This window comes from Pseudonocardia sp. DSM 110487 (genome assembly GCF_019468565.1).
GTDB lineage: Bacteria > Actinomycetota > Actinomycetes > Mycobacteriales > Pseudonocardiaceae > Pseudonocardia.
Genome location: NZ_CP080521.1, coordinates 2,099,532 through 2,214,874 on the forward strand (window position 1 = coordinate 2,099,532; position 115,343 = coordinate 2,214,874).

Consider the following 115,343-nt stretch of genomic DNA (forward strand, 5'->3'; position numbering starts at 1 on the left):
GACGATCGCGGCGGCGACCAGGTACACGAGCACCGGCAGCCCGGCGATCCGGGGTTCCCGAGTGGTCGGTGGGGCGGTGTCGGGGATCGTGGACATCGTTGTCTCCCGCGGGTTGTGGACTAGCCGATCGGTTGGCCGTTGCGCAGTGCGTCCTCGACGACGACGACGGCCTCGGCGAGCAGGCCCGCGTCGATGCCGGTGTCGACACCCCGCTCGTGCAGGTGGGCGACGAGGGCCTCGGTGGCGAGGTTGCCGTGGGCGCCGGGCGCGAACGGGCATCCGCCGTAGCCGCCCGCGGCGGCGTCGAACCGCGTGACGCCCAGCTCGAGGGCGATGTCGACGGTCCGCAGCGCCTGGCCGAGCGCGTCGTGCAGGTGGAGGCCGAGCTCGGCGTCCGGGACCGCGGAGCGCACGGCGTCCAGGGAGCGGGCGACCTGCTCGGGCGCGGCCGTGCCCAGGGTGTCGGCGAGGCCGAGCCGGGTGATGCCGATGCCGGCGAACGCGCCGGCGACCCCGGCCAGCCGCTCGGGCGGGATCTCCCCGTCGAAGGGGCAGACGAACGCGGTGGCCACGCCTCCGGCGAACCGGACGTGCGGATGGTCGTCGGCCACGCCGGCGAGATCGTCGAGGGCGTCCTGCGCGGAGCGGCCCGCGTTGGCCCGGCTGTGGCCATCGCTCGCGGAGACGACCACGGTGACGTCGGTCGCCCCGGCCGCGACGGCCCGCTCGACACCTCGCCGGTTGAGCGCGAGCACGGTCCAGCCGACGCCGGGCGGGTGGGGCAGCGCGGCGAGGAGTTCCTCGGCACCGGCCATCTGCGGAACGCGCGCCGGGTTGACGAACGAGGCGGCCTCGATCCGGCGCAGCCCGGCGGCGACGAGCGCCTCCGCGACGCGGACGCGGTCGGCCATCGACACCACGACCGGCTCGTCCTGGAACCCGTCGCGCAGGACGACGTCGGTGATCTCGACCCGGGTCACGGTCACACCACCCCGCGCTCGCGGAGGGCGGCGATGTGCTCCCGGCCGAGGCCGAGCACGCTGCCGAGGACGTGGTCGGTGTGCTCACCGAGCTCGGGGCCGGCCCATCGGACGTCGCCGGGTGCGCCCGGCACCCGCGGGACGACGCCGGGGAAGCGGATCTCCTCCGGCTCGTCCTCGACCCGCACCTTCAGCGGGCGCAGCATGTCCCTTGCCGTGAAGTGCGGGTCCTCCGCGATCGCGGCCGCGTCGTAGACAGGGCCGACCGGCACGCCTGCGGCGCCGAGGACCTCGACCGCCTCCGGCGCCGTGTGCCGGCTCGTCCAGGCGCTGATGGCGTCGTCCAGCTCGGTTTCGCGGGCGGAGCGCGCGTCGCCGTCGGCGAGTGTGGGGTCGGCGGCCAGGTCGGCCCGCCCGACCGCGGTCATCAGCCTGCCGAACGCGCCGCTGGAGTTGCCCGCGATCATCACCGACTGCCCGTCAGAGGTGGGGTACACGCCGCTCGGCACGACGCCGGGCAGGTTGCCCGCCGTGCGTTCGCGCACCACGCCATAGGCATCGAGGTCCGGCACCAGCGACTCCATCGCCATGAAGACCGACTCGTACAGCGCCACGTCGACGAGCCGCGGCCCCTCGTGCGGGCGCCCAGTGGCCCGGCCCAGCAACAGCATCAGGGCACCGATCGCCCCGTAGAGCCCGGCGAAGGCGTCGCCGAGCGGAGCGGCGGGACGGACCGGGGGCCGGTCGGGATACCCGGTGACCTGGCGCAGTCCGCCGAAGGCCTCGGCGACCCCGCCGAACCCGGCTCGGTCGCGGTACGGGCCGGTCTGGCCGTATCCGGAGATCCGCACCAGCACGACGTCGGGGTTCGCCGCCGCCAGCTCGCCGGGGCCGAGGCCCCAGCGCTCCAGGGTGCCGGGCCGGAAGTTCTCGACGACGACGTCGGTGTGCCGGACCAGGTCGAGTGCGACGCCCCGGCCCTCGGCGCTGCGCAGGTCGAGCGTGACCGACTTCTTGTTCCGGGCGATGGTGCGGAACAGCATCGACGTGTCGCCACGGTTGCGCCGCCAGCCGCGCAGCTCGTCCCCGACCCCGGGCCGCTCGATCTTGACGACCTCGGCCCCGAAGTCGGCGAAGATCCGGCTCGCGAACGGGGCGGCGATGAAGTTTCCGAGCTCCAGCACCCGGTAGCCGGTGAGCGGAGGGGCAGGCATCGCGGCTCCTTCTCATACTTTGAGCATCAATGCTCAACTTACGAGAGAACCTAGGCGGCGGTGCGCGGTGTGGCAAGAGGTCGATATGATGAACATCAGTTCATTCAAACCGGAGGCGCCGTGCCCAGAAGCAGTGCCCAGTACGAGGCCATGCGTGCCGCGACCCTGGAGAAGGTGCAGGCCGCGGCGATCACGCTCTTCGCACGCCACGGCTTCGCGGCCACGAACATGCGGGACATCGCGCGCGAGGCGGGGATGAGCACCGGGCTGATCTACCGGCACTACGCCACGAAGGACGACCTGTTCGCGGCGCTGGCCGCTCAGGCCACGGACGGCCTGCGCCGGGTCGCCGAGCTGTTCAGCGGCGAGGGGTCGCCGAGCGCGATCCTCGAGGAGTTCGCCCGGGAGCTCGTCGACGACATCGCGCGCGTGCAGGGATCCGCCGAGTTCATGCTGATCATGAACCAGGCGTTCGTGTCGCGGCGGGAGTCCGCTCAGATCGACGCGCTGCTCGACCAGCACCTCGCGCTGGTCGACGCCACCGTGGCGCTCGTCCACCGGGGACAGCGGCTCGGCGAGTTCCGGCCGGGCGCCGCCACCGAGCTGGCGACGTGCTGGTTCGCGGCCGTGACCGGGCTGGCGACGCTGAAGGCCGCCCTCGGCGACCGGTTCGTCGCGCCCCACCCGTCGACGCTCACCGGATTCCTGACGAGGGAGCACACATGATCGAGATCGTTGCAGCCCGCGCGCTGGGCGAGGCCTACCGGCGGCCGATCACGGAGGTGTTCGTCGACGCCTTCGGCCAGGACTTCGCCTACTTCTCCAAGGATCCCGGCAGGCTGGCCGACGCGTTCGAGCACATGCTGGTGCTCGACGTGTTCCACGTCGCCCTGCTCGACGGCGAACCCGCCGGGATCGCCGCCTGCACGGACGGGCGGCAGCAGAGCGCGGTGCCGCAGGGCGGACACCTCCGCCGCCACCTCGGGCTCATCAAGGGGACGGTCGGCGCCATCGCGTTGAAGCGGGAGTTCTCGGGAGGTGTGCTCGGCCTCGCCCACGGCGCCGCGTCGATCGAGTTCGTCGGCACCGCCTCGCGGTTCCAGGGCAAGGGCGTGGCCACGGCGCTCATCACGCACCTGCTCGCCCTGACGCAGTACCGGGAGTACGTCCTGGAGACCGTCTCGGACATCAACACGCCCGCGCTCAACCTGTACCGGAAGCTCGGGTTCACCGAGTACAAGCGGGTTTCGGTGAAGCACACGAAGCTGTCGGGGATCAGCTATTACATCTCGTTGAAGCTCACGCAGAGCCGGTGAGCGTCATCACCACGATCAGCACCGCGACCGACGCGTCGAGCAGGAGGCAGAACTCGGCGAGGGAGCGGGTCACCACCCGGTTGGTGCGGTAGTGGTACAGATCCCACGCCGAGTGGGCGAGCAGGCCGGCCGCGACGAGGTACGCGCCCAGGTCGGTGTCCACGAACAGGGCGATCGCGGCGACGAGGCCGAAGCCGAGCAGCGCGACGGACTGCAGGGGCAGTCCGTAGCCGGGGCGGACGAATCCGCGCAACAGGCCGTAGACGCCCAGTGCCGCCCCGCAGCCCAGCACGATCAGTGTCGGGTCGAAGTCGAGGAGCTTCAGCACGGTGATGACGACGACGGACCCCAGGAAGATCGGCCACGCCGCACCGGGCTTCCGCAGCCCCGCACAACCGATGTAGACGGTCGCCGCCGCGGCGAGGACCGGCGCCTGCTCGACACCGTTGGCCATGCCGATGGAGACCAGCACGGCGAAGGCGATTCCGGCCAGTGCCGGCCAGCGGCGGCGCACCGCGCCGGCGACCACGGAAGACGTCATGGGTACACGGTCTTCGGGCCGGCCGGCCGCGACCATGGCCCGTCTGGAATTCTGCGATTCCGGTCCAGATCGAGGCGATTCAGACGTCGACGGCGGCGGCGGGACGGCGGCGGGACGGCACGGCCCCGCCGCCGCGTTGTCAGGCGCCGGGGGTGCGTGCCACTTCGGCGTCGTCCGCCCGCTCCCAGAAGGCTGCACCCTTGATATTCAGGGCGACCGGGTCGAAGGTCGGATCGACACCGGCCTTGGTCTGACGCTCGTAGTCGCGAAGCGCAACGAGGGCAGGCCGCTGGATGATCAGGATCGCGATGATGTTCAGCCAGGCCATCAGTCCGACACCGATGTCGCCGAGCGTCCACGCCTCCGTTGCCGTGATGACGGCGCCGGTGGCCGCCGCGACCAGGAAGAACGCCTGGAGCAGCCTCCAGCAGATGCGTTCGACGCGCATGCTCGCGACGTTGCGCATGAAGTAGTTCAGGTTGGTCTCGGCCATGTAGTAGTAGGCCACGACGGTGGTGAAGGCGAAGAACGCGATCGAGACGGCCACGAAGCTGGCGCCTGCGCCGGGCAGGAGGCTGTCGAATCCGGCCTGGGTGAAGGCAGGCCCGACCTCCACGTCGCTGCGGATTCCGTCGTAGAGCAGCGTGCCGTCGGTGGATCCCCCGTCCCACACTCGGTAGATCCCGGTGGACAGCAGCAGGAACGCCGTGGCACTGCACACGAACAGCGTGTCGATGTACACCGAGAACGCCTGCACGAGCCCCTGCTTGGCGGGATGCGAGACCTCCGCAGCCGCGGCGGCGTGGGGACCGGTTCCCTGGCCTGCCTCGTTGGAGTAGACGCCGCGGCGCACTCCCCATTCCACGGCCATGCCCACGATGGCGCCGAACCCGGCCTCCAGGCCGAACGCACTGGAGAAGATCAGCCGGAACACCTCGGGGACCTGCGCGGCGTTGGCGAACACGATGACGAGAGCGAGGACGATGTACGCCACGGCCATGAACGGAACCACCACGCTCGCGAAGGCAGCGATCCGCTTCACCCCGCCGAGGATGATGAACGCCAGCGCGATGACCAGGCCGATCGCGGTGACCCATGGGGGGATTCCCCAGGCGTTCTCGATCGAGCCGGAGATGCTGTTCGTCTGGATGCCGGGGAGGAGCAACCCCGTGGCGACGACGGTGACGCCGGCGAAGAGCAGGGCGTACCACTTCTGCCGCATGCACTTCTCGATGTAATACGCCGGTCCGCCCCGGTAGTTCCCGAGGTGGTCGCGTTCCTTGTAGATCTGGCCGAGCACGGATTCGACGAATGCCGTGGAGGCGCCGAAGAAGGCCACGGTCCACATCCAGAACACAGCGCCGGGCCCGCCGAAGGCGATGGCTGTGGCCACTCCCGCGATGTTTCCGGTCCCGATCCGGCCGGCCAGCGACATCGCCAACGCCTGGAACGACGAGACCCCGCCCTCGGATTTCTCGCCGGTGAAGGTCAGGCGCACCATGTCCGGGATCCGGCGCAGCTGAACCAGCCTGGTGCGGATGCTGAAATAGAGACCCGCGCCGAGGCAGAGGTAGATGAGCGGTGGGCTCCACACGATGCTGCTAATGGTGTCGAAAAAATCTGCCACGTCCATACCCTTCGTAAGGCTGGCGGGAGGATAGCGAGCGCCGAGCTACCCGAACACGAAGGGGTGATGTCGATGTCGTGTTCGAAACACAGATTTAACTGCGATGTGGCGGGTCAGAGGTCGGCGACGGCGCGCAGCGGAGTCTCCACGGCGTCGGCGACGAACCTCAGGAAGCCGCCGGCCGTGCCGCCGTCGCACACCCGGTGGTCGAACACCAGCGACAGCTGCGCGATCTGCCGCGGCACGACCTCGCCGTCGACGACCCACGGCCGCGGGATGATCCGCCCGATGCCGAGAATCGCGGCCTCCGGATGGTTGATGATCGCCGCGCTCCCGTCCACGCCGAACACGCCGTAGTTGTTCAGCGTGAACGAGCCGGAGGAGAGCTCGGCCGCGGTGGCCGTGCCCTCGCGGGCGGCGGCCGTGAGCCGGCGGATCTCGGTGTCCAGCCCGCGGATGCTCATGCGGTCGGCGCCGCGGACGGCCGGCACGACGAGCCCGCGCTCGGTCTGAGCCGCCACCCCGAGGTTGACCCCGTCGAGGTGGACCACCTCCTCCCGCTCGACGTCCACCCGGGAGTTCAGCGCGGGGAACTCGCGCAGCCCGGCCACGACGAACCGGGCCAGCAGGGCGACGAGGCCGGGCTTCCAGTCGCCGCGCCGCATGTCCTCCCGCAGCGCGAGCAGGGCCGTCGCGTCGACGTCGACCCAGGTGGTGGCCTCGGGGATCTCGGCGCGGCTGCGGGTGAGGGTCCGGGCGATGTGGCCGCGCACCCCGGTGAGCGGCACGCGGGTGAGCACCGGGAGCCCGGTCCGGCGGTCGACGCCCCCGGCCTCGACCTCCCCTGCCTCGACGTCCCGGGCGTCGGGTGTCCTTCCGGCCTCGATCGCCCGCTCGACATCCGCTCGGGTGATCAGTCCATCGCGCCCGGTGCCGACGAGCGTCGCCGGGTCGAGGCCGGCCCGGCGCGCCAGCTGTCGCACCACCGGCGAGACGATCTTCGGGCGCTCTGGAGATGCCGGTGTCACCGCCGTTGCCTGCCGGTGTCGGCGGCGAGCTGGCGCATCGGTGGTGCCGTAGCCGACGAGCACGTTGCCCGATCCGGCCTGCTTCTCCTCGACCGGGCGGACGGTGATCAGCGGCGCTCCCACCGCTATCGTCGAGCCCTCCGTCCCGTGCAGTTCGGCGATGATCCCGGCGAACGGCGAGGGCACCTCGACCGTCGCCTTGGCGGTCTCGACCTCGGCCACCGGTGCGTCGACGGAGATGGTGTCGCCGGGATGCACCAGCCATTTGACGAGCTCGGCCTCGGTGAGGCCCTCGCCGAGGTCGGGCAGCGTGAACACGGTCTCGCTCATGTCTCGTCCCACTGCAGGTCGTCGACGGCGTCGAGGATCCGGTCGACTCCGGGCAGGTGGTGGCGCTCCAGCTTCGGCGGGGGGTAGGGCACGTCGAACCCGGTGACCCGGCGGACCGGAGCTTCCAGGTGGTGGAAGCAGCGCTCGGACACCCGCGCCGCGATCTCGGAGGCGACGGAGGCGAACCCCGGTGCCTCGGCGACGACGACCGCGCGTCCCGTGCGCCGCACGGCCGCGGTGACGGTCTCGTCGTCGAAGGGGACGATCGAGCGGATGTCGACGACACCCAGGTCGCGCCCCTCTGCCGCGGCCTGCTCGGCGGCTGCGAGCGCGACCGGGACCGTCGGGCCGTAGGCGATCAGCGTGGCGTCGCCGCCCTCCCGGCGGACCACCGCGCGCCCGATCGGCGGCACCGGATCCTGGTCGAGCTCCTCGCGCGTGAAGTACTGGCGCTTCGGCTCCAGGAACACCACCGGGTCGGGGTGCTCGATCGCGGCCCGCAGCAGCCCGTACGCGTCGGTGTTCGTTGCCGGGGTGACCACGAGCAGACCGGGCGTGTGCGCGTAGTACGCCTCGGAGCTGTCGCAGTGGTGCTCGACCCCGCCGATCCCGCCGCCGTACGGCACACGGATGACCATCGGCAGCCGCACGCGCCCGCGCGTCCGGTTCCCGATCTTGGCGACATGGCTGACGATCTGCTCGAACGCGGGGTAGGCGAAGGCATCGAACTGCATCTCGACGACCGGCCGCATCCCGTTCATCGCCATCCCGACGGCCACGCCGACGATGCCCGCCTCCGCGAGCGGGGTGTCGAAGCAGCGGTTCCCGCCGAAGGTGGCGGTCAGCCCGTCGGTCACCCGGAAGACGCCGCCGAGCGGGCCGACGTCCTCGCCGAACACCACCACCGACTCGTCGGCGGCCATCGCGTCGTGCAGCGCCCGGTTGAGCGCCTGGATCATCGTCGGCTTCTCGGTCATGACCGGACCTCGTTCAGCTCGGCCGCGAGCAGCGCGGCCTGCTCGCGCAACTGCGGAGTCGGGGTCGAGTACACGTGGGCGAACAGCTCCGCCGGGTCGAGGGCGGTCTCCTCGCCCATCCCCGCGCGGACGTGGGCGGCCATCTCCTCGGCCGCCGCGGCGAACTCGGCCTCGCGCTCCGGGGTCAGCGCGCCGGTGGAGGTGAGGTGCGCTCTGAGTCGCAGCAGCGGATCGCGCGGGCGCCACTCGTCGACCTCGTCGTCCGTGCGGTAGCGGCTGGGGTCGTCCGCATTGGTGTGTGCGCGGATCCGGTACGTGTCGGCCTCAACCAGCGTGGGACCGCCGCCCCGGCGGGCGCGGGCCACGGCCTCGGAGAGCACCACAGTGAGCGCCGCGAGGTCGTTGCCGTCGACCAGGACGGCCGGCATGCCGTAGCCGGCTCCCTTCGCGGCGAGCGACTCCGCCGCAGACTGCCGCGCGAGCGGCACGGAGATCGCATACTTGTTGTTCTGCACCAGGAAGACCACGGGCGAGGCGAACACCGCGGCGAAGTTGAGGGCCTCGTGGAAGTCGCCCTCGCTGGTGGCGCCGTCGCCGCAGAGCGCCATGACCACCGTGTCCTCGCCCTTGAGCCGGGCCGCGTGCCCCACGCCGACGGCGTGCGGGAGCTGGGTGGCCAGCGGCGTGGCCTGCGGGGCCACTCGGGTGGCGAGCGGGTCGTAGCCGCAGTGCCAGTCGCCGCGCAGCATCATGAGCACGTCGAGCGGGTCCACGCCGCGTGCGGCGATCGCGGCGACGTCGCGGTAGGTGGGGAAGAGCCAGTCGGTGTCCGCCAGCACGGCGGCCGCGGCCACCTGGCAGGCCTCCTGCCCGTGCGAGGACGGGTACACGGCGAGCCTGCCCTGCCGCACGAGCGCCTCCGCCTGCGCATTGAGGCGTCGGGCGAGCACGAGCGCCCGGTACCCGTCGAGCAGCACCTCCGGCTCCGGCAGCCCGTCCCCGACGACCGCGCCCGTCTCGTTGATCAGCCGCATCGGCTCGCTCATCTTGGCCACCTCCGGGGAAGACATTCGGATCAAAGTGTCCGATTCATCGGCTACAGATCACCAGTTGAGAGCTGAAGATCGAGACGAACTGCCGATACTCTCGGCCATCATGAGCCGATCGACCGGGATCGGCCCTTTCCCGTGGGGAGTGGCGAGACAGGTGGCCGTGCAGCTCGACGACATCGACCGCCGCATCATCGACGCGCTCCGCCGCGACGGCAGGCTTTCGGTGCGCGCGCTCGCGGAAGAGGTCCGCGTCTCCCGGGCCAACGCCTACACGCGACTCGAGAGGCTGACCTCCTCCGGTGCGATCACCGGCTTCACCGCCACGGTCGACCCGGCCGCGATCGGCCTCGGGACCTCCGCCTACGTCACGCTCACCGTGCGGCAGAACTCGTGGCGCGAGCTCAAGGCGCGCCTGCAGGCCATCCCCGAGGTGCACCACATGGCCCTCGTCGGCGGCGAGTTCGACGTGATCCTGCTCGTGCGGGCCGCCGACAACGCCGCCCTGCGCGAGGTCGTGCTGAACCAGCTGCAGGCCATCCCCGAGGTGATCGCCACCCGCACGTCGCTCGTGTTCGAGGACGTGGAGAACGTCACCGCTCGTTGAATCACCACCCGCGAATCACCACCTGCGTGATCGCCGAATCGGTGCGAAAGCCGACGCCAGGTGTCGCCTTTCGCACCCGATTGGTGATCAAGGATCAGCCCTGGGCCGGGACCGGTCTCGTGGGCGCGCCGTCCACGGGGATGGAACACGTCGAGCGACGGGTCCTCGCTGAACTGCCACAGCGCGAACGGGCCCTCGCCGTCGAATGGAGGTGCTGCTTCCCGAGCCAGCAGCTCGGTCGGGTAGTCCCCTTCCATCAGCGCTCGCTCACGTCCCGCCGCGACAGACCGGCGAATCCCGCCACCGTGAGACCACCCGCCACCAGCGCCAGCACGAGCAACGCCCCGGCGAGACCTTCACCCACCGCGAGCGGGCCGAGCGTCCGCACGAAGGGGGAGAGCCCCATGACGGTCTCGTCGACGAGGCGGAACTCGCCGAGCAGGTCGATCAGCACGGTGAGTCCGAGCAGTGTCCACGTCACCGGTACCGCCACCCGTGGCGCCCATCCGAACAGGGCGACCGCCAGGCCGGCGAACACGAGGCAGGCCGGCGCGTAGGCCAGGGTCGTACCGACGAGGCCGAGCGAGGTGCCGTAGCCGATGCCGGCGGCGAGCCCGAGCACGGCGAGGCCGGCGACGACGCTCGTGGCGGCGATCAACGTGTGCCCTGCGGCCCACCGCGCGCGGGTCACCGGGGCCGCGAGCAGCGCGTCCGCCAGGCCGCCGGTCTCCTGCTGGCGCATCTGCAGCGCCGTCACGAGCCCGGCTGCCGTGACCACCTGCGCGAGCACGTAGAGGACGAAGCGGAAGAACACGTCGGCCGGGTCGCCGCCGCCGAGGGTGCCGGTGAGCTCGCGGAACGCCGGGGTGTCGAGCTGGGTGCCGACCGAGCTCATCGCCGCGCCGAGCAGCAGCCCGAGCGCGCCGGCCCCGGCCGTCCAGCCGAGAACGGCGGGGCGGTGCAGGCGCCAGGCCAGTGCGAGCGGGCTGCGCAGGCGCGGGTCGGCGGTCGCGGGGCCCGGTCGCGCCGGGACCAGGCCGGAGCCGACGTCGCGGCGCGCCGACAGGACGAACGCCACCGCGACGAGGGCCCCGATCGCCGCCACGAAGAGCAGCAGGACCGCCCACCGGTCTCCCGCGAACGCCTGCACCCGCCGGACCCAGCCGAACGGGGAGAGCCACACCAGCCATGAACGGCTGACGTCGCCGGTCGCGGCCACGGCGAAGAACGCCGCGAGGACGGCGACGGCGAGCGTCACGGCCGTGCGCGAGGCCTCGGCGACCTGCGCGGCGACCGCTCCGACGGCGGCGAAGAACATCCCGCCCGCTGCCATCGTCGCCCCGAGCGCGAAGCTACCGGCCGGCGGCAGGCCGCTCGCGATCAGTGCGGCGCCTGCCAGCACGGCGATCGCCACGTTCGCGCCGGCCACCACCGCGAGCGCGGCGGTGAGCGGCGCGTGCCGGCCGAGTACCCCGGAGCCCATCAGCTCGCGCCGTCCCATCTGCTCCTCGGTACGGGTGTGCCGCACGACGAGGAGCGCGCTCACGATGCCGCCGATCAGCGTCATCGACGACACCAGCGTCCACGCGGTGAGCCCGCCGACGGTGGCCGCGAAGACCGGGCCCCTCGTGGCGAGCTCCGCGGGGTTGACGGCGGCGTGCTCGGCAAACGCGATCCGGTCGGCCTCGGTCGGGTAGCCCCGCTCGGTGGCAGCGACGACCCCGGCCGGCAGTGCCGACAGCACCAGCACCCAGACGGCGAGCGGGGCCCGGTCGCGCCGCAGGATCAGCCGGACGATCTGCTCGAATCCCGTGATCATCGGGCCGATCCCACCGGAACGTCCTGGCGGTAGTGGGAGAGGAACAGCTCCTCGAGCGACGGCGGGCGGCTGGTGAGGCTGCGGACGCCGACGGCAGTGAGCGCGCGGAGCAGGCCGTCGAGGTGCTCGGGGTCGACGCGGCACGTAACCGCCTTGCCGTCGACGTCGAGGTCGTGGATGCCCGGCAGCCGGTCGAGGCCGAGCGGCTGCCCGGCGAGCTCGGCGGTGACCACCGTGCGCCGCTCCCGGCGCAGCTCGGAGAGGTGGGCCGCGCGCACGGTCCGGCCGCGCCGGATGATGCTGACGCGGTCGCACAGCGCCTCGACCTCGGACAGGATGTGGCTCGACAGCAGCACCGTCCGCCCACGCCGGTGCCCTTCGGCCACGCACGCCGCGAACACCGACTCCATGAGCGGGTCGAGCCCTGACGTCGGCTCGTCGAGCACGAGCAGCTCCGCGCTCGACGCGAACGCCGCCACCAGCGCGACCTTCTGGCGGTTCCCCTTCGAGTACGTGCGGCAGCGTCGGGTCGGGTCGAGCTCGAAACGCTCCAGCAGCTCGTCGCGCCGCCGGGCGTCGGTGCCGCCGCGCAACCTGCCGAGCAGGTCGATCACCTCGCCGCCGGTGAGCGTCGGCCACAACGTGACGTCGCCCGGCACGTAGGCGAGCCGCCGATGCAGTTCGGTCGCGTCGGCCCACGGGTCGCCGTCCAGCAGCGCGACCTCGCCCGCGGTGGCCCGCATCAGGCCGAGCAGGATGCGGATCGTCGTGGTCTTGCCCGCGCCGTTGGGGCCGAGGAAGCCGTGCACCTCGCCCGCGTGCACCTCGAGGTCCAGGCCGTCGAGCGCTCTGGTCGACCCGAAGGTCTTGACCAGTCCTCTGGCGAGGATCGCCGTGGTCATCGTGCTTCTCCCTGCTCCTGCTCGTATTTGTCGAGCCCGTCCCGGATCCGATCGGCGCCGCCGGGGATGATCTGAGGGGCGATGAGGTCGAGCGTCGCCCGGCCGGCCCGCGCGCCGCCCGTGCGGCTGAACAGCTCCACGCCCAACCCGCGGCTGACGTGCTCGTGAAGCACGGTGAGGCCCAACCGCATCGCCGCGAGGACCACCGCTCTGGTGTGCGCGTCGGTCTCCGCGGGGACGTCGACGAGGTACTGCTCCGTGATCGCCACGAGCTCGTCGAAGACCGTGGCCGCCGCGGGCGAACCGTCGACGAGGGCGCGGGCCAGGTAGCGCAGGATCGGCGGTGCCGATCCGTGGGTGGCGGCGATGAACGCGGGATCGCCGATCCGGTCGCGCGCGATCCCCTCCTCGACCCCGGCGCGCATGTAGTCGAGGACGTGCGCGTCGCACGCCGCCCGCAGCCCGTCCTTGGTGCCGAAGTGGTGTTGGACGAGCGCGGGCGACACGCCGGCCCGCTCGGCGATGCCGCGGATCGTGGCGCCCGCGATCCCGCGCGCGCTGAACTCGGCGAGCGCCGCGTCCCGGATCCGGGCGCGGGCCGTGAGGTCGGATGGTGGAACGGTCACGGCGGTGACCATACGCTTGTACAGGCTGCCGTACAAATGTACAGCGTGCGTGGATCGTGAGAGATCCGTGCGCGGCGGCGCCGAGGCTGGTCCCATGACCACGAATGAGAAGCCGGTGACCGTGATCGGCCTCGGGCCGATGGGCCAGGCGATGGTGCGCAAGTTCCTCGCTGCCGGGCACCCCACGACCGTCTGGAACCGCACCCCGAGCCGGGCGGACGCGCTCGTCGAGGAGGGGGCCGTGCGCGTCGCGTCGCCTGCCGATGCGGTGGCCGCCAGCGAACTGATCGTCCTGTCGCTCACCGACTACCAGGCGATGTACGACATCCTCGGCCAGGCCGAAGCCGCGCTGGCCGGCCGGGTCGTCGCCAACATCAGCTCGGACAGCCCGCAGAAGACCCGGGAGGCCGCCGACTGGCTGGCCGAACGGGGCGCGCAGCTGCTCGCGGGTGGGATCATGGTGCCCGCGCCGATGGTGGGGGAGGAGGGCGCGTACGTCTTCTACAGCGGGCCTCGCGAGGTGTTCGACGCCCACGAATCCACGCTGCGGGTGATCGGACGCCCGGACTACCGGGGCGAGGACCCAGCGCTCGCGCAGCTGTTCTACCAGGCTTTGCTGGCCGTGTTCCTCTCTACGCTGGCCGCCGAGCTGCAGGCGGCCGCGCTGGTCGGGTCGGCAGGGGTCAGCGCGAAGGAGCTCATGCCCTACGTGCGGGACAACATCGGTCTGGCGGCCATGTACGTCGAGGAGACCGGCAGGCACGTCGATGAGCGCTCCTACCCGGGTGACCTCAGCACGGTCACGATGATGGGCGCCACGGCGGACCACATCGTCGCCGCCAGCAGGGCCGCGGGCCTCGACACCGTGCTGCCTGAGGCGATCAAGTCGCTCTACGACCGCGCCATCGCCGCCGGCCACGGCAGCGACAACTGGACCAGCCTGTACGAGGTGATCACGCGCCCCAGTTCCCAGCGCGAGGACTGACGCGTTCCGCGTGCGCGCCCGCCGCTACAGTCCGTGACGTGATCGACTCGGCAGCGCGTAGGGCGCGCACGATCGTGGAGCACCGCGCCTTCCAGCCGACGGTGATCGCCGTCATCCTCGTCAACGCCGTGACGCTCGGGCTGGAGACCTCCCCGGCGGTGGTGAACTCCGCCGGCGGGCTGCTGCACGCCGTCGACCGGGCGGCGCTGGTGATCTTCGTCGCGGACATCGCGCTGCGGCTGGTGGCCTACGGGCGCCGGTTCTGGGGCGACCCGTGGAACATCTTCGACTTCCTGATCGTGGCGATCGCGCTGGTGCCGGCGTCCGGACCGTTCTCGGTGCTGCGGGCCCTGCGCGTGCTCCGGGTGCTCCGCCTGATCTCCATGGTGCCGAGCATGCGCAGGGTGGTCGGCGGGCTGCTGGCCGCACTCCCGGGCATGGCGTCGATCGCGGCACTGCTCGCGCTCATCCTCTACGTGGCCGCCGTGCTGGGCACGAACCTGTTCGGCGCCGTCGCCCCGGAGTGGTTCGGCGACCTCGGCACGACCCTCTTCACCCTGTTCCAGACGATGACGGGCGAGGGCTGGGGCGAGATCGCGCGGGAGGTCATGGCGGCGATGCCGCTGGCATGGATCTACTTCGTCGCCTACATCCTGGTCAGCTCGTTCATGGTGCTGAACCTGTTCATCGCGGTCGTCGTCAGCGCGATGGAGGGCCAGGTGATGGCGGAGATGCGCGCCGAGGAGGAAGAGCACGCCGCCGAGGAGCAGGTCGTGAACCGGATGATCCTGGAGGAGATCAGAGAGCTGCGTGCCGAGCTGGCGCAGCTGCGGCTGGAGCGGGCGGAGTCCTGAGCATCAGGGTCGCCTAGTGCTACAGCTCGACTTCGTGATCTTGCTGGTCGAGGCGGGGAACGTGGACTGCCACCGCGCGACGGGTGTTTCGGTGTTGTTGGCGGGTCCCGTTCGGTGGTGGCCGCGGCCCATGATCCGAAGTATCGGTTGCTCATGGTTGTGCCGGCAGCAGCCAGTCGTGTGGCACCCGAACTGCGGGATCTGGCACGGCCATAGTCGCCTGGCAAGCACGGACTGTTACGAGGCGTATGCGCTACGTTCACTCGCATCCCCGAGGAGCGCATGGGTGCCGATCTGAGCAATCGTCGCTGCCACGATCAGTGGCCTGACACCTGATGCGCTTCGCGACATCGGCAGTCGTTACGGCTTGGAGGCGTTGGGGCCCGCTGGCGGACTGATGACGGGCCGGTTCTAGCCGAAGGGGCGGACCGGGTCGCTGCCGTCCCAGCCGACAGACGCCCGGTGGAAGCTGCCGAACAGCTCCTCGAACGCGGGGGTCGCCGCGCACAGTTCGAGGAACCCGGGCTGGTCGGGTCCGCCGTCCATGTAGGCGACGTGCCCGCCGGTGGGGACGCTCGCCTTGAACGCCAGTACGTAACCCTTCGACTCCAGCTCGGCGATGCCGGCCTCGACGTCGTCGCTGGCCACGCCGAAGTGGTGGAAGCCGTAGCCCCTCGCCTCGATCGTCTCCTTGTAGACCGAGGGCTCGTCGTCATTCGGCTGGATCAGCTCGATCTGCATGTGGCCGGCGAATGCCATCGCCAGGTCCACAGTGGCCGTGTACTTCTCGCCGCGGTGGACGGCGTCGTCCCCGCCGTCGAACCCGTCGAGGCGGAACCACGGGCCCACCCCGAGGTCATGCACCCAGTAGTCGATGGCCGCGCCCAGGTCCTCGACGATGTACGCCATCTGGAAGATGCCGCCGCGGGGCTGGCCGAACACGAGCTCCGTCACGCCTGCAGCATCACACCGGCCGATCCGGCCCGGATAGCGGTCGTGCACTCACGCACGGGAGCCGTGCGCTGCGCGTCGGGATCGGCCACTCACGGTTTGCGCGCCAGGCCGCCGTGGTCGCCGGTGTGTTCGGCGAGCGAACCCACATCGGTCTCGTCCGGCCGCCAGCGCTCCACCGGCACCAGCCCGGGCTCGACCAGCTCGAGGCCGGTGAAGAACTCGGCCAGCTGCCCCACCGTGCGCAGGTGGTACGGGTCCACCCCGCTCTCGGCGTACCGGTCGGCGGCTTCGCGGACGGCCTCGCCGCTGTCGGTGTTGTCGCGCACGAGGAGGTAGCTGCCGGACGGGACCGCGTCCATCACGCGAGTCACGATCGACGTCGCCTCGCCGACGTCCGCCACGTAACCGAGGATGCCGAGGAACATCACGGCGATGGGTTTCTCGAAGTTCAGCACGTTCCGGGCGTCCGAGACGATCGTCTCGGGGGCGTGGACGTCGGCGTCGACGTAGGCGGTGACGCCTTCCGGCGTGGTGTTGGTGAGCAGCACCCGCGCGTGGGCGAGGACGATCGGGTCGTTGTCCACGTAGACCACTCGGGCCTCGGGCGCGATCGCCTGCGCCACCTCGTGCGTGTTCAGCATGGTGGGCAGGCCGGTACCGATGTCCAGGAACTGGTGCACCCCGAGTTCGCCCGCCAGCACCCGAACGGCGCGGATCAGGAACTGGCGGGACTGGCGGGCCAGAGTGACGATCTGCGGGTACGTTGCTGCAACCGCATCACCGGCGGCCCGATCCACGTCGTAGTTGTCCTTGCCACCCAGCCAGTAGTTCCAGACTCGCGCCGAGCTCGGTGTCCGTAGGTACCGGTCGTCCAGCATGGGCCGAGGCTAGGACGTCGCGTGCACCCCGTGGAAGGTTCCGCGCGATGTCGACGGATCACCTCGTTGACGGGCCGCGTGATCGGACGGGACGATGCAGGCCTCGCACTTTCTCGACGAGGAGAAAGTTCATGATCGAGCTAGAGTCCGTTTCGAAGATCTATCGCTCCGGTTCCATCGAGGTGCGCGCGCTCGATCACGTCGACCTGTCGATCGCGGAGGGCGCGTTCGTCGCGATCATGGGCGCGTCCGGGTCGGGCAAGACCACCCTCATGAACGTCCTCGGCTGCATGGACCTGCCCACGTCGGGCGTCTACCGCCTCGGCGGGGTCGATATTCGCTCGCTCTCCGAGAACCAGCTCGCCAGGATCCGCAACACGCGGATCGGATTCGTGTTCCAGTCCTTCAATCTCGTCCCGCGCACGAACGCGCAGGCCAACGTAGAGCTGCCGCTCATCTATGCAGGGGCTCACGGTCGCAGGCGCCGCGCCCGTACCGCGCTGGAACGGGTGGGGCTCGGCGAACGCTCGCACCACATGCCCAACCAGCTGTCGGGCGGTGAGCAGCAGCGCGTGGCGATCGCGCGAGCCCTCGTCACCGACCCGCAGATGATCCTCGCCGACGAGCCGACCGGCAACCTCGACTCCGTTTCGACGACCGAGATCATGGACCTGTTGTGCGAGCTCAACCACGAAGGGCACACCATCGTGCTGATCACCCACGAGCGCAGCGTGGCCGCTCTCGCCCGGCGGGTGGTCAGGCTCGAGGACGGCCGGATCGTGAGCGACAAGCCCGCGAGCGGTGCGCTCGTCGGCTGACGCTCAGCCGGCCACCACGATGGCCGAGCCGTCGCTGCGCGGGTCGGCCCCGGCGAGGACGCTCCCGTCTTCGGCAACCGCGATGGCGTGGGCGTGCCCCATCCGGTCGTCCGGCCCGGCTGTCACGCGGACATCGTGACCGGCGCGTTGCAGCGCGCCGACGACGTCGGCATCGGGCAGCGGCTCGACGTGCAGGACGTCGGGGTCGTCCTCGATGACGAACCGTCCATGCAGCACCCGTGGCCGGCTCACGGCCTCTTGCGGTGTGCCGCCGGCCAGCAGCTGCTGGAGAACCTGCACGTTGAACTGCGGCTGACCGTCGGCACCCATAGAGCTGACGACGAACCGCGGGCGGCCGTCCCGCAACGCCATGCTCGCCATCAGCGTGTGCATGGTGCGCTTGCCGGGTTCGAGCGTGTTGACGTGGTCCGGAGACAGCGAGAAGTAGTGCCCCCGGTTCTGCATGATGATCCCGGTTCCCTCCGGGACGAACATCGATCCGAAACCGTAGTAGACGCTCTGGATCGCGGAGCAGGCGTTGCCGTCGCGGTCGATGCTGACGAAGGCCACGGTGTCGCCGCCGACGGGATGGGTGGTGGCGGGGGCTTCCGGGGCCGGTAACGCGTCCAGCAGGTCCTCGGTGCTGATCGTCACGTAGGCGGGATCGGTGACATGGCGGTCGCGCAGCGCGAACGCGGTGCGCTTGGCCGCGACGAGGTTCGTGATGTGCTCGGCGGTCCCCGGTACGTCGCCCTCGGCGCCCAGTGCCTGCAGCGCCTTCAGCATCAACAGACTGGTGACGCCCTGGCTGTTCGGCGGCGGCACGTACACCTCGAGACCGGCGTAGGTGGCCTGCGTCGGGGCCACCCATTCCGGGGTGTAGCTGTCGAGATCGTCGAAGCGAAGCAGCCCGTCGTGGCGGCGCATCGAGTCGTCGATGCGGCGGGCCGTCTCACCGCGGTAGAAGTCGTCCGCACCGCGGGTGATGATGCGGTCGAACGTCGCCGCGAGCTCGGGTTGTCGCAGGACGGCGGCGCCGAGCAGGGGCCTCAGGCCGGGGCTGTGCCCGATTCCTTCGGCCTCTGCGGCGATCCACTTCGCGAGCCCGGGGCTCACCGGTGTGCCGTCGCGTGCCGCGGAGGCGGCGGGCTCGAGGAGGCGCCGCCATGGCAGCCGCCCGAACCGCTGGTGAGCCGCCTGCCAGCCGGCGACGGTGCCGGGGACGGTGACCGGCAGCGGTCCGCGCTGGGGGATGTGGTCGAGGCCGAGGTCGGCGAATGCGGCACGGGTGGCCAGCCCTGGCGCGGGTCCCGAGGCGTTGAGGCAGTGCACGGAGCCGGTGGCCGCCTCGAAGTACAGGAGGAACAGATCCCCGCCGAGCCCGCACATGTGCGGATACACAACGGAAAGCATGGCGTTCGTGGCGATTGCTGCATCGAGCGCGGTGCCGCCGTCGGCGAGCACGGCAGCACCCGTCTCGGTGGCACTGTGATGTGGTGATGCCACGGCTGCCGCGGTTGTTGCGCTCATGTAAACCCTTTCTTACATCGGCGACCGCTTCTTGTCGCACCGATTGCCGGTATACAGGATGATAGCGTGACGACAAGTTACTCGCCGGAAATTCCGCACAAGCACCTGCCGCCGGTCGGATACAAGGAGCTCCCGAAGCCGGTCAAGCTCGGCGCATTGCTCGGGCCCGGCGTGGTGCTCGCCGCCGCGGGAATCGGGTCCGGTGAGTTCGTGCTGTGGCCCAATATCGCGCAGCAGGTGGGCCTGGACTACCTGTGGGGCGCATTGCTCGGGTCGATCTTCATGTTCTTCATCGCCACCGAGGCCGTGCGCTACACCCTCGCCACCGGTGAGACGATCATCACCGGATTCGCCCGGCTGTGGCGCGGCTGGACGATCGGCTTCATCCTGATGGCATTGTTGCCGAACCTGTGGCCGGGATATGCCACCGGAGTGGCCACGCTGTTGTCGTTCATCTTCGGGCCGCTCGACATCGTGCTCGTCACGATCGGATCGTTGGTCGTCATCGTCGCCGCACTGCTCCTCGCTCCGGTGGCATACCGGATGCTGGAGATCTCGATGAAGATCATGATGGCCGTGCTGGCGGCGTTCATCGTGTTCGCCGCCGTCGCGGTCACGATCCTGGACGCCGGCGCGTGGGTGGATCTGATCCTCGGCCTGCGCCATGTGGGTCAGCTCCCCCCGGGTGACGTCGTGGACCTTCCCGAGTACGCAGGCGCGATCGCGTTCGCCGGTGCCGGTGGCACGGGGGTGCTGCTGGTGAGCAGTTACGTCCGGGACAAGAACCTCGGCATGGGCGCGCACATCCCCCGCATCGTCTCGCCGATCACCGGGCAGGAGGAGGCCGGTTCGAACCTCGGGTACACGTTCCTGCCCGACGAGGAGAACATGCGACGCTGGAACGGTTGGTGGCGCGTGATGAACCGTGAGCAGTTCCTCTCCTTCTTCCTCTTCACCGTTCTGTCGATCTTCGTCGTCGCCACTCTGGCCGATGTCACGCTCGCCGGTCGGGACGCCGGTTCAGGCTTCGACTTCATCGCGATCGAGGCCGGCGTGATCGAGGAGACCTTTTCGGGGGTTGCCCGGCTGTTCTTCCTCCTCGCCGGGATCGTCGCGCTGTTCTCCACCAACCTCGCGGTATGGGACATGATCGGTCGGATCACTGCCGATCAGCTCAAGGTGTACCTGCTGCGCGACAATCAGAAATGGACCGAGAGCAGGATATACGCGCTCACTCTCGGCGCGCTCCTGGTGTTCAGCGTCACCACGCTGTTCAGTGGCTCCCAGGCGCCGCTCCTGCTGCTCGTGATCGTGTCGTTCCTCAGCGGTGTCACCAGCTTCGTCTACACGATCCTGATCGTGATTCTCAATCGCCGGCACCTGCCCGCGTACATCCGGATGGGGAAGGTGCGCACGGCGGTGATGATCGGGGCCGTTGCCTTCTACGGATTCTTCTTCGTCGTCACCGTCGTGGACATGGCCGACCGTTACCTGTGATTCCGCGTCACAGCGCCGGGCGCCGGTCGAGCCACGCGGTGGCGGACTCGTACGCCTGCCCGACCGTCAGCAGCGTGGGCTCGGCGAACGGCTTGCCCATGATCTGCATCCCGATCGGCAGGCCACCCGCGGTGAACCCGCACGGCACCGACAGCGACGGCAGGCCGGTGACGTTGGCAGGGGCGGAGAATCGCACGTAGGAGTCGGTGGCGGCCTCCGTGGTGCCGTCCGGCCAATGCAGCACGAGGTCGTCGGCGCTCGCCGCGGGAGCAGCCACCGTCGGCGCGACGAGCACGTCGATACCGCCGAAGAGGTCCCGCCACGCCCGCTGGATCAGGATCCGCGCGCGCAGCGCCTTGATGTAGTCGGTGGCGAGGACGAGCTCACCGACCTCGAGGTACAACCGCACGTCCGACGTGTAGAGGTCGCCCTTCTCCCGCAGCATCTGCTGGTGGTAGGCGCTCGCCTCGGGAAGCAGGACGCCCCACTCGGTAGGGAGGATGTACTCCGTCATCGGGACCGTCACCTCGCGAACCTGCGCCCCAAGTTCGTCCAGCACGCCGACAGCGGTCGTGACCGCCGCCGAGACCTCGGGGTCCACCCGCTCGGTGAAGTAGTTGGTGGGCACGCCGACGGTCAGCCCGGCCACGCCCGCGTCGAGACCTCCCGTGAAGTCCGGCACCGGTACATCGACGCAGGCCGGGTCGGACCGGTCGTAGCCCGCGATCGCGTTCATCACGTACGCCGCGTCGCGCACCGTTCGGGTCAGCGGGCCGACGTGGTCGAGTGACCACGACAGCGACGCCACCCCGCGCCGGGACACCCGCCCATACGTGGGCTTCAGGCCGACGGTGCCGCACACCGACGCGGGGATCCGGATCGAGCCGCCGGTGTCGCTGCCCATCCCGACCATGCACTCGCCCGCCGCCACCGCGGCGCCGGAGCCGCCGCTCGACCCGCCGGGGATCCGTTCCAGGTCCCAGGGGTTGCGCGTGGTCGGGGTGACCGCGCCGTAGGCGAACTCGTGCGTGTGGGTCTTGCCGACCATGACGGTGCCTGCTGCCGCCAGCTTCTCCACCACCGCGCCGTCCTGCGCGGGCAGGTAGTCGGCGCGCACCGCCGAGCTGGACGTGGTCGGGATGCCGGCGGTCTCGTAGAGGTCCTTGATGCCCACCGGGATGCCGTGCAGCGGGCCGCGGTACCCGCCCGCGGCGATCTCCGCCTCAGCCGTGGCGGCCGCGGCCCGGGCGACGTCCGCGGTGACGGTGGCGAACGCGGTGATCTTGTCCTCGACCGCCTCGATGCGCGACAACACCGACTCGGTCAGCTCGACCGGGGACAGCTCCTTGGCGCGGATCTGCTCCGCGGCCTCGGCGATCGTCAGTTCGTAGGGCTGCACGGTGCTCACTCCCAGCGGGCGTCGAAGGCGGTGGCGGGCGGGGTCTCGCCCAGGTCGAGCTCGTCGAGGCGGTCGATCAGCGCGTAGATCGATTCCAGGCTCGTGCGCACTGCGTCCGCGCGGGCCTCGGGGATCTCCAACCGCGCGGTCAGCGCGGCGGTGTCCAGCGAAAAGGGTCGGGCCACGGTGTCCTCATCTCTCGTCGAGCGGTGGGTGCATGGCGTGCCACGGGGTACGGCGTTCGTAGGCCTGGCCGGCCTGGAGCAGAGTCGCCTCGTCGAACGGGCGGCCGATCAGCTGCAGGCTCACGGGCAGGCCGGCTGCCGAGAAGCCGCACGGGACGGCGAGCGCGGGCAGGCCGGCCGCGTTCGCGGGCGCGGTCAGCGGGTTGAGCGCCGCCATCACCGGCATCTCGACGCCGGCGACCTGCGCGGTCTCCGCGCCGAAGGGCGGCGCGGTGATCGGGAGGGTGGGCGTCGCGATGACGTCCACGTCGGCGAATGCGGCGCGGAAGCCGTCGACGATCAGCCGGCGGGCCCGCTGGGCGTTGACGTAAGAGGTGCCGCTGATGAGCTCGCCGGCCAGCAGCCGCTTGCGGGTGTCGGCCGTGTAGCGCTCCGGCACGGTCCTGATGTGCTCCTGGTGGATCGCGGCGGCCTCGACCCCGACGATCGTCGTGATCACGTCGCCGGTCAGCTCCACGTGCGGGACGGTGACGTCGACGAGCACCGCGCCCGCGTCGACCAGCACCGCGAGCGCCGCGCGCACCGCGTCGACGATCTCGGGGTCGACCCGCTCGAAGAAGAAGTTCGTGGGCACGCCGACCCGCAGTCCCACGACGCCGGCGTCGAGGCCGGTGAGGTAGTCGGGCACCGGCTCGTCGACCGAGCACCGGTCGGCCGGGTCGAACCCAGCGATGACCTGCAGGAGCACCGCCGTGTCCGCGACGGTGCGCGTGATCGGCCCGGCGTGGTCGAGCGACCAGGACAGCTCCGCCACGCCACGCTTGCTGACGCGTCCGTACGTCGGTTTGAGCCCGACCACCCCGCAGAGCCCCGCCGGGATGCGGATGCTGCCGCCGGTGTCGCTGCCCATCGCCGCCAGGCACAGACCCGCGGCCACCGCGGCGGCCGACCCGCCGCTCGACCCGCCGGGGATGGTGTCGCGGTCCCACGGGTTGCGAGCCGGCGCGGACACCACGCCGAAGGCGAACTCGTGCGTGACGGTCTTGCCCGTGATCACCGCGCCTGCGGCCCGCAGCGCGCGGGTGACCGTGGAGTCGGCGTCGGCGACATGACCGGCGCGGACCTCCGATCCGGCGAGGGTCGGCATGCCGGCGACGTCGAAGAGGTCCTTGAGCGCCACCGGGATGCCCTGCAGCGGCCCGAGCGACTCCCCGCGCGCGATCGCGTCCTGCACGGAGCTCGCCCGGGCGAGCGCGGTCTCGGTGAACACGTCGACGTAGGAGTCGAGGAGCGGATCGAGCCATTCGATGCGGGTGAGCACCTGCTTGGTGAGCTCGACGGGGGAGAGCGTCCCGGCGTTGACGGCCGCGATCGCCTCGGTGACCGTCGGCAGGGCCTCGAAATGCGGGGCCGTCATCGGCCCCACCGCGGTTCGAACGCGATCGTGGGCTCGATGCCGCCGGTCAGCGCCCGGTACCGGACGGAGGAGGCCGCCTCCTGGGAGACCGACAGCACCTCGCGCGCCTGGTCCTCGTCGACATCGATTCCGGTCGCGGCGAGCCGCAGTACGGCTTTCGCCACTTCGTCCTCGGTCATGCGGCCTCTCCTCTCGTCGGCACCACCGGTTCCAGGACGGCGTCCAGCAGCTGCCGGGTGATCTCGGACTGCGGGTCGCCGAAGAGGTCGTCGATCGCGCCCACCTCCACGAGGTGGCCCTGGTGCAGCACCGCGGCGTGGTCGCACATGCGCTGGACGACCGCCAGGTTGTGGCTGATCAGGATCAGGGTGAGGCCGCGTTCGGCCCGCAGGTCGTCGAGCAGGTCCAGGATCTGGCCCTGCACGGACACGTCGAGCGCGGACGTCGGTTCATCCAGCACGACGAAGTCCGGCTGCGCCGCGAGCGCCCTCGCGATCCCGAGCCGCTGGCGCTGCCCGCCGGAGAACTCGTGCGGGTACCGCCGTGCCTGGTCGGCGCGCAGCCCGACGTGTTCGAGCAGCTCCACGACCCGGTCGCGGATCTCCTTCTCGGGGTACAGCCGAAACTTCCGCATGGGGAAGGCGACCTGCTCACCCACCCGCAGCCGTGGGTTGAACGCCGAGCCGGAGTCCTGGAAGACGATCTGCATGCGCTGTCGCAGCTCGCGCAGTCGGGGACCGGCCAGTTGCAGCACGTCGTACCCGTCGAACTCGATGTAGCCGCTCGTGGCGTCGAGCAGGCGGAGCAGCATCCGGCCGATCGTGGTCTTGCCCGAGCCGGACTCACCGATCAGCCCGAAGGCCTCGCCCCGCTCGACCCGGAAGGTGGCCCCCTCGACCGCGACGAATTCGCTTCCCCGGCCGAAGAGCCCCGGCGTGCGGTAGACCTTGCGCAGGTCCCGCACGTCCAGGAGCACGTCACGCGCTGACACGGCGGACCTCCGCGCGCGGCAGACGCATGCGCGGGACCGCGCGCATCAGGCCCTGCGTGTAGGGGTGCTCCGGTGTCTCCAGCACCGTGCGGACGTCGCCGGACTCCACGATGCGCCCCCGGTACATGACGGCCACCGTCCGGCACATCCGCGCCACCACACCGAAGTCGTGGGTGATCATCAGGATCGTGGTGCCGAGCTCGCGGTTGAGTTCGAGCAGCAGGTCGATGATCTGCTTCTGCACAGTGGCGTCGAGCGCCGTCGTCGGCTCGTCGGCGATGAGGAGGTCGGGTCCGCAGGCCAGCGCCAGCGCGATCATCACGCGCTGCCGCTGTCCGCCCGAGAGCTCGTGCGGGTAGCTCGACATCCGCCGCCCGGCCTCCGGGATGCGCACGAGCTCCAGCGCCTCGAGCGCCCTCGCGCGGGCCTCGCGCTTCCCGACGTTCCGATGCAGCCGGATGATCTCCACGAGCTGATCGCCGACCCGGAAGAACGGGTCGAGCGCGGTCATCGCGTTCTGGAAGACCATGCTGATGCGCCGGCCGCGGATCGCACGCATCTCCCGGTCCGACCTGGTCAGCAGGTCCTCGCCGTCGAACAGCACCCGGCCGCCCGCGATCGTTGCGGTGCGCGGGTCGATCAGCCGCAGGATCGACAGGCCTGTGACGCTCTTTCCCGAGCCGGACTCTCCGACCATCCCGAGGATGCCGCCCCGCTCGATCGTGAAGTCGACCCCGTCGACGGCTTTCACCACGCCGTTCTCGGTCGAGAAGTGGGTGCGCAGTCCTTCGACCGCCAGTAACGGTTGCATGCTGCCGTCCTCCCTCACGCGGTTTGCTTGTGCGGGTCGAGGGCGTCGCGGATGCCGTCGCCGAGCAGGTTGAACGCCAGCGCGACGACCAGGATCACCAGGCCGGGCACGGTGGCCACGTGCGCGTATCCCTCGAGCAGCACCTGGCGGCCGTCGGAGGTCATCACGCCCCAGTCGGGAGCCGGCGGCGTGATGCCGACGCCGAGGAAGCTCAGGCCCGCGGCCAGCACGATCACCAGCCCGGCGAGCGTGGTGCCGTAGACGACCAGTGGGGACAGCACGTTCGGCAGCAGCTGTATGCGAAGGATCTCCAGGTGCGAGGCTCCGGCCGCCCGCGCCGCCTCGACGTACTCCTTCGCCGACTCCTGGACCGTGGCTGTGTAGACCACCCGCGACATGTAGGGCACGAGCGTGATCGCGACCGCCACCATCGTGTTCCCGAGCCCGGCGCCGAGCACCGCCGCGAGCGCGATGGCGAACAGCACGATCGGGAACGCGAACACGACGTCCAGCAGCCGCATGACGCCATCGCCCCACCGGCCGCCGAGGTAGCCGCCGACCATCCCGATCGCCAGCGACATCGCACCGGCGCAGAACACGGGGACGACCGCGACCGACAGCGAGTACCGCCCGCCCCAGATGAGCCGCGACAGGATGTCGCGCCCCTGTCCGTCCAGCCCGAGCAGGTGCCCGTCCGTGAACGGCGGCAGCAGCCGCATCCGGGGATCACCGGCGAGTGGGTCGTACGGGCTGATCAACGGGGCCAGGATCGCGGCGAGCGTGACGAGCACGAGGACGGCGAGCGCCCCGACCGCGACCTTGTCCCGGCGCAGCGCCCGCAGTGCGAGTTTCATGCCTCAGGCCGCCTTCCGGGTGCGTGGGTCGAGCAGGGCCACCGCGACGTCAGTGATCAGGTTGACCACGACGAACACCAGCGCGATGAACAGCACGCCCGCCTGGATCATGGGCATGTCGCCCGCCGTGATCGACGTGTAGAGCTGGCCTCCGAGACCGGGCCAGTTGAAGACGACCTCGACGAAGATGATGCCGCCGAGCAGGTAGCCGACCTGCAGCCCGACGATGTTGACCACCGGTGGCATGACGCCACGCAGCGCGTGCTTCCAGATCACCAGACGCTCCGGCACCCCGCTCGCCCGCAGCATCCGGACGTGGTCGCCGTGCAGCGCCTCGACCATCGAGCCGCGCGCCATCCGGGCGATCACCGCCGTCGGCACGAGCGCCGCGGCCGTGGCCGGCAGCACCAGGTGGTAGAGCACGTCGCCGAACCCGCCCGGGTCGCGCGTGTCGTACATGCCCGACGTCGGGAACCAGTCCAGCTGCAGCGCGAAGATGCTGATCACGACGAGCGCGGCCCAGTAGACGGGGACGCTGGCGCCCGCGAGCGAGAGGAACATCGCGCTGCGGTCGAACCACGAGTACTGCCGCGCCCCGGCGATCACGCCGAGCGGGATCCCGACCGCGAGGCAGGCGACGAGGCTGCCGGCCGCGAGGATCACCGTGTTGAGCAGCTTGGGAAAAAGGATCGACGACACCGGTTGGCTCAGCACTAGCGACCGGCCCAGTTCTCCGTGCAGAACGCCGGACAGGAATCCTAGATACTGCACGGGAAGCGGGCGGTCCAGCCCGAGCTCGCGGCGGACCTCCTCCACGCGCTCGGCCGTGGCGCCCGTGCCGAGCATCGTGCGCACCGGGTCGCCCGGGACCAGCTGCATGATCAGGAACACCAGGATCGAGACGCCGATCAGCACCAGCAGAGTCCAGGCCAGGCGGCGGAGCAGGAAACCGATCACGAGAGCCAGACCGTGTTCAGGTCGTACCACTCCTCGCTGGCCGAGACGAAGCCCTGCACGTCCGCGCTGAGCACGTACGGCGCCTTGTCGTTCACGACGGGCGCGATCGCCGCGTCGTCGGTGACGATGCGGTTGGCCTGCTTCCAGAGCTCGACGGCCTGCTCCTCGCTCGTCGTGGTGATTGCCTGGGCCATCACCTGGTCGAGCTCGGGGTTGGAGTAGCCGCCCACGTTGGGCCCGTTCGGGGCGCGCAGGCTCGACGACGTCGCGATGTAGAGCCAGTACGGCGTGGTCATGCCCCAGGACTGCTGGGCCCAGCCGACGCCGGCCGGCGTGCCCTGCGCCCACTTGCTGAGGTAGGAGATCCACTCCGTCGTGTCGAGCGTGATCCGGATGCCGACCTTGGCCAGGTCCTGCTGGATGTACTCGGCCATCGGGACGGGAATGATCTGCCCGGAGCCGTCGACCGAGGTCATCATCGTCGTCTCGAACCCGTCCGGGTATCCGGCCTCGGCGAGCAACTGCTTGGCGCGATCCGGGTCGTAGCCGTAGGCGGCGGTGTTCTCGACGTAGGCGGCATTGGCCGGGGCCTGCACGTCGTAGGCCGGCTCGACCGTGTCGCGCAGCAAGGTGGTGGCCATGCCCTGCCGGTCGATGGCGAGGTTGATCGCCTGGCGCACGAGCTTGTTGCTCATGATCGGGTCGGCGAAGTTGAACGACAGATACCAGACGTGGGGCGGCACCCCGTCCGAGATCTGGAAGCCGGAGTCCTTCAGGCTCTGCACGCTGTCGGGCGGCGGCACCGCGATCATGTCGACCTCGTCGGCACGCAGCGCGGCGACCCGGGCGGAGGGGTCGGGGAGCGGCCGGAACACGACCTTGTCCAGGTAGGGCTTCTGGCCCCAGTACGCGTCGTTGCGCTCCAGCGTGATGCGCTGCCCGCGGACCCGTTCGGCGAACCTGAACGGACCGGTGCCGGCCGGGTGTTCGGCCACGTCATCGTTGCCGTAGGTGCGGATCGCGGCGGGGCTCATGATCCCGGTGGATCCGCTGCCACCCTGCGCGAACAGCCGGAGCAGCGGCTCGAAGGGTTGCTTCATCGTCAGCTGGACGGTCATCGGGTCCGGCGTCGATACCGAGCCCAGGTACTGCCAGACGAAGGTCGTCTGGGCGGCCGCCTTCGCGTCGTAGAACTCGAACGAGGAGTCCCACATCCGTCGGATGTTGAACTCGACGGCCGCGGCGTCCAGCGGTGTGCCGTCGTGGAAGGTCACGTTCGGGCGGATGTGGAAGGTGTAGACCGTGCCGTCGGGGGAGATGTCCCACGACTCGGCCAGACCCGGGCGCAGCGGCGGCACCGCGACCTCGGCGGAGGGCTTCGACAGGTCCTCGTCCACGAGCGGCTCGAACATCTGCCGGTTCACGCGCCACGACACCCAGCCACCGGCCCGCTGCGGGTCGAGGACGTCGACCTCCGACTCGATGCCGATCGCCAGCGTCCCTCCGGTCTGTGGAGCGCCGGTGGCTCCTGACCCCGAGGTGCCGGGACCGCCGCACGCCGCGACCACGAGCAGGGCGAGGACCGGGGTCAACACCGTGCGCCATCTCGACCTGTTGCCGCGCGAAACCATCTCGACCGCCGTTCCTCGGGACCGACCGTTCACGGGTCCGTACCGTAAGCAGGAGATGTTGCGATGAGCGCGCCGGAACGCCTCGAACCGTAACGATTGACCGGCGCGTGTTGCTGGCGTGTTACGGGCACGGTCCTGACCTGTGTGTTGTCATGGCTGACAACCATCCCGTCCGGGATGAACGTATTCACGATATGTCGATAAATGTGTCTGAAAAGGGGCTGATCAGGCCAGCTCGGTGATTACCGAGAACTCCAGGGCGTCGGCCTCGGCCAGGTAGATGCGCTGGGCGGAATGGCGGTGGCGCAGGTGTCGCACACCACGCGCACCCGTGTAGGACACGCCGTCCGAGATCGCCGTCATGGCGCGAACGTCGACGGATCGTGTGCGGTCGACCAACGCGTGCAACAAGTGGACGCCCTCGTAGCAGGACTCGCCGAGGTTGCCGACCGGCGGCGCGTCGACCCCGAACCGCCGGGCGTAGCGCCCGGCGAAGTCGAGACACTCAGGCGTGGTCAGGGACTCGAAGTAACCGGCCGCCGCGAACAGCCCCACAGTGGCCTCCGGACCGGAGGCGAGCAGCATGTTCTCGTCCATCAGCGTGGTGAGGCGCAGGCACCGGCGATGCAGCTCGCGCTCGGCGAATGCCCGGTGGAAGTGCACGGCATCCTGCCCGACCAGCAGCACCAGCACGGCATCGACGTCGGCCCGCTCCACACGTTCGACAGCGTCCGTGAAGTCGACGGTGCCCTGGGGGACGTACATCTGCGCGCAGATCCGGCCGCCGCACTCGCGCGCGAAGTGGTGTGCCGCTGCTGTCGTCACCCTGGGCCAGACGTAGTCGTTGCCCACGACGCACCAGCGGCGCACACGGAATTCGTCGGCGAGCAGCCGCATACCGGGCCGCAGCTGGTTGCTCGGCGTCTCGCCGGTGAGGAAGACGCCGGGCGTGCGCTCCCCGCCCTCGTAGATGGCCGTGTAGATGTACGGCACCTCCGGCGCGACGCGCGGCGCGAGCTCGCGTCGGACCGCCGACGTGTGGTTGCCGATCACCGCATCGACCAGCCCTCGCGTCACGAGCGTCGCAACCTCGTGCGCGACCACCCGCGGATCGGCCCCGCCGTCGACCGGAACGAGCCGAAGCTGCCGGCCGAGCACCCCACCGGCCTCGTTGATCTCCGCGGCGGCCAGCTCCGCGCTCAGCTCGCTGGATGGGCCGATGATGCCGAGCGGTCCCTGGCGGGGCACGACGAGGGCGGCGGTCACCGTCGTGTCGTCCGGCTGGAGCACAGGCATCTGCTGATCCTCTACGGTGTAGGCGCACCGTAGGCGCAGGCAGAACGGGCAGGCAATGTTTCCTCCGCACGCGACGCGTGACCTGTCCCACCTCGTCAGCCATGTGGAACGGCAGGTCACGGAGCACGTCGGGGCCGCGCTCCAACCCGAAGGCTGCGACCTCGACGAGTGGCGTGTGCTCAACCTCCTGTCGGAGGGCGCCGGGCTCCCGATGACCACCGTCGCCGACTGCGTCGGGACGAAGGCGCCTGCCCTCACCCGCCTGGTGGACAGGCTCGTGGCGAACAACCTCGTCTACCGCAGGATCGACCTCGCTGACCGCCGCCGCGTCCGCATCCTCCTGACCCCGCGGGGGAAGAGCCTGCACCGCCGCCTCGCCGTGCTCGTCGAGCGGAGCCAGGCCGAGCTGTTCGCGTCGCCGGAGGACGCCGAGCTCCTCCGCGACCTGCTGTGCCGGCTCGCCGGGGCAGACGAGGGTCTGCTCCCCGCGACTCGGACGTAGATTGCATGTAGGTCATTCAGCTTTAACAACACCGACCCCTGGCATCGGATCCCGCCTCGCAGACTGGGCCCATGGCTCCAGCAGCATGCAATCTTCGGGACCTCGGGCCTGAGGACCGGCCGTGCGATCCGGTGTGTGCAGGTCATAGGGGCAGAATCCAGCATGCAATCCGGCTGGTGCTGCGGTGACCGCACCATCGCCGACGTTGCTGGCCGCTCACGCCTACGAGCGGCTCCGCACCCGGATCCTCGACGGCGGGTTGGTCTCCGGCCAGGCCCTGAGCGTGCCTGCCCTCGCGTCGGACCTGGGCATGAGCCGCAGCCCGGTGCGCGAGGCCGTGCAACGGCTCATCCACGACGGGCTCGCCACCCACGTCGCGCACAAGGGCGCTGTGGTCGCCCGGGTCGACGCGGTCGAGCTGAACCACCTCTACGTCGTCAAGGAGCCGTTGGAAGGGCTGGCCGCGCGGCTCGCCACGGAGCGGCTCACGCTCGACGGCGAGCGGCGGCTGCGCACCCTGCTCACCGAGCACGAGGAGCTCCTCGCGGGCGGCGGGCCGGAGAGCGCGCACGTCCGGTTCGATCTCGAGCTGCACCGCACCGTGCACCTCATCGCCGACAACCCGGCGCTGCTCGGCGTGCTCGACCAGTTCGCCGGCCGCACGAACCTCGCGTTCCCCACGCTGTGGGGCGAGCCGGAGATGGCGCGGCTCGCGCTCGACGAGCACCGCGCGATCGTCGAGGCGATGGTGGCGGGCGACCCCGAGGAGGCAGACCGGGCGGCGCGCAGGCACGTCGCGCGCATCCGCATCCGCTGGGCCCGGCGCACGGGTGTGGGCCTGCCGGGCACCGGCGCATCGGCCGTCTCGTGAACCTCGATCACGTTGCGCTGGAGGAGACCGACATCGAGGCCGCCGTCGCGCTGCACGTGGACGTGCTCGGCTTCGCGCTGCTGCGCTGGGGCCGGCACGTCGCCACCGGGCGCCGGATCGCGATGCTCGCCGACCCCGACGGCGGAAAGGTCGAGCTCATCGAGGTCGAGGTGGTGACCGGGGAGCTCGCGCACATCGCCTACCGCACCGGCGGGCCGGCCGATCTCGACGCCGCACACGTCGCGCTGCTGCACGCCGGCTGCACCGAGTTGAACCCGCCGTTCCGGTTGGAGCCCGCCAAGGCCCGCACCTCGTTCGTGCGCGACGCAGCGGGCCGCCGGGTGCAGCTGATCGCCTACGACCCCGATTCCCCCGACCTGAGGAAGCCGTGACGCAGACGTCCCCCACCCGCCTCGACGACTTCGTCGCGCTACTCGGCGAGGACCGCGTGCTGCCCGCCGGGCCGAAGGCCAGCGGCTACCTGCGCGACTTCTCCTGGTACAGCCCCGTGCTGGAGAACGCGCTTGCCGACACGACCGTCGACGCCGTGCTGCGGCCGGGCAGCGTCGAGGAGCTCAGGGCGGTGATCGCGCTGGCGGCCCGGCACCGGACACCGGTGACCCTCCGCGGCGCCGGCACCGGCAACTACGGGCAGTCGCTGCCGCTGCGCCGTGGGTTCGTCGTCGACGTCAAGGGGGTGGCCGGGGTCCTGGACGTGACCGACGGCCGGATCGCGATGCTTCCGGGCACGATCATGCGCACGGCCGAGGACGCCGCCCGGGAGACCGGGCAGGAGCTGGCGGTCATGCCCACCACCTACCGGATCGCGACGGCCGCCGGGTTCATCTGCGGCGGGTCGGGTGGCATCGGTGCCGCCGTCAACGGTGACCTGTGGGACGACAACGTCCTGGCCGTGGAGCTCCTCACCGTCGAGGATGAGCCGCGGCTGGTGCGGCTCGAGGGCGACGATGTCCGGCCCGTGCTGCACACCTACGGCACGATCGGCGTGGTCACCCGGGTGGAGATGCGGCTGGTGCCGGCGCACGACTACGTGCCGGTGATCGCCGTCTTCGACCGTTTCGCCGACGCCGCCGCGTTCGGGTACGACGTGGTCTCCTCGCCCGTGCACGCCCGGCTCGTCTCACTGCAGCAGGCCCCGATCGGCAGCATGTTCACGCCGCTGGGCGGCGGGTTCGGGCCCGAGGAGCACGTCTCGTTGCTGTGGGTCGACGGCACCCAGCTCGCCGACATGGCCGAGCTGGTCGCGGCGCACCGCGGGCGGCTCGACCGGGAGTGGCCTGCGAGCACGCACATCAGCCAGTTCCCGTTCAGCCACACGATCCTCTGGAGCCGCAAGGCCGACCCCTCCTCGTCGTGGCTGCAGTGCGAGTACGCCGCCGACCGCGAGACGTTCCTGGAGCAGGTCGCCGCGCTATCGGCCCATTACCCCGGTGTCTTCCTCCAGCACGTCGAGTTCGCCCGCTCCGGCGCCCGCGTGCGCCCGCTCGGCATCCCGCCGCTCGTCGGGCTGCCCGACCACGAGCAGGCCCTCGAGGAGCTGATGGAGTTCTGCACGTCGATCGGCATGACCGTGCTGAACCCGCACAGCTACGTCGTGGAGGAGGGCGGGTTCGTCGGGGACACCGCCCGCGTGGTCGAGCTCAAGCAGTCATGCGACCCCCACGACATCCTCAACCCCGGGAAGCTCGGCGACAGCTTCTTCACCTCCCGGGGCCTCACTCCACCGAGCGCACGGACAGCACCCCGAGCAGGCAGGAGCGCCTCGTGACCAACCCCGTCCCCGTCGTCGACATCTCCGGCTTCCGCGACGGCACCGACCCGCACACCGCCCCGGCCCAGGTCGGCGCGGCCGCCACCACCAGCGGCTTCTTCCAGATCGTCGGCCACGGCATCCCGACCGCGCTCTTCGACGCCGTGTACGCGGTCGCCGCCGAGCTCGCCGCCCTGCCGCAGGGGACGAAGGAGGCGCTCGTCTCGCCGTCCGGACACCCCTACCGCGGGATGCGGCAGAACTTCGACCGCACCGGGCGGCTGGTGTCCGAGGGCTACACAGCCTCGCGGTTCGACGGTCCGCAGGACGCGCTCGACCATGGCGTGGCGCCCGAGCACATCGAGTTCTTCGCCGAGAACGTGTGGCCCGACATCGACGGGTTCCGCCCTGCCGTCCAGGCGCTCGCCGTGCGCACCCGCGATCTGGGGCGTCAGATGATGCAGATCTTCGCGGTGGCGCTCGACCTCCCGGTGGACCACTTCGATGCCTACACCGCGATCGACTCGACGACCTCGACCATCCGGCTCTACCCCGCCCGGCACGCCCCACTCACCGAGGATCCGACGGTCATTTTCGACGAGCACTTCGACGGCGGCCTGCTCACGCTGCTGCACCAGCGCGGCACCTACGAGGGCCTGCAGATCCGCGACCTCGACGGGGAGTGGTTCTCGGTGCCGGTCCGCGACGACGCCTTCGTGATCAACGTCGGCGAGCTGATGACCCGCTGGACCAACGGCAACTGGCCGGCGACGCGCCACCGGGTCATCGCGGCCGCCGATCCCGAGGGGCATCGCGCCACGTTGCCGACGTTCTTCAACGCGTCCCCGGACACCGTGGTCGCCCCGCTCCCCACTCAGGGGGAGCCGCACTTCGAACCGGTGACCGTCGCCGCGTGGCAGAACCGGCACATCGCGAAGAGCCACGCCGAACGGCGGCACACGACCTCCGGGGCGAAGAACGAGGCGTACGTGGCGCGGCTGGCCGGGGCGGACCAATGAGGAAGCGTGCGCTCGTCGCCGCGATCGCGGCCGCCCTCGTCGTCACCGCGTGCGGTTCGGGGGACACGGTCGCCACCCCCGCCGCGGGCTCGAACCTCATCGGCGCCGACCGGTGCGCCCAGAACCAGGAGGCCGGATCGATCACCTATCTGACCTCGTACGACCTCGGCGGCGCGGTCGGCGTGCTCAACATGGTGGCCGCCGATGCACTCGGCTACTTCCGGGACCTGTGCCTCGACGTGACGGTTCGCCCCAAGGCGGACAGCAATGCGCAGCTCGTGAGCGCGGGGACCGCCCAGATCGCGGGGGTGAGCAGCGCGAGCGATGTGCTCACCGCCTCCGACAACGGCGCCAAGATCGCCGGGGTGATGACCTACGGCAACGTCGGCCAGGTCGAGCTCGTCACGATGGACGACGGGTCGATCACCTCGTTGAAGGACCTCGAGGGCAAGATCCTCGGCTACAAGGGCGCGATGCCGGCGCAGCTCACGTCGATGCTGGTTGCGGCAGGGGTCGACGTCGGGCGGGTACAGCAGGTGTCGGTCGGGTTCGATCCGGCTGTCCTGCCGCAGGGCGCGGTGCAGGCGCTGCAGGTCTACAAGGACAACGAGCCGCGCCTGCTGCGCGGCCAGGGGCACGCGATCCGTGAGTGGAATCCCGCCGACTTCGGGGTGCAGGGCACATTCTCGGTGATGATCGCCAACACCGACTTCGGCCGCGAGCACCCGACCGCGGTGGAGGACTTCGTCCGCGCGTCGATCGCGGCGATGGAGTGGATCGACGAGAGTGACGCCAACCTCGACCAGGCGATCGCGTGGTCGCAGGAACGCTCAGCGGCCGGCTACAACGCCGTGAACGAGAAGGCGCGGTGGAAGGACGGCAGCGCGCTCGCGCGGGCCCACCTCCTCGACGGGCACGGCGTCGGCTTCCAGACCCCGTCGGTCTGGCAGCCCGAGGCCGACTCGCTGCTGGCCGCCGGGAAGATCAAGAAACCGGCGGACGTCACGGCGGCGCAGGCCAACCAGTACGTCGAGGCCGTCTACGACGGGGCGCGGTTGATCTGGCCCGCACCGGGAGGGACCGCCGGTGGCAGCTCCTGAGACAGACGTCAAGACCGACGTGATCGCGGTGCGTGGAGTCGGCAAGACGTTCCCACAGGGCCGCGAGCGCGTCGAGGTGCTCCACGAGATCGATCTGACCATTCCGCGCGGGTCGTTCGTGACGCTCTTCGGACCGTCGGGCTGCGGCAAGTCCACGCTCCTGCGGCTGCTCGCGGGGCTGCAGCAGCAGGACACCGGCGACGTGTCGCTGTTCGGCAGCACCCCGCGTGAGGCGGCCCGGCGCAAGGAGATCGCGTGGATCCCGCAGTCGTCGGCGGTGCTGCCCTGGCGAACCGTCCGCGGAAACGCGCTGCTGTCGCGCGTGGTCAACCGGCGGGGCGGTGCCGGCCGGGTCCCCCAGGACGTCGGCGGCACGCTCGGCGAGCTCGGGCTGGATCGGTTCGCGGGCTTCCTGCCGCGGCAGCTGTCCGGCGGGATGCGCCAGCGCACCGCGCTCGCCCGTGGCTTCGTGCAGGGCGCCCCGCTGATGCTGATGGACGAGCCGTTCTCCGCGCTTGACGAGTTCACCCGCGAACGCGCCCGCCGCGTGCTGCTCGACGCGTGGGAGCAGCACCGGCGCACGGTCGTGATGGTCACGCACTCCGCGATCGAGGCGGTGCTCGTCTCCGACCTGGTCGTCGTGATGACATCACGCCCCGGCCGCATCCGTGCCGTCGTGCCCGTCGACCTGCCCCGGCCGCGCGGGCACGACGTCGAGGACAGCGCGGAGTTCCTCGACATCGTGCGGCGGATCAAGGTGGAACTGCGGGCGGGGGAGGAGACCTGACCGGCCGGCGGGCCGGTGCCGTCGTCGCGCCGGTCGTCATGTTCGTGCTGCTCGGATTGGCCTGGCAGTGGGTGGCCGATGCCCTACCCAGCGTCGTCCCACCGCTCGGGGACGTCGCGGCCGACCTCGTCGACCAGCCGGACTTCTACCTCGAGAACCTCGCCGAGACCCTCACCTCGGCGGCGCTGGGCTTCGTCGTCGGGGTGTGCGGGGCGCTCATGCTGGCGGTCGTGGTCGTCCACGTGCCATGGCTGGCCGCGGCGGTGATGCCGGTCGCCGTGCTCGTGCACTCGACGCCGATCCTGGCGATCGCGCCCGCGCTGATCGTCGCGTTCGGCTTCAACCGGACGCCGCACGTCATCGTCGTCGCGCTGATCACGTTCTTCCCGATGCTGATCAACGGGATTACGGGGCTACGCGCCATCGACCCGGAGGCGCTCGACGTCTTCCGCGCCATGGCCGCCTCGCGCTGGGACGTGTTCGTCCGGCTCCGGGTGCCGAGCAGCCTCGGATACCTGTTCGCCGCGGCGAAGACCTGCGTGACGATGGCCGTCATCGGCGCGATCGTCTCGGAGTTCACCGGCACCAGCGAGGGCATCGGCGCGGTGATCGTGCAGTCGACGGTGTACCTGAACATCACGCAGATGTGGGGGGCGATCGCGGTGGCGGCGGCATGCTCCCTCGCCCTGCTCGGCGTGGTGACGCTCGTCGAACGGCTCGTGGTGCGCTGGTAGCGCTATCCCGCGAGCAGCGCCCGGGAGCACGGTCTCGGCCACCGTCTCCACGATGCGCCGGGACACGGCGGGCGGGTGGCCGAAGGGCAGGAAACCAGCGCGGGACGGCTCATCACGATCCTTTCGCGGCGATCCCGACTATCGCATCACAGCGAGGCGAGGAAGCCGCGTGCCTCGTCGAGGCGCTGCCGCTCGCGCTGCAGTAGGCGGCGCCGGTCGCCGGGCGGTTCCTGCTGCTCGATCACTGCCCTGGCGGCGAGGACGTCCAGCTCGACCGCCATCCAGTCCGCACACGCCGCGAGAACGGCAGGCCCGTTGGCCCGCCACGTCCGGGCTCGTGCTTCGAGCGCTTCGAACTCGGTACGACTGGCCTGCAGGCCCTTGCCGTACTCGTCGCTCAGCACCGCGTAAACGCGATCGCCGATGTTGCGCCCGCGATAGGCGGCCTCCAGCCGGGCCAGGAAGTTCTCGAACCTCATCGCGCCATCCCGGGCTGCGCGCAGCCGGCGGACGAGGTCCGGGAGCACGATGGCCGCCGCCACCCTGATGCCGATGACGCGCGCCGCGGCCTGCGAGATCTCTCCCGCGCACGCGCGGATGGTGGCGACCTCGAGGTCGAGGAGGATCTCGAGGGTCTCGATCTGACCGGACACCCGCGCCGTCTGGGCGGGCAGCTCCTTCACCCGGTCCCGGATCTCGACGAACGGGTGCAGCACCCACTCGCGCAGATCGCTGGTCTTGTCGGTGGTCCGGGTCTGGACGTCCTGGATCCGTCGCTGCAGTGACGCAGAGAGGCCGGACGGTCGAGGCGCGGGCTCCGGGGGAGCGGTGCCGTCGTGGATGTCGGCGCGCAGGATCGCGTCGACGAGCTGGCCCAGCCTCGCCACCCGCCCGAGGACCTGCTTCCACGCCCGCGTCTGCCACTGGGTCTGCTCGAGGATGTCGAGATCCTCGCGGACCTGTCCCGGGTCGTGCTCGGCCGAGCGATACCGCTGGGCGATCTGGTCGACGGCGTCCAGCTGGGCCACATAGGACTCGAACTGTGCCGACGCGTCGGAGACGAGATCGACCCATGTGTCGAGCGGGCTGTCCGTCTGCTGCTCGACGTACCTGCCCGCGAGCGCCTTCGCCGCTCGGACGGCGGCGAGCATCGGTAGGCCGACGAGGCTCGCCCCGCTCAGCCCGCCGTCGAGGGACTCGCTCTCGGTGAGCACGCTCAGGGCGTCGCTCAATGAGCTCAGCGTCTCGCAGATCGCCCCGCAGTCCTCCCGGACGACGTCGACGGTGTCCTTGATGGCGCCAAAGGTGATCTTCGCCGACTCGATGGACGGCGCGGTGAGGGCCTCGATACCGCCGGGTTCGTTCATGCTCGCGCCTCCGAAGGCTGGCGATCGGTTGATCGTTCCTGCCCTCGCTCGGTGGGGCGCCTCGCGTTACGGGTCAACGGGAAACAGCGGATTAACAAGGCTGTTTCCGCTCGCGCTTGACCGCCTTCCTGGCCCGTGGCACCGTACTCGAATCCATTAAACGAGCTAGTTACGAACATGGATCGTATTGGCGGCCGCATGCGGATGGTTCTCGGGCTCGTCCTGCACACGTCTCACCAGGCTCGGCTGGCGATGGCGAGCGGGATGCTCACCGGCGTCCAGCTGGAGCTGGTGGTCTACGAGCAGGAGCGCGAGATCCGGCCCAAGGTCGAGGCGCTGCTGAATCGCGTCCAGCTGGACGGGATGCTCCTCGGTCGCGTGCCCTACGACGCGTGCCGTGACCTGCTGCCGCCGGACCTGCCGCTGTCGATCAACCGGTACGCGGCGCTCGAGCTCACGCTCACGCTCGGCCGCGCCCTGCGGCAGGGCTTGGCGCCGGCACCCGTCAGCATCGACACGTTCGACCGCTCGGTCGTGGACGATGTGACCACGGCGCTCGGCATGCAGCCCGACCAGGTCATGTGCCTGCCGTACGCGGCGGACATCTCGTACCCGCAGATCATCGAGTTCCACGAGAGGTTCCTGGCCGAGCACCCGGACGGTTTCGTCATCACGGTCCGCAGCGAGGTGACGCGGGCGCTGGGGCACCGGGACCGAGTGCTCAACGTCGTGCCGCTGGAGACCACCGTGCGCGCGGAGCTGCACGAGCTCGTGCTGCGGATCCAGTCGCAGCGGGCCAAGGAGATGTCGTTCGCGGCGGGCATCTTCTCGGTGGTCGACTTCGAGCGGGACTCCAACCTCGACCGGGCCCGCGTCGGGCTGCTGAACATGCTGCTGAACACCCCGGAGTTCGCCGACGCGTGGGTCGACACCCGGGGCAGCCGCGGGGTGGCCGTGCTGGCCCACCGGGCGCTCTTCAACGAGGTCACCGGCAACTGGTCCTCGCTGCCGGTCGTCGGCACGGCGCTCGAGAGCCTCGGGATCCGGGTGGCGGCAGGCTTCGGGTTCGGGTCGTCGGCCCGCAAGTGCGTGATGCTCGCCGAGAAGGCCGTGGCGCAGGCCGAGCAGACCGGCGCGCCCTGCGGCTTCCTCATGGACGAGGACGGCCTGATGGTGGGGCCGTTGCGCCCCGGGGCCACCCCACTGCGCTTCACCTACCGCGAGCACGGGCCAGATCTCGAGCGGCTGGCCCGGCGCGCCGGGCTCTCCGCCGCCACGATCTCCCGGCTCGCGGCGCTCGACCGCACGCTCGGCGGGCGGCCGCTGTCGCCCGGCGACCTCGCCGCCGCGCTGCACATCACCGATCCCAGCGGCCGCCGGCTGATCCGCAAGTTGACCGCGAGCGGCCTGGCCGTGCCCCAGGGCAGCGCCCAGGCCAACCGCAGGGGAAGGCCGACCACTCTCTACCAGCTGACGATCGCCGCGGCGATCCGAGAGGACGAGCGATGAACCCCTCCTTCAGTCGTCGCCGGGTGCTGCAGCTCGGCGCGCTCACCGCGAGCCTGCCCGCGATCGGCTCGGTACTGGCCGCCTGTGGGGGCGGGGGCGGCAACAGCTCCGGAGCCGTGAAGTTCTCCGGCTGGGACTACGAGTCCGCGCTCGTCCAGGGGAACGTCGACCGCTTCGTGCAGCTCAACCCGGATGTCCCGGTCGAGTACACCCCGATCACCAGCGCGCAGTACGTGCAGAAGACCGTCGCGGAGTTCACCGCGGGCGGAGGGCCGGACGCGCTCTACGTGTACGACGACTCACTGGCCGGCTGGGTGGCCGCCGAATACCTGCAGCCACTCGACGGGCTGCCCGGCGTCGACGAGGTCTACGCGGGGATCTACCCGTCCAACGCCGAGGCGATGACGGTCGACGGCAAGCGCTACGGGCTGCCGTACTACACCGACTCGCAGTGCCTGATCTACAACGAGGCCATCCTCGCCAAGGCCGGGATCTCGGCGCCGCCCACGACCCTCGACGAGCTGGAGCAGCAGTCGCAGCGGATCAAGGACGCCGGCATCCTCGAGTTCCCGATCGGCCTCACCGCCCAGCTGCAGGACACCTGGTGGGCGTGGGTCTGGGGCCTCGTCTTCGCCAGCGGCGGCGACATGTTCGACGCGGCCGGCAACGCGGTGATGGACGGCGCCGACCCGACCGCGCGGGACGTCTTCGCGTGGCTGCACCGCGCCGCCACCGTCAGCAGGGTGATCGATCCCGCCGTGCTCCAGCTGCTGCCGGTGCCGCTCGACGATGCGATGAAGAACGAGCGGTACGCGTTCACGGTCGGCGCCCGGTACGCGCTGCGCGACTACAACGACCCGTCCCGGTCGAAGACCGCAGGCAACCTCAAGATCGCCTACATCCCCAGCCTCGACGGCAACGTGGTCGGCACCGTCAGCAACACGCGGATGTACGCGCTGAGCAAGGACAGCGAGGTGCAGGACAAGGCGTTCCGGCTGCTCACGTACCTGGGCGGCTTCACCGACGGCCAGCCGTACACGGCCAAGTACTGGTTCCAGAAGAAGGGACTCGGGTTCCCCTTCCGGGCACTGGAGCAGGACCCGGAGGTGCAGACCACGCTGGCCACGTTCGCCGACCCGACGATCTACTCCGGCCTCGCCTCGCTGGCCCGGCCGCGCACGGCGATCAAGCAGGCTTGGTACAGCGAGTACGAGAACGAGCAGCAGAAGACCGTGCAGCAGCTCCTCTCCAACCAGACCTCGCCGGACGACGCCGTCAAGGCGCTGTCCGCGACCGTGACGTCGCTCAAGCAGAAGTACTCGTGACGCTCACAGCACCCGACATCGAGAAGCCGCGCACCGAAACAGCGCATCGTCCGCGGCGGGGGATGGGCGACACCGCCCGTGCGTACCTGCTGAACGCGCCCGCGATGATCGTCATCGGGCTGCTGGTGGCGTACCCGATCGGCTACTCGTTCTGGCTCTCGCTGCACCGGTACAACCTGAAGCTGCCGGCGCTGGAACGGTTCGTCTGGTTCCAGAACTACATCTCCCTGATCGGCGATCCGGCATTCCTGAGCTCGCTGCGGGTCACCGTCGCGTTCGTCGTGGTGGTGCTCGTGCTGACGGTGGTGCTCGGGACGGCGCTCGCGCTCGTGCTGAACGAGACGTTCCTCGGGCGCGGCGTGCTGCGCAGCCTCGTGCTGCTGCCGTGGGCGATGCCCGGCGTGGTGAACGGCCTGATGTGGCGCACGATCTTCGACGCGAAGACCGGGGCGCTCAACGGCCTGCTGCTGCAGCTGGGTCTCATCGACTCCTACCAGGCCTGGCTGACCTCGCCCACCGGCGCGTTCTTCATCACCGCGTTCGCGCAGGTCTGGAACACGCTGCCGTTCACCGTGATCATCCTGCTCGCCGGGCTGTCGACGATCCCGAGCGAGCAGTACGACGCGGCCAAGGTCGACCGGGCCGGGGTTGTGCAGCGCTTCACGCAGGTCACGCTGCCGTGGCTACTGCACCCGCTGCTGATCGTGCTGATCCTGGAGACGATGAACGCCTTCCGGGCGTTCGACACGATCTACGTGCTGACCGGCGGCGGGCCGGGCGACGCCACCAACGTGATCGCCGTGCTCAATGTCCGCACCGTGCTGACCTACACCGACTTCGGCCTGGGCAGTGCCTACTCCTGGGTGATCACGATCGTCACGCTCGTGATCTCGATCGGCTACATCTCGACGCTGTACCAGAGGGGGCGGATCGAGGTATGACGCGGAAAGTCGTTCTGTACGCACTGGCGATCGGTTTCGCGCTCTATCTCGTGGTGCCGTTCTACTGGATCGTCAACATGAGCTTCATGCACGAGGTGGACGCCGCATCGGTGCCGCCGCATTTCCTCCCGAACAATCCCACCCTCGCGAACTACCTCGGATTCGTGAACCCGAGCACCAAGCAGGCCCTCGTCGGGTCCAACGCCGTCGGCGACACGCCGTACGCGCTGGTGAACAGCATGGTGGTGGCGCTCTCGACGGCGCTGGTGAACCTCGTGCTCGGCACGTTCGCGGCCTACTCGTTCTCGCGGATCCGGTTCCGCGGCAGCCAGGTGCTGCTGATCGTCTACCTGCTGACGCGGATGGTGCCGGGCATCGCGATCATCATCCCGTTCTACCTGGTGATGCGCACGCTCGACCTGCTCGACACCTACGGCGCGCTGATCCTCTCCTACACGACGTTCGCGCTGCCGATCACGATCTGGATCCTCAAGGACTACTTCCGGACAGTGCCGCGGGAACTGGAGGACGCCGCGCGCGTGGACCGGTGCGGCTGGTTCAGCATGATGTGGAAAGTGTTCCTCCCGATCTCCGCGCCCGGGCTCGTGGCGGCGGCGATCTTCTCGTTCATGACGGCGTGGAACGAGTTCATGTTCGCGCTGTTCATGACCAGCAGCATCAGCTCGAAGACCATTCCGGTGATCGCCGCCAACTTCGCCACCGACGTGGAGACTCAGGTCACGCTGATGGCGGCGGCGGGGGTGCTGGCCGTTGTGCCGCCACTGGTGCTGGTGCTCATCTGCCAGCGGTTGATCGTGCAGGGCATGGCGGCCGGTTCGGTGAAGGGATAGAGATGGCCGAAGTCAGGCTGGAGAACGTGCAAAAGAAGTTCGGCGGTGTCGTCGCGGTCGAGGACGTCTCGTTGACCGTCGCCGACCGCGAGTTCCTGACGCTGGTGGGCCCGTCCGGTTGCGGGAAGTCCACGACGCTGCGGATGATCTGCGGGCTGGAACGCATGTCCGGTGGCCAGGTGTTCTTCGACGACGTGCCGGTGGCGCACCTGCCCGCCAACAAGCGCGACGTGGCGATGGTGTTCCAGAGCTACGCGCTCTACCCGCACAAGACCGTGGGGCAGAACCTCGGGTTCGCGCTGCGCAACCTGCGGGTGCCGAAGGCGGAGATCGCCGCCCGCGTGGACGAGGTTGCCGCGTCGCTCGGCATCGAGAAACTCCTCGAACGCAAGCCGAAGGAGCTCTCCGGCGGGCAGCGGCAGCGGGTCGCGCTCGGGCGCGCGGTGATCCGGGACGCGGGCGCGTACCTGCTGGACGAGCCGCTGTCGAACCTCGACGCCCAGCTGCGCGGCACGATGCGCGCCGAGCTGAAGCGCCTGCACGCCGACCTCAGCCGGACCTTCATCTACGTCACCCACGACCAGGTCGAGGCGATGACGATGTCGGACCGGATCGCGGTGATGAAGGACGGCCTCGTCCAGCAGTGCGCGTCGCCGGAGGAGATCTACGCCCGTCCGGCCAACCTGTTCGTCGCGTCGTTCATGGGGAGCCCGCCGATGAACTTCCTGACGGGCGAGGTCCAGCGTGACGGGGGGCGGCTGCTGTTCCGGCACGGCGCGGTTACCGTCGAGCTGCCCGAGCACGCGGGCGCGGCGGTCGACGAGCTGTCCGGCCGGGACGCGGTGCTCGGCATTCGGCCCGAGGACGTCCAGCTCTCGGACGATGGCGGCGCCGCGGCCCAGATCTTCGTGGCCGAGCTGCTCGGCGCCGACGTGCTCGTCACGGTGCGGCTGGGGGAGGAGCTCGTCAAGGCCCGCGTGCCGGCCCCGTACGACGGCCGCGTCAACGCGGGCGTCTCGGTCGTCATCGCACCGGACAAAGTGCACCTCTTCGATCCGTCCGACGGGCGCGCGGTGCTGGCCGCGCGGTCGGCAAGTGTGCTGAAGCAGCAGGAGAGCATGTGAACGTCCATCGGCCCGACGACTTCGACGACTTCTGGGACACGACGCTGAAGCAGGTCGCGCGGGTGCCGCTGCGGCCGTCGTTCGAGTACGTGCCGGAGCACTCGACCGACGACGTCGCGGTCTACGACGTGCGCTACGACAGTTGGGAGGGCGTGCGGATCTCCGGCTGGTACGCGGTCCCGCGCGAGGCGGGGCCGCACCCGGCGCTGATGCTGGTGCCCGGGTACATCTCCGAGCCGGTCATCCCGCGGAGCTGGGCGCAGAAGGGCTACGCCGCGTTCGCCGTGGCCCCGCGCGGGAAGCTCCGGTCGAACCAGCAGTACAACCCCGGCTATCCCGGTTTGCTGGTGGACAACATCGTGGACCCCAACACCTACGGCTACCGCGGGTTCTACGTCGACGCCGTGCGGGCGGTCGATGCGGTGCTCACGCGCCCGGAGGTCGACGCCGACCGCGTCGGCGTGCACGGCTCCAGTCAGGGCGGCGCGCTCACGATCACCACGGCCGCCTTGATGCCCGACGTCGTGACGTGCGGGGCCGCGGGCGCTCCGTACCTGTGCGGCTTCATGGAGTCGGCCCGGCTCACTCACTCCTACCCCTACGAGGAGATCAACGAGTACCTGCGGGACCATCCCGAGCATGAGCAGTGGGTCGCCGAGTCCGTCGGCTACTACGACGGCATCAACTTCGCACCGAACATCCAGGCACCGATGCTGGTGTACATCGGCCTCGAGGACGACGTCTGCCCACCGGAAACCGGGTTCGCGGTGCACGAGGCGATGAAGTGCGAGAAGGAGCTGCTCACCTACGAGCGCTGCGGCCACGACGCGGGGCACCACTGGGCGACGGAGAAGGTCGAGGCGTTCCTCGCCGGGCACCTGGGGGTGGCCAGGTGATCAGCGACGAGGAATTCGAGGCCTACTGGGCCGGGGTCGACGCCGAGCTGGCCGCGCTGCCGGCGCGTCCGGTGCTGGAGCGCATCCCGCGCCGGTGCACCGCCGACTTCACCGGCTACGAGGTGCGGCTCACGAGCATCGGCCCGTACCGGATCTTCGGCTATCTGAGCGTGCCGACGGGCGACGGGCCGTTCCCGGCGCTGCTCACCACCCCGCGATACGGCAGTGTCAACAACCCGCCGCACTACAACGACCGCCTCCGGTACGTGACCCTGACGATCGCGCACCGCGGCCAGCGCACCGCCGACTCGCCGTACGCCGCCGCGTACCCGGGCCTACTGACCGACGGGATCGCCGACGCGGCCGGCTACGTCTACCGCGGGATCGTCGCCGACTGCCTGCGTGCAGCGGAGTTCCTCACCGGCCTGCCCCAGGTGGACATCTCGCGGGTGGCGGTCGTCGGCGACGACCTGGCGCTGCTCACGGCGGCCCGGCGTCCGGTGTTCGACGCGCTCCAGCTCGCCGGTGCGCTGCTCTACCGGGGCGCCGAGCAGCCCGACGCGGACTACCCGGCGGCGGAGTTCGGCGACCACCTCAGGGCGCATCCTGGTGACGCCGACGCCGACGCGGTGCGCCGGACGCTGGCGTTCTTCGACGCGGAGCGGCACGCGCCCGCGGTGACGGCGGCAACGCGCGTCGAGATCCCCGGCCCGCTGTCGGTGCTGGCGGAGCGGCTCGGCGCGGAACGGTACGTCCTGACCCACCGCGGGCAGGCTGACAACGACGCGGCGGACGCCTGGCTGGCCGGCAGGTTCGGCGTGCCGGCGCTGTCCCGCTTCAGCCGGGAGGCCGGATGACCACCATCGAGAACCGGTACGCGAACGAGGTCTACGCGGAGCTGGGCGTGCGGCCGGTCGTGAACGCCGCGGCCACGCTGACGCGGCTCGGCGGTTCGCTGGTGGCGCCGCCGGTGCTGCCCGCCATGGCCGCGGCCGCGCGGAACTTCGTCGACGTCGTCGACCTCGGGCGGGCGGTCGGACGGCGGCTGGCGGAGTCCACCCGCAACGAGGCGGCGTACGTCTCCAACGGCGCGGCGGCACTGCTGACGCTCGGCGTGACGGCGTGCATCGCCCGGTCGAAGGGCGGGGGCCTCGTCGAGGACCTGCCCTATCTGGATCGGACCGGCGAGAAGACGGTCATCATGTACCGCGACCAGCGCAACCCGTACGACTACGCGGTGCGCCAGGTCGGTGTGCGGATCGTCGAGGTCGGGCCGGAGCCCGCCGAGCTGGAGGCCGCGATCGACGGCCGCACGGCGTGCGTGCTGTGGTTCGCGGGCGCGCATTTCGCCGCAGGGGCGCTGCCGATCGAGCAGGTGGTGGAGATCGCCCACAAGGCCGGGGTCCCGGTGCTGGTCGACGCAGCGGCCCAGGTCCCGCCCGTGTCGTCGCTGTGGCACTTCACCACGGAGGTCGGCGCCGACGGCGCGATCTTCAGCGGGGGCAAGGGCCTGCGCGGCCCGCAGTCGACCGGCCTCATGGTCGGCAAGGAGTGGCTGATCGCCGCGGCAAGGGCCAACGGGGCACCCAACCACTCGCTCGGCCGCGGGATGAAGGTCGGCAAGGAGGAGCTGCTCGGGCTGCTCGCGGCTGTGGAGTGGACCCTCCAGCAGGACGAGCCGGAACTGATCGCCTCCTACGAGGCGTCGGTCGAGAAATGGATCCTCGGGCTGTCCGGGCTCGACGGGATCTCCGTCAGCCGCGGCTACCCGAGCGAGGCCGGACAGCCGCACGGCCGGGCCATCGTCGAGATCGGGCCGGATTCGGGGTGGAGCCGCGACGAGCTCATCGGGGCGCTGTGGCGCAACGACCCGGCGATCGCGGTGGCCCCGGACGGCACACGCGCCATCGCACTCAACCCGCAGACCCTGCAGCCCGGCGAGGACGAACTCGTCCTCGCCGAACTCCAACGACTGCTGCGAATGAGAACCAAGGAGGAGCTCTAGTGCCCCCGACCGGGAGTCCTGCACGTACCTCGACGGCCCAGCTTCCCGCTGGGCGCACCGGCGAACCGGCCGAGTATGTCCGATACGAGGCCGGCTCGCCGGCACACCCAGCGGAAACCTGGATCCGCCGATCCACGCACAGCACTCCCGGTCGGGGGCACTGATGTCCGACATCGACGACAGGCTGAAGGCCGCCGGTATCGAGCTGCCGACCAAGGTGGCGCGCGGCGCAGGCCTCGTGCCGTGCGTGCAGCACGGCGACCTGCTGTTCGTCTCCGGCCACGGCCCGGCCGACAACGACGGGAACCTGCTCTACAAGGGGCGGGTCGGCTCGGAGGTCAGCCTCGAGGAGGCCTACGACGCCGCCCGCGCCACCGGGGTGCAGCTGCTGCGCAGCATCCGCGACCACCTCGGCGACCTCGAACGCGTCGACCGCATCGTCAAGGCCCTGGCGTTCGTCAACAGCGCAGACGACTTCCACGAGCAGCCCGCGGTCGTCCACGGCTTCTCGGACCTGATGGTGGAGATCTTCGGCGAGCGCGGCCGGCATGCCCGCTCGGCCATCGGCACCTCGAACCTGCCGATGAACCAACCGGTGGAGATCGAGTTGATCGTGTCTGTGCGGAACTGAGGACCCGCGTGTGGTGTCAGGGTCGAGAAGGGTCCTGACCAGGACGAACGTCCCTCTCGGTCGGGGTGGCGGGATGTGAACCCATGGCCCCTCGCTCTGCTGCCCTGCTCCGCGTCTGGCCTCCCGGGGCGCGAGCCAGGAGGACGGCCGCGGCGACGGTCAGGGGTATGACTGCTCCAACCGAAATGGCGTACTCCGGTGCGGCATCTTCCATCGCCAGCCATGCCGCCAGTAGTCCGTGCAGCGCAGAGATGACGACGAGCACCACGACCGCGGTCGACCTTCCGCGCGGGACCCGGCGCACGGCATCGGAGAACACGATCCATACCGTCAGCGCTTCAAAGCCCATCCATGCGGTGTTGATGCCCACAAGGAGCATGGCGGCGAACACCGAAGGGCCTTCCATGTCCGGAGGCGGCTCGAAGTTCAGCCATGCGACGGCAAGCCACACCACGTAGCCGGTGAGGACGACAGCCGCAGCTGCCGTGCAGCACAGTCCTGCCACCAGGGTGCGGTTGCGGCCGGTCGTCGGTGGCACAGCTCGCTCCTGTCGGGCTTGTCGGCACCTGGTCGATCTCACTCGGCTCCGTGAGGCCCTGGACAGGGTCGACTGGGAGATCGGGTGAGCATCAGTTGCTACCCAACAGGCGGCCGGAGCGGTCCGGAGGATCCTCCGGACCTGCCCTGACCTGGTCGGGGTGGCGGGATTTGAACCCACGGCCCCTCGCTCCCAAAGCGAGTGCGCTACCAAGCTGCGCCACACCCCGTCGGGGGGAGTGTAAGCGGCGCCTTCGGCGTCCGGACACCGGATACCGGGTGGCTCCGAGCACAGGCAGGGTGGTCAGGTAGCCTCAGGGGCATGCGGGCGTAGCTCAATGGTAGAGCCCCAGTCTTCCAAACTGGCTACGCGGGTTCGATTCCCGTCGCCCGCTCCAAGCCGCTGACCAGCGGAAACGGCCGCCACTTCCGATCAAGGAAGTGGCGGCCGTTTCCGTTCGTGCCAGATCCGTGCCAGATCAGTCCTCCGGCGGGCCCTCCGCAGCGGCTTCCTCGCCAGCCGCGCGAGCATCTCGAATCGGCGACCCATTGCGGTGGCGGCGGGCGGTATGCACGAACTTGCGGATTGACCAGCCCGTGTGGTCCTCGACGAATCTGGACACGGCGAGCGCGGCGAACAGTGGTGGGTCATCTTCCATCGTGGCGGAGGACGTACCAGGCAGCTCAGGCCGCGGCGCGTGCGGCCAGGGGCCGGCGACGCAGGCTCAAGTCCTCGAGGGCCGGCGGCTGGTAGGCCTGGTCGAGGGCACCGACGTCGGTACCGGGCGGGACGATCTCGTCGATGCGGTCGAGCACGTCGTCGGACAGGGTGACGTCCAGTCCGGCGAGCAGGTCGTCGAGGTGGTGTTGGGTCCGTGCGCCGAGGAGTGCGCAGGTGACGCCGGGGTGGGCGATGGTGAACGCCATCGCGAGGTGGGTCATGGGCAGGCCCGCCTCGGCGGCGACGGGGACGAGCTGTTCAACGACGTCGAGCCGGCGCCCGTCCGTGAGGTGCTGGACCAGGCCGGCGCGGCGCAGGTCGTTGTGGTCGCGGCGGACGCGGCCGGTGAGTAGTCCCTGGCCGAGCGGACCCCAGACCAGGGTGCCCATGCCGAACCGTTGGGTGGTGGGTAAGACCTCGCGTTCGATGCCGCGATTGAGGATGGAGTAGACGGGCTGCTCGGTGTGGAACCGCGCGAGGCCGCGCCGCTCGGCCACCCACTGGGCCTCGACGATGTCGGAGGCGGGGGTCTGGGAGGCGCCGATCGCGCGGACCTTGCCGCTGCGGATCAGGTCGGTCAGGGCGGCGAGGGTCTCCTCGATGTCGGTGTCGGGATCGGGGCGGTGCAGCTGGTAGAGGTCGATGTGGTCGGTCCGCAGCCGCCGCAGTGAGTTCTCGACGGCGGTGACGATCCAGCGTCGCGAGGCCCCCTGGTGGTTCGGGTCCTGCCCGGTCGGGCGGCTGAACTTGGTGGCGAGCACGACGTCGTCGCGGCGGCCCTCCAGCGCCTTGCCGACCACCTCCTCGGAGTCGCCGTAGGCGTCGGCGGTGTCGATGACGTTGATGCCGGCGTCGATCGCCTTGTGGATGATCCGCGCCGAGTCGGCGGGGTCGTTGCCCATGGACGTCGCGAACATGAGCGTGCCGAGGGCGTAGGGGCTGACCTTGATGCCGGTCCGGCCGAGGGTGCGGTGCTGCACGGGATGTCTCCTCTTCGTGCTGGTCGGCACGGCGGGGATGCCGTACCGTAAGTGGAATGTCTTTCCAGAACTATACGGAATGACTTTCCGGTTCCGCAAGACGAGGTGATGGAGTGACCCAGGACACGATGCCGGCGCCGCGCCGGCGCCGCGCGGACGCGCGGCGCAACGTCGACGCCTTGCTCGAGGCCGCGCGGGCGGTCTTCGACACCTCCGGCGTGGATGCGCCCGCGAAGGAGATCACCGACCTGGCCGGTGTCGGGGTCGGCACGCTGTACCGGCACTTCCCGCAGCGCTCGGACCTGGTGAAGGCTGTGGTGGAGAGCGGGATCGACGCCGTCGCCGATGCGGGTCCGGCGCTGGCTGCCGAGTACGAGCCGGCGGAGGCGCTCACGCGGTGGATCGACCGGTACACCGAGCTGCTCGGCACCAAACGCGGGCTCGCATCGGCACTGCACTCGGGCGACCCGGCGCTCGCAGGGCTGCCCGCCTACTTCATGCAGCGGCTCGGCCCCACGCTCTCGGCGCTGCTCGACGCCGCCGCGGCCGAGGGCGCGATCCGCGGCGACATCGGCGCCGAGGACCTCCTGCACGCCATCGCCCAGCTGTGCCAGCCCGTGCCCGGGCGGGGGCCCGAGCACAGCCGGCGGATCGTCGGCGTCCTGGTCGACGGCCTGCGCTGTGGAGGCGGGCAGGGGCCGCCGCAAGGAGACCACGGCAACGGCGGATCTTAGTGCGCAAACTCAGCTGATCCCACCCGCGAACCCGCAGGTCAACGCCCCGCCGCCCTCCGAACCGTCCGGATCGTCCCCTCCCGGCCGGCGTTCGTGCTCGACGAGCGCGGCCATCTCCTGTGCGATCCTGCGCTCCCGTTCGGTGCGCGTGCTGGTGGATCAGGGCCGCTCGCATCGACGCGTGCCCGCTCGCGCGGAAGGCCAAGGGTGTTCCTCGCGTCACACCGACTAGAACCTGACGTTGATGTCACGGATTAGCTTCGCGTCGTCCCCGGGCCGAGCGCCGGACGAGGACGGTGAGAAAGGAATCCGCAATGAGTACGGCCTTGGGGTACCGGACTTTCGGTGCAGCCGACGTCCAGGAGTTCTTCGACCGGCCCGATCCGTCGCCCGGTCCTGCCGAGGTCCTCATCCGTGTCGCGGCTGCGGGAATCAACCCGCTCGATCACCAGCTCCGGTCCGGATATATCCGCGAGTTGAACGGCCATGTGCCCTTTCCTCAGGTCTTGGGGATGGAGGCGGCTGGGACCGTCCTGGCGGTGGGTGACGAGGTGACCGGGCTGGCCGTCGGCGACCGGGTCACCGGGTTCGCTCTGACCGGAGCGGGCACGTACGTGGGGACGACTCTGCTGCTCGCCGAGTCCACGGCCCGCATCCCCGACGCGCTGCCGGAGACCTGGGCGGCGACCATCCCCGTCGCCGGCACCACCGCGCTCGACGTCCTCGACCAGCTCGCGTTGCCCGCTGGGGCGTCGCTGCTGGTCAACGGGATCGGCGGTGGCGTCGGAATCGCCGTGGCCCAGATCGCGCGGGACCGCGGCCTGGTCGTGGTCGGCACCGGCAGCGCGGCCAAGCGGGATCTTGCTACCAGGACCGGAGCGACCTTCGTCGACTACACCGCAGGCGATGTCGTGGGCCGGCTCCGGGCGCAGGCCCCGGACGGCTTCGACGCCGTGGTCGACACGGTCGGGGGTGACTCCTTGCGCGGCGTCGCCCCGCTGGCGGCGAAGCCGGACGCGCTCGTCTCCGTCGGGGAGCCGTCGGTGACCGAACTCGGCGGCGTGCCCGTCCATCGCCGCCTCGACCGGAGCGGCCTCGAGCGCGTCGCCGCGCTGATGGTCACCGGGCGGCTCGATCCGAACATCACGGCGACCTATCCGCTCGCGCGGGCGGAGGAAGCACTGGCACTCGTCGAGTCCCACCACGCGCCGGGCAAGCTCGTCCTCGACATGAGGCTCTGACCTCACGATGCGCGGTGAAGACCGCCCTCAGCAGGAACGGAACCACCCCGGCCCGCACCGATCCGGTGCCGGGTGCTCGCCTCGATCAGCGCATCGAGGACTGCAGCTGTTGGTGCCAGGTCGGTCGAGCGGCAGCCTCTCCGAGCACCTCCCCCTTCATTCGGCGGACGACGGTGCCGCCATCCGGCAGTAGCGAGCTGGAGACCGACGCGCGGACAGTGAGCGGGGTCACTCTGACGCCGAGGAGGGGCAATGGGTCAGATGTACCTGCAGAAGTTCGTCTATCGCGACGGCGCCGCCAAGGCGGAGATCGACGAGGCGTGGGCGACGGCCTTCAAGGCGTTCGCCCGGTCGGGCAACTGGGGAGGCGTCGACAAGGGCGTGTCGCATCAGCAGACCTATGGCACGGGGTGGGGAGGCTACGTCCTGCTCGACGTCGACGACCCGGACGCCTTCGGTGCCTACCAGGCGTTCCACCTCCAGAATTTCGCCCACGCCGTGCAGATCACCTGGGAACCCCTCTTCGACATGGACAGGGCGTTCGCCGACACGATCGCCAACCTGCGCTGAGCGACGTTCGGGCGGAGCCCGCACCGCGACTGCTTGGCATCAGTCGGCCTCCTCCACGAGGACCGTGCCCGCCGCGCCGTCGATCGTGATCACCTGCCCCGTGGTGATCAGCTGCGTGGCGTCCCGGACGCAGATGACGGCCGGGATGCCGTACTCCCTCGCCACCGTGGGCCCGTGGGCCATCGCCGCTCCGGTCTCGGTGACCAGCCCGCCCGCCGTCATGAACAGGGGGGTCCAGCCGGGGTCGGTGGTCGGGGCCACGAGGATCTCGCCCGGCTCGACGTGCGCGCCGGAGGGATCGAGGATCACCCGAGCCGGACCGGTCGCCGTGCCCGGCGCGGCCGCCATGCCGACCAGGGTGCCGTCGGCCGACGGCCCGGTGGGGGCGAGCGCTTCGGGGTTGGTGCCGTCGGAGAGCAGCAGCCCGGGCACGCTGCGGCGCCGCATCTCCCACTCGTACTCGGCCCGCCGGGCCGCGACCCGGTCCCGGAGCCCGTCGCCGCCTTCCACGGCCCCGAGGGCCTCCCGGAAGTCGAGGAACATGATGTCGTCGGCCCGGTCGAGCACACCGCGCTCGTGCAGTTCGGCGCCTGCCGCGAGGAGCTGCCTGCGCATCTCGGCGAACGCGTAGAGCCAAGCGAACTTCGGCAGCTCCCTCAGGCCTGCGAGCGCGCGGGAGCGGCGCAGGAGGAACCCGGCGAGCCGGGCCCGCGCCGGCCGCGTGCGGCGTGCCCTCGCCACCAGCTCGTCGATCTTCGCGACGGCCTGGGCCGCCGCCCGTGCGAAGCGCAGGTCGGGAGCCTGCTCCGGGTCGGTGACCCGAAGGTAGCCTGCGATCGCCGCGAACACCGGTGCCGGGTCCTCCGCCCACCGCGGCACGCCCACATCGATCTCGGCAGCGCCCCGGTGCCCGTAGGTGCGCAGGAACTCGCCGAGCCCGAACTCGGGCAGCTCGCCCGCGAGGTACCGGGTGGCGAGCTCGGCGGGCGGGGTGTTCAGCAGCAGGTCACGGTGCTCGCCCGCGGCCGTCGCCAGCCGCCACAGCGCGAGGTCCATCGTGGTGGTGACGTTGTTCGGCATCCCGCGCAGCGTCTCGTCGACCTCGCTCTCGGTGGCCACACCCGCGAGCAGTCCGATGGCACCCAGCCTCGCGAGCATGGAGGCGTAGAGCGGCGGCACCATCACCGCAAAGCCGGTGGTCATGAACGAGCCCTGGAGTTCGGCCGCGAAGCGCAGGCGCTCGGTGGTCGTGGTCAGGCTCTCGGGCGGGTGGACCCCGCGCTGCACGTCGGTGGCGGCGCGGAACGACCGCTTCCGGGCCCGCTTCGGGCGTGCCATCGCGCCCACGAGCCCGGCGACGAGGCCGGGCGCCACCCGTGCGGTCACCCCGATCGCCGTGCGCAGCCGGTAGGGCCTGCCCGGCAGCGGGGTGAACCGGGGATCGTCCAGCACCCGGTGCAACGCCGTGATCACCCGCGGCCCGTAGATCTTCATGGCCTCGGGCAGCCGCTTGCGCGCCGCCTTGTTCCGGACGTACGCGGTGAGGTCCAGGTACATGCGCCCGGCGACGGCGACCATGCCGGGATGGCCCTCGAACGGATCGGCCGGGACACCGATTGACCGGAGGTACATGGCCGATGCAACCTGCATCACCGACATGCCCATCGGCGTGAACGGCCGCAGCATGCCCTGCATGTGGCCGGCTTCGAAGTAGACGCGCGGTCCGGGACGGGACGACACCGGGAGCGGGAACAGCGTCGTGATCGCCCGTGACTGGAGCAGCCACAGCGTGCCGTCCCGGTCGAAGGCGAACTCGATGTCCTGTGGCGATCCGGCGCGCTGTTGCAGCCGGTCGCCTGCCTCGCGCAGTTGAGCGAGCTGCGCCGGGGTCAGGCAGCCGTCGGTGCGCTCGTCCGCCTGGCCGGTCAGCACGTAGTGATCGGCGGCGACGCTGCCGTCGACGACGACGTCCCCGAGGCCCGCGAAGGCGTCGACGACCATCTCGGTGCGGGTGCCGGTGATCGGGTTGGCGGTGAACAGCACGCCCGCGGCCGCCGGGTCGACCATTCGCTGGACGACGACTGCCATCCGCACCGGCGCGTCGCCGAACCCGCTTGATTCCCGGTAGGCGACCGCGCGCTCGCTCCCGAGCGAGTCACGGCACCGCTGCACCGCCTCGATCAGCGGGTCGGCACCGAGGACGTCCAGGATCGTCTCGTGCTGGCCCGCGAAGCTGGCGTGCGGCAGGTCCTCGGCCGTGGCGCTGGACCGGACGGCGACCGGTCCGCCCCCGAGCCGCTCGTAGGCCGCGATGATCTGCTGCCGCAGGTCGTCGGTGAGCTCGCCGGCCGTGGTGGCGATGCAGAAACCGTCGGGGACCCGCTCGCCTGCCTTGATCATCTCGGCGAGGCTCGTGGCCTTGCCGCCGACGAGCGCGATGCCGTCGGCATCCACGTCATGGAGCCAGATCAGCGGGTCGGAGGACGTGGCGGCCATGGTGCGCTCCATTCAGCCCGAACTCGACACGACGCCGACCAGGCTTCCCGGCACACCGATGGCGACTGTACTCCCGATCACGCGCAGGAAGCGGACCTTGTGGGCGGACCGCCCGCACTTTAGGGTCGCCACGCACCTGGATAGGTGAGCCTAACTTTACATGACCGGAGCGTGACGGAATGTCGATCGGCAGAAGGTGGGTTCCGGCCGTTCTCGCGGTGCTCCTGGCGAGCGGGTGCGCGGGCAGCGTGGAGCCGTCCGCCGGTGAGGGGCCGATCACGGCGGAGCGCCTGACGATCGCGGTTCCGGCGGCCATCGGCGGCCCGCTCAACGTGTTCGTCTCGTTCCAGGAGCAGATCAGCGAGCTGGTCTACGACAAGTTGCTCGCGCCGTCGCCGTATGTGGACGAGCCGCAGCCGTGGCTGGCGTCCGAGGTCCGGATGGTCGACCCGAGCACGTGGGAGGTCGCGCTCCGCGACGACGTGCGCTGGCACGACGGCGAACCGTTCACGGCCGAGGACGTCGCCTTCACCTTCCACTACGCCCACGAGGCGCCGACCGGGCGCTTCACCCACCACATCAACGAGATCCCCGACGTCTCCTCCGTGGAGGTGCTCGACCCCCACAAGGTGCGGTTCACCTGTGCGTTCGCGTGCCCCGACCTCGGCCCGGTCACCCTCGCCGACCTGCCGATCCTGCCCGAGCACGTCTGGTCGCAGGTGCCGCCGGCCGACGCGAAGAAGCACGAAGCGCTGCCGGTGGGCACCGGCCCGTATCGGCTGGTCGAGTTCGACCCGACCACGGGCTACCGATTCGAGGCCAACCCGGAGTACTTCGCCGGCGCGCCGGTCGTCCGCGAGCTGGTGATGCCGATCATCGCGGACCCGTCTGCGACCTTCACGGCGCTGCGGGCCGGTCAGATCGACGCCGCGTTCCGGCCCGTGTCGCCCGAGCTCATCGACGAGTTCTCGCGCTCGTCGGACGTCGGCGTGATCCAGACCCGGCCGCTGCGCTTCCCCGAGCTGCGCGTCAACTTCGAGCGCGCCCCGTTCGACCAGCCGCGCTTCCGGGAGGCGCTGAGCCTCGCGATCGACCGCCAGGAGCTGCTCGACACCGTCTACCTGGGGCAGGGGCGCGTCGCCGACAAGGGCTACCCGCACCCGGACTCGCCGTGGACCGACCCGACGCTCTCCACCCCGTCGGATCCGGCGCGAGCCGGCGCGCTGCTCGACGAGCTGGGCTACCGCGACGGCGACGGGGACGGCGTGCGGGAGGGCCCCGCGGGCCCGCTGCGGTACACCATCGTCACGTCGGGGGTGGAGCCCACGCAGATCCGCGCCGCCGAGATCGTGGCCGAGGAGCTCGGCGAGGTCGGCATCGCCGCCACTGCGCAGGGGCTCGACGCCGGGTCGTTCGCCGACCTGTCCACCTCGCGGGACTTCGACCTGCAGGTCACCAGCATCACCGCGCACGGGGTCGCCGACCCGACGCAGTTCATCATGTCCCACCGCTCCGGCTACCTCTGGGACGCGCCGGAGATCCCGTACGCGGAGTGGGACGCCCTGTTCGAGCAGTGGAAGGCCACCACCACGGTCGAGGACCGCCGCGAGGTCGCCTTCGAGATGCAGCGGATGTTCAACGCGCAGCCGACGTCGATCCCGCTGTACTACCCGGACGAGCACTGGGCGTTCCGCCCTGAGGCGTTCGCCGGCTGGGCCGAGTCGCCGGGCTTCGGGATCGTGCACAAGTGGTCGTTGCTGCCGCGCGACGTCGCGCTGCGGGCGAAGGCCGTCGTCGTCACCGGGTCGTGACGCTGCCGCGGGTCGTCGCCGCGAAGGCCGCCCAATACGCGCTGGTGCTGTGGGTGGCGGCGACGCTGAACTTCCTCCTGCCGCACCTCGCGCCGGGCGACCCGGTCCAGTACCTCTACGGCGGCGAGGCGCTCGGACTATCGCCGGAAGCGGCCCAGCAGGTACGGGCGGGCTACGGCCTCGACCGGCCGCTGCCCGAGCAGTACCTCGCGTTCTGGGGTGGCCTGCTCCGCGGTGACCTCGGTCGTTCGGTGCAGTTCAACCGGCCGGTGGTGGACGTGCTCGCGGAGTACCTCCCGTGGACGGTCGCGCTCGTGGGGGGCGCCACCGTGCTCGCGCTCATCGTCGGGGTCGGGCTGGGGGCGTGGGCGGCATGGAACCGGGGCCGGCGCCGGGACGCGGGCACGGTGGCCGGGGTGCTCGTCCTCGACTCCATGCCCGGGTTCTGGATCGGGATGATCCTGATCGCGGTGTTCGCGGTCGGGCTGGGCTGGTTCCCGTCCTACGGCGCGGCGGCGATCGACGCGGAGGGGGCGGCCTGGCTGGCCGACGCCGTGCAGCGCACGGTCCTGCCGGCCACCACGCTCGCGCTGGCGACGTTCGGCGGGTTCTTCCTGTTGACGAGGGCCGCGATGGTCACGGTGCTCGACGAGCCGTTCGTCCGGCTCGCGCGGGCGAAGGGGGTGCCGGAGGGGCGGATCGCGCGGCACCATGCGCTGCGCACCGCCCTGCTGCCCGTCTGGACGAACCTCTCCCTGGTGCTGGGCACGCTGCTGTCGGGCGCCGTGGTGGTGGAGACCGTCTTCGCCTATCCGGGCCTCGGTCGGCTGATCTTCGACGCGGTCAGCGCGCGCGACCACCCGTTGCTGCAGGGCGCGTTCCTGCTGGTCACGCTCGGCATCGTGGTTGCGAACGCGTTCGCCGATCTGAGCTATCCGTTGCTGGATCCCCGGGTCCGGACCGCGGGCGCGTCGTCGTGAGCCGGATCTCGCGCGGCCTGGCCGCGGCCGGGCTGGGCGTCCTCGCCGTCCTCGTCCTGGTGGCGGTGGCGGCGCCGCTGCTGGCGCCGTACGGCCCGGCCGAGCGTGCCGGTCGGCCGTTCGGGGCGCCGTCGGCCGCGCACCTGCTGGGCACCAACGACGTCGGGCACGACCTCCTCTCGGAGCTGCTCTACGGCGCCCGGGTGTCCCTGATCGTCGGGGTCACGGCCGCCGTCGCGGCGACCGTCATCGGCGCGGCCGTCGGTGTGTCGGCGGGGTATGCCCGCGGCCGGCTGGACCCCCTGCTGATGCGCCTCGTCGACGTCGTGCTGGCCCTGCCGGCGCTGCCCCTGACGATCGTGATCGGTGTGTTCGCCGGGCCCGGCCTCGGCACCCAGATCCTCGTCATCTCCATCGTCATGTGGGCCGGGGTCGCTCGTGAGCTGCGGGCGCAGGTGCTGTCGCTGCGCGAACGCGACCACATCCAGGCGCTGCGCGCGATGGGAGCCGGCCCCTGGCACGTCGTGCCGCGTCACCTGCTGCCCGCCGTCGCGCCGCTCGTCGTCCCGCAGTTCGTGCTCGCCACCAAGACGGCGATCCTGCTCGAGGCGTCGCTCGCGTTCCTCGGTCTCGGCGACATCACCGCGAAGAGCTGGGGCACCATGCTCTCGCTGGCGCATGCCCGCAGCGCCTTCCTCACCGACGCCTGGATCTGGTGGGTGGTCCCGCCGGGCCTGGCCATCGCTCTCACGGTGCTGGCGTTCGCGCTGCTCGGACACGCCTTCGAGGAACGCGCCCGTCCGTCGCTGCGCAGTCGCGCCCGCAAGGCGGTGCGCCGGCCGGCCGACCTGCGGCTCGTCGCGCACGCCGGCGGGCCACCGCTCGCGATCGACGCCCTGCACGTCACCTACCCCGGCGCCACGCCGGTGCACGCTGTCGACGGGGTCGACCTCGTGGTGGGAGCGGGTGAGCTGGTCGGGCTCGTCGGCGAGTCGGGGAGTGGGAAGTCGACCGTGGCGGCAGCGGCCGTCGGGATGCTCCCGCCCGACGTGATGACCGAAGGCGCCGTCCGGATCGAGGGCCGTGACCTCGCGACGATGCCGGCCGAGCAGCTGCGCCGCCTGCGCGGGGATCGGGTCGCGCTCGTCCCCCAGGAGGCGATGAGCGCGCTGAACCCCGTGCACACGATCGAGGACCAGCTCGTCGAGGCGGTGCGCGTGCACCGGCAGGTCGGTCGGGCCGCCGCCCGGAAGCGCGCCGCCGAGCTGCTGGAGCTCGTCGGGATCGACCCACGGCGGGGCCGCGACCATCCCCATCAGTTCTCCGGCGGCATGCGGCAGCGGGTCGTGATCGCGATGGCGCTGGCGAACGACCCCGCCGTGGTGATCGCCGACGAACCCACCACCGGCCTCGACGTCCTGGTCCAGGCCGAGGTGCTGGACCTGCTCGACGGGCTGCGCCGCCGGCTCGGGCTCGCCCTGCTCGTCGTCACGCACGACCTGCCGATGATCGAGCGGATCGCCGACCGGATCGCGGTGATGCAGACAGGTCGGCTGGTCGAGGTCGGCCCGGCGGCTGGGATTGTCGGCGCGCCGGAACACCCCTACACGCGCCTGCTGGTCGAGTCCGCGGCCCGGTTTCAGCCGGAGGTGGCCCAGTGACTGTGCCGGCGCTGGACGTCACCGGGCTGACCGTGAGCTACCGCAGCCGGGCCGGCCGGGTCGCCGCGCTGACCGACGTCGATCTCTCGGTGGCGCCGGGGGAGGTGGTCGGGCTCGTCGGTGGTTCGGGCGCCGGGAAGTCGACGGTGGCCCGCGCGGTCGCCGGCCTCGTGCGCCCGGACCGCGGCACGATCCGGGTCGCGGGGGCCGAGGTCGTCGGGGCCGGCCGGGCCGCGCTGCGCGGGCTACGGCAGACGATGCACCTGGTGTTCCAGGATCCGTACGCGTCGCTGCCGCCGACCCTGCGTGTCGTGGACGTGATCGCGGAACCGCTGGTCATCCACCGGATCGGCGACCGGGCCGCGCGCGCCGACCGGGCCGCGCGGGCCGCCACCGACGTCGGGCTGGACGCTCGCCATCTGGACCGCTACCCGCACGAGCTCTCGGGTGGTGAACGGCAGCGGGTCGCGTTCGCGCGGGCGCTGGTGTCCGAACCACGGCTGATCCTGGCCGACGAACCCACCCAGATGCTGGACGCCTCCCTCCGCCGGGATCTCGTCGACCTGATCGGCCGCCTGGCCGCCGAGCAGGGGATCGCCGTCCTGCACATCACCCACGACCTCGCGCTGGCCCAGCACGGCTGCGCGCGGCTGGTCGTGATGAACCGGGGGCGCGTGGTCGAGAGCGGTCCGACCGCCGACGTCCTCGCCGCTCCGCGTCACGACCACACCGCCGCGCTCGTGGCCGCCGCCATGCGCCCCTGACATCAGCACAGACCCCTGGAGGACCCGTGCGCGACATCGCGCTGCTCGACATGGACATCCGCGCACCCGAGCGGTCCGATCACGGCGACCGGGTGGACTGCTACGCCCTCGACCGCACCGATCTGAGCCGATACGCGTTGCTCGTCGTCCCCGCGACCGTCGACCAGGAGCACCTCGCCCGGCACCGCCACGTGATCCGCGACTACCTCGACGAAGGCGGCGTGCTGCTGTTCGGCGGGCAGCTGCATCGCGACTGGCTGCCCGGGGCGTCGTCGTTCGTCCCGTTGCCGCGGCCGTCCCTGGACGCCTATCGGGTCGCCTGGATCGCCGACCACCCGATCTTCGCGGGCGTCGAGCCGGACGACCTGACGTTCCGGCGCGGCGTCGCCGGGTTCTTCGCGCGCGGCCACCACCCGCTCCCACCGGGCGCCGAGGTGCTCGTGCGGCTCGCCGGTGGGGAACCGGCGACGTACGTCGACCGCACGTCCACGCGCGGCACGATCCTCGTTCACGCGAGCGGTGACCTGCTCGGCTACGACAGGGCGGACGGCACGTCGAGCCGGCTGAGCGGGCAGCTCATCGACTGGGCGCGGGCCGAGGCGCGGGCCCGGCGCGCGGAGCTCCCGGCGGCGCCCTCGCCCGCGCCGGCCGCTGCGCCCAGAGACCCCCTGTCGTCCAGGAGTGATCGCGGCCTCGCCGCGGTGTACGGCGGCTCCGCACCGCACCACCGGGCCCTCACCACCCCGAAGTACGCCCAGCACCTCGCCGGCGGGCTGCGCTACCTGCCCGAACTGGCGGAGACGGACCTCACCGGTCTCGACGGCCTGATCATCCCCGAGCGGCTGCACCACGACACCCTGAACGCCGCCGCAGGGCGGGTCTCCGATCTGCTCGACGCCGGCGGCACCGTGATCGCGTTCACCGGCGGCGAGCCCGTTCCGGAGTTCCTGCCCGGCGTCCGGTGGGAGCACCGCCCGACGAACTTCTGGTGGTGGCTCGAGCCAGGGGCCGACCTGGGGCTGCGCACGCCCGACCCCGAGCACCCGCTCTTCGACCACCTCACCCTCCGGGACTGCACGTGGCACTACCACGGGGTGCTCACCCCGCCCGACGGAGCGGAGGTGCTGGTGACCCTGCCGACCGGGGAAGCCCTGCTCTACGTCGACCGCGTCAGCACCCCGGGCACCCTTGTGGTCGCGACGCTCGACCCGATGCACCACTACGGGAGCCATTTCATGCCGGCCACCGAGCGATTCCTCGACGGCTTCCTGCCCTGGGTGGCAGCCGAGGCCACACGATGAGGGAGGCGACGATCGACGTGGTCGACGGTGGGCGCCTGCTGCGTTTCGGCCTCGCCGACCTGATGCGCTACCACGGTCCCGGGTACCCCGGCGGGGTCGCGCACGGGTTCACGGTGATGCGTCGGGCCTGGCCGCTGCTCGATCCGACCGGCCCGCCGGTCCGGCGGGAGATCCGCCTGGAGACCGCGTTCCCCGGCCCGGGGGCGCGGGACGCGTTCGAGCTGGTGACCAGGGCGGTCACCGAGGACCGGTACGTGGTCCGCCCGGAGATGGAACGCCCCGAGCTCGGCCGGGTGCGCGCCCGGTACGTGTTCCGGTGGACCTACCGCGACCGCACGGTGACGCTCCAGATCCGGGACGGTTTCGTCACCGCCGAGTTCATCACGCTGGCCCGCACGCCGAACCGGTCCGCGGCGCAAGAGGCGCACCTCGCGGTGCTCAAGCAGGAGATGGCCGACCGCCTGCTCGCCGTGCCGCCGGACGCGGTCTACGACGTCAGCGAGTCCTGACTCCGGTCGATCGTTCCGACGAGCGGCTCGCTCGTCGGATAGGTTCCGACGAACGCGCCGTTCGTCGGAATTGGTTCACGGGATCTGTCGATCCGCAGCGCGGCCGTTCGTATGGGGGGTGAACCACCAGGAGGAGGAGACGAGATGGCCCGATACATGCTCAGCATCTACCAGCCCGTGGGCGACCCGCCGCCGCCCGAGGTCCTCGAGCCGATCATGCGAGACCTGGACGCCGTGAACCAGGAAATGCGGGCCGCCGGTGCATGGGTGTTCGCCGCGGGCCTGCACGACCCGAGCACGGCCACGGTGCTGCGGGCCCAAGAGGGCGAGGTGCTCGTCACCGACGGGCCGTTCGCCGAGGGCAAGGAGCACCTCGGTGGCTTCACGATCATCGAGGCGCCCGACCTCGACGCCGCGCTGGAGTGGGGACGCAAGGTCGCGCGGGCGCTGACGCTCCCGATCGAGGTGCGGCCGCTGCACTTCGGCACCTGCTGACGGCCCGTGCTGTCCACCGCCGAGATCGAGGGCGTCTTCACCCGCGAGTACGGGCGGGCGGTGGCGGTCCTGACCCGCGTCTTCGGCGACATCGACGTCGCCGAGGAGGCGGTGCAGGACGCCTTCACGAGTGCCGTCGAGAGGTGGCCGGACAGCGGCCTGCCGCCCAGCCCGGCCGGCTGGATCATCACGACCGCCCGCAACCGGGCGATCGACCGGCTCCGCCGGGAGGCCTCCCGCGCGGACCGGCACGCGCAGGCCGCGCTGCTGTCCGCCGGTGACGAACCGGACGAGGAGCTCGCCGTGCGCGACGACCGGTTACGGATGATCTTCACCTGCTGTCACCCGGCACTCGCGACGGCCGCTCAGGTCGCGCTGACCCTGCGGCTGCTCGGTGGTCTCACGACCGCCGAGATCGCCCACGCGTTCCTGGTGCCGGAGCCGACCATGGCGCAGCGGATCGTCCGGGCGAAGGGCAAGATCCGCAAGGCCCGCATCCCGTACCGCGTGCCGGACGAGGCCGAGCTGCCGGACCGGTTGCGCGCGGTGCTCGCCGTCGTCTACCTCGTGTTCAACGAGGGGTACACGGCGAGCGGGGGCGAGCGGCTCATCCGTGAGGAGCTCTGCGCTGAGGCCATCCGCATCGGCAGGCTGCTGGTCGAGCTGATGCCCGACGAACCCGAGGCCGTCGGCCTGCTCGCGTTGATGCTGCTCGTCGAGTCCCGGCGACCGGCCCGCACCACGCCGGACGGCGACCTCGTTCTGCTCGCCGACCAGGACCGCGGGCGGTGGGACCGCGCGCTCGTGGCCGAGGGCCAGTCGCTGGTGCGGCAGTGCCTGCGCCGGGGGCGGCCGGGCCCGTACCAGATCCAGGCCGCGATCAATGCCGTGCACAGCGATGCGCCCACCGCGGAGGCGACGGACTGGCGTCAGATCGTGGCGCTCTACGACCAGCTGCTCGCGGTGGCGCCGAGCCCGGTGGTTGCGCTGCACAGGGCGGTCGCCGTCGCCGAGGTCGACGGACCCGAGGCCGGCCTGGAACTCGTCGACGCGCTGGACCTCGGCGAACACCACCTGTTCCACGCCATTCGGGCCGACCTGCTGCGCCGCACCGGCCGTGCCGCCGAGGCGGGTGCGGCGTACGACGCCGCGATCGCAGGGGTCGCCAACGCGGCCGAGCGCGCGTTCCTGCTGCGGAGGCGGGCCGAGCTCGGCTCATGATCACCCGGACGTGCCGCCCCGGTCGCCCGCGCGGGCGTCCACCCGTCCACCACACACCGTGACGACGCCGCGGCGGTGATCCACAGAACCCGCAGGAAACGATCACGAAGAGTGGTGAATGGAATTCCGCTTCCCGGTCCGCCGGGGTGGCAAACACGCCGTCTCGAATCGGGCACCCGATGGTGGGACAGCCATGGTAAAGCCCCCAGAAGCAAGGTTAGTTTTCTGGCTGTCAGTTGCGTCCGCTCGGTGATGAATCATTCAGGAGACGAAGGTGTGGAAGAAAGCAGGAATCGTCGTATCCGCGAGCCTGGCGGCCGTGCTGGCGCTCGCTCCACTTGCCCACGCGAGCCCATCGCCGGAGGGCGAGGAACGCGGGGACGATGCGGAACAGGTCATCACCGGCGACGACGCGCCGCAGGATGGCCTGATCAACCTCGGTGACCTCAACGTGCTGAACGGCTTGAACGTCTGTCCGGACGTGACGGCCGTGCTCGGGCTGGGCAACCTGCTCGGCATCCTCGGCAGCGGCTCGTCGGATCCGAACGTCGCGGATGCGCCGATCAGTTGCGAGGCGACAGCAAAGCGTTGACCCGTAATTCGGGAATACGCGACGAGAAACGGCACCCCATCCGGGGTGCCGTTTCTCGATTTGCCGGCCGGATCAGCGGGCCGGGAGCCACGCGGCGATCGAGCCGCGGCGCCCCCACGCGATGACGGCGGCGAGCACGAAGATGATGACCGGCGTGACGACCATCGCGGGCTCGTCGAGCACCACCGCCTGGGTGTAGCCGGCTCCGATCATCAGGGCCATCAGGCCGACGGCAGCGGGCCCGGCAAGTCGCGGCACCATCAGGCCGATGCCGCCCGCGAGTTCGACGGCGCCGACGAAGTACTGGAGCCACTGTCCGGCGCCGATCTCCGTGAAGATCTGCACGGCGTACGGGTCGCCCCAGAACTTGGGCGCGGCGGACGCTACAACGAAGAAGACCCCCAGCAGGACCTGCAGCACCCAGAGGCTGCGGTGGGCGACGCGGGAGGGGGCGGTCGGGGCGGCGGTGGTCATCGGGTTCCTCCGGGGTGGCGCGAACGTGTCGTCGGGGGTAGGACCGGGGCGCGCGGCAGAACTCATCGGTCGGGAGGGTGCGGCCATGGCGGGCGGGGCCTCCGAGCAGGGGCGGTCGGTGCTCGACCGCGCCCTCGCGGTGCTCGGCTCGTTCTCGGACGAATGCCCCGAGCAGACGCTCGGCGAGATCGTGACCGCCACCGGGCTCGCCGCGGCCACCGCGCACCGGTTGGTCGCCGAGCTCGTGGCGTGGGGTGCGCTGGAGCGCCCCGGCCGAGGGCGGTACCGGATCGGCATCCGGCTGTGGCAGATCGGCGCGCTCGCCCCGCTGGCCCGTGACCTGCGCGATTCCGCGCTCCCGTTCCTCCAGGACCTCGGGGCCGTCACGGGCCAGGTCGTGCACCTCGTCGTGCTCGACGGCCACCGTGCGCTGTTCCTCGAACGGCTGCCTGGGCACGCCGATGTGCAGGTGCGGTCCCGCGTCGGCCGGCGGATGCCCGCCCACGCCAGCGGCCCGGGCAAGGTGCTGCTCGCGTACGCACCCCCCGCGTTCGTCGCCGATGTGGTGGCGCGCGGGCTGCCCCGCATGGCATCGGGCACCATCACCGACCCGCACGAGCTGGCCGCCACCCTCGCCGAGGTGCACAGGGCGGGCTACTGCCTCTCACGCGACGAGATGACCGACGGCGCGGCCTCGGTCGCCGCGCCGGTCATGGGCCCGGCGGGCGATGTGGTGGCCAGCGTGTCGGTCGTGGTGCCGAGCAGCACTGAGAACCTGCAGCCCCTCGTGCCGGCGGTGCGCCTGACGGCGGCGGCCGTGGGGCGCGCCCTCGTCCCCGGAGCCGATATTCCGCTCAGTGCGAGGACCGGCTGACGGGTCCGCCGCACGGCGCCGATACTCCCGCGCATGTCCGCGGATCCAGCGCAGAATCCGATTCAGGCCCGGGAACACGCCGGCTGGGTGGCGCCGCTCGCATGGTCGTCGGTGGCGCTCGAGGGCTTCGACCTGGTCGTGTTGGGCGTCGTCCTGTCGCCCATGCTCCGTGACGGCGTCTGGGGGCTCACTCCGAACACCGGGGCGCTGATCTCGTCGGTGGGGCTCGTCGGCGTGATGGTCGGGGCGATCGCGATCGGCACCGTCACCGACATCATCGGCCGCCGCCGGGCGATGTTGTACACCGTCATCGGCTTCTCGGTGCTCACGCTGCTGTGCGCCGTCGCGCCGGACCCGTGGACGTTCGGCCTGCTGCGCTTCCTCGCCGGGCTCGGGCTGGGCGGCGTGCTCCCGGTGGCGATCGCACTGGTCAACGAGTACGCCCGCGTCGGGAAGGGTGGCGGCGCAACGACCGTGCTGATGACCGGTTACCACGTCGGCGCCGTGATCACCGCACTGCTCGGGATCGTCGTCATCCCGGCGCTGGGCTGGAGGGCGATGTTCGTGATCGGCGCGCTGCCGGCGCTCGTGCTGGTGCCGCTGATCCTCCGGTACCTGCCGGAGTCGGAGTCGTTCCTCCAGGACACGGCGCGCGAGCGGCACAACCCGATCGCGATCCTGTTCGGCGGCGGGTACCTGCGCGCCACGATCGCGTTCTGGGTGACCTCGTTCATGGGCCTGCTGCTCGTCTACGGCCTGAACACGTGGCTGCCCGAGATCATGCGGTCGGCCGGGTACGAGCTGGGCGCGGCACTCGCACTGCTGCTCGTGCTGAACGTCGGCGCGATCCTCGGCCTGCTGGTCGCGGGCCAGGTCGCCAACCGGATCGGCGTGCGGCCCGCCGTGCTCGGCTGGTTCACGGCCGCGGCGCTGTTCCTCGCCCTGCTGAGCGTCCGGCTGCCCGGGATCGGCGTGTACGTCGGGGTGCTGCTCGCCGGGGTGTTCGTGTTCAGCGCGCAGGTGCTCGTCTTCGCATACGTCGCCCAGCACTACCCGGCCGCGGCCCGCGGCACCGCGATCGGCGCCGCCAGCGGCGTGGGCCGCCTCGGCGCAATCTCCGGTCCGCTGATCGGTGGTGCGCTCCTCACGGCGGGCATCGCCTACCCGTGGGGCTTCTACGTGTTCGCTGTGGTGGCCGCGATCGGCGCGGTCTCGGTCGCCGCCGTCGGCGCCACGAGGGCCTCCGCGTGACCCGCACCGTCCGGGACGCCACGTTCGACGTCCTGCGCCGCCACCAGCTCACCACGATCTTCGCGAACCCCGGTTCGACCGAGATCGCGTTCCTCACCGACCTGCCAGACGACATCGCGTTCGTCCTCGCGCTGCACGAGGGCTCCGTTGTCGGCATGGCGACGGGATGGGCGACGGCGCTGGACCGGCCCGCGTTGGTCAACCTGCACACCACTGCCGGGCTGGGCAACGCGGTCGGGGCGCTGGCGACGGCCCGGGTCAACCGCGTGCCGCTCGTGGTGTTGATCGGCCAGCAGGACCGGCGCCACCTCGCGCTGCACCCCTTCCTCGCGGGGGAGCTCGAAGGGCTGGCCGGGAACTACCCGGTCTGGGTGCGCACGCCTGCGCGGCCGCAGGACGTGCCCGGCGCGGTGGCACGGGCCTGGCACGAGGCGCGCACCGGCCGCGGACCGGCGCTGGTGATCGTGCCGAGCGACGACTGGTCGGCCCCGGCCGAGGACGCGCGGATACCCGCCCCCGCGGTGCTGCACCGAGCGGACGCCGTCGACCCGGCCGTCGTCGACGAGCTCGCCGCCATGGTGGCCGGGTCGGCGTCGCCTGCGCTCGTGGTGGGGGCGGACGCCGACGACGCCGAGACATGGCGCGCGCTCGTCCGGCTCGCGGAGCGGCTGCGCTGTCCCGTGTGGCAGGAGCCGTTCGCAGCCCGCGCGGGCTTCCCGCAGGATCATCCGCAGTTCGCGGGGCACCTGCCCGCCGGGCGGGCCGGCCTGCGCGAGGCGCTCGCGGGCCACGACCTCGTGCTCGCGGTCGGCGCACCGGTGTTCCGGCAGTACCCGTACGAGGAGGGGCCGCTCGTCGTCGCGGGCACGGCGGTCGCGCTCGTCACCGACGACCCGGAGGACGCGCACCACAGTCCGGCCGATGTCGCGGTGCTCGCGAACCCCGCCGCGGTCTGCGCGCTGCTCGCCGCGCGGGTTCCGGAGCGGCCGGACGTCACGCCGCCCGCCGTCTCCCGTGCCTCGGCGCCCGCCGAGCCGAGCGACGGCGAGCCACTGCGCGCCGCGCACGTGATGGCGGCGCTCGCCGCGCGCGTCGCCGCCGAGACCGTGATCGTCGAGGAGACGCCGTCCAGCCGCCCCGACCTGCACCGGCTCCTGCCCGCCCGTAGCCCGCTCGGGTTCCTCAGCGCCGCAATGGGCGGGCTGGGGTTCGCGCTGCCCGCCGCGATCGGAGTGCGGATGGCGGCTCCCGGCCGCCCGGTGGTGGCGGTGGTCGGCGACGGGTCGTCGCTCTACGGGATCCAGGCGCTGTGGAGCGCCGCGCACTACGGCGTCGGCGTCCTGTTCGTGGTGCTCGCCAACGGCCGCTACGCGATCATGGACCGGCTTGCGGAGCAACGCGGGGGCAAGCCGCCGTGGCCGGCGTTCGAGGAGGTCAGTGTGGGCGGGCTCGCCGAGTCGCTCGGCTGCCCGGCCCGCCGCGTCACCGATCACGCCGGGCTCGTCGGGGCGCTCGACGAGGTGGTGCCCACGTTGGGCGAGCGGTCGCGGCCGCTCGTGCTGGAGGTGGCGGTCGAGCCGGGCTGAAACTGCGTACCTTGTATTCGGTACGGCGTACGCGCTAGCCTTCCGGTCATGATCCTGGTGACGGGGGCGACGGGGAACATCGGGCGGCTGGTCGTCGACGAGCTGCTCGCGGCCGGGGCGACGGACATCCGAGCGCTGACGAACAACCCGGAGAAGGCGGCGCTGCCGCCGGAGGTCGAGGTCGTGCGCGGCTACCTCGGCCGCGTCGAGACGCTCCACGGGGTGTTCGACGGCGTCGAGAAGATGTACCTCGCCCCGCTGGAGGCGACGGTCCGCGAGGTCACGACGCTGGCCGCGAAGGCGGGCGTGCGGCACATCGTCGACGTGTCCGGCCCCAAGGACTCCTGGTGGGCGCCGGTCGCCACCGCCGTCGAGGAGTCGGGCGTCGCCTGGACGCACCTGTCGCCGGGCGAGTTCATGGACAACTCACTGATGTGGGCCGAGCAGATCCGGACCACCGGGCAGGTGCGGGACGGCTACCCGGACTCCGCGAACGCCCAGATCGATCTCGGCGACATCGCCGCCGTCGCGGCCGTGGCGCTGCTCGAGGACGGGCACGCCGGGAAGGAGTACCTGCTCACCGGGCCCGAGACGCTCACTCGCGCCGAGAAGGTGCGGCAGATCGGCGAGGCACTCGGGCGCGAGATCCCGTACATCACACTGGACCACGACGACGCCGTCGCCGCACTGGAACCGTCGATGGGAGAGTTCGCGCGGTGGTACGTCGAGGGGATGCGCGACCTCACCGAGCACCCGCAGCAGGCCAACCGGGTCGTCGAGGACGTCACCGGGCGGCCCGCGACCACCTTCGCGCAGTGGGCGCGGAGGAGGGTCGACGAGTTCCGATGAGTCCGCCGGTTCGTCGCGGTCGGTAGAGCATGACAATCGCACCGGTCAACGGCCTGCAGCTCTACTACGAGGAGCACGGCAGCGGCCATCCACTGGTGCTGCTGCACGGCGGGCTGCACACGATAGGCCTGTCGTTCGGGGCGCTGCTCCCGCGCCTCGCCGCCTCCCACCGGGTGATCGCGGTGGAGCTGCAGGGCCACGGGCGCACGGCCGACATCGACCGGGTGCCGACCTACCCGGACCTCGCCGACGACGTCGTCGCCCTGCTCGACCACCTCGGCATCGAGCGGGCCGACGTGTTCGGGTTCAGCCTCGGCGGCCTGGTCGCGACCGAGCTGGGCCTGCGGCACCCGACCCGGGTCGACCGGCTGGTGCTGGCCGCGACCCACTACCGGCCGGAGGGCTACCACGACTTCTCCGACCCGGCCTCGGTGCGCATGCCCACGCAGGCGGAGTTCGCCGAGATGGAGCAGGAGTACCGGCGCCAGGCGCCCGACCCGGACCACTGGGACGACTTCGCCGCGAAGCTGAACGGCATCGTGCACACCGCCCCCGGGTGGTCCGCCGACGACATGCGAAGGATCGCCGCGCCCGTGCTGCTCGTGATCGGCGACACCGACTTCGTCCGCATCGAGCACGCCGCCGAGATGCTCGAGCTCATTCCGGACGCCCAGCTCGCCGTGCTCCCGGGGACCCGCCACACCGAGCTGATGCTCCGCGCCGACGTGCTGGCACCGCTGGTGGAGCACTTCCTCACCTCTGGGGGGTCGAGAGTGGATACGCGCGCCATGGCGCGCGTATCCACTCACGAGGCAGTCAGTCGCGGAGCCTGAACGGTTCCCTGCCTGGCACAAGCGCCACGTGGCCGATCCCGCCGTATGCGTTCGCGTAGTCGAGCGCGTGAGCGAGGTCGGTGACGCCGTTGGTGGCGCTGCCGTCCGTGAACAGGGTGGAGAGCACGCCGAAGGCGCGGCCGGCACCGTCGAGGTAGCCGCTGCCGGAGTCGCCGGGGCGGCCGGGGGGCCGGGTCTCCACCCGGTGGGCGAGCCCGCCGCCGCTCGTGCCGAGGCTGCGGCCCTGCTTGACGCTCGTGGCGCCGGTCTGCGGCTGGTAGCTGACCACCGGCTCGCCGAAGACCGTGCCGTCGGTGTCCAACCCGATGGGACCGCCGAACACCGGAACGGTGGGATCGACGCGCGGGACGTCGGCCGCGTCCAGCTCGACGAGGGCGAAGTCGTTGTGCAGGCACAGTCCGGGGTCCGACTCGCCTCGCTGCTGCATGGTGCCCCACGAGGTGTAGGCGAGGCGGCCCGACGCGCGGGAACCGTCTTTGCCGACGATCGTCACGCCGGTGCCGAGCGGGAGCGTCGGCTCCTTGCAGCCGGAGAGGCCCATCGACTCGCTCGCGCCCGCGCAGTGCGCCGCATACGCGAGATACGTCGCGTCGTCGCCCGTGAAGACGAACGCCGCCGTGCAGGAGCTCGTCACGCGGTCGTCCACCGGGCTGATCATCAGCACGCCCGGTGTGATCGTGGCGGCGGCGGGTGCGGCCTGCGCCGGGCTGCCGACGAGTGCCAACGCCGCCACGGCGATGCCGAGCACGGCGACACGGCGAAAGACCACGGATCAGCTCCCCGTCGGACGGCGGACGCGGCGAGCGTAGATCGACTTCTTGACCTGCGCCGTCCTTGTCGCGCGACGGGGTGACGGGGACCGCGCTGATGGTGCACAGGAGGTGTCTGGGAGGCTGGGTGGGCTCCCCGGCATGCAGCCACGCGCTCCATCGGGCGAGCGCGACCGAGAGGACTGCATTGTCGGACGTCCTGACCGTGTGCGACGCGGTCCTGCGCAGCTCATGGCTGCTGCCGATACTCGTCGTGATGATCGCGGTCGACGCGCCGTTCCCGGTCCTGCCCAGCGAGACCATCCTGATGTCCGCGGCCACCACCGCGTTCGGTGGCGGTGACGCGGGGATGGTGTTCGGGCTGTTCGTCGCCGCGCTCGCCGGTTCCGTGCTCGGTGACGCCGTGGTCTTCTGGCTCGGCCGCTGCTCGCACAAGCTGCTGTCCCGCACCGTCGACACCGAGTACGAGGTGTCGGCGTGGGTGCGTCGGCACATGCTGCGCAGTCCCGGCATTGCGCTGGTCGGGGCCCGGTTCGTGCCCGGTGGGCGACTGGTGAGCACCGCGGCCGCCGGACGCTTCGGCCTGCCGGTGCGCCGCTTCCTGCCCTGGTCGATCGTGAGCTCGGCGGCGTGGAGCGTCTACATGCTGCTGATCGGGCTGGCGCTCGGTCCGGTCACCGGGGGCGACCCGCTGCTCAGCCTGTTCGCCGGCGTGGGGATGGCAGTGCTCACGGCCGTGGGGTTCGCCGTGGTGTCGAAGCTGCGTCGCAACCGGGTCGCTGCGGCCTCCTGAACCGAGAGCGCTGCTCTTGACACGCGCCACCCTTTCTGGTGCGCTGTTCCTTGACAAGAGCAGTGCTCTCGAATTGGATCAGGAGATCGCGATGAACGCCCAGCGCTATGTCGAGGCCGGCCGCGGTACCGAGATGTTCAACACCGTGGTCCGCTGGCTCACCGCGCGCGGGCTGAGCCTCTTCGGCTCCCGGGTGCTCGCGGTGCGCGGCCGGAGCACAGGGGAGTGGCGGACCGTGCCGGTCAACCTGCTGACGCATGACGGCGCGCGGTACCTGGTGGCCCCGCGCGGCCACACCCAGTGGGTGCGCAACCTGCGAGCCGCGGGTGGGGCCGGGGAGTTGCGGCTCGGTAGGCGCACCGAGGCGTTCGTCGCCGACGAGCTGGCCGACGCCGACAAGCCCGATGTGCTGCGCGCGTACCTGCGGCGGTGGAAGTTCGAGGTCGGCGTGTTCTTCGACGGTGTCGACCACACCGCGTCCGACGAGACCCTGCTCGCGATCGCCCCCGGCTACCCGGTCTTCCGGCTGCGCTGAAAGCCGGGAGAAGAAGATCAACCGGTGCCGGCGGAGGCTCCCCATTCCGCCGGCCCCGGTCATGGGGCTCAACGCGCGATCCCCGGGCGGGTTGCGGGTGGATCTTTTTCGTCCGTCGAGTGGGCGATCACGATCGGTGATCGGCTCACGACGAGATCCGCGCCGAACGGTCACCGCCGAACGACGGACGGGAACCATCCAACGCCTCACCGCGCGCCTATCCGGCGGGAAGCACACGGCCTAGCCACGGAGACGGCGCAGGCGAAGGGCCAGTTGGAGTTCCAGGGCCCGATCCGGCTTGTGCCAGTCCTCGCCGAGGAGGCCTGCGACCCGTTCCAGGCGTTGGGCCACCGTGTTGACGTGCACGTGCAGGGCGCCGGCCGCGCGGGTCGGGCTCGCCCCGGCGGCGAAGTAGGCCTCGAGGGTGGCCAGCAGGTCGGTGCCGCGGCGGGCGTCGTGGGCCGCGACGGGGCCGAGCACGCGCTCGAGGTACCCCTCGACGTCGCCGGTGACGAGCCCGGCGAAGCCGAGGTCGCGGGCGGATCCCGCGGACAGGCCGAGCGCGGCGAGGGCGTCGGCGGTGCGCCGGGCGTCGGCGTACGTGTCGCGCAGGCCCGCCGCGGGCACGACGGGCCCAGCCGCACCCACCGGCCCGGCGTCCTTCCCCATCCGTCGGGCCATGTCGGCTGCCACGGCGGACGGGTCGCGCCCCGGCACGACGGCGACCATCCACCCGTCGTCCCGGCCCACGAGCCCGGACCCGAGACCGCGACCGGAACCAGCGCGGCAGACGGCGACGACGTGCGGGGTGCGCAGCCGCAGCCCGAGCAGCCGGCCGCGCTCGGCGAGCGTGGGATCCACGTCACCGGCCGGGCGGGCCAACAGGTCGGCGAGCAGGTCGGTGCGCACCCGCTGGTCGGCCTCGGCCTCACGTAGCCGGAACAGCAGGACCAGCGCCGTGACCATCGCCGCGCGCTCGACCGTGCGCACCTGCCCGTCGCGGAGCGCGGCGCGGCCGCCGAGCACGAGGGTGCCGAGGCGCTGGCCGGCCGCCCGTACGGCCACCGCGGACGTGCCGTCGACGGTCACCAGCCGAGCGGCGTCGGCCGATCTCCGCACCGCGGGAAGGTCGACGAGAGCGTCGGGCACGGTGCCGTGCGCCGCCAGCCGCTGGTCGTCGACGTCCAGCACCGCCACCCAGCAGCCGAGCAGCTCGCCGAGGGCGGCGGCGATGTCGTCGACCCCGCCGCCGGAGAGCACGACCCCGGCGAACCGGTCGTGCGCCGCGGCGGCCTGCTCGATCCCGGCGTGCGCGCTCGACAGGGCCGCGAGCGCATCGGCCGTCTCCGTCGCGCGGCGCACCTGCACGAGCGACACGGCGGCGAGCGCGGCCAGGGAGGCCAGCAGCGCCACCTCGGTGCTGGCGAACGGTCGGCGCGTCCGGTGCGCGGCGAACAGCACCCCGACGAACTCGTGGTCCACCAGCAGTGGCGTGCCGCAGATCGCGACGAGCCCCTCCTCCTCGACGGCAGCGTCGATCTCGGTGGTGTGGTCGTAGCGGGGGTCGGCCGGGTAGTTTGCGCTCCAGTACGGCCGCCGCGTCTGCGCAACCAGACCGCCGAGCCCCGCACCCAGGGGTAGCCGGAGCGTCTGGAACCGGGCGGAGATCGACCCGTCCGCGGCACGCATGTACGTGTCGCCCCGCTCCGGGTCGGCGAGGGTCAGGTACGCGACGTCGGCGCCGAGCAGGCTGCGGGCGCGGCGCACGATCGTGTCGAGCACGCCGCCCGGCTCCGGGAGGGACGCGAGGTCGCGGGCGATGTCGACCAGCGCCGACAGCTCCGCCTCCCGGCGCCGGTGCGCGTCGATCCCCGCCCGGACGCGCAGGGCGAGCTCGCGCGCGACCGCCCCGGACTCGGGGTCGGCCGCCGCGAGCGTCCGCGCCTGCTCCTCGATGCGCTCGGCGGGCGCGTCCTGGGCGAGCAGGCGCAGCAGCTCGAGCGCCGTCCGCGACACGGCGGTGATGATGCCACCGCTCACCGCCGGAGCTCCGACCGCTCAGTGCTGATGTTCGCTCCGCAAGCTCCGCTCAGCGGGGTGCGACGATCGCGTGGTCCTGGGCGAGGTCGCGCTTGTTCGTCTCGCCGTAGGAGGCCACGGCGATCAGCGTCAGCAGCGCGCTCAGCGCGACGTAGACCGAGACCGCGTACCCGCTGTCGAACGAGGTGTACAGCGCCACCGCGACGATCGGGGCCAGGCCGCCCGCGACGACGGACGCGAGCTGGTACCCGACGGAGGTGCCGGAGTAGCGCACCTTCGTGCCGAACAGCTCGGACAGGAACGCCGCCTGCGGGCCGTACATCGCGCCGTGGAACACCAGGCCGCCGATCACGGCGAGCGTGGTGAGGGCGAAGTTGGCCGTGTCGATCAGCGCGATGAACACGAACGCCCACACACCCACGCCCGCCGCGCCAAGCAGGTAGATCGGCTTGCGGCCGTAGCGGTCCGACAGCGCGCCCCACACGGGGATCGTCACCAGGTGGACGAAGGCGCCGATCATCACCGCGCCGAGTACGAACGAGCTGGACACGTCCAGCCGCTGCGTCATGTAGGAGGTGATGACGATCGTGAAGATGTAGTACGAGACGTTCTCGGCGAACCGGGCGCCCATCGCGGTGAAGACCTCGCGGGGGTAGCGCCGGAACACGTCGACGATCGGGACGACCTGCTTCTCCCCGGCGGCGGCCGCCTCGGCTGCCTTGGCCTGGGCCTCCTTGAAGATCGGCGACTCCTCGACCGAAAGCCGGATGTAGAGCCCGATCAGGACGAGCACCGCGGAGAGCAGGAACGGGATCCGCCAGCCCCACGCGAGGAACGCCGCCTCGTCCTGGACGGCGGCCAGCAGGAACAGCAGCCCGTTGGCGAGCAGCTGCCCGAACGGCACCCCCGCCTGTGGCCAGCTCGCCCAGTAGCCGCGCCGGGCCGGGTCGCCGTGCTCGGAGACGATCAGGATCGCACCGCCCCACTCGCCGCCGATGGCGAAGCCCTGCACGAGCCGCAGGACGATGAGCAGGATCGGTGCGGCTACGCCGATTGTCGCCGCGCCCGGCAGCAGGCCGATGAGGAACGTCGCGATCCCCATCATCAGCAGGCTGATCACGAGCAGCGTCTTGCGGCCCAGCTTGTCGCCGTAGTGCCCGAAGACCAGCCCGCCGAGCGGCCGGGCGACGAACCCGATCGCGAACGTGGCGAATGCGGCGACGGTGCCTGCGGCCGGGCCGAGCGCCGGGAAGAACACCTCGTTGAACACCAGTGCAGCGGCGACGCCGTAGAGGAAGAAGTCGTACCACTCGACGGTCGTGCCGGCCATGCTGGCGGCGACCACCTTGATGATGTTGCTGCTCGGTCGTTTGTCGGTGACCACGATGTCTCCGTTCGTTCGGTTCCTCAGTGGGCGGTCCAGCCGCCGTCCATCGACAGTGACGCTCCGGTGATCGACGCTGACGCCGGCCCGTAGAGCACGGCGGCGAGCTCCGCGACCTCATCGGGCTCGACGAGGCGTTTCACGGCCACCGGCTCGAGCATGATCTTCTCGATGACGTCGGCGGGTTCGATGCCGTGCGTGCGGGCCTGGTCGGCGATCTGCCGCTCGACCAGCGGCGTGCGCACGTAGGCGGGGTCGATGCAGTTGCTCGTGACACCGTGCTCCGCGCCTTCGAGCGCGATGACCTTGGACAGGCCTTCCAGACCGTGCTTGGCGCTGACGTAGGCAGACTTGAACGGGCTGGCGCGCAGCCCGTGCACGCTCGAGATGTTGACCACCCGGCCCCAGCCGCGGGCGTACATGTGCGGCAGCGCGCGCCGGGCCAGCCGGAACGGCGCCTCCAGCATCACCCGCAGGAGCAGCGAGAACCGGTCGGGGTCGAACTCCGGAATCGGGGCGACGTGCTGCAGGCCCGCGTTGTTGACCAGGACGTCGACGTCGGCCGGCAGCCTGTCGACGGCGGCGAGGTCGGACAGGTCGCAGGGCACCGCTTCCACGCTCGCCTCCCGGGCGAGGACGGCGAGCCCGGCCTCGTCGCGGTCGACGGCAACCACCTGTGCCCCGTCCGCGGCGAGCCGCCGTGTCAGCGCGGCCCCTATCCCCGACGCCGCGCCCGTGACCAGTGCGCGGCGCCCGGCGAGCGGCGGCGGCGTGACGGAGGTCATGCCGTGGGACGGTACGTCGGCCGGGCCCGTTTCGCTCTGTGTGCAGCCACCACAGATCGGCATCGCTCATGTGTGCCGAGCACACGCTCGGTCGGCGGCTGGTCCTCACACGCTGCGGTAGCCCGGATGGATCCCCGGGCGCAGGCCCTGGTCGGCGGCAATGCGGGAGAGCAGGTCGCGCAGCGTCTCGCGCTCGGCCGCGTCGAGGCTGCGGCAGAGCGCGTCGTCGTGCTCACGGCCGACCTTCCCGATCCGGACGAGCATCGCCCTGCCCTCGTCGGTGATGTGCAGCGCGTGCAGGCGCCGGTCGGTGCGGTTGCGCCTGCGCTCGACCAGTCCGCGGTCGGCGAGCGCGTCGACGAGGCCGACGAGCCGGCTCGGCGGCATGCCCAGTAGCTGCGCGACGGCCTGCTGGCTCTGCCCTGGCGACGCGTTGATGAGCCCGAGCAGGCCGACCTGTGGGGGTGTGAGGTCCAGGTCGGCGACGCGCTCGGCGAAGCGCGCGATGGCGTGTGAGCCGACCGCGGCGAGGAGGAAGGCCGATCCGGGTGGGTTCTCCAGTGCCACGCGGTGGACCGTACAGCCTTGAAACGGTACTCTCCAAATAATCGTTCAGAGTTGTAACGGTTCTGAGAGGTGGGGGAATGTCCGATCACAAGTTCCGGTTCGGGGTGGTGGCAACGCCGGAGGGTGGCGGAGCGCGGTGGGCCGCCACGGCGAGGCGGGTGGAGGAGCTCGGCTACTCCACCCTGCTGATGCCCGACGGCCTGCAGCTGCTCTCGCCGTTCCCGTCGCTCGCCGTGGCGGCCTGCGCGACGACGACGCTGCGCGTGGGCACGTTCGTGCTGGCCAGCCCGATGCGGTCGCCGCGAGCGGCCGCGTGGGACGGCCACTCGCTCTCGGTGCTCACCGAGGGTCGCTTCGACTTCGGCGTGGGCGCCGGGCGCCCGGAGGCGCAGCAGTTCGCCGAGGCGTTCGACAGGCCGTGGGGTACGGCCGGCGAGCGGTTGCGGCTGGTCGCCGAGTCGATCGAGCAGCTGCGCGAGCTCGACGGCGACGGGCACACGCCGGTGCTCGTGGCCGCAGGCGGCCCGAAGGCGCTCGAGCTCGCCGCCCGCACGGCCGACATCGTCACGCTCGCCGCGCCGCCGCTCACCGGGCGCGACCACCTCGCGGGGATGGCGGCCCGCCTGCGCGACGCCGCGGGCGACCGCGACATCGAGATCGCCCTGAACCTGTTCGTCGTGGGCGACGAGATCCCGCCGTGGACGCGGCACTTCATCGGTGCCGACCACGCCACCCTCGTCGCCCACGACTCGCAGACCCTGCTGCGTGGCACGCCCGCCGAGATGGCCGACGAGCTGCAGCGGCGCCGCGACGCGTACGGCGTGTCCTACGTCAGCGTCAACGGCGCGTTCATGGAGCAGCTTGCGCCGGTCGTGGAGCGGCTCGCCGGGCGCTGAGCAGCGCCAACGACGCCGGTAGTGGCTCGGTGTGTAGCGCGCCGAGCCGCTGGGTGGCCCGGGTGAGCGCGACGTAGAGGTCCGCCGGGTGCATCCGCTGCGGCTCCACGAGGAGGACGGTGTCGAACTCGAGACCCTTGGCCTCCCGCGGGGTGAGCACGGTGGCCCCCGGCACGTCGGCGAAGGGACCCGGGGCGATCACGGCGACCGAGCCGGGGCCGGTCATCTCGGCCCGCACCGCGTCCACCAGCTCGTCCGGCCGCACGCGCCGGGCCCACGGTCGCGTGCCGGTGCTGCGCGCGGCCTCCGGTGTGGCGCACCCGGGGTTGTGGGAGGCCAGCACGTCGGCCGCCACCGCCATGATCTCGGCGGGCGTGCGGTACCCGACGGTCAGCACGCGGTGGGTCCAGCGCCCTGGCGCGTGCCGTTCCAGCGCGCCGGCCCATGAGCGTGCCCCGGCCTCCGAGCGGCGCTGGGCGAGGTCCCCGACCACAGTGAACGAGCGGGTGGGGCAGCGGCGCACCAGCACCCGCCAGTCCATGTCCGACAGCTCCTGCGCCTCGTCGACCACCACGTGCCCGTACACCCACTCCCGATCGGCGGCCGCCCGCTCGGCGATCGTGCGGTGGTCGAGCTCCTCATGGCGTTCGGCGAGCAGGTCCGCGTGCACGAGGTCGGCCGCGCGGATCTCGTCGTCGTCCGCCGGTTCGAAGTCGAGCAGCCGCAGGACGTCGGCGGCGTAGCCGAGGCCATCGGCCGCGCGGCGCGCGACGCGTTTCTCGCTCGCCCGGACGACGGCAGGCGAGCCCAGCAGCTCGGCTGCCTCGTCGAGCAGCGGCACGTCCGACACCGTCCACGCGGTGCCGTCCTCGCGGGCGAGCGCCGCACGGTCGCCGGGCGGGAGCGCGGCTGCCGCTGTGGCGAGCCGTTCCGGCGACGTGAACAGGTTCGCGAGCAGCTGCTGCGGCGTGAGCTCCGGCCACAACGCGGCGACGGCGTCGTGCAGCTGCGGGCTCTCCCGCAGCTCCGCGCGCGCGTCCGACCGCAGCTGTGCGGCGAGCGCGGGGACCTCCCGCGGGGCGAGCCACCCCGCGCCGATCCGGTCGACGGCCTGCTCTGCGAGCGCGTCGAGCACGGCCGTGGCGAAGACCGGCCGGGCCGCGTTGTGCGGCCGGTGCCCGGCCCTCGCCCGCTCGCGCGCCGCTACCGCGATATCGGCGGTGATCTCGACCGTGACGTCGTCCAGCTCGACCGGTATCGGCTCGGCCGGCAGTTCCTGCCGGTCGGCCACGGCCGCGGCGAGCACGTCCACCATCGCGAGGGAGCCCTTCACACGCGCGGTCTCCGGGACGTCCTCCACGTCGGTGGCGAGGCCGGGCAACAGCTCGCCGGGGGTCGCGAACACGACGTCGGTCTCCCCGAGCGAAGGCAGCACGGCGGAGATGTACCGCAGGAACCGCGGATGCGGGCCCAGCACCAGCACGCCACGGCGGGCCAGCTGCGGATGCGTGTAGAGCAGGTACGCCACGCGGTGCAGCGCCACCGCGGTCTTCCCGGTGCCCGGCCCGCCCTCGATCACGGTGAGGCCGGTGTGCCCGAGCCGGATGATCTCGTCCTGCTCGGCCTGGATCGTGGCCACGATGTCGCGCATCGCCCCGGTGCGCGGCGCGTCGAGCACGGCAAGCAGCGCGGTGTCCGAGCCGGCATAGCCGTCGGCGCCGTCCCGGGTGAGGACGTCGTCGTGCGCGTCGAGCACGGCCCGCCCGCGCGTGTGGAAGTGCCGCCTGCGCACGAGGCCCTCGGGATTCGCGGCCGTGGCCGTGTAGAACGGGCGCGCCGCGGGCGCGCGCCAGTCGATCAGCAGCGGCTCCAGGTCGTCGTCGAGCAGCCCGAGGCGGCCCACGAACATCCGGGTGCCGTCGGCGGCGTCGGTGCGGCCGAAGCACAACCCGTCGCCACCGGCCCGCAGCCGGCCGAGCCGCATGGTCTGCGCGCGCACCGCGGTCTCCCGCAGGGCGCGCTCGCCCGGCGAGCTGCCCGACGCCCGCTGAGCGGCGAGCAGCTCCCGCTCCGCGGCGGCCCGCTCGGCGTCGAACCGGTCGTAGAGCAGGGCGATGTGGCGGCGGTCCGCATCCAGGCTCGACAATTCCTGAGCTCCTCTGGTAGAATTGCATCAGAAACGCGAAAGCCTTCAATAAACGGCAATCGCAACCTCCTTTTCTACCAGAGAAATTCGGTCTGTGGGTGGGGATATCCCCCCTTCCGATTCGGGGGTGCGCCGGGCGGTTTCCGGCCCCGCGGCGGCGAACACTTCGCGGCATGACCGCCGCCGTGCGCACCGCGCCAGCCACCGTCGAGATGTCCGTCGTGCTCTGGCTCGCCGCCATCGGCGCCGGGGCCGTGGAAGCGCTCGTCCACCTGCTGCTCCCCGAGCCGCCCACGCTCGCCCAGCTCGCCGCACGCTTCGGGATCTACGCCGTGCTCACGGTGCTGGTCCTCGCGTTGCGCACCGGGCGGGACGTCGTCAGGTGGACGGTGGCCGTGCTCCTCGGCGGGTTCGGCACCCTCTCGCTCGTGATCGAGCCGGTGTCCTGGCTGCTCGCGGGCGGCTCACCCGGCCTGTTCCTCGTGACGGCCGATGCGCCCGCGCTCGTCGCGGCGACCCTGCGGATCGCGCACCTCGTCGCGGTGTTCTCGGCGATGGTGCTCATGTTCCGGCCGGCCGCCAACGCCTGGTTCCGCGCCCGCTGAGGGTGTCATCCACAGGAGCCGCAGCGCCGCGTCGCTCGGGCTGCCGTGCGCCGCGGTGTAGGTGACGAGGCGGTGGCCCGTGCCGTCGGCCAGGTCGAGGGTTTCCAGCTCGAGGGTGAGCTCGCCGACCTCGGGGTGCCGGAGATGCCGAGTGCCGTAGGCGTGGCTCGCCACCGGGTGCCCGGCCCAGAGCGCCGCGAACTCCTCGCTGCGCATCGCGAGCTCGCCGATCAAGCTGGCCAGTTCGCGGTCGTCCGCGTCACGGCTCGCCGTGATCCGCAGGGTCGCGACGGCGCAGGCGGCCGCGACGTCCCATCTCGGGTGGAGGTCGCGGTAGTGCGGGTCGAGGAACAGCATCCGGGTGAGGTTCGGCCGGTCCGCGGGCCGGTCCGGGGCGTCGGCGTCGAGGTGACCGGCGAGCAGGAGGTGCCCGAGCCGGTTCCAGGCGAGCACTTCGGTGCGGCTGCCGATCAGCATTGCGGCGACGTCGTCCATGCGTGCGACGAGCTGCCGGGTGCCCGGACGAGCGGTGCCCGCCCGTAAGCGCCTGCGGGACCTCGTCCGCGCCGGTCTGGCCAGCTGGTGCACGTAGCTGCGTTCGTCGTCGCTCAGCCGGAGCGCGTCGGCCAGCGCCTCGATGACCGAATGCGACGCCTGGTGGCTCTGTCCCTGTTCCAGGCGCGTGTAGTAGGTGACGCTCACGCCTGCGAGCCGGGCGATCTCCTCGCGGCGCAGCCCCTCCACCCGCCGCGTTCCGTAGGAGACGATTCCGACGTCATCGGGCGTGAGCCGGCCTCGCCTGCTGCGCAGGAAATCGGCGAGCGTCGTGCTGTCCTGCATGAACCCATCGTGCCCGCGCGGTGGCCGGCGTGGCTGACCTCGTCAGGGGTAGGCAGAGCAGGGTGTGGCCGCCGTTCGCCGGTGCGGCGACGGTGGATCCGTGAAGTACTGGACGATGAGAACGACCGGCCGCGCCGAACTCGAACTGGCCGATGGTCCGATCCCCGTCCCCGGGGTCGGCGAGGTACTGGTGAAGGTCGGGGCGGTCGCCCTGAACTACCGCGATCGGCTGGCGATCGACCACGGCCTGACGATGATCTTCCCCGGATCGGGCCCGTTCGTGCCCGGCTCGGACATGGCGGGCACCGTCGCCGCCGTCGGGAGCGGGGTGAACCGGTTCCGGCCGGGAGATCGGGTGATCTCGGCGAGCCTTCCGGACTGGATCGACGGTCCCGGCCCCGGCGACGCCCGCCTCGGCGGGCCGGAGGCGCTGGGCAGCGGGCACCATCCCGGCGTGCTCGCCGAGTACGTCGCCCTGCACCAGGACTCGGCGGTCCGCGCCCCTGGCCGGCTCGAGCAATCTCAGGCGAGCACGCTGCCGATGGCCGGGCTCACCGCATGGACCGCGCTGGTCGAACGGGGGCAACTGCGCCCCGGCCGGACCGTCGTCGTGCACGGCACGGGAGGGGTGGCGATGTTCGGCCTGCAGATCGCGGTGGCGCACGGCGCCGAGACGATCGTCGTCTCACACGACGATGCCAAGCTCGTCCGGGCGAAAGGGCTCGGTGCCGCACACGGCGTCAACCGGTCCTCGCACGACTGGGTCGAGGCCGTCCTCGCCGTCACCGGCGACCGGGGCGCCGACCACGTCCTCGAGACCGTCGGCGGCGCGCACCTTGCCCGCTCCATCGAGGCAGCGGCGGTCGGCGGCCGCATCTCGCTGATCGGCATCCTCGACGGGTTCGAGCTGTCGGGCCATATCGCCCACTTCGCCCGCAAGAAGCTGACGCTCGACGGCATCCAGGTGGGCCATCGGCGTGCTCTCGAGGACCTCGTCCGGGCCGTCGACACGACGGGCATCGCCCCGGTCGTCGACGCCGAGTACGCCCTGGAGGACCTGCCGTCGGCGCTCGCGCACCTCGATCGGGGAGCCTTCGGCAAGGTCGTCGTCAGGGTGGGGTGAGCCGGTGCAGGAAGCCGCGCACGGTGGCCTGCGCGCGTCCGGCCGCCGGGCCCAGCCAGAACCCGAGGTGATCGTCTCCGTCCATCCAGTACCGCTCCGCGCCGGGGATGCGCTCGACGGCGTGCACACCGTCCTCGAACGCCACGTCGCCGTCGTGGGTGCCGTGCACGACCAGCGTGGGGGCGACGATCCGATCCAGCGGCGGCTCCGTCGCGGCCTGCACGGCATCGTTGCGCGTGCCGGGGCTCCGGTCGGGATACGGGAACGTGGTGTCCAGCATCGCCGTGAAGAGGGCCGGGTCGTTCATGATGAACGCCGTTCGCTCGGCCTTCTGCTCGTCGGTGAACGTGCTGGTCTCGTCCAGCGTCCCGGCCACGAGGGTGCGAGGGGAGAGGGTCGCGGTGAGGCGCACGAGCTTCTGGCCGACCGAGTTCAGGAACGCGGTGCGCACCGGCGAGCCGGGCTCGCGTGGCGGCCGAGGCCTGCTCACCCCGCCGATCGAGACCAGCGCCCACACCCGGTCCGGATGCCGGGCCGCGAACGTGTACGCCACCGTGCTCCCCGCCGAGACGCCGAGCACGCCGACCCGGTCGATGCCCAGCTCGTCAAGCAGGGCCGCGAGCAGGTCAGCCTGCTCCTGCGCCGTCCGGCCGCTCTCGAGCGGCGTTGCCAAGTAGCCGGGCCGGGACGGGCTGAGGATGCGGAAGTCCGCGCGCAGGAAATCGGCGAACAGCCTGCCCTGGTCGGCCCCGCCCAGCCCGGCGTGCACGGAGAGCACCACCGGACCGTGCATGCCGGCAAGGTCGTACTCGACCACGCCGAGCGGCGTCTGCACCTCTCGCAGGTCGAGCCGGACGCCGGGCAGCAGCTCGCGCCGCGGGTCGGTGTCGATGCCGCCGTCCCACACCAGCAGCGCGGCCACCGCGAGTGCGGCGACCATCAGCGCCGCGAGTGCGGTCCGCCGGACGGCCGTCATCGCGACAAGAGAGCCGGCGTCCGGGCGATCGTGACCGCCACGATCAGCAGCGCGAACGCGGCCACCGCCGTGGCCACCCGGACGTCGTTGAACATCCCCCAGACCTGCAGCTGCTGCTGGTAGTCGGCGGCGAGCGCGCCGGCGAGCCACTCCCGCATCTCCTGGTTGTACGGCACGTTGCCGAACCGGGTGACGAGGAACGTGGCCGCGGTCAGTCCCGTTGCGCCTGCGGCGAGCGCCCTCACCCGCCCGCCGGCGGCGATCGCGAGCCACACCGCGGAGACGAACGACACCGCCATCAACGCCTGCACGACCACGGCGTTCCGGTTCATCAGCTCGACGCGGAAGGCCAGGTGCACGTCCAGCGGCACGGCGGCGAAGGTCGGCGTGACGTTCGCCCAGCCGTAGAACAGTGCCCCTGCCAGCAACCCGGTGCCCAGCAGCGCCACCACCGACGCGGCGCGCTCGTTCAATGAACGTTCCATGCCGCCAGGCTGTCCCCGGCCGCACACAGATCGCACACAGCCGGCGTGCGCCCTGGCAGAGTTGCGGCGTGCAGGTGGGCATCCTCGGGCCGCTGGAGGTCCGCGCGGATGGCGACGCGGTCGCGATCGGCGGGGCCCGGCTGCGCACCGTGCTGGCCCGGCTCACGCTCGACGTCGGGCGCACCGTGCCGGCGGGCACGCTGGCCGACGCCGTCTGGCCTGCCGGCACCGACACCCGGCACGCGCTGCACTCGCTCATCACCCGGCTGCGCCGCGCGTTGCCGGCGGCGGGCGTGGTGCGTTCGGTGGCCGACGGGTACCGGCTCGACGTGGCGCCGGACGCGGTGGACGCCGTCCGGTTCGAGCGGCTCGCCCGCGCAGGCCGGGACGCGCTGCACGCCGGGCAGGCCGACGTCGCCGGGCGGCACCTGCGTGCGGCGCTCGCGCTCTGGCGGGGCGACGCGCTTGCCGACGTGCCGGACGCCCCGTTCGCGGCGGTCGCGGCGGCCCGGCTGGACGAGCTGCGGCTCACCGCGCAGGAGGACCGTGCGCAGGCCGCCCTGCTCGCAGGCGCCGACCCCGCTGGCCCCGTCGCGGAGCTGTACGCGCTGATCGCCGCGCATCCGGGCCGGGAGCGCGCGCACGCGCTGCTGATGCGCGCGCTGCACGCCGACGGGCGGGCAGCCGTTGCCCTCGATCACTTCGAACGGGTGCGTGCCGATCTCGCCGACCGGCTCGGTGTCGACCCGTCGCCGGAGCTGCGCGCCGCCCACGTCGCCGTGCTCCGCGCCGATCGGTCGCGCCCGCCGCCGCGGCGCGGAAACCTGCGCGCCCCGCTCACGAGCTTCGTCGGCAGGCAACGGGAGCGGGAGCTGACCGTCGACCGGCTCGCGGGCGCCAGGCTCGTCACGCTCACCGGTCCGGGCGGCGTGGGGAAGACCCGTCTGGCCTGCGCGGTCGCCACCGAGCTCGCGGGCGGGCTGCCGGGTGGGGCGTGGCTGGTGGAGCTGGCCGCCGTGACCGATCCGGACGACGTCGCCGCCACGGTGCTCGACGCGTTGGGCGACGGCGGCACGCGAGCGGTCTCCCGCGCCACCCTGCTGGTGCTGGACAACGCCGAGCACCTGCTCGATCCGGTCGCGGCACTGGCCGAGGAGCTGCTCGGCCGGTATCCGTCGGTGCGCGTGCTGGTCACGGCGCGGGAGCCGCTCGGCATCCAGGGCGAGGCGATCGTCCCGGTGCCGCCGCTGCCCGTCGCCTCGCCGACCGCGACGGCCGAGGAGTTGCGCGAGAGCCCGGCGGTGCGGCTGTTCGCCGACCGCGCCGTCGCCGCCAACCCGGGCTTCGCGGTCACGGCCGCGAACGTGGCCGAGGTCGCCGACATCTGCCGCCGTCTCGACGGGCTGCCGCTCGCGATCGAGCTCGCCGCGGCGAGGGCCCGGAGCGTGCCGCTCGACCACCTCGCCACCGTCGTCGACGACCGGTTCACGATGCTCACGGGCGGCAGCCGCACCGCGCTGCCCCGCCACCGCACGCTGGCCGCGGTGGTCGCGTGGAGCTGGGACCTGCTCTCCGACGAGGAACGACGGCTGGCCGAGGCCCTGTCCGTGTTCCCGGGCACGATCACGCCGTCCGCCGCCGAGCGCGTCGGCCCGCCCGGGGTACCGGTCCGGGCCACCCTCGCCTGCCTGGCCGACAAGTCGCTGCTGCAGCCGGTCGGCGGTCCCGGCCTGCGGTACCGCATGCTGGAGACGATCCGCGAGTACGGCACGGCCCGGCTGGCCGAGGGTGCTCCGGCCGCGCGGGCCGCCCACGCCCGTCACTTCCTCGACATCGCCGAGGCGGCCGCGCCCGATCTGCGGGGCCCCGCGCAGCTCGGCAGGCTGCCCGCCCTGCACGCCGAGCGGGACAACCTGCTCGGCGCCCTGCGGTTCGCCGTCGGCGCCGGGGAAGCGGACACCGCTGTGCGGCTGGCGTCGGCGCTGTCGTTCCCGCTCACGCTGTACGGCGACCACGCCGGGGCGGCCCGGCTCCTGCGGACCGCCCTCGAGCTGCCGGGGACCGCGAGCGCGGAGGTGCGCGCCCCTGCCGTGGCCGGCTACCTTCTCAACACCCTGATCTCCGGCGTCGACCCCGGTGACCTCGACCGCTTCCGCGCCGCGGCCCGCAGCGCGCACCCGTCGGCGTACTCGATCGCGCCGCTCATCGCCGCCCTGTCCGGTGCCCCCGCGGACGACCCGCTGCCCGCCGGGCCGCCGAGCCACACCACGCCGTGGGGCCGGGCGATGTTCTGGCTGCTCCGCGCGCTGCTGCGCGACCACAACGGGGACCTGGGGGAGACCGTCCTCGACCTGGACGCCGCCGCCCGTGAGTTCCGGGCCATCGGCGAACGGTGGGGTCTCGCCACGTCGCTCACCCGGCTCGGCATCGCCCGCGCCCAACTCGGCGACGTGGCCGGCGCCCACGACGCACTGAGCCGGGCCGTGGTGCCGGCAGGTGAGCTCGGCAATGACGACCACCAGCGCATCGGGCTCGCGGTCGTCCGGGAGTACGCGGGTGACACCGCCGCGGCGCGCGCCGAGCTGCACCGCGTGCTCGCAGGTTCCCCGCCTGCGCATCACACGGCGATGGCCCGGCTGCGGCTCGGCGACCTCGACCGCCGCGCCGGCAACCTCTCCGGCGCGGCGTGCGAGTACGAGCGGGCGGACCGCGCCGCGGCGCTCGGCGGCGAACCCGACCAGCATTTCCGAGCCCAGCGCCTCGCGAGCCGGGCGCTGCTCGCCGTCGCCCGCGAGGACCCCGGCGCGGCGCGGCGCGACCTGGCCGCCGGGTTCGTCGGCACCCCGCCGGCCACGGTCGCGGTGGCGCTCGCGGCGGCCATCGCGGCGGAGGGTGACCCCGCAGCCGCGGCTCGGGTGCTCGGCGCCGCGCACCGGTTGCGCGGCGCGGCCGACGCCTCGAACCCCGACGTCATCCGGGTGATGGGCGCGCTGCGGGCGCTCGGTGACGGCCTGACCGAACGGTACGAGTCCGGCCGATCCCTGTCGCGCGCCGCCGCGAGCGCCCTCCTCCACGCCGAGCTCGGCGCCGCCGGACGGCTCTAGGCCGTCAGCTCGCGCAGACGTCCTGACCCGCCTGCGCGAGCCCGCACCGCAGGGTGCGCAGCGCCCGCTGCCGGGTCGGGCCGATGCTCCCGATCGGCAGCCCCATCAGCCGGGACACCTCGGCGTAGTTGGGTTCAGGAGTCGAGAACAGCGCGCTGACCAGCGCGCGCGGCTTCACCGGCAGCTGGGTGACCGCGCGGACGACGGCACGCCGGGCCTCTTCCGCGAGCACCATCGCCTCCGGCCCAGGACCATCCATGACGAGCTGGTCGTCGGCGACCCCGGTCGGTGCCTCCCGGCGCGACCGGGCCAGCAGCGCGAGGCACTCGCGCCGGGCGACCGTGCTGAGCCAGCCGCCGAGGCTGTCCGGGTCGCGCACGGTGTGGAGCCGCTCCAGCGCACGCAGCCAGGTGTTCTGGACCGCGTCGGCGAAGTCCGCCTCCTGGAGCCGGTAGGAGCCGACGACCGCGCGCACGAGGCCTTCGTACCGCGACGCGAGTTCGGACCACGCTCCCGGCCGCCGGTCGCAGGCATCTCTGACCAGCTCGGCGGTGCTCGGTGTCGCTGGCGTGACGGAAACGGGGCTGACCATGGCTGCCTCCCCCAGAACGAGCAGGAGACACACCGTGGCGCGCGGCGCTTGCAACGGCCTTGCAATGGCCTAGACCGAGTCCGCTTCGAACACGCGCGCCGCGTCGGCGGCGACCCTGGCCCGCTCGGCGGGGTTGTCCTCCAGCCGGTGCTCCGCGACCTCGAGCACCGCGCTCATCAGCTTGCGCGCCCCGACGTGGTGCCCCGATGCGGCGAGCGCGATGGCCAGTCTGCGGCCGGCCAGCAGCGTGCTCGCGTGCTCGGGGCCCAGCGCGGCGTGGAAGATCCGCCGCGCCCGTGCCTGCGCCTCGACCGCATCGCCGATCCGGCCCGCGTCGGCGTAGGCGAGGCCGAGATTCGTGAGCGTCATCGCAACGCGCGAGTCGTCGGTGCCGAGGACGCGCACCAGCAGCCGCACGGCGCGCAGGTGCACCTCGACCGCCTCGGCCGCGCGACCGGAGAGCCGCAACGCGTAGCCGAGCTTGTCCAGGGTCTGGGCGGTGTCGGGGTGGTCGGGGCCGCACACCCGGGTGAAGACCTCGAGCGCGGTGCGCTGGAGCGCCACCGCATCCTCCAGGTTTCCGGTGTCCTGCTCGATCATGCCGAGGCCCGCGGTGGCGTGTGCCCACTCGCGGTCGTCGCGCCGTCCCTGCCCCTCCAGCAGCGTCCGTCCCGTCCGCAGCGCCTCGCCTGCCGGGCCGAGCCGGCCGGCGGCCCACAGCGTGTAGCCGAGGTCGACCTGCACCGGCGGCACGAGGTCGTCCCTGCCTGCCTTCTGCAGAGCGAGCAGCGCCCGCTCGTGGGCCTCGATCGCGGCGAGCGCGTCGTCGGCGCAGTTCAGGACGTGGCCGAGACGGTTGTAGGCGTGCGCGAGCACGACGTCGTCGGGATCGAGGGTCGAGTCGAGGATCCGTACCGCCCGCCGGTGCAGGTCGAGGGCGGGCGCGAGGTGCCCGGCGGCGTCGAGGACCTCGCCGAGCCGGCACACGAGCCGGCCGTGCAGCACGGCGTCACCGGCGTCATCGTGCAGGCGCAACGCCGTCTCCAGCACGCGCTGCGCGGCCGGGTAGAGCGCGCGCGCCGCCTGCCGGCGCGCCAGCTCCTCCAGCGCCTCCACCAGGCCGTCGGGCACCGTGGCGAGCGCCTCGGCGTGGGCGGCGATGCTCACGAGGTGTGCACCGACGTCGTCGGTGTCGGCGTCGGCTCCCGTGCAGGCCCGTGCGGCCTCGACGAGCCTGCGCCTGCGCGCACCGAGCGGCATCCGGGCTCGCACCACGTCCTGCACCAGCCGGTGCACCCGGACGATGCCCGCGTCGCGGTCGACCAGCGACAGCCGCAGCAGCTCCGCGAGCGCGTCCTGAAGATCGAGCTCGTCGGCGAACCCGTCGGGCCCCAGGCGACGCAGCGTCGCGACAGCGACCGAATCCGCGGCGAGGAACGCCATCGTCTCCAGGAGCCTGGCCGCGCGCGGCGACCGGCGGTACAGCCGGTCGAAGGCCAGGCCCCACGTGGTGGCGACCGTGGGCCGCGAGTCGAGCGGATCGCGCAGCAGCAGGCTCTCTCGCCGCTCGCGGAACAGCTCCACGTAGTCGGGCACGGACATCCCGGTCTGCTCGATGTAGGCGCAGGCCTGCTCCAGCGCGAGCGGCAGGTCGCCGAGCTGCTCGGCGAGCGTGTCCGCCTCGGCCGCGGCGTCGCCGGTGCGGTTCACCACGTACCGGATCGACTCCGTCCTCGAGAGCGGCGCCACCGTGACGGGCCGGGCGAGCCGCCGCCACGCCGGATTGCGCGAGGTGATCACCACGTCGCCGTGCCGGGCGGCGGGCAGGAACGGCTCCAGCAGGGCCGGTTCGTCGGCGTTGTCGAACACCAGCACCCAGCCGGGGGCGCGGTCGAGCTCGGCCCACAGTGCCGCGTGCGTGTCCTCACCCCGTTCGTAGGCGACGATGCCGAGGGCGGCCGCGAGATCGGCAAGGCCGGTGGCGGTGCCCGCCGGATCCTCGGCCGCGATCCACCAGGCGACCCTGCCGATCCGGCGTCGGCGGTGGGCCACTTCCAGCGCCAGCTCGGTCTTCCCCACGCCCGGGAGCCCGACCAGCGCCACAGCACGCGGCCGGCGCGCGTCGTCGTCGAGGACGGTGCATACATCGGCGAGCGCGTCCTCGCGCCCCACGAACGCGCGGTTGCGCGGCGGCAGGTTGGTCGGCAGCACCGAGGAGACGGCCGTGGGGAGCGGCTCCTGGGCCAGCACGGCGGCGTGCACCCGGCGCAGCTCTGGTGTCGGGTCGACGCCGAGCTGCTCGGCGAGCGCGTGCCGGCACCGCTCGAACGCGGCGAGCGCATCGGCCTGCCTCCCGGCCGCGTACAGGGCCCTGACGAGCCGGACGGCCACGGATTCGCGCAGGGGGTCCCGCTCGGCCAGCTCCTGCAGGAGCGTCACGTCCTCGCCTGCCCGCCCGCACCGGGCGTGCGCGTCGGCCAGCGCCTCCGCGGCCAGCACCCGCAGCCCCTCCCACCGCGCCGCGAGGGGCGCCAGGAAATGCTCCTCCCGCATCGGGCCGAACGCGTCCGGACCGTGCCACCGGGCGAGCGCCGCGTCGAGGATGGCCGCCGCCGCGCCGTCCGCGCCACGGCCGAGTGCCGCCCGGCCGCGGGACACGTCATCGACGAACAGGTCGGCGTCGACCGTGACGACGTCCCGGTCGACCAGGTATCTCCCGGCCCGCCGCGGGATCGCCTCGCTGCCCAGTAGCCGCCGCAGCCGCGAGACGTATGCGTGCACGGACGCCACCGTCGAGTCGGCGGACTGCTCTCCCCAGACGTCGTCCACGATCTGCTCGGCCGAGACCGTCTCGTCGGCACCCGCGAGGATGCGCGCGAGCACCGCCTTCTGCCGAGGACCACCCAACGTCACCAACTGGTCATTGACGGTGACGGCGAAATCGCCGAGTACGCGCAGCACGACACCTGGGTCACGTGTGCTCGCGCCGTGGGTCACCGCTGTCGCCATTCCTTCGTGGGGGACGTGAGGGAGTCGTCATCCTGTGGAGAAGCGTTGCTGGCCCGGCTCGCCCGCGTCAATGACGTGCAGCTCTCGGGATCGACGTGTAACGGATCGGACACGCGCTGCGAGCGATTCCGGGCCGGAGTCGTCCGAACAGGGGGAGTCACCATGAACGCAGGCATCGTCCACTTCGCTCCGGATGCCTACCCTCGCGTCATCGCCGGGTCAGCGGGCTCGGGCACCCTGGACGTCCTGCTCCCGTTCCGCATCGACACCGGCGCGGGGAACGTCCCGATCGTCGCCTACCGGCTGCACGCCGAGGTGGACGGGCGGACCTGGACACCCCGCGCCCGGATGCGCCACATCCCCGACAACTTCGTGGACTGGATGCGCCACCAGATGCGGACCCAGGGCCAGTTCCGCTTCGAGCACCTGCCCTACTACGTGGGGCTCGACGGCGCGGAGCAGACCCGCTACCTGGAGGCGCGGCTGCCGGCCGTGCCGGTAGGCGCGCGGATCACCTACTCGCTCGAAGTGACCCTCTCCGGTGGCGGAGAGATCCGCTCGGCGGACTACACCACCGTCGCGGTCGCCCCCGACTTCACCCGCGACGACATCCGCCGGATATACATCCCGCAGCCGGGCGCCGCGCTCGACGCGTGGGTGCTCTACCACCGGCGCGCCGGTGACCGCGACGAGATCCGCGTCGACGTCGTGGACCTGTTCGCCCACCGCCACGACCGGCCCGACCTCGCGGTGCAGGTCGGCGACCGCATTATCGACCTGCGCACGGAGCACCCGGACATGCTGCCGCTCGTCGACATCTCCGCCGACTCGGTCACGCTGGCCGTACCGCGCTCGGGGGACGACCTGCCACCGGTGACGGTCATCCACCACGGACAAGCCGTCGATGTCGACCTCTCCGCGCCCGCGGACGTCGGGAGCGCCCGGGTCGTGTTCGTCAACTTCGCGATCCAGGGCCTCAACGACCTGTTCGCCACCGCCGACGACGACTACGTCCCGCCGCGCACCTATACGCAGGTGACGATGCGCGACCCCAACGCGAGCTACAGCAGCAGGCCCGGGAGCAAGGAGAGCAACACCGGCGACGGCTACGCCTTCACGCTGGACGCGCACCGCCACTACCGCATCCCGCAGATGTGGGCGATGAACGGCGGGCTCCTCGACCTACTCGCCCACGACTGCGCCGACGACCTGGAGCAGATGCGCCAGGACGTCCGCGACGGCCTTCTCGTGCCGGTCGTCGCCGGGTACGGGGCGCACCGGCTGCCCTACTACACGGCCGCCACGAACCTCGACGCGATCACGCTCGGCTCCGACGCGATGCGCGAGATCATGGGAGAGACCCGGCCGGTCTACTACCCCGACTCGCGCATTGTCACCGACCGGCCCAACGTCGTGGAGGCGCTGCAGAAGGCCGGCATGCAGTTCCTCGTCGTGGACGGCGGGGAGGGCGAGCACGGCGAGGAGGACGACGCCACGGTCGTCCGCAACGCCAGCCCGCCGATGGGCCGGGAGACCGACGGCCGGTGGGTGAACTGGCAGTACCTGTGGCGCGACCGCGTGGGCGGGCTCAAGGTGCTGTTCATCGACCCGGAGATGAAAGACCGGCTGCTGGGGGCCGACGACCACGACGCCGACCGCGGCAAGATCGCGCGCGACCTGCGGCGCAAGTTCATCGAGCTGGCCGCGCAGCCCCAGCTGCGGCGCGGCAACCTGCTCGTCTACTCCGACGACGCCGACAAGGCCAGCGGCAACGGCTGGTTCGACGGTGTCTACAACGGCAACGAGCTGCAGTTCAACCAGAAGTACCAGGCGGCGCTGTCGTGGCTGGCCACCCACCCGTGGGTGCAGATCGTCACCACCGACGACCTCGGCGACGCCGACTGCGTCGGCGAGCTCGACCTGGTGCGCGCGTCGGACCCGTACATCGAGAAGGAGTGGGAGCTGCACCTCGATCCGGTGCCGGGGCACGACTTCGGGCTGGCGTTCGACACCTGGTACACGGCGTGGGCCCGGACACCGGCCGCGTGGCTCGGGGAGGACCTCGAGGCGGTCTCGAAGCGGGCCGAGCGGGCGATCGCGTCCTGCCCCGCCGACTGCCGCAACCAGCTGTTCGACCTCGCCCGGCTGTACTTCACCCTCAACCTGCATGAGTCGCAGTGGTCGAAGCGCGCCCGCGTGGGGGAGTACGAGCCCGGGGGCCGGGAGGCCGAGGACTTCGTGCTGGCCGAGTCGCTGCAACTGCGCAACGCCCACGTCTACCTCGCCGCCGCGATCTGGGCCGGGTGGGCACAGCGTGCGCCCGAGGGCGCCTTCCGCGACGCGGGTCCCGTCGTCGAGCGCGTGGCGGAGCTGGAGGAGGTCGTCGATCGCGACGCGCCGCCCGCGTGGCGGCGGGAGCGCGGGTTGCACTGGGACCACGACCCGCTGCCGTCGGTCGTGCTCTACAACAAGCACGCGCTGGTGGTGCTCGATCGCAACGGCGGCCGCATCACCCACCTGTTCTCGCTGGTCGACGGGCGCCCGTACGCCGTGAGCGGGACGTGCAAGGCCTACCAGTTCCTCGACATGGACTGGGCGTCCAACAGCGGGGTGCAGTGCGACGGCATCGTGCTGCAGAACACCGTGTGGACGCCGAACCACGCCTACGTGGCCTGCGACGTCGAGCCGAGCCATGGCACCATCGGCACCAGCCCGGCAGGCGACCAGGCGTTCGACTGGTACTACCCGGACAACTTCAACGCCTACGACGAGATCGCGGGTCCCGACCCGCGCGCCGTCACCTTCGAGTACGGCGAGGGCGCCCCGCCCGCGGATGCGCCGGACAACCTCCATGCCCTCGACGCCCGGCTCGCCGAGGACCACCGGGCGAAGCGGGCGGGCGAGCGCGGCGTGGTGCTGCACGACGTCGAGGCGTTCGGCCGCTTCCGCAAGACGGTGCGGCTGGACGGCAGGGTCGTCCACGTCGCCTACTCCGCGACGCTCGCGGGCCACCGGGTGGCGAACGAGTTCTGCGTGGACCTGTGGGCCGCCGCGATGCAGGGGAAGGGCCAGACCGCGACCGTGGCCGCAGACGACCGCAGCGCCGAGATCGTCAACGAGGCCGGGCTCTCCGTCCGGGTGGAGCTGGGGTCGGGCTGCGAGTTCTCCGCCGCCGCCCGCGCGCCGCAGGACCCGCCGACGGTCGAGACACTGCGGCTGCACCGGGTGATGACGGACGACCTGGAGATCGTGGCGCCGGACGGCGGTGACTTCGACTACCGGATCGTCCTGCCGGGGTAGTTCCGCCGCGTCAGGCGGGTGCCAGCGCTCAGCTCAGACGGCCCGAGATCCCGGTGAAGCGGCGCTGAAACCCGCCTGCCCGACGATCGGCGCATGGAAGGACCGAGAACGCGGGACGATGACGTCATGACGATCACGCGACACCAGATCCTCGCGCCGCCGGAAGGAGCCACTGGACCGGTCGGCCCGATCATCAGCCAGGCCGTCACCCACGGCGATGTCGTCTACCTGTGCGGCGTCATCACCCCGCAGGCGTGGCGCGACCCGACGAACACGACCTTCGGCGACGTCCGGGAGCAGACCAAGGAGGTGCTGCAGCGCATCGACGAGCTACTCGCCGACGCGGGCACGGACAAGTCGAAGATCCTCACCGCGCAGGTGTGGCTGGCCGACATGGGGGACTTCTACGCCCACAACGAGGCGTGGAACGCCTGGGTCGACCCGGAGAACCCACCCGTGCGGGCGTGCATCGAGGCTCGGCTCACCCATCCGCAGCTGCTCGTGGAGGTCATGGTCACGGCTGCTCGCTGAACGGCGAAGGGCTTCCATGATCATCAGATCGGTGCACGGGCGGTCGCATGTGGCCGCCAGTGCACCCGATGGCTGATCATCGTGTCTGGCGGACATTCAGACGTGAGCGGGGTCCGGCGCCGCCGAACCCCGCTCACGTCTACGTCGAACGCCAGATCAGCGCGACGAGCCCGCCCGCCGCTTGTTGTAGATGTCGAAGGCGACCGCCAGCAGCAGCACGATGCCCTTGACCACGGACTGGATCGGCTGCTCGATGCCCATGAGCTGCATGCCGTTGCTCATGACCGCCATGATCAGGCCGCCGACCACCGCGCCCACGACGGTGCCGACGCCGCCGGTCACGGCCGCGCCGCCGATGAACGCCGCCGCGATCGCGTCGAGCTCGAACATGTTGCCCGCGCCCGGCTGGGCCCCGTTGGAGCGGGAGGAGAAGATGATCCCCGCAACGGCGGCCAGTACGCCCATGTTGACGAAGATCCAGAAGTTGACCGCCCGGACCTTCACGCCGGAGAGCGTCGCGGCCGACAGGTTGCCGCCGATGGCGTACACCTGCCGCCCGAACACCGAGCGCCGCGTGACCACGCCGTAGGCGAGCACGAGTGCGGCGAGGATGATCAGCACGACCGGCAGGGCGCGCGCGTTGGCGAGCTGCCACGCGAAGTACATGACCACCGCGCCGACCGCGACGACCCGCGCCACGAACAGCGGGAACGACTCGACCGGCTGCTGGTAGGTGATCCGGGCCAGGCGGGTGCGGAAGCCGCTCACCGCGTAGCCCACCACCGCGATCGCGCCGATGAGCAGCGTGAAGACGTCGTAGCCCGGCCCGCCGAGCAGGCCGTTGATGAAGCCGGTCGCCACCACCTGGTACTCGGCCGGGAACGGGGAGAGCGAGATGTTGCCCAGCACCTGCTGGGTGAGACCGCGGAACAGGAGCATGCCGGCGAGGGTCACGATGAACGCCGGGATGCCGACGTAGGCCACCCAGAACCCGTGCCATGCGCCGATCACCAGCCCGGTGGCGAGCGCGGCGAGGATGCCGACCCACCAGGGCATGCCCTGCTGGATGACGAGGACCGCCGAGACCGCGCCGGTGAGCGCGACGACCGACCCCACGGACAGGTCGATGTGCCCGGCGATGATCACGATGACCATGCCGATCGCCAGCACGAGGATGTAGGAGTACTGCAGGATGATGTTCGTGATGTTGATCGGGCTGAGCGACACGCCGTCGGTGAGGATCGCGAACAGGGCGATGATCGCCACGAAGGCGACGTAGATGCCGCTCTGCCGCAGGTTGCGGGTGAGCAGCTCGCGGATGTTGCTGGTCCCCGCGTGTAGCGCGACTGCCGTGGTGGCGCCTTCGGGCACCGTCTCCTCGGAGGGTGCGGTCCCGGTCGTCCTGGTCATGCTGCGGACTCCCTCTCCCTGGTCATGAGAGCCATCAAGCTCTCCTGGGTAGCTTCGGGGACCGGCATCTCACCGGTGATCCGGCCCGCGGACAGCGTGTAGATGCGGTCGCAGATGCCGAGCAGCTCCGGCAGCTCGGACGAGATCACGACCACCGCCTTTCCCGCCGCGACGAGTCGGTTGATGATCAGATAGATCTCGTACTTGGCGCCGACGTCGATACCGCGGGTCGGCTCGTCGAGGATCAGCACGTCGGGGTCGGTGAACAGCCACTTGGACAGTACGACCTTCTGCTGGTTCCCGCCGGAGAGCTTGCCGACCACGCTCATGACGCTGGGCGCCTTGATGTTGAGGCTGCGGCGGCTCTCCTCGGCGACCTTGATCTCCTCGTTGCCGTTGACCCAGCCACGCGTGGCGAGCTTGCCGAGTGCCGCGGCCGAGACGTTGCGCCGGATGTCCTCGATGAGGTTGAGGCCGTAGCGCTTGCGGTCCTCGGTGGCGTAGGCGATGCCGTTCTCGATCGCCTCCGCGACGGTGCGCGTGCGCACCTCCTTGCCGTGCACGAAGACCTTGCCGGAGATGTTGCGCCCGTACGACCGCCCGAAGATGCTCATCGCGAGCTCGGTGCGGCCTGCGCCCATGAGCCCGGCGATCCCGATGACCTCGCCCGCGCGCACCGTGAAGTTCGCGCCGTCGACGATCTTGCGCTCCTGCGTGGGGTGCCAGACCGTCCAGTCCTCGATGCGGAGCACCTCCTCGCCGGGCTCCGACTCCCGCTCGGGGTAGAAGCTCTCCAGAGGGCGGCCGACCATGCCGCGGATGATCCGGTCCTGCGTAGCGTCCGGGTCGCGCATGTCCATCGTCTCGACGGTCTTGCCGTCGCGGATGACGGTGGTGCGGTCGGCGATGCTGACGATCTCGTTCAGCTTGTGCGAGATCATGATCGAGGTGATGCCGCGGTCCTTGAGGGAGCGCAGCAGGTCGAGCAGGTGGGCCGAGTCGTTGTCGTTCAGCGCGGCGGTCGGCTCGTCGAGGATCAGCAGGCGCACGTCCTTGGACAGAGCCTTGGCGATCTCCACGAGCTGCTGCTTGCCGACCCCGAGCTGGCCGACCGGCGTGACGGCGTTCTCGTCGAGCCCGACCTCGGCGAGGAGCCGGGCGGCGTCGGCGTTCGTCCGGTTCCAGTCGATGAGGCCGCTGCGCCCCCTGCGCTCGTTCCCGAGGAAGAGGTTCTCGGCGATCGAGAGGTACGGCACCAGTGCCAGCTCCTGGTGGATGATCACGATTCCAACGTGCTCGCTGTCGCGGATCCCCGAGAACTGGACGGTCTCGCCGTCGTAGACGATCTCGCCCTCGTAGTCACCGGTGGGGTGGACGCCGGAAAGGACCTTCATCAGCGTCGACTTGCCAGCGCCGTTCTCGCCGCAGATCGCGTGGATCTCGCCGCGGCGCACGGCGAAGTTCACGTCCGACAGTGCCTTGACGCCGGGGAAGGTCTTGGTGATGCCGCGCATCTCCAGGATGTAGTCGTCCATGAACCTCGTGGTTTCTGCGTCGTGCGGTGCGGGCGCCCCCTGGCCCGATTGTCCGTGGTTCGGCGGGCCCCGGCAGCCTGTGCAGCCGGGGCCCGCCGCGCTCGGGTTCCCGCGTCAGCCGGACTGGCCGCTGGCGACCTCCTGGGCCGTCAGGTAGCCGGAGTCGACGAGCGCGGGCTGGATGTTGTCCTTGAACACCGTCTCGACCGGCAGCAGGTAGGACGGGACGACCTTGACGCCGTTGTCGTACGTCGTGGTGTCGTTGGCCTGCGGCTGGCTGCCGGAGAGGTACGCCTTCGCGGCGATGACGCCCTGCTCGGCCAGCAAGCGGGTGTCCTTGAAGATCGTCGAGCTCTGCACGCCGTCGTTGATCAGCTTGACCGACGCGACCTCGGCGTCCTGTCCGGTGACCACCGGCAGCGGGTTCGCGCCGCCGCTGAGCGTCGGGCCGTAGCCGGCGTTCTGCAGCGCGGTGATGATGCCGCGGGAGATCCCGTCATAGGGCGAGAGGACGCCGTTGAGCTTGCTGCCGTCGTTGTAGGCGGCGGTCAGCACGTCCTCCATGCGCTTCTGGGCGGTCTCCTGCAGCCAGCGCTGGATGGCGATCTGCTCGATGGCCGTCTGGCCGCTCTTGACGACGAGCGTGCCGTTGTCGATCAGCGGCTGGAGGACCGACATCGCGCCGTTGAAGAAGAAGAACGCGTTGTTGTCGTCGAGCGAGCCGGCGAACAGTTCGATGTTGAACGGTCCCGTGGCCGAGCCCGGCGAGCCGTCGGCATTCTTGATGCCGAGCCCCGTCAGCAGGGCCTCACCCTGCGCGACGCCCACCTGGAAGTTGTCGAACGTGACGTAGAAGTCGACGTCCGGGCTGTTGCGGATGAGCCGGTCGTAGGAGATGACCGGGATGTTCTGGGCCTTCGCGGTCTGCAGCTGGCTGGACAGCGCGGTGCCGTCGATCGCGGCGATGATCAGCGCGTCGGCGCCCTGGGTGATCATCTGGTCGATCTGCTGCGACTGCGTCGGGATGTCGTTGTTCCCGAACTGGAGGCTGACCTGATACCCGGCCGCCTCGAGCTGCTTCTTGACGTTGTCGCCGTCGTCGATCCAGCGCTCGGACTCCTGGGTGGGCATAGCCACCCCGACGAGCAGGTCCGCCGGCTGCTCCTGCTGGGCGGCGCCTCCACCGGCGCCTCCGCCCCCACCGGCGCCTCCGCCGGCACAGGCCGCGAGCACGAGCGCCATTGAGGCGCCCGCTGCGACCAATCCGAGCTTCTTGTGCACGTCTCCTCCTCGAGATGCCTGCCCGTGATGACTCGGGCCGTCCCGCGGTGGGCGGGCGACCCAATGTGAGCGCTAACAGGGTTCAGCGTCAACCCCTCTGGCGTACGCAGCCGTCACGGTCCGATAACGCACCCGCAACTGTCACCCGCTGCGCACCCGCCGTCACCGTAGTGCCTCGGGTGGGGATTACCCCCCGCACGATCCGGGTGTCTCCGCCAGTGATCACGCCGCCCCCGCCGACCACCCTTGAACCGGGTCGAGGGGGCTGGATGGACGTCGCACTGCTGCTTCACAGCGCATGGTTGCTGCCGGCGCTCGCGCTGCTCGTGGCGCTGGACGGGCCGTTCCCGGTGGTGCCGAGCGAGCCGTTGCTGATGACGGCGGCCGCGGTCGCGATCGGCGCGCACGACGTGCCGACGGCGCTGGGGCTGTTCGTCGCGGCGTTCGCGGGATCTGTGGTGGGCGACCACCTGCTCTTCGCGCTCGGTCGCACGTCGCGCCGTCTCGTCCGTCCCGGCGGCGGTGGCATCGCGGGCTGGGTGCAGCGCAACATCGGGCGCCGCCCTGCCGTCACGATCATCGGGGCGCGGTTCGTGCCGGCAGGGCGGCTCGTCAGCACCACCGCCGCCGGGCGGTACGGCCTGTCGCTGCGCCGGTTCCTGCCCTGCTCGCTCGTCAGCTCGGCGCTGTGGGCGAGCTACATGATGGGGGTCGGGCTGCTGCTGGGCCCGCTCACGGGCGGCGACCCCCTGCGCGGCCTGGTGGCGGGCATCGCAATGGGCGCCGTGACGGCTGGCGCCTTCGCGCTGGTGGAGCGCCTGTGCAGGCATCGGCGCACCCGCCAGGCCCCGGCGTCGGTCACGAGATCACGGGCGTGGATCACGCCACATCGGCCACAGGGACGGACCGCCGGGCAGCACGATCTCGCCGACGACCTGGCTGACGTCCATGGTTATGGACATGGTGGGACTCCTGTCGTGTTGAGCTCCTGACGACGGAGCGGGCGGGAGCCGGGGCCTTCCGGTCCTTCCAGCGCACGCACGGCCCTGCAACGTCGATCACCGGGGGCGCGTACTGACGACGGGGACCCCTCCCGGCCCATGCGTGGTGTGCTCCCGGCGGTACGACCTACTCGCCTTCCGGAGGTCTGCATGCCCGTGCTGAGGAGTCTCGCCCGATCGGCTCTGGCTCTGGCCGCCGCACTTGCGATCACCGTGTGCGGCGCCGCTCCCGCGGCGGCGATCGTCGTGGAGCCGGAGGAGCCGGCGGGATCGGAGCGCGCCGCCGCGACGGTGCACCCGGCGCTGGTCCGCGTCACCGGCACGTTCGTCGGGCGGGTGCACGACCGGGAGGGCGGGTACGCGAACAACGGCGAGCCGTACACGCTCGTCTTCATGTGCACCGGCTTCGGCGTGCATCCCGACGGCTACATCGCGACCGTCGGGCACTGCATCGACGCGAACGACCGGAATGTGCGGGACCTGTTCATCCGGTTGGCAGCCGAGGATGCGGCCGCGATCAGCCCTGACATCCCGCTCGACCAGATGCTCGAGGTGGGCCGGTCGGCATGGGACATCGAGGGCACGAGCCCCGGTTCACCCATCGGGAGCCAGATCCTCGTCACCGGCGTCGCAGGCGCCCCGCCGGAGGGGATGTTCGCGCGCGTCGTCGACAGCCGACCCAGCGGACAGGGCGACGTCGGTCTGCTGAAGGTCGACACCACCGACCTGCCCGCGCTGGAGCTCGCCACCGGGCCCGGGATCGCCGTCAGCATGCCGCTGCTCGCCGCGGGCTACCCGGAGAGCGTGGGTGAGCGCATCGGGCCCGATGCCACGCCGTCGTTCGAGAAGGGGGTCGTGGAGCAAGCCGGGACGGATGGGGGACGGCCCGTCTACCGGACGGACACCGCCATAGAGCTCGGCTTGGGCGGCGGGCCGGCTTTCGACGCCAGCGGCCGCGTGCACGGCATCAACAGCGTGCGCTTGTCCGGCGATCAGCAGGTGGTCAACCTCGTCGTTCCCGTCAGCGGGTTCACCGACCTGCTCGGCCGCAACGGTGTGCGCGCGGAGCTGGGCCAGCGCGACGTGCGGTACCGGGAGGCCCTCGACGCCAACGACCGCGGCGAGTACACCGACGTGATCGAGGCGATCGACCGGCTCGAGCAGGAAGGGTCGACGCACCCGCGGGTCGCCGAGCTGCGCAGAGACGCGGAGGCCTCCCGGGCGCTGCACGGCGACGCGTCCGAGAACCGCACGACGCAGATACTCGTATGGGGGAGTGTCGGAACGGGAGCGATCGTGCTCGTCGTGATCGGTGCGCTGCTGGTCGCGCGCAGGCGGCGGACGACGCCCGTCGTGATGGTGCCGCCCCCGGCGTTCCCGCGACCGCAGCCCGGCCCCCCGTGGCAGGGCGGCCCGTTCCCGCCACCGGCGCGTCAGCCGGCCCCTCCGAACAGGCCGTACGGCGCGGCCCCGTTCCCGCGACAGGCTGGGCCACGGCCACCGGCCGCAGCGCCCGGCCGTCCCGGCCCCGCCGCCCAGGCGCGCGGCGCCTTCGACGGCCCGACCCGGCAGATCAGGTTTCCCCAGCCCTCGCCGCCCGGCTCGGAGAACCAGACGACGGCGATCGCCGCTCCCGAGCCGTCTGCACCGGCGCCCGACAAGGACGACGCGAAGGATGCCTGATCAGCGCTGTAGGAGGAGTGCAGCGCTCACCGGATGACCGCTCGTCCGATGATCGCGATCACCCCCGCCACGCCTGCTACGAGGGCGGCCACGGAGATCATTCCGGCGAACGCTGCCACCGACGCGACACCGGCGATCGAGAGTGCGACGAGTTCGACGCGATTGGCCGCGGCGAAGCCGTTCGTCATGGGGGCCAGCACCGCGAGGATCGCGAAGCCGATCAGCGCCAGCCACAACACGACGATGTGGTGACCGCCGAGGGTGACGACCGAGGTCACCCGCGAGTAGTGGTCCAGCCAGTCGCCGGCGGCGATCATCCACGATGCAGCCATGACGTCGAGCGTCACGACCGCCCAGAGCAGCCGCCGGGCGCGGATCGGCAGTGGCACCTGCTGTGCGGACTTGAACTCGGTGGCTCGCTGGAGCATCGCTCACCACCGCCAGACCGCGAGCGGGAACCACAGGCTCGGCGTTCCGGGGACGAGTGGTGCCGGAGCGAGAACGCCGAACACGATGGGGTCGAGCAGCACGTCAAGGGCACCGGCGGCAGTGGCCAGCGCGGCGCCGCCGAACAGCGAGTCGAGCAGCCTGGCGGCCCGCACCACTCCCGGGTGTGCCGGCGCCGGACCGACCAGTTCCCGCGCGACCTCGTCCGTGCACGGCCGGGCGCCGTTCCGGAGCAGTGGCAGCAGCGAGCGCACAGGACCGTCGGGGTCCAGCTCGTGGGCGACGGCCACTCCGTCGAATCGGGGACCCGAAGCGGCAACCTCCTCGAGCTGTTTGCGCTGCCGGCGAGGAAGTACCGCCGGCCCGCCTTGGCCCATCAGCGGGTCGCGATCCACCGGTCCGTACAGCCAGGGAACACCCCGGTCCATGGCGACGACCGGGCGGTCGCTCCACTCGAGCGCGATGGGTGAGGGCAGCTGCGGCCAGTTCCGTCGAACCCCGGCCGCCAGTTGGGCGAGTTCCCGGCTCGAGGTGTCGATCGGCCCGTCGGCGCGGATGTCGAGTGCGAGCATGGTTCTCCTTCGTCAGACTTGGTCGGCGATGTGGGCCAGCAGGGAAACGGCCAGCGCGATGACCGCTGCGGTGATGACGAGCACGGCCACGATGCCGAGCAGCGAGACGGTTCCGGCGATCGCGGCGACGATGATCGCGGCGAGTTCTGGAGCGCCTGCGCGGGTCAGGCAACTGGTCACCGCGGCCGCGCCCAGCAGGGTCGTGGCGCAGGAGCCGGCGAGGATCAGCAGGAGGTCGGGGTTGCCGAGCGTGGCGACGGAGCACACCACGCCGCTGCACGCAGCGCCTCCGGCGAGCACGGCGATCAGCCATCCGCTCAGCGCCCCCGTCGTGACGAGGAGGACCCAGAGCGCGCAGGTGACCGGAGGGCTCAGCGGAACCTGAACGCGGCCCCATCGCTTCGTCCTCGCTGTGAACGCGCCCAATGCGTCCGGCTCGGAGTGCCGAGGGGACGATCCGGGCAGGTGGTCGATCGGAGCCAGCTGGGACAGCAGACGCCGGGGCCCGGCCGGCTCGAGGGGTCGGCTGCTCATCGATCCTCCTGGGTCCCGCGGATTGCGCGTCCGAATCCAGGCTGATGTACGTCGCCGCCGTAGTGGGGCAATGGTCCCGCGGGGGCACCACGAGAGGTGGCCGATGCCGTCGACCTTGCCGTTCCGGGAGGCGATCCATAGCATCCGCCTGCAGACCTGCCGGTGGCGCGACAGCACGAAAGTGGGGCGGCAGCGCTGAGCACCGGCGTGCAACGGCCGAACGAGCGGCTGCCGCGTGAGATCCGCGTACTCGTCGGCGCCGCGTTCCTGATCGCGATCGGCTATGGAATCGTGGCGCCGGCCGTGCCGGTGTTCTCCCGCAGCTTCGACGTTGGCGTCGCTGCCGCTTCCGGCGTGGTGAGCGCGTTCGCCGTGATGCGGCTCGCCTTTGCGCCGCTCGGCGGCCGAATGTTAGGCCGGATGGGCGAACTGCCCGTGTTCTGTTGCGGACTGTTGATCGTTGGGCTGTCCAGCGCGGCTTGCGCATTCGCTGCCGATTACGGGCAGCTTCTGGCTTTTCGCGCCGTCGGCGGTGCCGGCTCGACGATGTTCACCCTGTCCGCGGCCTCGCTTCTGATCAAGATTTCACCGCCCGAGATGCGGGGTAGGGCGTCAGGAGCGTGGGCGACCGGTTTCCTGCTCGGAAACATCGCCGGGCCGATCATCGGTGGAGCACTCGTCGCGGTGAGCCTGCGCGCACCGTTCCTGATCTACGCATGCGTGCTGTTCGGGACTCTGGTCGTGGCCGGCTTCCTGCTGCGCGGACGGATCGGCGCGGGCACAGGGCCTGAGCGGTCCGCCGCCGAATCGCTGACCTTCGTGGCCGCACTGCGTCACCCGTCCTTCCGCGCCGCGCTGACGGCGAACTTCGTCAACGGCTGGACCGTCTACGGGGTTCGGATCGCGCTCGTGCCCTTGCTCGTCGTCGACGTACTGCGACAACCGAGTAGCTGGGCGGGACTTGCGTTGTCCGCGTTCGCCACCGGCACGGCGGCCACGTTGCTAATCGGAGGGCGGCTGGCCGATCGGAGCGGTCGCAGGTTGCCCGTCCTGGTCGGTTCGGCGACCGTTGCGATCACATCGGCTTGGCTGGGGTTCACCACGACAGTGACGGGTCTGCTGGCCGCGTCCTTCCTGTCCGGCGCGGGAACCGGCCTGATGAGCCCGCCGGTGAACGCAACCGTCGCGGACGTGATCGCTGCAAAGGGTCGCCACTCCGACGGCGGAAGGGCGCTGGCCGGCTTCCAAATGGTCGGTGATGTCGGCGCCGTCACCGGCCCGGTGCTGGCCGGCGTGGTGGCCGAGACCGGCGGGTACCCGGCCGCATTCGCGGTGACGGCTGTGATCGCGGCGGTTTCGTTCGTGAGCTGGCTGTATGCCCCCGAGACGCTGCCTCGCTGACCTCGTCAGGGCTCGCATTCTGGCCCCAAGTCGAGGATGGTGGGCGGGGACGTGGAGGGGTTCCGCCGTCGATGTTGGGTGGACGTACCGAGTGGGGGCGAATGACCAACGCGGTACTCGTAACTCGCATCCTCACGCCGGCCGACTGGCCCGTGCTCCGAGAGACCCGGTTACGTGCGCTCCGCGACTCGCCACACGCCTACATGTCGCGCTATCGGTCCGAACTGCTGTGGGGCGAGCGCCAGTGGCGGGAACGGTTCGACGACGCCGCGTGGGCGGTGGCGGTCGATCGGTTCGCTGTCGTCGGACTCGCGGGGCTGGTCGGGGGCCAGCCCCTCGAAGCACACCACATCGAGTCCATGTGGGTCGCGCCAACCCACCGCCTCCGAGGGGTGTCCCGCATCCTCGTAAACACCATGGTCGACCTCGGTCGTGAGGCTGGACTCGACCATCTGCTGCTCTGGGTGCTGGAGGACAACATCACCGCCTGGCGGGCGTACGCCCGGCTCGGCTTCGTGCCGACGGGCGAACGGCAGCCGATCGATCCGGGAGGGTACCGGTTCGAGCGGCGCCTGCGGCTCGACTTCCGAGAGCCGAAGCAGATCACCTCACGGACTGCCAGTTCTTGATCCGCAGCCAGTCCATGGCGTCTCGCGTGCTGCCGAGGGTGCTGATCCGCGCAATGGCCCTTGCCCATTCGGAGGTGTCTCCGCGCCAGGCCTCGAGAAACCGTGCACAACGCTCGGCGTTGATCTGATCGCTTCCGTACCGGCCAAGAGCTTCATTCAGGGACTTGATTCCGTCGGTCACGGTGTCGCTGCCGCTGTCCCGGCCGGCGAAGGCCTCGAGGCGGGCCCGCGTGTCCTGCAGGTCGTGCCATCGGACGTCGATGAAGCTCGACCAGTACCTCTCGTTCGCGAGGTGTGTGACCTGCCGGAACGAACTGCCCGCCCCCTGATTCTCGATCAGGGCGTAGAGACCTTCGGCCAGTAGGTCGCCGAACTCCTCACAACCGGCGCGTGTCGGCTCGGCGAACGGATCGTACGGCGCCTGGTGCGCCTCGCCGGCCTTGACGAGGCGACGCCGGGCCGCGGCCTCGCCGACGAAGAACCAGTCCTCGTTGTAGACGTCGGCGAAGAACGGCATCGGCAGGTCACTGCAGTTCACGCCCAGCACGCCGCCGCTCACGAACACGTCCTGGTGGAGCTTCGCGAGTCGGCGCGCATGGCAGAACACGGAGTTGTCGGGAAAGTCGCGACAGGCCATGCCGGCGAACTGGTGGTTGTCGAGCTGGTGGCTGATCCGCGCGATGTCCGACTTGCCGAGTGTGATGTCGTCGTCGATGTAGACGATCTTGCGCCAGCCGCGTAGTCGAGCCAACAGCAGGCCGACATTGCGTTTGAGGCTCAGATCGCTGTTGCGCCCGCCGCTCGCGGCGGTGAAGTCGTCCGACGATGTCTCGAAGCCTGGGACGGGTAACTCGTATTCGTCGTCGATCTGCACGATCAATGCGCGAGCACGAGGAACTTTGCCCACACGCTCGGCAACCCGGTCGATCTTGGCCTGCCGGCTGCACAGGATCACGAGCTGGGTCTCGAGTTCGGCGGCCAGCTCGATGATCCCGGCCAGTGCGGACGCGGGCCGCGTCGCGGGCACGACGATCGCATCTGGGCGCCCCCGCCGGGACCTGCTCGATGGCGCTGGGGATGCCGAAACATCGTGCAGCAGGTTCGCGTGCGAGGGCAGGTGTTGAAGTGACGCGCTCTTCCCGACGGCCCTGCTGCGCCGCTGCGCCGCCCCTGGTGGCCTCATCTGCCCCTGCCCTCCGTGGGCGCCCATTCGTACCGTCTCACGTCGTCGTTCTTCAGATCCGGCGACAGCGCCTCACCCGCGACCACCGGCACGCGGAGCAACAGTGCGAACTGTCCGTCCGGGAACCGTTCGGCGAGGTATGCCTCGTTCGCGTCGCGCACGCGTGCGTCGGTCAGGCAGCGAACCGCTCCGAGCACGCCCCGGCTGTGGATTCCGTTGCAGATGGTGAGGGTGCGGCTGCTGTTGAACGGGTTCGGCAGGCGGGCCAGGAAAGCGACGTCCTCCACCAGCGGTCCTCGGCCTTTGTCGCCGACGGCATCTCCCCATGACGGAAGGTATCGCTTGTCGCCCACTGTGAATATCTCACCGGTTTCGACCTCCGGGTCTTCGACCTGCGTGACGGGAACCTGGCCGAGGGCCTCCTGGAATCGCTTCGTGACGGCGTTCCATGCGATCCCGCCCAGCAGGATGACGTGGGTCGAGAGGTCGTCCGCGCGGACGTCTCGGGTCACCCGGTGAAAGACGTCCAGGATGGGGTTCGACGCGCGCAGGTGCCCGTAGATCTCGATCAGTGCGTCCAGATCGGCGTACTGGTTCAGCTTGGTGAAGTTGGGGTTGTCCGCCGACGCCAGCGGGCTCTGTTCCTCCGAGGGCGACTCCGAGCAGATGACCGTCACGGGGCCGACGTCGAACGAGAGGGTGTTGCGTCGCGGCAGGTCCTTGGCGTGCAGGAGGTCGAGCAGCTCCTTCTCGAGCGCATGGAACCGCTCCCGCTCGTCCTCGGCGAGCTCATCTTCCGGGATGAGGTGCGGGCCGCTCTCCAGCGAGCGCCTCGTCGCGAAGAAGCGTGCGTATGCGCTGAGCCGAGCGGCCGTCGGCGTCTTCGGGCTACCGGCCGACTCCCATGAGCTGATCGTCGCGGGCGCGACGTTGCTCTCCATGCTGAACGCCGTGGCCAGCTCCACCTGCGTCAGATCTACATCGGGCCAGTGCGAGGCCCGGAGCTGCCTGAGTCTGCGCGCCAGGCGGCGGGCCTGATCGGGGTTCAACGCCATCGGTCACCTCCTCGCAAGATCGATGACGTCCGCAGGCTCGTCCGTGCATCGCACTACAACGCGGCGACTGTACAGGCGTGTTACCCAAGACTCGTGCAGGGGCCTGCCAACGTTACCTTAGCGCGTCTGAGTTGCTCTAAGCTCTGCGGCGATCTAGCATCACTACCACAACTTACGTAGAAATCTACCAAAGTTGCCCTAACTTCGGTAGAGATCCGACGGGCGGTGATCGGTGGTCGCGCGCGTAGCAAGTCCCGAAAGTGCTGCTGTTGTGGTCTCCTGCAGGAGGGTCTGCGCGGGGCCGACCGCCCGCGTTCCGGCCTCCATCGGTCACGTGGTCCACGGGTAGGCGTCGTGTGTACCGGCGGGGCGCTCGACGAGCTGCGGCACACGCTGCGGTTGCAGGTCGACGCCGTGGAGCTGGGGCACTGGCGCGCGGTTCTCCACCCGGATGCCGCACGCCCGGAGATGCGGGTCGTAGGCCCGAGGCGGCTCGTCATGTGGGGCGTCGTGCTGCGGATGGTGGCGCGGAGCATGCAGCTACAGGCTCAGGGGCGCGTGCATGACGCATGGGACCTGCTCGGCAAGGCCGCTACGCTCCTGCCGAGGGGGAGGCGACGGCCGATCGGATCGGGTGAGTTCGCACGTGCCGTGCTCCGGCCGCCTCGTGATGCATCCGTCGACGAGGAGCTGGCGTGGCGGATCACCCGGCTCGTCTGGCGTGAGCAGTTCGAGCTGGACCACCTGCGTGAGCTGTTCAAGTCCGGCGAGTTGAAGCCCCGGGGTGAGCTCACCGAGGCATGCATCGAGAACCTCAGCTGGGCCTACTTCGACCCGTTCGTCTGCTCCCGTCGCGGACCTGGTGCTCCGGCATGGGATGACGGCGTGTCCGTCGACCACGAGCGGTCGACGCTGTGTCGGCGCGGCACCCGCCTTCGCCATTTCGCGAATGTGACGAACCGCAAGCCCATCAGCAAGTCGGTGTGGGACGACATCGGCGGCTACCGCGGGTTGTGTGCCGAAGCCTTCGACCGGCTCGCGGACCGCCCTGCGCCTGCGCCGTGGTGCGGCACCGTCAGTACGTCGGACCTGAAGGTGCGCCTCGGGCGGCTGCGGGCGTGGGAGCATGCCCGCCAGTGGCGCGACGATGTCGGCTACTGGAGATAGTGCGGCCCGGATGCGATGATTCCGGGGCCTGGACGTGCGCGATTCGGTTTCGACGACTGTGGCGCGGGAGGGACTGGCTTCTCGGACGACGTCGGCGTCTCGGCTGCGATGGTGAGGCGATTCGATGACGGTCCCGGATGCGCGGTCCACCGGTGATGCCTTCGCCGGCCCGGAGGTACGTCAGGTGTCCCAGCATCGGGACGCTTCGCACACCCTGGCGTACGACGCGCATCTCGGGGCCGGTGTGCACGTGTCCGTGGACGTCATGTCCCCGGACCGCTGGCACGCGGTGTCGTTCTCCGTCCTGAACGACCACAGCCGTTCGTTGTTGCGGGGTCTGATCGGTGACGGAGCTGCCGACCGTCTTCGGGTCGGCAGGCGCTCCGGCTCGATCTCCCCAGGGCACGGCGTCGCCGTCGATCCCGCGCGCGCCGCCCCCTGGTTGCGGATCGCCTTCGTCGACGCGCTGGACCGCTGGTTGCAGTCTCCGCTGGAGCAGTCGCTCGTCGACGCCGAACGTGGCGTCAGCCGCGGGTATGCGGCGAGGACGTTGCCTGAGGGCGAGGTGCGGAAGCTGCTCGTCGGCGATGCGTTGCGGCTCGCCCGCCGGGCGTCGGACGGCGTCGCGGCATTCCTGCGCGGCCTTGCGCGGCGCTCCCAGCCGATCCCGAGCGGCCTCTTGCAGGCCTGCGTACGTCTGTACGACGGGTACGTGGACCTGCGCGACCATGCCGGCGCGCGGCATGACCGCGAGTTGAACGTGGTCATTCGCACCTGGCGGCGCAACTCATCCCGCCTCGGGGAAGCGGGTGCCGAGACGCCAGGCGATCCGCGCTGGGCGCCCGCCCGGCTGTCGCCTTCCGTCCCGTACCCGCTGGGGCAGCCGGCCGGCGTGATCGACCCCCGGCAGGTGCGCGCGCGGGTCTTTGCTCTGGCAGGCGACCCGGGCTCCGCCGAGGTCACGGTGCAGCTCATCGAGGGAGCGGGTCCTGATTCGGTGCTGGTCCGCGCACCGGCGTTCGGGTGCGGCGTCGATCCGGACGTCCGCTCTCGGCTGGCGGTGCGACTCGTCGACAGTCGATCCGCCACCCCGCGAGGCCATGCCCTGCTCAGCATGGTCGACAGCCGGCTCGATGCAGACGACGGTCCCTACTTCGAGGCGACGGTTCCGCTCTGCGGTCTGAGCGTCTCGGACGTACGCGCCGACGTCTTCGACGCGCTGAGCGATGTCCCGCCCGCCGGCGCGGACGGCGACCGTGCCTTGCAGGAGGCGCGCAGTGCCGTCGTGTTCCTCGCCGAATGGCGACGGCTCGCGGCTCTGGCGCAGGTGTCAGTGGTGGAAGCACCTGCTCGCAGGCTTCGCGACCTGGCAACCCGACTTCAGTCGCCTAGCCGTCCGGCGACCGACCGAATTTTCCCGGGCGGCCCGTCGGCCGCTGACCTGAATGAGCTCGCGGAGCTCAGCGATGACCTGCTGCTGAGCCGGCTGCGTGGCGACTGCGGCCCGGGAGCCGGCCTCTTCGCCGTCACCGGTGGCAGTGCGAGGTTGCTGGTCGCGGAGATTGCCGCCGCTTGCGAGCTCGCTGATCGCGCGAATGGTGCCTCCGCCGAGTGAGGTGCGGGATGATCTCCGGAAATGGTGTGAGGGCGACAGATCTGTCGCCCTCACACCACTCTCGATGATCAGTGCCGTCAGGCGATCGGGCGGTCCGTCGGCGCGATCGGGCGCGGCAGCACGTCCCGTCCGGTGAGGTATGCGTCCACCCCGGCCGCCGCGGCCCGGCCCTCCGCGATGGCCCACACGATCAGGCTCTGGCCCCGGCCCATGTCGCCCGCGGAGAACACACCGTCGACGCTCGTCATGAAGCTGGCGTCGCGGGCGACGTTGCCGCGCTGGTCCAGCTCCACGCCGAGGTCGGCGAGCAGCTTGCCCTTCTCGGGGCCCACGAATCCCATGGCCAGCAGCACCAGTTGGGCCGGCAGCTCCTTCTCCGTGCCTTCGATCGGCACGAAGCGGCCGTTCTCGTCGCGGCGCACCTCGATGATCCGAATCGCCGCCAGCTTGCCGTCGGAGTCGGCGACGAACTCGGTGGTGTTCACCGAGTACAGCCGCTCGCCGCCCTCCTCGTGCGCGGAGGCCACGCGGTAGACCATCGGGTAGGTCGGCCACGGCATGCCCGCCGTCCGCTTCTCCGGCGGCGTGGGCATGATCTCCAGCTGGGTGACGGAGCGCGCGCCCTGCCGGTGGGCGGTGCCGAGGCAGTCGGCGCCGGTGTCACCGCCGCCGATGATCACGACGTCCTTGCCCTCTGCCGTGATCGGCGGGGCGTCGATGTCGCCCTGCTGCACGTGGTTGGCCCACGGCAGGTACTCCATCGCCTGGTAGACGCCCTCGGCCTCGCGGCCCTTCGCGGGCAGGTCCCGCCACGCCGTTGCCCCGCCGGCGAGCACGACGGCGTCGTAGTCCTCGCGCAGCTGGTCGGCCGTGACGTCGCTGCCGACGTCGACGGAGGCGCGGAACTGCGTGCCCTCTGCCCGCATCTGGTCCAGGCGCCGGTCGAGCCGGTTCTTCTCCATCTTGAACTCGGGGATGCCGTAGCGCAGGAGGCCGCCGATCCGGTCGGCCCGCTCGAACACCACGACGTCGTGCCCGACGCGGGTGAGCTGCTGCGCGGCGGCGAGCCCGGCAGGCCCTGACCCGACGACGGCCACCTTCCTGCCGGTCTTCGTGACCGGGGGCTGCGGCGCGACCCAGCCCTCCTCGAACGCGTGGTCGATGATCTGCAGCTCGATCTGCTTGATCGAGACCGCGTCACTGTTGATCGCCAGCACGCACGCTGCCTCGCACGGGGCAGGGCACAGCGTCCCGGTGAACTCCGGGAAGTTGTTGGTGGCGTGCAGCCGCTCGATCGCCTCCCGCCAGTCGCCCCGGTAGACCAGGTTGTTCCAATCCGGGATCAGGTTCCCGAGCGGGCAGCCCTGGTGGCAGAACGGGATGCCGCAGTCCATGCAGCGGCTGGCCTGCCGCTCCAGCTTGCCGTCCGGGAACTCTTCGTAGACCTCCCGCCAGTCCATCAGCCGCAACGGCACGGGACGGCGGGTCGGGGTCTCGCGGGGGACCTTCAGGAAACCCTTGGGGTCAGCCATGCGCGGCCTCCATGATCGCCTCGTTCACGTCGCGGCCGTCGCGCTCGGCTGCGGCGCGGGCGCGCAGCACCCGCTTGTAGTCCTTGGGCATGACCTTGCCGAACCGCTCGACGGCGTCGTCCCAGTCGCGCAGCAGAGCGTGCGCGACCTCGGAGTCGGTCTCCGCGTGATGGCGCGAGACCGTGTCGCGCAGGAAGGCGCGATCCTCGTCGTCGAGCGGGTCGACGTCGACCATCTCGCCGTTGACCCGGTGCCGCGGCAGGTCGAGGACGTACGCGATGCCGCCAGACATGCCCGCAGCGAAGTTGCGCCCGACCTTGCCGAGCACCACGACCCGGCCGCCCGTCATGTACTCGCAGCCGTGGTCGCCCACGCCCTCGACGACGGCGAGCGCGCCCGAGTTGCGCACGCAGAACCGCTCGCCGACGACGCCGCGGATGAACATCTCACCCGAGGTGGCGCCGTAGCCGATGACGTTGCCCGCGATGACGTTCTCCTCGGCCGCGAACGGGGCCGACGGGTCGGGGCGCAGCGTGAGCCGGCCGCCGGAGAGGCCCTTGCCGAAGTAGTCGTTGCTGTCGCCGACCAGCCGCAGCGTGATCCCCTTGGGCACGAACGCGCCGAAGCTCTGGCCCGCCGAGCCGGTGAGCGTCACGTCGATCGTGTCGTCGGGGAGGCCCTCGCCGCCCCAGCGCCGGGTGAGCTCGTAGCCGAGCATCGTGCCGACGGTGCGGTTGACGTTGCGCACCGGCAGGTCGAGGCGCACCTTGTCCCCTGAGGAGAGCGCGCCCTCGCACAGCTGGATCAGCGTGTTGTCGAGCGCCTTCTCCAGGCCGTGGTCCTGCTGCTTCGTCCGGTGGCGCGCGGTGCCCGGCGCCAGCCGCGGCATGTGGAAGATCGGCGAGAGGTCGAGCCCCTCGGTCTTCCAGTGCCGCACCGCGTCGTCGGTGTCGAGCACCTCGGCGTGCCCCACGGCCTCCGCGATCGAGCGGAAGCCCAGCTGGGCGAGGTACTCGCGCACCTCCTCCGCGACGAACCGCATGAAGTTGACGACGTACTCCGGCCGCCCGTCGAACCGCTTGCGCAGCTCCGGGTTCTGGGTGGCGACGCCGACCGGGCAGGTGTCGAGGTGGCAGACCCGCATCATGATGCAGCCCGACACCACCAGCGGCGCGGTGGCGAAGCCGAACTCCTCGGCCCCGAGCAGCGCCGCGATGACGACGTCCCGGCCGGTCTTGAGCTGCCCGTCGGCCTGCACGACGATCCGGTCGCGCAAGCCGTTGCGCAGCAGCGTCTGCTGGGTCTCGGCGAGCCCCAGCTCCCACGGCCCGCCTGCGTGCTTGATCGACGACAGTGGCGAGGCACCGGTGCCGCCGTCGTGGCCCGAGATGAGCACGACGTCGGAGTAGGCCTTCGCGACGCCAGCCGCGACCGTGCCGACGCCGACCTGGCTCACCAGCTTCACGTGGATGCGGGCGCGCGGGTTGGCGTTCTTGAGGTCGTGGATGAGCTGCTTGATGTCCTCGATCGAGTAGATGTCGTGGTGCGGCGGCGGAGAGATGAGCCCGACCCCCGGTGTGGAGTACCGGGTCTTCGCGATCCAGGGGTAGACCTTCGCGCCGGGCAGCTGGCCGCCCTCACCCGGCTTGGCTCCCTGCGAGATCTTGATCTGCAGGTCGTCGGCGTTGACCAGGTACTCGCTGGTGACGCCGAACCGGCCGGACGCGACCTGCTTGATCGCGCTGCGTCGCGAGTCGCCGTTCGCGTCGATCACGTATCGGTCGGCGTCCTCGCCGCCCTCGCCGGTGTTGGACTTGCCGCCGAGGCGGTTCATCGCGATGGCGAGGGTCTCGTGCATCTCCTTCGAGATCGAGCCGTAGGAGATGGCGCCGGTCGCGAACCGCTTGACGATCTCCTCGACCGGCTCGACCTCGTCGATCGGCACCGGCGGACGCACGCCGTCCTTGAACCGGAACAGGCCGCGCAAGGTCATGAGCTTGCCCGCCTGCTCGTCGACGGCGCGCGTGTAGTCCTTGAAGACCTCGTAGCGGCCCTGGCGCGTTGAGTGCTGCAGCTTGAACACCGTCTGCGGGTTGAACAGGTGCAGCTCGCCCTCGCGGCGCCACTGGTACTCGCCGCCCACGGGCAGCGTGCGGTGGTTGGGCCGCACGTCGTCGGACGGGAACGCGCGGCGGTGCTGGATCAGCACCTCCTCGGCGAGCTCGTCGAACCCGACACCGCCCAGTCGCGACGTGGTGCCCGCGAAGCAGGAGTCGATGACGTCGGGGCCCAGCCCGATCGACTCGAAGATCTGTGCGCCCGTGTAGGAGGCGACCGTCGAGACGCCGATCTTCGACATCGTCTTGCGGACGCCCTTGCCCAGCGCCTTCACCAGGTTGTGCGCAGCCTGCTCCGGCGTGACGCCGGGGATGTCGCCGCGCGCGGCGAGGTCCTCGACGGTGGCCATCGCGAGGTACGGGTTCACGGCCGCCGCGCCGTAGCCGAGCAGCAGCGCGACGTGGTGCACCTCGCGCGCGTCGCCCGCTTCGACGATGAGGCCCACCCTGCTGCGGGTCTTCTCCCGGACCAGGTGGTGGTGCACGGCGCCGGTGAGTAGCAGCGACGGGATCGGGGCGAAGTCCTTCGTGACGCCGCGGTTGGACAGCACGATCAGCCGGGCGCCGTCCTCGATCGCCTCGGAGACCTCGGTGCAGATCTCCTTGAGCCGGCGGGAGAGCCCGAGGCCACCCTCGGCGGCCTTGAACACGCCCTTGGCCGTGACGCAGGCGAAGCCGGGCAGCTCGCCGTCGTCGTTGATGTGGATGATCTTGGCGAGGTCGTCGTTGCCGAGCACGGGGAACGGCACGACGACCGTCCGACAGTTCGCCGGTGTGGCGTCCAGCAGGTTCTGCTCCGGTCCGAGCAGGCTCTGCAGGGACGTGACCAGCTCCTCGCGGATCGCGTCCAGCGGCGGGTTCGTGACCTGCGCGAACAGCTGGGTGAAGTAGTCGAACAGCTGCCGCGGGCGCGACGAGAACGGGGCGAGCGGCGCGTCGTTGCCCATCGAGCCGAGCGGCTCGGCACCGGCGGTCGCCATCGGCTTGAGGAGGAGGTTGAGCTCCTCCTCCGTGTAGCCGAACGACTGCTGCCGGTGGGTGATCGCGGAGTGGTCGTAGATCTCGCGCTCGCGCGTCGGCAGCTCGTCGAGGTGGATGAGGCCCGCGTGCAGCCACTCGGCGTACGGGTGCTCGGCCGCGAGCGCGCCCTTGATCTCGGCGTCGTCGAGGATCCGGCCCTGCGCGGTGTCGACGAGGAACATGCGGCCCGGTTCGAGGCGACCCTTGCGCACCACGGCCGACGGCTCGACGTCCAGCACGCCGACCTCGGATGCGAGGACGACCGTGCCGTCCTCGGTGATCCAGTACCGCGCGGGGCGCAGGCCGTTGCGGTCGAGCACGGCGCCGATCTGGGTGCCGTCGGTGAACGCGACGAGCGCGGGACCGTCCCACGGCTCCATCAGCGTGGAGTGGAACTCGTAGAAGGCCCGGCGGGCCGGGTCCATCTCGTCGTGGTTCTCCCACGCCTCCGGGATCATCATCAGCACGGCGTGCGGCAGGCTCCGGCCGCCGAGGTGCAGCAGCTCGAGCACCTCGTCGAACGTGGCGGAGTCGCTCGCGTCCGGGGTGACGATCGGAGACAGGCGCGTGAGGTCACCGGGGATGACGTCGGACTCGAGCAGCGCCTCGCGCGAGGCCATCCAGTTGCGGTTGCCGCGCAGCGTGTTGATCTCGCCGTTGTGGGCCACGTAGC

General features: G+C 71.3%; 104 protein-coding genes and 2 tRNA genes (2 of these 106 cut by a window edge). 55 read left to right on the forward strand and 51 right to left on the reverse strand.

The genetic code is table 11. The annotated features are described in order from the left end of the window. The 3 genes in view from K1T35_RS09560 to K1T35_RS09570 are tightly spaced (at most 23 nt apart) and all read right to left on the reverse strand, a layout consistent with a single transcriptional unit that may run on beyond the window. Positions 1-96, reverse strand: the 5' portion of a protein-coding gene (locus K1T35_RS09560; RefSeq protein WP_220259803.1) for a 2-hydroxycarboxylate transporter family protein. The gene continues 1,224 nt to the left of window position 1, outside the view; the window shows 96 of its 1,320 coding nt (coding positions 1-96); its start codon is at positions 94-96; the stop codon falls past the left edge of the window. Between the two features lie 23 nt (positions 97-119). Then, positions 120-980: a hydroxymethylglutaryl-CoA lyase gene (locus K1T35_RS09565; RefSeq protein WP_220259804.1), complete on the reverse strand. Its 861-nt coding sequence runs from the start codon at positions 978-980 to the stop codon at positions 120-122. A gap of 2 nt (positions 981-982) precedes the next feature. Continuing rightward, the gene (locus K1T35_RS09570) at positions 983-2,194 is read right to left on the reverse strand and encodes a CaiB/BaiF CoA-transferase family protein (protein ID WP_220259805.1); all 1,212 of its coding nucleotides are present in this window, start codon (positions 2,192-2,194) and stop codon (positions 983-985) included. A gap of 120 nt (positions 2,195-2,314) precedes the next feature. Here K1T35_RS09570 and K1T35_RS09575 point away from each other — a divergent pair, with 120 nt between their 5' ends. Together K1T35_RS09575 and K1T35_RS09580 are read left to right on the forward strand one after the other, a co-directional pair. Continuing rightward, positions 2,315-2,920, forward strand: coding sequence for a TetR/AcrR family transcriptional regulator (locus K1T35_RS09575; RefSeq protein ID WP_220259806.1), 606 nt, complete (start codon positions 2,315-2,317; stop codon positions 2,918-2,920). Beyond that, the gene (locus K1T35_RS09580) at positions 2,917-3,510 is read left to right on the forward strand and encodes a GNAT family N-acetyltransferase (RefSeq protein ID WP_220259807.1); all 594 of its coding nucleotides are present in this window, start codon (positions 2,917-2,919) and stop codon (positions 3,508-3,510) included. The genes K1T35_RS09575 and K1T35_RS09580 overlap by 4 nt, the downstream gene beginning before the upstream one ends. Here K1T35_RS09580 and K1T35_RS09585 read toward each other — a convergent pair. The 5 genes from K1T35_RS09585 to K1T35_RS09605 all read right to left on the reverse strand — a co-directional run bounded on the left by K1T35_RS09585 (position 3,494) and on the right by K1T35_RS09605 (position 9,059). Continuing rightward, positions 3,494-4,051, reverse strand: coding sequence for a hypothetical protein (locus K1T35_RS09585; RefSeq protein WP_220259808.1), 558 nt, complete (start codon positions 4,049-4,051; stop codon positions 3,494-3,496). The two genes, K1T35_RS09580 and K1T35_RS09585, sit on opposite strands and share 17 nt — an antisense overlap. 139 nt (positions 4,052-4,190) lie before the next feature. Beyond that, positions 4,191-5,678 (reverse strand): sodium:alanine symporter family protein, encoded by a 1,488-nt coding sequence (locus K1T35_RS09590; protein ID WP_220259809.1) that lies wholly within the window; start codon positions 5,676-5,678, stop codon positions 4,191-4,193. A gap of 113 nt (positions 5,679-5,791) precedes the next feature. Beyond that, complete coding sequence (locus tag K1T35_RS09595; RefSeq protein WP_220259810.1) at positions 5,792-7,036, reverse strand: dihydrolipoamide acetyltransferase family protein; 1,245 nt, start codon at positions 7,034-7,036, stop codon at positions 5,792-5,794. Beyond that, positions 7,033-8,013 (reverse strand): alpha-ketoacid dehydrogenase subunit beta, encoded by a 981-nt coding sequence (locus K1T35_RS09600; protein WP_255621733.1) that lies wholly within the window; start codon positions 8,011-8,013, stop codon positions 7,033-7,035. Before K1T35_RS09600 ends, K1T35_RS09595 begins: the two co-directional genes overlap by 4 nt. Then, the gene (locus tag K1T35_RS09605; RefSeq protein WP_255621734.1) at positions 8,010-9,059 is read right to left on the reverse strand and encodes a thiamine pyrophosphate-dependent dehydrogenase E1 component subunit alpha; all 1,050 of its coding nucleotides are present in this window, start codon (positions 9,057-9,059) and stop codon (positions 8,010-8,012) included. The genes K1T35_RS09600 and K1T35_RS09605 overlap by 4 nt, the downstream gene beginning before the upstream one ends. A 109-nt stretch (positions 9,060-9,168) precedes the next feature. Here K1T35_RS09605 and K1T35_RS09610 point away from each other — a divergent pair, with 109 nt between their 5' ends. Then, positions 9,169-9,669 carry an Lrp/AsnC family transcriptional regulator gene (locus K1T35_RS09610; protein ID WP_220259812.1) on the forward strand — a complete coding sequence of 167 codons (501 nt, stop codon included), beginning with the start codon at positions 9,169-9,171 and terminating at the stop codon, positions 9,667-9,669. 256 nt (positions 9,670-9,925) lie between these two features. Here the strand turns inward: K1T35_RS09610 and K1T35_RS09615 are convergent, their stop codons facing one another. From K1T35_RS09615 to K1T35_RS09625, 3 genes are read right to left on the reverse strand one after another with little or no spacing between them, the layout of a single operon-like run. Then, positions 9,926-11,488, reverse strand: coding sequence for an ABC transporter permease (locus K1T35_RS09615; protein WP_220259813.1), 1,563 nt, complete (start codon positions 11,486-11,488; stop codon positions 9,926-9,928). Further along, the gene (locus K1T35_RS09620; RefSeq protein WP_220259814.1) at positions 11,485-12,390 is read right to left on the reverse strand and encodes an ABC transporter ATP-binding protein; all 906 of its coding nucleotides are present in this window, start codon (positions 12,388-12,390) and stop codon (positions 11,485-11,487) included. The genes K1T35_RS09615 and K1T35_RS09620 overlap by 4 nt, the downstream gene beginning before the upstream one ends. Further along, positions 12,387-13,016, reverse strand: a complete 630-nt coding sequence (locus tag K1T35_RS09625; protein WP_255621735.1) for a TetR/AcrR family transcriptional regulator — start codon at positions 13,014-13,016, stop codon at positions 12,387-12,389. Before K1T35_RS09625 ends, K1T35_RS09620 begins: the two co-directional genes overlap by 4 nt. Positions 13,017-13,110: 94 nt before the next feature. Between K1T35_RS09625 and K1T35_RS09630 the strand changes: the two genes are divergently transcribed. Continuing rightward, the gene (locus K1T35_RS09630; protein ID WP_220259816.1) at positions 13,111-14,001 is read left to right on the forward strand and encodes an NAD(P)-dependent oxidoreductase; all 891 of its coding nucleotides are present in this window, start codon (positions 13,111-13,113) and stop codon (positions 13,999-14,001) included. Between the two features lie 38 nt (positions 14,002-14,039). Then, entirely contained in the window at positions 14,040-14,855 is an 816-nt protein-coding gene (locus tag K1T35_RS09635) for an ion transporter (protein ID WP_370645334.1), read from the forward strand. Positions 14,856-15,266: 411 nt separating this feature from the next. Here the strand turns inward: K1T35_RS09635 and K1T35_RS09640 are convergent, their stop codons facing one another. Both K1T35_RS09640 and K1T35_RS09645 read right to left on the reverse strand, forming a co-directional pair. Next, complete coding sequence (locus tag K1T35_RS09640) at positions 15,267-15,809, reverse strand: VOC family protein (RefSeq protein ID WP_255621737.1); 543 nt, start codon at positions 15,807-15,809, stop codon at positions 15,267-15,269. An 89-nt stretch (positions 15,810-15,898) separates the two neighbouring features. Further along, on the reverse strand, positions 15,899-16,687 hold the full coding sequence (locus K1T35_RS09645) for an SAM-dependent methyltransferase (protein ID WP_220259817.1): 789 nt from the start codon (positions 16,685-16,687) through the stop codon (positions 15,899-15,901). Between the two features lie 131 nt (positions 16,688-16,818). Here K1T35_RS09645 and K1T35_RS09650 point away from each other — a divergent pair, with 131 nt between their 5' ends. Further along, complete coding sequence (locus K1T35_RS09650; protein ID WP_220259818.1) at positions 16,819-17,505, forward strand: ABC transporter ATP-binding protein; 687 nt, start codon at positions 16,819-16,821, stop codon at positions 17,503-17,505. 3 nt (positions 17,506-17,508) lie between these two features. On the opposite strand, the gene K1T35_RS09655 is transcribed toward K1T35_RS09650, so the two are convergent. Then, positions 17,509-19,035: a gamma-glutamyltransferase family protein gene (locus tag K1T35_RS09655; protein WP_220259819.1), complete on the reverse strand. Its 1,527-nt coding sequence runs from the start codon at positions 19,033-19,035 to the stop codon at positions 17,509-17,511. Positions 19,036-19,101: 66 nt separating this feature from the next. Between K1T35_RS09655 and K1T35_RS09660 the strand changes: the two genes are divergently transcribed. Continuing rightward, a complete protein-coding gene (locus K1T35_RS09660; protein ID WP_220259820.1) occupies positions 19,102-20,532 on the forward strand; it encodes an Nramp family divalent metal transporter in 1,431 nt (476 codons plus the stop codon). A gap of 7 nt (positions 20,533-20,539) precedes the next feature. Here the strand turns inward: K1T35_RS09660 and K1T35_RS09665 are convergent, their stop codons facing one another. The 10 genes from K1T35_RS09665 to K1T35_RS09710 form a co-directional block, all read right to left on the reverse strand. Continuing rightward, positions 20,540-21,931, reverse strand: a complete 1,392-nt coding sequence (locus tag K1T35_RS09665) for an amidase (RefSeq protein ID WP_220259821.1) — start codon at positions 21,929-21,931, stop codon at positions 20,540-20,542. A 5-nt stretch (positions 21,932-21,936) separates the two neighbouring features. Further along, entirely contained in the window at positions 21,937-22,116 is a 180-nt protein-coding gene (locus K1T35_RS09670) for a hypothetical protein (RefSeq protein ID WP_220259822.1), read from the reverse strand. A 7-nt stretch (positions 22,117-22,123) separates the two neighbouring features. Further along, complete coding sequence (locus tag K1T35_RS09675) at positions 22,124-23,533, reverse strand: amidase (protein WP_220259823.1); 1,410 nt, start codon at positions 23,531-23,533, stop codon at positions 22,124-22,126. Next, positions 23,530-23,712, reverse strand: a complete 183-nt coding sequence (locus K1T35_RS09680; RefSeq protein ID WP_220259824.1) for a hypothetical protein — start codon at positions 23,710-23,712, stop codon at positions 23,530-23,532. Before K1T35_RS09680 ends, K1T35_RS09675 begins: the two co-directional genes overlap by 4 nt. Beyond that, positions 23,709-24,524, reverse strand: coding sequence for a dipeptide/oligopeptide/nickel ABC transporter ATP-binding protein (locus K1T35_RS09685; RefSeq protein WP_220259825.1), 816 nt, complete (start codon positions 24,522-24,524; stop codon positions 23,709-23,711). The genes K1T35_RS09680 and K1T35_RS09685 overlap by 4 nt, the downstream gene beginning before the upstream one ends. Then, on the reverse strand, positions 24,511-25,335 hold the full coding sequence (locus K1T35_RS09690; protein WP_220259826.1) for an ABC transporter ATP-binding protein: 825 nt from the start codon (positions 25,333-25,335) through the stop codon (positions 24,511-24,513). Before K1T35_RS09690 ends, K1T35_RS09685 begins: the two co-directional genes overlap by 14 nt. 14 nt (positions 25,336-25,349) lie before the next feature. After that, entirely contained in the window at positions 25,350-26,189 is an 840-nt protein-coding gene (locus tag K1T35_RS09695) for an ABC transporter permease (protein WP_220259827.1), read from the reverse strand. Positions 26,190-26,192: 3 nt separating this feature from the next. Beyond that, positions 26,193-27,146 (reverse strand): ABC transporter permease, encoded by a 954-nt coding sequence (locus tag K1T35_RS09700; RefSeq protein WP_220259828.1) that lies wholly within the window; start codon positions 27,144-27,146, stop codon positions 26,193-26,195. After that, positions 27,143-28,741 (reverse strand): ABC transporter substrate-binding protein, encoded by a 1,599-nt coding sequence (locus K1T35_RS09705; protein WP_220259829.1) that lies wholly within the window; start codon positions 28,739-28,741, stop codon positions 27,143-27,145. Before K1T35_RS09705 ends, K1T35_RS09700 begins: the two co-directional genes overlap by 4 nt. A gap of 261 nt (positions 28,742-29,002) precedes the next feature. Next, entirely contained in the window at positions 29,003-30,073 is a 1,071-nt protein-coding gene (locus K1T35_RS09710) for a substrate-binding domain-containing protein (RefSeq protein ID WP_220259830.1), read from the reverse strand. A 55-nt stretch (positions 30,074-30,128) separates the two neighbouring features. Between K1T35_RS09710 and K1T35_RS09715 the strand changes: the two genes are divergently transcribed. From K1T35_RS09715 to K1T35_RS09750, 8 genes are all read left to right on the forward strand, one after another. Further along, positions 30,129-30,575 (forward strand): MarR family winged helix-turn-helix transcriptional regulator, encoded by a 447-nt coding sequence (locus K1T35_RS09715; RefSeq protein ID WP_220259831.1) that lies wholly within the window; start codon positions 30,129-30,131, stop codon positions 30,573-30,575. Positions 30,576-30,759: 184 nt separating this feature from the next. Continuing rightward, positions 30,760-31,446 (forward strand): GntR family transcriptional regulator, encoded by a 687-nt coding sequence (locus K1T35_RS09720; protein ID WP_220259832.1) that lies wholly within the window; start codon positions 30,760-30,762, stop codon positions 31,444-31,446. Continuing rightward, positions 31,443-31,838: a VOC family protein gene (locus K1T35_RS09725; protein ID WP_220259833.1), complete on the forward strand. Its 396-nt coding sequence runs from the start codon at positions 31,443-31,445 to the stop codon at positions 31,836-31,838. Before K1T35_RS09720 ends, K1T35_RS09725 begins: the two co-directional genes overlap by 4 nt. Further along, entirely contained in the window at positions 31,835-33,235 is a 1,401-nt protein-coding gene (locus tag K1T35_RS09730; RefSeq protein WP_220259834.1) for an FAD-binding oxidoreductase, read from the forward strand. Before K1T35_RS09725 ends, K1T35_RS09730 begins: the two co-directional genes overlap by 4 nt. Beyond that, entirely contained in the window at positions 33,232-34,236 is a 1,005-nt protein-coding gene (locus K1T35_RS09735; RefSeq protein ID WP_220259835.1) for an isopenicillin N synthase family oxygenase, read from the forward strand. The genes K1T35_RS09730 and K1T35_RS09735 overlap by 4 nt, the downstream gene beginning before the upstream one ends. Beyond that, the gene (locus K1T35_RS09740; RefSeq protein ID WP_220259837.1) at positions 34,233-35,336 is read left to right on the forward strand and encodes an ABC transporter substrate-binding protein; all 1,104 of its coding nucleotides are present in this window, start codon (positions 34,233-34,235) and stop codon (positions 35,334-35,336) included. Before K1T35_RS09735 ends, K1T35_RS09740 begins: the two co-directional genes overlap by 4 nt. Next, positions 35,323-36,123: an ABC transporter ATP-binding protein gene (locus tag K1T35_RS09745; protein ID WP_255621738.1), complete on the forward strand. Its 801-nt coding sequence runs from the start codon at positions 35,323-35,325 to the stop codon at positions 36,121-36,123. Before K1T35_RS09740 ends, K1T35_RS09745 begins: the two co-directional genes overlap by 14 nt. 44 nt (positions 36,124-36,167) lie before the next feature. Continuing rightward, positions 36,168-36,857, forward strand: a complete 690-nt coding sequence (locus tag K1T35_RS09750; RefSeq protein WP_220259838.1) for an ABC transporter permease — start codon at positions 36,168-36,170, stop codon at positions 36,855-36,857. A gap of 146 nt (positions 36,858-37,003) precedes the next feature. Here K1T35_RS09750 and K1T35_RS09755 read toward each other — a convergent pair whose 3' ends face one another. Then, entirely contained in the window at positions 37,004-38,224 is a 1,221-nt protein-coding gene (locus K1T35_RS09755) for a hypothetical protein (RefSeq protein WP_220259839.1), read from the reverse strand. Between the two features lie 198 nt (positions 38,225-38,422). On the opposite strand from K1T35_RS09755, the gene K1T35_RS09760 reads away from it, so the two are divergent. The 9 genes from K1T35_RS09760 to K1T35_RS09800 all read left to right on the forward strand — a co-directional run bounded on the left by K1T35_RS09760 (position 38,423) and on the right by K1T35_RS09800 (position 47,506). Next, positions 38,423-39,733 carry a MarR family transcriptional regulator gene (locus tag K1T35_RS09760; protein ID WP_220259840.1) on the forward strand — a complete coding sequence of 437 codons (1,311 nt, stop codon included), beginning with the start codon at positions 38,423-38,425 and terminating at the stop codon, positions 39,731-39,733. Then, entirely contained in the window at positions 39,730-41,058 is a 1,329-nt protein-coding gene (locus K1T35_RS09765; RefSeq protein WP_220259841.1) for a sugar ABC transporter substrate-binding protein, read from the forward strand. Before K1T35_RS09760 ends, K1T35_RS09765 begins: the two co-directional genes overlap by 4 nt. Further along, a complete protein-coding gene (locus tag K1T35_RS09770) occupies positions 41,055-41,999 on the forward strand; it encodes a carbohydrate ABC transporter permease (RefSeq protein ID WP_220259842.1) in 945 nt (314 codons plus the stop codon). Before K1T35_RS09765 ends, K1T35_RS09770 begins: the two co-directional genes overlap by 4 nt. Further along, the gene (locus K1T35_RS09775) at positions 41,996-42,850 is read left to right on the forward strand and encodes a carbohydrate ABC transporter permease (RefSeq protein ID WP_220259843.1); all 855 of its coding nucleotides are present in this window, start codon (positions 41,996-41,998) and stop codon (positions 42,848-42,850) included. The genes K1T35_RS09770 and K1T35_RS09775 overlap by 4 nt, the downstream gene beginning before the upstream one ends. Positions 42,851-42,852: 2 nt before the next feature. Then, entirely contained in the window at positions 42,853-43,974 is a 1,122-nt protein-coding gene (locus tag K1T35_RS09780; RefSeq protein ID WP_220259844.1) for an ABC transporter ATP-binding protein, read from the forward strand. Beyond that, the gene (locus K1T35_RS09785) at positions 43,971-44,870 is read left to right on the forward strand and encodes an acetylxylan esterase (protein ID WP_220259845.1); all 900 of its coding nucleotides are present in this window, start codon (positions 43,971-43,973) and stop codon (positions 44,868-44,870) included. The genes K1T35_RS09780 and K1T35_RS09785 overlap by 4 nt, the downstream gene beginning before the upstream one ends. Then, the gene (locus K1T35_RS09790; protein ID WP_220259846.1) at positions 44,867-45,727 is read left to right on the forward strand and encodes an acetylxylan esterase; all 861 of its coding nucleotides are present in this window, start codon (positions 44,867-44,869) and stop codon (positions 45,725-45,727) included. The genes K1T35_RS09785 and K1T35_RS09790 overlap by 4 nt, the downstream gene beginning before the upstream one ends. Continuing rightward, positions 45,724-46,875: an aminotransferase class V-fold PLP-dependent enzyme gene (locus tag K1T35_RS09795; RefSeq protein ID WP_220259847.1), complete on the forward strand. Its 1,152-nt coding sequence runs from the start codon at positions 45,724-45,726 to the stop codon at positions 46,873-46,875. The genes K1T35_RS09790 and K1T35_RS09795 overlap by 4 nt, the downstream gene beginning before the upstream one ends. Positions 46,876-47,038: 163 nt before the next feature. Next, a complete protein-coding gene (locus K1T35_RS09800; RefSeq protein WP_220259848.1) occupies positions 47,039-47,506 on the forward strand; it encodes a RidA family protein in 468 nt (155 codons plus the stop codon). A 16-nt stretch (positions 47,507-47,522) separates the two neighbouring features. Here K1T35_RS09800 and K1T35_RS09805 read toward each other — a convergent pair whose 3' ends face one another. Continuing rightward, entirely contained in the window at positions 47,523-48,044 is a 522-nt protein-coding gene (locus tag K1T35_RS09805) for a hypothetical protein (RefSeq protein ID WP_220259849.1), read from the reverse strand. A gap of 152 nt (positions 48,045-48,196) precedes the next feature. After that, a tRNA-Pro gene (locus K1T35_RS09810) sits at positions 48,197-48,273 on the reverse strand. Positions 48,274-48,367: 94 nt separating this feature from the next. Between K1T35_RS09810 and K1T35_RS09815 the strand changes: the two genes are divergently transcribed. Further along, a tRNA-Gly gene (locus K1T35_RS09815) sits at positions 48,368-48,441 on the forward strand. 286 nt (positions 48,442-48,727) lie between these two features. On the opposite strand, the gene K1T35_RS09820 is transcribed toward K1T35_RS09815, so the two are convergent. Then, the gene (locus K1T35_RS09820; RefSeq protein WP_220259850.1) at positions 48,728-49,744 is read right to left on the reverse strand and encodes an aldo/keto reductase; all 1,017 of its coding nucleotides are present in this window, start codon (positions 49,742-49,744) and stop codon (positions 48,728-48,730) included. Positions 49,745-49,857: 113 nt separating this feature from the next. Between K1T35_RS09820 and K1T35_RS09825 the strand changes: the two genes are divergently transcribed. The 3 genes from K1T35_RS09825 to K1T35_RS09835 all read left to right on the forward strand — a co-directional run bounded on the left by K1T35_RS09825 (position 49,858) and on the right by K1T35_RS09835 (position 52,289). Next, positions 49,858-50,478 (forward strand): TetR/AcrR family transcriptional regulator, encoded by a 621-nt coding sequence (locus tag K1T35_RS09825; protein WP_255621739.1) that lies wholly within the window; start codon positions 49,858-49,860, stop codon positions 50,476-50,478. Positions 50,479-50,792: 314 nt separating this feature from the next. Beyond that, positions 50,793-51,719 carry an NADP-dependent oxidoreductase gene (locus tag K1T35_RS09830; protein WP_220259851.1) on the forward strand — a complete coding sequence of 309 codons (927 nt, stop codon included), beginning with the start codon at positions 50,793-50,795 and terminating at the stop codon, positions 51,717-51,719. A 252-nt stretch (positions 51,720-51,971) separates the two neighbouring features. Continuing rightward, the gene (locus K1T35_RS09835; protein WP_220259852.1) at positions 51,972-52,289 is read left to right on the forward strand and encodes a hypothetical protein; all 318 of its coding nucleotides are present in this window, start codon (positions 51,972-51,974) and stop codon (positions 52,287-52,289) included. Positions 52,290-52,328: 39 nt separating this feature from the next. Here K1T35_RS09835 and K1T35_RS09840 read toward each other — a convergent pair whose 3' ends face one another. Beyond that, complete coding sequence (locus K1T35_RS09840; RefSeq protein WP_220259853.1) at positions 52,329-54,785, reverse strand: PEP/pyruvate-binding domain-containing protein; 2,457 nt, start codon at positions 54,783-54,785, stop codon at positions 52,329-52,331. Positions 54,786-54,964: 179 nt separating this feature from the next. On the opposite strand from K1T35_RS09840, the gene K1T35_RS09845 reads away from it, so the two are divergent. The 9 genes from K1T35_RS09845 (at position 54,965) to K1T35_RS09885 (ending at position 64,119) form a co-directional block, all read left to right on the forward strand. Further along, positions 54,965-56,596: an ABC transporter substrate-binding protein gene (locus K1T35_RS09845; RefSeq protein ID WP_220259854.1), complete on the forward strand. Its 1,632-nt coding sequence runs from the start codon at positions 54,965-54,967 to the stop codon at positions 56,594-56,596. Beyond that, the gene (locus K1T35_RS09850) at positions 56,593-57,576 is read left to right on the forward strand and encodes an ABC transporter permease (RefSeq protein ID WP_220259855.1); all 984 of its coding nucleotides are present in this window, start codon (positions 56,593-56,595) and stop codon (positions 57,574-57,576) included. Before K1T35_RS09845 ends, K1T35_RS09850 begins: the two co-directional genes overlap by 4 nt. After that, positions 57,573-59,237, forward strand: coding sequence for a dipeptide/oligopeptide/nickel ABC transporter permease/ATP-binding protein (locus K1T35_RS48760; protein ID WP_255621741.1), 1,665 nt, complete (start codon positions 57,573-57,575; stop codon positions 59,235-59,237). The genes K1T35_RS09850 and K1T35_RS48760 overlap by 4 nt, the downstream gene beginning before the upstream one ends. Beyond that, entirely contained in the window at positions 59,234-60,001 is a 768-nt protein-coding gene (locus tag K1T35_RS48765) for an ABC transporter ATP-binding protein (protein ID WP_255621742.1), read from the forward strand. The genes K1T35_RS48760 and K1T35_RS48765 overlap by 4 nt, the downstream gene beginning before the upstream one ends. 26 nt (positions 60,002-60,027) lie before the next feature. Beyond that, complete coding sequence (locus K1T35_RS09865; RefSeq protein ID WP_220259856.1) at positions 60,028-61,302, forward strand: hypothetical protein; 1,275 nt, start codon at positions 60,028-60,030, stop codon at positions 61,300-61,302. After that, positions 61,299-61,811 carry a hypothetical protein gene (locus tag K1T35_RS09870; protein ID WP_220259857.1) on the forward strand — a complete coding sequence of 171 codons (513 nt, stop codon included), beginning with the start codon at positions 61,299-61,301 and terminating at the stop codon, positions 61,809-61,811. The genes K1T35_RS09865 and K1T35_RS09870 overlap by 4 nt, the downstream gene beginning before the upstream one ends. Before the next feature lie 144 nt (positions 61,812-61,955). Next, positions 61,956-62,306, forward strand: coding sequence for a YciI family protein (locus K1T35_RS09875; protein WP_220259858.1), 351 nt, complete (start codon positions 61,956-61,958; stop codon positions 62,304-62,306). A 6-nt stretch (positions 62,307-62,312) separates the two neighbouring features. Then, complete coding sequence (locus K1T35_RS09880) at positions 62,313-63,527, forward strand: RNA polymerase sigma factor (protein ID WP_220259859.1); 1,215 nt, start codon at positions 62,313-62,315, stop codon at positions 63,525-63,527. A gap of 274 nt (positions 63,528-63,801) precedes the next feature. Further along, on the forward strand, positions 63,802-64,119 hold the full coding sequence (locus tag K1T35_RS09885) for a hypothetical protein (protein ID WP_220259860.1): 318 nt from the start codon (positions 63,802-63,804) through the stop codon (positions 64,117-64,119). Positions 64,120-64,191: 72 nt separating this feature from the next. Here K1T35_RS09885 and K1T35_RS09890 read toward each other — a convergent pair whose 3' ends face one another. Next, positions 64,192-64,593 carry a DoxX family protein gene (locus K1T35_RS09890; RefSeq protein WP_220259861.1) on the reverse strand — a complete coding sequence of 134 codons (402 nt, stop codon included), beginning with the start codon at positions 64,591-64,593 and terminating at the stop codon, positions 64,192-64,194. A gap of 85 nt (positions 64,594-64,678) precedes the next feature. On the opposite strand from K1T35_RS09890, the gene K1T35_RS09895 reads away from it, so the two are divergent. The 5 genes from K1T35_RS09895 to K1T35_RS09915 are packed head-to-tail and all read left to right on the forward strand — an operon-like array spanning position 64,679 to position 69,986. Next, complete coding sequence (locus K1T35_RS09895) at positions 64,679-65,467, forward strand: IclR family transcriptional regulator (protein WP_220259862.1); 789 nt, start codon at positions 64,679-64,681, stop codon at positions 65,465-65,467. A 33-nt stretch (positions 65,468-65,500) separates the two neighbouring features. Further along, on the forward strand, positions 65,501-66,718 hold the full coding sequence (locus K1T35_RS09900; protein ID WP_220259863.1) for an aromatic acid/H+ symport family MFS transporter: 1,218 nt from the start codon (positions 65,501-65,503) through the stop codon (positions 66,716-66,718). Then, positions 66,715-68,304: a benzoylformate decarboxylase gene (gene mdlC, locus K1T35_RS09905; RefSeq protein WP_220259865.1), complete on the forward strand. Its 1,590-nt coding sequence runs from the start codon at positions 66,715-66,717 to the stop codon at positions 68,302-68,304. The genes K1T35_RS09900 and mdlC overlap by 4 nt, the downstream gene beginning before the upstream one ends. A gap of 48 nt (positions 68,305-68,352) precedes the next feature. Continuing rightward, a complete protein-coding gene (locus tag K1T35_RS09910) occupies positions 68,353-69,153 on the forward strand; it encodes an NAD(P)H-binding protein (RefSeq protein ID WP_220259866.1) in 801 nt (266 codons plus the stop codon). A gap of 29 nt (positions 69,154-69,182) precedes the next feature. Further along, on the forward strand, positions 69,183-69,986 hold the full coding sequence (locus tag K1T35_RS09915; RefSeq protein ID WP_220259867.1) for an alpha/beta fold hydrolase: 804 nt from the start codon (positions 69,183-69,185) through the stop codon (positions 69,984-69,986). Here the strand turns inward: K1T35_RS09915 and K1T35_RS09920 are convergent. Continuing rightward, on the reverse strand, positions 69,970-70,776 hold the full coding sequence (locus tag K1T35_RS09920; protein ID WP_255621743.1) for a serine protease: 807 nt from the start codon (positions 70,774-70,776) through the stop codon (positions 69,970-69,972). The two genes, K1T35_RS09915 and K1T35_RS09920, sit on opposite strands and share 17 nt — an antisense overlap. Before the next feature lie 188 nt (positions 70,777-70,964). Here K1T35_RS09920 and K1T35_RS09925 point away from each other — a divergent pair, with 188 nt between their 5' ends. Both K1T35_RS09925 and K1T35_RS09930 read left to right on the forward strand, forming a co-directional pair. Then, entirely contained in the window at positions 70,965-71,570 is a 606-nt protein-coding gene (locus K1T35_RS09925; protein ID WP_220259868.1) for a DedA family protein, read from the forward strand. A 91-nt stretch (positions 71,571-71,661) separates the two neighbouring features. Beyond that, complete coding sequence (locus K1T35_RS09930; protein ID WP_220259869.1) at positions 71,662-72,105, forward strand: nitroreductase/quinone reductase family protein; 444 nt, start codon at positions 71,662-71,664, stop codon at positions 72,103-72,105. A gap of 240 nt (positions 72,106-72,345) precedes the next feature. On the opposite strand, the gene K1T35_RS09935 is transcribed toward K1T35_RS09930, so the two are convergent. The 4 genes from K1T35_RS09935 to K1T35_RS09950 form a co-directional block, all read right to left on the reverse strand. Continuing rightward, entirely contained in the window at positions 72,346-74,145 is a 1,800-nt protein-coding gene (locus K1T35_RS09935) for a helix-turn-helix domain-containing protein (protein ID WP_220259870.1), read from the reverse strand. 49 nt (positions 74,146-74,194) lie between these two features. Then, a complete protein-coding gene (locus tag K1T35_RS09940) occupies positions 74,195-75,529 on the reverse strand; it encodes an MFS transporter (RefSeq protein ID WP_370645337.1) in 1,335 nt (444 codons plus the stop codon). A 23-nt stretch (positions 75,530-75,552) separates the two neighbouring features. Beyond that, entirely contained in the window at positions 75,553-76,314 is a 762-nt protein-coding gene (locus K1T35_RS09945) for a 3-hydroxybutyrate dehydrogenase (protein ID WP_220259871.1), read from the reverse strand. A gap of 105 nt (positions 76,315-76,419) precedes the next feature. Then, positions 76,420-76,881: a MarR family winged helix-turn-helix transcriptional regulator gene (locus tag K1T35_RS09950; protein WP_255621744.1), complete on the reverse strand. Its 462-nt coding sequence runs from the start codon at positions 76,879-76,881 to the stop codon at positions 76,420-76,422. A gap of 77 nt (positions 76,882-76,958) precedes the next feature. Between K1T35_RS09950 and K1T35_RS09955 the strand changes: the two genes are divergently transcribed. Then, the gene (locus K1T35_RS09955; RefSeq protein ID WP_220259872.1) at positions 76,959-77,777 is read left to right on the forward strand and encodes an LLM class flavin-dependent oxidoreductase; all 819 of its coding nucleotides are present in this window, start codon (positions 76,959-76,961) and stop codon (positions 77,775-77,777) included. Here K1T35_RS09955 and K1T35_RS09960 read toward each other — a convergent pair. Continuing rightward, on the reverse strand, positions 77,731-79,923 hold the full coding sequence (locus K1T35_RS09960) for an AAA family ATPase (RefSeq protein WP_304940847.1): 2,193 nt from the start codon (positions 79,921-79,923) through the stop codon (positions 77,731-77,733). The two genes, K1T35_RS09955 and K1T35_RS09960, sit on opposite strands and share 47 nt — an antisense overlap. 464 nt (positions 79,924-80,387) lie before the next feature. After that, positions 80,388-81,368: a helix-turn-helix domain-containing protein gene (locus tag K1T35_RS09965; RefSeq protein ID WP_220259873.1), complete on the reverse strand. Its 981-nt coding sequence runs from the start codon at positions 81,366-81,368 to the stop codon at positions 80,388-80,390. A gap of 100 nt (positions 81,369-81,468) precedes the next feature. Between K1T35_RS09965 and K1T35_RS09970 the strand changes: the two genes are divergently transcribed. Continuing rightward, positions 81,469-82,491: an NAD(P)-dependent alcohol dehydrogenase gene (locus K1T35_RS09970; protein WP_220259874.1), complete on the forward strand. Its 1,023-nt coding sequence runs from the start codon at positions 81,469-81,471 to the stop codon at positions 82,489-82,491. On the opposite strand, the gene K1T35_RS09975 is transcribed toward K1T35_RS09970, so the two are convergent. Together K1T35_RS09975 and K1T35_RS09980 are read right to left on the reverse strand one after the other, a co-directional pair. Then, on the reverse strand, positions 82,478-83,467 hold the full coding sequence (locus K1T35_RS09975) for an alpha/beta fold hydrolase (RefSeq protein WP_220259875.1): 990 nt from the start codon (positions 83,465-83,467) through the stop codon (positions 82,478-82,480). The two genes, K1T35_RS09970 and K1T35_RS09975, sit on opposite strands and share 14 nt — an antisense overlap. After that, positions 83,464-83,952 carry an anthrone oxygenase family protein gene (locus K1T35_RS09980; protein ID WP_220259876.1) on the reverse strand — a complete coding sequence of 163 codons (489 nt, stop codon included), beginning with the start codon at positions 83,950-83,952 and terminating at the stop codon, positions 83,464-83,466. Before K1T35_RS09980 ends, K1T35_RS09975 begins: the two co-directional genes overlap by 4 nt. 68 nt (positions 83,953-84,020) lie before the next feature. On the opposite strand from K1T35_RS09980, the gene K1T35_RS09985 reads away from it, so the two are divergent. Next, the gene (locus K1T35_RS09985; protein WP_220259877.1) at positions 84,021-87,056 is read left to right on the forward strand and encodes a BTAD domain-containing putative transcriptional regulator; all 3,036 of its coding nucleotides are present in this window, start codon (positions 84,021-84,023) and stop codon (positions 87,054-87,056) included. 4 nt (positions 87,057-87,060) lie between these two features. On the opposite strand, the gene K1T35_RS09990 is transcribed toward K1T35_RS09985, so the two are convergent. Beyond that, positions 87,061-87,648, reverse strand: coding sequence for an RNA polymerase sigma factor (locus K1T35_RS09990; RefSeq protein ID WP_220259878.1), 588 nt, complete (start codon positions 87,646-87,648; stop codon positions 87,061-87,063). Between the two features lie 69 nt (positions 87,649-87,717). Next, complete coding sequence (locus tag K1T35_RS09995; RefSeq protein ID WP_220259879.1) at positions 87,718-90,609, reverse strand: BTAD domain-containing putative transcriptional regulator; 2,892 nt, start codon at positions 90,607-90,609, stop codon at positions 87,718-87,720. A gap of 210 nt (positions 90,610-90,819) precedes the next feature. Here K1T35_RS09995 and K1T35_RS10000 point away from each other — a divergent pair, with 210 nt between their 5' ends. Next, complete coding sequence (locus tag K1T35_RS10000) at positions 90,820-93,957, forward strand: hypothetical protein (protein WP_220259880.1); 3,138 nt, start codon at positions 90,820-90,822, stop codon at positions 93,955-93,957. 126 nt (positions 93,958-94,083) lie between these two features. Further along, positions 94,084-94,488, forward strand: coding sequence for a RidA family protein (locus tag K1T35_RS10005; protein ID WP_220259881.1), 405 nt, complete (start codon positions 94,084-94,086; stop codon positions 94,486-94,488). A 156-nt stretch (positions 94,489-94,644) separates the two neighbouring features. On the opposite strand, the gene mmsB is transcribed toward K1T35_RS10005, so the two are convergent. The 3 genes from mmsB to chvE all read right to left on the reverse strand — a co-directional run bounded on the left by mmsB (position 94,645) and on the right by chvE (position 98,675). Beyond that, positions 94,645-95,898, reverse strand: a complete 1,254-nt coding sequence (gene mmsB / locus K1T35_RS10010; RefSeq protein ID WP_220259882.1) for a multiple monosaccharide ABC transporter permease — start codon at positions 95,896-95,898, stop codon at positions 94,645-94,647. Next, entirely contained in the window at positions 95,895-97,433 is a 1,539-nt protein-coding gene (mmsA, locus tag K1T35_RS10015; protein WP_220259883.1) for a multiple monosaccharide ABC transporter ATP-binding protein, read from the reverse strand. Before mmsA ends, mmsB begins: the two co-directional genes overlap by 4 nt. Positions 97,434-97,547: 114 nt before the next feature. Then, complete coding sequence (gene chvE, locus K1T35_RS10020) at positions 97,548-98,675, reverse strand: multiple monosaccharide ABC transporter substrate-binding protein (RefSeq protein ID WP_220262504.1); 1,128 nt, start codon at positions 98,673-98,675, stop codon at positions 97,548-97,550. Positions 98,676-98,983: 308 nt separating this feature from the next. On the opposite strand from chvE, the gene K1T35_RS10025 reads away from it, so the two are divergent. Together K1T35_RS10025 and K1T35_RS10030 are read left to right on the forward strand one after the other, a co-directional pair. After that, positions 98,984-99,706, forward strand: a complete 723-nt coding sequence (locus K1T35_RS10025; RefSeq protein WP_220259884.1) for a DedA family protein — start codon at positions 98,984-98,986, stop codon at positions 99,704-99,706. Positions 99,707-99,865: 159 nt separating this feature from the next. Continuing rightward, the gene (locus K1T35_RS10030; RefSeq protein WP_220259885.1) at positions 99,866-101,398 is read left to right on the forward strand and encodes a trypsin-like peptidase domain-containing protein; all 1,533 of its coding nucleotides are present in this window, start codon (positions 99,866-99,868) and stop codon (positions 101,396-101,398) included. A 26-nt stretch (positions 101,399-101,424) separates the two neighbouring features. Here K1T35_RS10030 and K1T35_RS10035 read toward each other — a convergent pair whose 3' ends face one another. From K1T35_RS10035 to K1T35_RS10045, 3 genes are read right to left on the reverse strand one after another with little or no spacing between them, the layout of a single operon-like run. After that, on the reverse strand, positions 101,425-101,826 hold the full coding sequence (locus tag K1T35_RS10035; RefSeq protein WP_220259886.1) for a hypothetical protein: 402 nt from the start codon (positions 101,824-101,826) through the stop codon (positions 101,425-101,427). A gap of 3 nt (positions 101,827-101,829) precedes the next feature. Next, a complete protein-coding gene (locus tag K1T35_RS10040; protein ID WP_220259887.1) occupies positions 101,830-102,417 on the reverse strand; it encodes a hypothetical protein in 588 nt (195 codons plus the stop codon). Between the two features lie 12 nt (positions 102,418-102,429). Continuing rightward, positions 102,430-102,951 (reverse strand): hypothetical protein, encoded by a 522-nt coding sequence (locus K1T35_RS10045; RefSeq protein ID WP_220259888.1) that lies wholly within the window; start codon positions 102,949-102,951, stop codon positions 102,430-102,432. A gap of 162 nt (positions 102,952-103,113) precedes the next feature. Here K1T35_RS10045 and K1T35_RS10050 point away from each other — a divergent pair, with 162 nt between their 5' ends. Next, positions 103,114-104,352 (forward strand): MFS transporter, encoded by a 1,239-nt coding sequence (locus K1T35_RS10050; RefSeq protein WP_255621745.1) that lies wholly within the window; start codon positions 103,114-103,116, stop codon positions 104,350-104,352. A 203-nt stretch (positions 104,353-104,555) separates the two neighbouring features. Beyond that, a complete protein-coding gene (locus tag K1T35_RS10055; RefSeq protein ID WP_255621746.1) occupies positions 104,556-104,981 on the forward strand; it encodes an N-acetyltransferase in 426 nt (141 codons plus the stop codon). Here the strand turns inward: K1T35_RS10055 and K1T35_RS10060 are convergent. Beyond that, positions 104,956-106,008 (reverse strand): hypothetical protein, encoded by a 1,053-nt coding sequence (locus K1T35_RS10060; RefSeq protein WP_220259890.1) that lies wholly within the window; start codon positions 106,006-106,008, stop codon positions 104,956-104,958. The genes K1T35_RS10055 and K1T35_RS10060 overlap by 26 nt on opposite strands. A gap of 152 nt (positions 106,009-106,160) precedes the next feature. Further along, positions 106,161-107,219, reverse strand: a complete 1,059-nt coding sequence (locus K1T35_RS10065) for an XRE family transcriptional regulator (protein WP_220259891.1) — start codon at positions 107,217-107,219, stop codon at positions 106,161-106,163. A gap of 354 nt (positions 107,220-107,573) precedes the next feature. Here K1T35_RS10065 and K1T35_RS10070 point away from each other — a divergent pair, with 354 nt between their 5' ends. Continuing rightward, a complete protein-coding gene (locus K1T35_RS10070; protein WP_220259892.1) occupies positions 107,574-108,386 on the forward strand; it encodes a hypothetical protein in 813 nt (270 codons plus the stop codon). 265 nt (positions 108,387-108,651) lie between these two features. Next, positions 108,652-110,001, forward strand: a complete 1,350-nt coding sequence (locus K1T35_RS10075) for a hypothetical protein (RefSeq protein ID WP_220259893.1) — start codon at positions 108,652-108,654, stop codon at positions 109,999-110,001. Positions 110,002-110,078: 77 nt separating this feature from the next. On the opposite strand, the gene K1T35_RS10080 is transcribed toward K1T35_RS10075, so the two are convergent. Together K1T35_RS10080 and gltB are read right to left on the reverse strand one after the other, a co-directional pair. After that, the gene (locus K1T35_RS10080; RefSeq protein WP_220259894.1) at positions 110,079-111,533 is read right to left on the reverse strand and encodes a glutamate synthase subunit beta; all 1,455 of its coding nucleotides are present in this window, start codon (positions 111,531-111,533) and stop codon (positions 110,079-110,081) included. Then, positions 111,526-115,343 carry the 3' portion of a glutamate synthase large subunit gene (gene gltB / locus K1T35_RS10085; protein WP_255621747.1) on the reverse strand. It continues 718 nt past the right edge of the window, so 3,818 of the gene's 4,536 nt are visible here — the last part of the coding sequence; the start codon falls outside the window, past its right edge; the stop codon is at positions 111,526-111,528. The genes K1T35_RS10080 and gltB overlap by 8 nt, the downstream gene beginning before the upstream one ends.

Coding starts and splice junctions, on each gene's coding strand:
- K1T35_RS09570 (WP_220259805.1), bottom strand. CDS start 2,194: ATGCCTGCCCCTCCGCTCACCGGCTACCGGGTGCTGGAGCTCGGAAAC.
- K1T35_RS09580 (WP_220259807.1), top strand. CDS start 2,917: ATGATCGAGATCGTTGCAGCCCGCGCGCTGGGCGAGGCCTACCGGCGG.
- K1T35_RS09585 (WP_220259808.1), bottom strand. CDS start 4,051: ATGACGTCTTCCGTGGTCGCCGGCGCGGTGCGCCGCCGCTGGCCGGCA.
- K1T35_RS09595 (WP_220259810.1), bottom strand. CDS start 7,036: ATGAGCGAGACCGTGTTCACGCTGCCCGACCTCGGCGAGGGCCTCACC.
- K1T35_RS09600 (WP_255621733.1), bottom strand. CDS start 8,013: ATGACCGAGAAGCCGACGATGATCCAGGCGCTCAACCGGGCGCTGCAC.
- K1T35_RS09605 (WP_255621734.1), bottom strand. CDS start 9,059: ATGAGCGAGCCGATGCGGCTGATCAACGAGACGGGCGCGGTCGTCGGG.
- K1T35_RS09610 (WP_220259812.1), top strand. CDS start 9,169: ATGAGCCGATCGACCGGGATCGGCCCTTTCCCGTGGGGAGTGGCGAGA.
- K1T35_RS09615 (WP_220259813.1), bottom strand. CDS start 11,488: ATGATCACGGGATTCGAGCAGATCGTCCGGCTGATCCTGCGGCGCGAC.
- K1T35_RS09620 (WP_220259814.1), bottom strand. CDS start 12,390: ATGACCACGGCGATCCTCGCCAGAGGACTGGTCAAGACCTTCGGGTCG.
- K1T35_RS09630 (WP_220259816.1), top strand. CDS start 13,111: ATGACCACGAATGAGAAGCCGGTGACCGTGATCGGCCTCGGGCCGATG.
- K1T35_RS09645 (WP_220259817.1), bottom strand. CDS start 16,687: ATGCTGGACGACCGGTACCTACGGACACCGAGCTCGGCGCGAGTCTGG.
- K1T35_RS09650 (WP_220259818.1), top strand. CDS start 16,819: ATGATCGAGCTAGAGTCCGTTTCGAAGATCTATCGCTCCGGTTCCATC.
- K1T35_RS09655 (WP_220259819.1), bottom strand. CDS start 19,035: ATGAGCGCAACAACCGCGGCAGCCGTGGCATCACCACATCACAGTGCC.
- K1T35_RS09675 (WP_220259823.1), bottom strand. CDS start 23,533: ATGACGGCCCCGCATTTCGAGGCCCTGCCGACGGTCACCGAGGCGATC.
- K1T35_RS09680 (WP_220259824.1), bottom strand. CDS start 23,712: ATGACCGAGGACGAAGTGGCGAAAGCCGTACTGCGGCTCGCCGCGACC.
- K1T35_RS09690 (WP_220259826.1), bottom strand. CDS start 25,335: ATGCAACCGTTACTGGCGGTCGAAGGACTGCGCACCCACTTCTCGACC.
- K1T35_RS09695 (WP_220259827.1), bottom strand. CDS start 26,189: ATGAAACTCGCACTGCGGGCGCTGCGCCGGGACAAGGTCGCGGTCGGG.
- K1T35_RS09710 (WP_220259830.1), bottom strand. CDS start 30,073: ATGCCTGTGCTCCAGCCGGACGACACGACGGTGACCGCCGCCCTCGTC.
- K1T35_RS09715 (WP_220259831.1), top strand. CDS start 30,129: ATGTTTCCTCCGCACGCGACGCGTGACCTGTCCCACCTCGTCAGCCAT.
- K1T35_RS09740 (WP_220259837.1), top strand. CDS start 34,233: ATGAGGAAGCGTGCGCTCGTCGCCGCGATCGCGGCCGCCCTCGTCGTC.
- K1T35_RS09755 (WP_220259839.1), bottom strand. CDS start 38,224: ATGAACGAACCCGGCGGTATCGAGGCCCTCACCGCGCCGTCCATCGAG.
- K1T35_RS09760 (WP_220259840.1), top strand. CDS start 38,423: ATGCGGATGGTTCTCGGGCTCGTCCTGCACACGTCTCACCAGGCTCGG.
- K1T35_RS09765 (WP_220259841.1), top strand. CDS start 39,730: ATGAACCCCTCCTTCAGTCGTCGCCGGGTGCTGCAGCTCGGCGCGCTC.
- K1T35_RS09775 (WP_220259843.1), top strand. CDS start 41,996: ATGACGCGGAAAGTCGTTCTGTACGCACTGGCGATCGGTTTCGCGCTC.
- K1T35_RS09780 (WP_220259844.1), top strand. CDS start 42,853: ATGGCCGAAGTCAGGCTGGAGAACGTGCAAAAGAAGTTCGGCGGTGTC.
- K1T35_RS09795 (WP_220259847.1), top strand. CDS start 45,724: ATGACCACCATCGAGAACCGGTACGCGAACGAGGTCTACGCGGAGCTG.
- K1T35_RS09800 (WP_220259848.1), top strand. CDS start 47,039: ATGTCCGACATCGACGACAGGCTGAAGGCCGCCGGTATCGAGCTGCCG.
- K1T35_RS09830 (WP_220259851.1), top strand. CDS start 50,793: ATGAGTACGGCCTTGGGGTACCGGACTTTCGGTGCAGCCGACGTCCAG.
- K1T35_RS09835 (WP_220259852.1), top strand. CDS start 51,972: ATGGGTCAGATGTACCTGCAGAAGTTCGTCTATCGCGACGGCGCCGCC.
- K1T35_RS09840 (WP_220259853.1), bottom strand. CDS start 54,785: ATGGCCGCCACGTCCTCCGACCCGCTGATCTGGCTCCATGACGTGGAT.
- K1T35_RS09845 (WP_220259854.1), top strand. CDS start 54,965: ATGTCGATCGGCAGAAGGTGGGTTCCGGCCGTTCTCGCGGTGCTCCTG.
- K1T35_RS09870 (WP_220259857.1), top strand. CDS start 61,299: ATGAGGGAGGCGACGATCGACGTGGTCGACGGTGGGCGCCTGCTGCGT.
- K1T35_RS09875 (WP_220259858.1), top strand. CDS start 61,956: ATGGCCCGATACATGCTCAGCATCTACCAGCCCGTGGGCGACCCGCCG.
- K1T35_RS09890 (WP_220259861.1), bottom strand. CDS start 64,593: ATGACCACCGCCGCCCCGACCGCCCCCTCCCGCGTCGCCCACCGCAGC.
- K1T35_RS09895 (WP_220259862.1), top strand. CDS start 64,679: ATGGCGGGCGGGGCCTCCGAGCAGGGGCGGTCGGTGCTCGACCGCGCC.
- K1T35_RS09900 (WP_220259863.1), top strand. CDS start 65,501: ATGTCCGCGGATCCAGCGCAGAATCCGATTCAGGCCCGGGAACACGCC.
- K1T35_RS09910 (WP_220259866.1), top strand. CDS start 68,353: ATGATCCTGGTGACGGGGGCGACGGGGAACATCGGGCGGCTGGTCGTC.
- K1T35_RS09915 (WP_220259867.1), top strand. CDS start 69,183: ATGACAATCGCACCGGTCAACGGCCTGCAGCTCTACTACGAGGAGCAC.
- K1T35_RS09930 (WP_220259869.1), top strand. CDS start 71,662: ATGAACGCCCAGCGCTATGTCGAGGCCGGCCGCGGTACCGAGATGTTC.
- K1T35_RS09945 (WP_220259871.1), bottom strand. CDS start 76,314: ATGACCTCCGTCACGCCGCCGCCGCTCGCCGGGCGCCGCGCACTGGTC.
- K1T35_RS09955 (WP_220259872.1), top strand. CDS start 76,959: ATGTCCGATCACAAGTTCCGGTTCGGGGTGGTGGCAACGCCGGAGGGT.
- K1T35_RS09965 (WP_220259873.1), bottom strand. CDS start 81,368: ATGCAGGACAGCACGACGCTCGCCGATTTCCTGCGCAGCAGGCGAGGC.
- K1T35_RS09975 (WP_220259875.1), bottom strand. CDS start 83,467: ATGACGGCCGTCCGGCGGACCGCACTCGCGGCGCTGATGGTCGCCGCA.
- K1T35_RS09980 (WP_220259876.1), bottom strand. CDS start 83,952: ATGGAACGTTCATTGAACGAGCGCGCCGCGTCGGTGGTGGCGCTGCTG.
- K1T35_RS09990 (WP_220259878.1), bottom strand. CDS start 87,648: ATGGTCAGCCCCGTTTCCGTCACGCCAGCGACACCGAGCACCGCCGAG.
- K1T35_RS10000 (WP_220259880.1), top strand. CDS start 90,820: ATGAACGCAGGCATCGTCCACTTCGCTCCGGATGCCTACCCTCGCGTC.
- K1T35_RS10005 (WP_220259881.1), top strand. CDS start 94,084: ATGACGATCACGCGACACCAGATCCTCGCGCCGCCGGAAGGAGCCACT.
- mmsB (WP_220259882.1), bottom strand. CDS start 95,898: ATGACCAGGACGACCGGGACCGCACCCTCCGAGGAGACGGTGCCCGAA.
- mmsA (WP_220259883.1), bottom strand. CDS start 97,433: ATGGACGACTACATCCTGGAGATGCGCGGCATCACCAAGACCTTCCCC.
- chvE (WP_220262504.1), bottom strand. CDS start 98,675: ATGGCGCTCGTGCTCGCGGCCTGTGCCGGCGGAGGCGCCGGTGGGGGC.
- K1T35_RS10025 (WP_220259884.1), top strand. CDS start 98,984: ATGGACGTCGCACTGCTGCTTCACAGCGCATGGTTGCTGCCGGCGCTC.
- K1T35_RS10030 (WP_220259885.1), top strand. CDS start 99,866: ATGCCCGTGCTGAGGAGTCTCGCCCGATCGGCTCTGGCTCTGGCCGCC.
- K1T35_RS10035 (WP_220259886.1), bottom strand. CDS start 101,826: ATGCTCCAGCGAGCCACCGAGTTCAAGTCCGCACAGCAGGTGCCACTG.
- K1T35_RS10040 (WP_220259887.1), bottom strand. CDS start 102,417: ATGCTCGCACTCGACATCCGCGCCGACGGGCCGATCGACACCTCGAGC.
- K1T35_RS10045 (WP_220259888.1), bottom strand. CDS start 102,951: ATGAGCAGCCGACCCCTCGAGCCGGCCGGGCCCCGGCGTCTGCTGTCC.
- K1T35_RS10055 (WP_255621746.1), top strand. CDS start 104,556: ATGTCGCGCTATCGGTCCGAACTGCTGTGGGGCGAGCGCCAGTGGCGG.
- K1T35_RS10065 (WP_220259891.1), bottom strand. CDS start 107,219: ATGGCGTTGAACCCCGATCAGGCCCGCCGCCTGGCGCGCAGACTCAGG.
- K1T35_RS10075 (WP_220259893.1), top strand. CDS start 108,652: ATGTCCCCGGACCGCTGGCACGCGGTGTCGTTCTCCGTCCTGAACGAC.
- K1T35_RS10080 (WP_220259894.1), bottom strand. CDS start 111,533: ATGGCTGACCCCAAGGGTTTCCTGAAGGTCCCCCGCGAGACCCCGACC.